The sequence below is a fragment of the Rhabdaerophilum calidifontis genome, assembly GCF_008641065.1.
Taxonomy (GTDB): domain Bacteria; phylum Pseudomonadota; class Alphaproteobacteria; order Rhizobiales; family Beijerinckiaceae; genus Rhabdaerophilum; species Rhabdaerophilum calidifontis.
This window is the reverse complement of record NZ_VTRS01000010.1, coordinates 1-84,990: the sequence shown is the minus strand read 5'-3', so window position 1 is coordinate 84,990 and position 84,990 is coordinate 1. Positions and strand designations below refer to the sequence as shown.

Here is an 84,990-nt window from a genome sequence, read left to right as displayed (position 1 = left end):
CGCGCCCGCGCCCGCGCTGCTGCCGCTTCGACCGCCGCCACGGCGCGCGCAGCGCCGTCGCGCCGGATCGCGGACCAATCGGGCACCGGCGCCGCCAGCGCCGCCCGCGCGGCCGCCGCGAGGCGCAGACCATCGAGCGTGCCGGCCTCGACCACCGTCGCGAGCCCGCGCGCCGCAAGCGCCTCGGCGCGCAGGCCCTGCTCGCGCTCCCTCCCCTCCGCGAAGGGAACGAGGATCGCACGCGGGCCGGCGGCGGCGAGGTCGAGCACGGTGTTGTAGCCGGCCTGCGAAATCGAGAGCGCGGCGCGCGCGAGAAGGGCCGGGAAATCCGGCCGCGCGCGCTCGACACGGACATTGCCGGCAGCACTGCCGGCGAGCGCGGCGAAATCCGCCTCCGCGACGCCGTGCCCGACAAGGAGATGCCAGGCATGATCCGGCAGCAGCGGCGCGGCGGCGAGCGCGTGGCGATAAAGCGCGAGCCCGGCACCGGAACCGCCGCCCGAGACGAGAATGCCGGCGCGCGGGCCTTCGGCTTCCGCCATGAGGCCGCCATGGAGATAGCCGACCATGCACAGACGGCGTTCCAACGCCGGCGTGACCGGCCAGGAGGCGCCGAGCGGCAGCACGGCCGGATCACCATGCACCAGAACGGCGTCGTAATCGCGGGCGAGCCGGGCCAGCACATCCTCCGCCCGGCCGGGCTTCGCGGGCGGGTTCAGCACGTCCCGGAGCGAAGCCAGCAGCGCGGGGCGCGGATCGAGCGCTGCAGCTGCGGCGATCAGCGCCTCGAATTCCGCCGCGAGCGCCCGCCGTCCGAACGGATAGAGTTCGGTGATCACCACATCGGGCCGGAACGCGGCAACCGCCCCGGCGAGGAGCGCCGCGCGATGTTCCAGCAAGGTCATATCGGCGATCCCGCCATCGGGACCGAACAGGGTCGAAAAATCGGCATCCCGGCACTGAACCGGCGGCAATTGCACAAGATCGAGGCCGGCGAGATCGAGAGACGGCGGCTTCACGCCGCCCGAAACGACCTGCACCGCGTGACCCGCCGCGGCGAGCGCGCGCGCGAGCAGGGCCATCCGCGCGAGATGCCCGATCCCCAGTAGATGCGTGACGGCGATGAGCACCCGCGCCCTTTCCATCACCGCGCCTCCTCGGCAGGTTCGGCGACCGGCGGTTCCAGCCCGATATCCCGGAACGCGGCGGCGACGCGGGCCGCGGCCGCCGGCAGGCTGCGCTCACCCCGCACGAAGCGCCAGGCCGCGCTCCCGAGCGCCGCGAGCCGCGCACGATCCGCCGCCAGCGCGCGGATGGCGGCCGCGAAAGCCGCCGCATCGCCCTGCGGCACCAGAAGGCCGGTCTCGCCGGCGCGGATCACGTCGGCGACGCCGCCGCCATCGCCGGCGAGGCAGGGCAGGCCATGCGCCTGCGCTTCGAGGAACACCATGCCGAAGGGCTCGTCGATCGCCGGCCAGAGGAAGAGATCGGCGCCGGCATAGAGATGGCCCAGGGCGACGGGATCCTCGATCCGCCCATGCAGGCGCACCCGCGGCCCGAGCGGCGCGAAGGCCGCCGCGACCGCCGCCCGCGCCGGCCCGTCGCCGACGATGTCGAGCGTGAAATCGAGATCCCCGAGCCGCGCGAGCGCCGCCGCGAGCAGGGCATAGGAGCGCTGCTTGTAGCCCTCGCGCATCATCGCCACGCTCAGGAGCCGCAGGGCCGCGCCGGCGGGCCGCGCCGGCAGCGCCGTGGCCAGCGGCCAGGGCGCGAGATCGAGGAAGGGCTTGAGATCGACGAGCGCCTGTCCGGGCCGCAGAGCGGCGGCGAGCATGGCGCGGTCCCGAGCCGTGGGGCAGAGATGAAGCCGCGCCGCGCCGATCGCCGCCTCGGCCAGCGCGTAGCGCCGCGCGAACGGCCCCTCGGCGCGTTTCGGCGCGCGCGACGCCTCGGCGACGATATAGGGAACCCCGAGTTCGGCCGCGAGCGCCGGGCCGATCACATCCGGCGCCTTGTGGTAGAGATGGTAGCAGAACACCAAGGCCGGCGGCGGACGGCCGCGCTCGGCGGCAAGGATGCGGGCGCATTCGCACTGCCCCGCCGCGAGCAGCGCCGCATCCGCCGCGGCATCCGGCGCGGGATCGAAGCTCCGCAGCGTCGAGGCGATCTCGACCGAATAGCCCAGCCGCCCGAGAAGCTTCACGAACAGCCGCGCGATCGTCCGGTCGCCCGAGGGAACCGGATGATCCGGCGGCTTCATCGGCGCGAGGAACAGCGCGCGCATCGCATCAATCCCGCGCCGCGTCCAGGCTCGCGGCAAGGCGCTCGGAGAGCTGCGCGATCCCCGCCTCGAAGGAGAATTCCGCCCGCACCCGCCGCGCGGCCGCCATGCCGAGCGCCGCCCGGAGAGCGGGATCGGCGATCAGGCGCGCCAGCGCCGCGGCCAGCGCCTCCGGATCGCCGGGCGGCATGAGCAGGCCGTTCTCCCCGTGCGCGACGAATTCCGGCACGCCGGCGAAGCGCGTCGAGAGCAATGGCAGCGCCTGGGTTGCGGCTTCCATCAGCACATTGGGCAGGCCGTCGCGATCGCCCCCCGCGGCGGGCTTGCTCGGCAGCACGAACAGATCCGCCGCACGCAGCGCCTCGATCACCTGATCCTGCGGCCTGCCGCCCCGCCATTCGATCCGCTCCGCAAGGCCGAGCCGCGCCGCCTCGGCCTTCAGCGCCGGCAGCAGCGGGCCGGAGCCGATATGGACGAGCCGCCAATGACAATCCGCCGGCAGCCGGCCGAGCGCTGCGAGGAGATCGTCGAAACCCTTCTTCCCGACCGCCCGGCCGACCGTGACCAGTTGCACCGGCGCCGTGGGGTCTCGCCCGTCGCGCGGCGGGCGCGCCTCCGGCGGCGCGGGAAACCGCGCGAGATCGAGCCCGTGATAGAGCAGATGCACCCGCTCCCCCGCCGCGCCCGCGACGCGGCGCAACTCGTTCCAGCCCTCGCGCGTGCAGGTGACGCCCCAGGCGGCGGCGGCGATCTTCTCGCCCCGCTCCCAATCCGGGATGGTCCAGATATCCTTGGCATGGGCGGAGAACGAGAAGCTGCGGCCCGTGAGCAGCGCCGCATAGCGCGCGACGCTCGCGGGCGTGTGCAGGAAATGCACGTGGATATGCCGGAGCGCGGGGTCGAGTTCGGCCGCCAGCACCAGGGCCTGGCCCAGGCGCCGGACGCGGTTGAGCGTGACATCCCGCCGGAAATCCGCCCAGAACACGCGCAGCAGCGCCCCGAAGCGCGGGTTCGGCAGCGCGCGCAGCAGCCCCCGCATCACCCGCAGCGGCGCATGGTGGAGATATTCGGGCAAGTAATGCCGCGGCGCGCGGATCGCAGCATGCATCGGGTGGAGATAACGGTCGGTCGGGTGGCGCAGCGACCAGATCTCGATCTCGAAGCCGCACCGCTCCAGCGCGAGGATCTCCTGGGCGATGAAGGTCTCCGACAGGCGCGGATAGCCTTTGACGACGATCGGCAATCGCGGGCGCGCTGTCATGGCGGCGCCGGTCAGGCCCCGACCTGGCCGAAGGCCGCGGCTTCGGCGCGCGGCGCCGGCCCGCCGCCGGCGAACAGCGCCTCGGTGACGCGCGGCAACCCGTCGAGCAGCGTGGGCAGGCCGGCCGCCGAGGGCGGGGCCTGTCGGCCGAGCCGGGCCAGCGCCTCGGCCATGGCGCGGCTGTCGGCCGCGGCGTCGCCGCTCTCGTCGAAGATGCGGACCAGCCCGAGTTCGGCCGCGCGACGGGCGCGGATCGTCTGCTCCATGCGCGGCTTCGAGCGCGGGACGATCAGCGCCGGCTTGTCGAAGGACAGGATCTCGCAGAAGGTGTTGTAGCCCCCCATGGCGACGATGCCCGCGGCCTTGACCATCAGCCGTTCGATGCGCGGATCGAATTCGATCGCCTCGACATTCGGCAGGCGGTCGATCCGGTCCTGGAAGGCGCGGCGCTGCGTGCGCGAAAGGAACGGGCCGAACACGATCAGTGCCGGCAGCAGGATCGGCAGGCCGGTTTCGTAGGCCGAGAGCGTCAGGTCGATCAGCCCGGCGCCATCGCCGCCGCCGCCGGTGGTGACGAGGATGAAGGGGCCGCGCGTCATGCGCGGATAGGTGATCGCCGGCGGGCCGCCAGGCTCGGTGCGGCGGAGATAGCCGGTATAGGTGATGCGCCGCGCCACATCCGCCGGCAGCGGCACGCCCTCGAGCGGGGCGTAGAATGCCTCCAGCCCGTAGACGAGGATATCGTCGTAGCGGTCGATCAGCGCACGGATGGCGCCCTTCTCGTGCCATTCGGAGCGCAGGGTGGCGGGATCGTCGAGCACGTCGCGGATGCCGAGCACACGGCGCGTGCCATGCGCGGCGAGCAGGTCGAGCGTCGGCAGCAACTCGCCGCGGAACCCCGTCGGCTCCTTGTCGGCGATCAGGATATCCGGCCGGAAGACGCTTGCCGTCTCGCGGATGAGCGCGGTACGCAGCGCCGTCACCTCGTCGAGGTCGAGGCGCAGGGTCGCGCTGGCATATTGGCCGTTCTCGGCCTTGGTAACGCTCGGGACATGCACGAAATCGATGCCCGGCGCGAAATTGAAACTGCCGGCCAGCGGCGAGCCGGAAATGATCAGCACCGAGACATTCTCGGAGGCGCCGACCAGCGCATTGGCGATCGCGCGCGTGCGGCGGATATGGCCGAGGCCGAAGGTATCGTGGCTATACATCAGTACGCGGCAGGGCGCCGCGGCACGCATCTCGACGGCAGAGCCATGGGACCGGACGAAATTCATTCAGTGATCCCAACGCTCTAGGCTTCCGCCGGAGCCTCGGGACGGCGCCGGCCGCGCCGCTGCTCGGCAGCGGTCCCCCCACAAGAACCTCGGATTTGGTATCATCGGGCCTCGCCGCAGTAAACCCCGAGCCAAGATTAGTGGAGTGCGCGAACATATTTGTGAACGCGCCGTGTCCGCACGAAGCGGAAATCCGCCTTGCATCGCGGCGCAATTTCCGCAGCATGCAGGCAGGTTTCGCGCAGGAGAAGCGGCGGATGTCGAACCGGATGGCGGCCCTGGCGGCGGCCCTGCTCGCACTTACGGCGCCGGCGGCGATGGCGCAGCAGCGCGTCAGCGTCACGGGCGAGATCGTCGATACCTGGTGCAATGTCTCGGGGCTGATGTTCGGGCTTGGAACGGCGCATCATCAATGCGCGGTCTGGTGCACGCTCGGCGGCATCCCGGTCTCGATCCGCGACGCGGAGGGGCGGTTCTACATCCTGCTCCGGATCGAGGAGGACGAGCAGAACGCGTCGAACCCCCGCATCGCGACGATCCAGACCCATCAGGTGACGGTGGACGGCGAGCTTATCGAACGCGACGGCGTGCGCTACCTGCTCGTCACCCGGGTCGCCGACGACAAGGGCGTGATCAACCTGACCCATGCCGAGCACGGCATCCAGCCCTTCGGACATTGACGATGCGCGCGCCCCTGCTTTTCGCCCTGCTCGCCCTCGCGGCGCCGGCCATGGCGGCCGAACCCTGGAACATCCCGCATGAGAAGGCCGTGGTGCTGAAGGGCCGGGTCGTCGACATGCTCTGCCAGCTCAAGGGCGATTGTCCGCCCGGCTGCGGCGCGGGGCGGCGGCAATTGGGCATCCTCGCGGCGGATGGAAAGCTCCGCCTCGTCGCCAAGGGCAATATCGATTTCGCCGGCGCGGTGCGGGATCTTGTCGGCTTCTGCGGCCGCGAGATCGAGGCGGACGGGCTCCTCGTCGAGAACCCGGCGATCACGCTGTTCTTCGTGCAGGGCATCCGCACGGCACCGGACCAGCCCTTCACGCCGGCCGATGCCTTCCTGCGGGAATGGACGGCGCGCAACGGCGCGGCGGCGGAATGGTTCCGCGCGGACCCGGAGGCGCGCCGCATCATCGCCGCCGACGGGCCTTACGGAATCCGGGGGCTCCAGCCCCCGCCGAAGCCGTGAGCGGCGCGCAGGCGCGCCGCCGGCCGAGCCGGCGCGGGGCCTTGGCGGGGCTGTTCGGCGCCGGCCTGACGCTGGCCGCAGCCCGCGCCCAGCATGCCGGGCATGCCGCTTCCCCCGCCGGAACCCCCGCGCCCGCGGCGCGCGACCCGCTGGCGGGCCGGTTCGGCGGGCCGTTCGCGCTCGTCGCCCATGACGGAAGGCGGGTGACGGAGCGCGATTTCCTCGGCCGCCACATGCTGGTCTATTTCGGGTTCACGCGCTGCACCGAGACCTGCCCGATCGATCTGCCAATGATCGCCGCCGCGCTCGACCGGCTCGGCCCACGCGCCGAGGCGGTAACGCCGGTTTTCATCTCGGTCGATCCCGAGGACGATCCGGCCCGGCTCGCACCCTATGTCGCGGCCTTCCATCCCCGCCTTGTCGGGCTCGGCGGGAGCGAAGCCGAGATCGCCGCGGTCGCGCGCGCCTATCGCGTCCATCGCCGCAAGCTCGCGACCAGCCGCCCCACCCACGGTTCCCATGCGGGGCATGATCCCCATGCGGGGCATAATTCCCATGCGGGGCATGGCGGCTATACGATCGACCACGGCTCCCTGCTCTACCTGATGGGGCCGGACGGGCGATTCCTGTCGCTGCTGCCGCACGCTTCCGGCAGCGAGCGGATCGCCGAGATGCTCGCGCGCCATCTGCCGCCCTGATCTCCCGCGTGGTTGCGTGCGCGGCCCCCGCCGCGCATGATCCGCGCATGATTCCTGAACCCGCCGCGCCGGCGGCCGAAACCGGACCGGTCGAGAACGGGCCGGCCCTCTGGCGGGCCGCCCTGCCGCTGCGCCGGGCGGAGGATCATAAATATACCCGCGGCGCCTGCCTCGTCCTTTCCGGTCCAGTGCTCGCCACGGGTGCCGCGCGACTTGCCGCGCAGGCGGCGCTCAGGATCGGCGCTGGGCTCGTGACACTGGCGGGCACGCGCGAGGCCCTGCTCGTCCACGCGGCGCAGGTCAGCGCCATCATGCTGCGGGAGGCGGCGGATGGTGCGGCCTGGCGTGCGCTGCTTGATGATCCTCGGCTGCGCGCCGTCATCATCGGCCCGGCGGCGGGGCTAGGCCGGGCGACGCGCGCGGCGGTCCGCGATGCGCTGGCCGCCGGCCCGGCCGTAATGCTCGATGCCGATGCGCTGACGAGCTTCGCCGGGGAACGGGCGGCGCTGATCCGCGCCATCCGCGCGCAGCCGAGGCCGGTGGTCCTCACCCCGCATGCGGGCGAATTCGCGCGGCTTTTCCCCGATCTTCAGGGCGGAGGCGCCCGGCAGGCGCGGGACGCGGCGGCGATGACCGGGGCGATCGTCGTGCTCAAGGGCCATCGGACGCTGATCGCGGCGCCGGACGGGCGGCTCGCGGAGAACACCAACGCGCCGCCGACTCTCGCCACCGCCGGGGCGGGCGATGTGCTCGCGGGGATGGTCGGCGGCCTCCTGGCGCAGGGCATGCCGGGCTTCGAGGCCGCCGCGGCCGCAACCTGGCTGCATGGCGCGGCCGCCCAGCGCGCCGGGCCGCGGCCGATCGCCGAGGATCTCGTCGCGGCGCTGGCACTGCTGCCGGATTTCGCGACGCTGTGAGCGGCCGGGCCGGCGCCCGACCTGACATCCGCGCGTGCCGCGGCCACACTGTCGGCGCGAATCAGGAGGGACCATGCCCGGAGACAGGCGGATGCGGCGCGCGATCGGCGCGATCAGCGGCACCTCGATGGACGCGATCGATGTCGCGCTCGTCGAGACCGACGGCCTGGCGGCATTGCGCCCGCTCGGCGGCGGCGCCTTCCCCTATCCCGCCGCGCTCAAGACGGCGCTGATCGCGCTCGTCGCGGATCCCGCCCGCGCCGAGCATGATCCGCTCGCGGAAATCGAGGCCGCGGTGACGGATGCCTTCGCCGATGCGATCCGGGCCTTCCTCGCCGGGGCGGGGATCGCGCCGGATGATGTCGATCTCGTCGGCCTGCACGGACAGACCATTCTCCACCGGCCGGAGCGGCGCTTCACCCGCCAGCTCGGCGACGGCGCCCGCCTCGCCGCCGCGCTCGGGATCGACACCGTCGACCGCTTCCGCCACGCGGATGTCGCGGCCGGCGGCCAGGGCGCGCCGCTGGTGCCGCTCTACCACGCCGCGCTTGCCGCGGGGCTCGACAAGCCGCTGATGGTGCTCAATCTCGGCGGGGTTGCGAATGTCACCTATCTCGGGGCGGAGGGGACGATCCTCGCCTTCGATACCGGGCCGGCCTCGGCGCTGATCGACGACGCAATGCGCCGGCATTTCGGCCGCGCCTACGATTCCGGCGGCGCGGTCGCGGCGTCCGGGCGGATTGACGGGCAGCGGCTCGCGATGCTGATGGCGGACCCGTTCTTTGCGGTGCCGCCGCCGAAATCGCTCGACCGGAACCATTTCCATGCCCGCGCGGCGGCGCTGGCACCGCTTTCGCCGGCGGATCAGGTCGCGACCCTGGCCGCGTTCACCATCGAATCGGTCCGGGCGGCGCTCGACCATGTCCCCGCCCCGCCGGCGCGCTGGCTCGTCGCCGGCGGCGGCCGGCACAACGCGACGCTGATGCACGGCCTCGCCACGGCGCTCGGCGTGCCGGTCGAGCCGGTGGAGCGCGTCGGCTGGAACGGCGATCTTCTCGAGGCGGAATGCTTCGGCTATCTCGCCATGCGGGCGGCGCGGGGGCTGCCGCTCAGCCTGCCCGGAACGACCGGGGTTCCGGCGCCGATGCCCGGCGGGCGGCTGCATCGCGCCCGGCGCTGATCAGCCGCGCAGACGGGGGACGATCTCCTCGCGGATGCGCCGGTCGATCGTGTCGCGGACCTGGCGATAGGCCTCGATCCGCTGCTCGCGGCTGCCGGTGGCGAGCGTCGCGTCCTCGATCGGCCAGAAGAGGAGTTCCGCCGCCGTGGCGCGCAGGCGCTCGGCGGCGTGGCGATGCGCCTCGGGCGACAGCGCCACCACAAGATCGAAGCCCTCGCAATCGATCTCGTCGAGATTGCGCGGCTCGTCGCCGCCGAAATCGATGCCGTTCTCCCGCAGCACCGCCAGCGCGAAGGCGTCGCGCTCGCCCTTCCGCAGCCCGGCGGAATCGACATAGACGCGGCGGCCGAGCCGCAGCCGCGCCAGCGCCTCGGCCATCGGCGAGCGGACCGCGTTCATGGAGCAGACGAACAGGATCGCCTGGAGTGGCCGTGCCGGCGCGTTCACCGTTCCTGCCCCTTCCACGACAGGGCCGCGATGAGCGTGAAGAGCCGCCGGGCGGTCTTGTGGTCGATAATGATCTTGCCGGAGAGGCGCTCGATCACGAGCCCCGCCCCCTCGTCATGCACGCCGCGCCGGCCCATGTCGATCGCCTCGATCCGCTCCGGCGAGGCGGAGCGGATCGCCTCGTAATAGCTCTCGCAGATCAGGAAATAATCCTTGATGACCTTCCGCAGCGGCGAGAGCGAGAGCAGGTGCTGGACGACCGGCATGCCGTCTTCCTCGCGGATATCGAAGGAGAGCCGGCCCGAGACGAGCGCGATCCTGAGCGCGTAGGGGCCGCCGTCATGCTCGGGAATCGCGAAGCGGTTCTCCTCGATGAGGTCGTAGATCGCGATCTGGCGCTCGTGTTCCTGGTCCGGCGTGCCGCGCTCGATCGAGGTCTCGTCGAGCACCACCGCGACGAGACGGTGCCTGGTGAGGTCGCCCGCGCCGCTCATCGCCTCACCCGTGATTGAGCCGGATCGCGACCGAGCGCGCATGGGCGGTGAGCCCTTCCGCCTCGCCGAGCGCGATCGCCGCCGGGCCAAGGGCGGCGAGCTGGTCCGGCCCGCAGGCAAGCAGCGAGGTGCGCTTCATGAAATCGAGCACCCCGAGGCCCGAGGCGAAACGCGCCGAGCGCGCTGTCGGCAGGACATGGTTCGACCCCCCGACATAATCGCCGATCGCCTCCGGCGTGTGCCCGCCGAGGAAGATCGCGCCCGCCTCGCGGATCGTCGCCGCCACCACATCCGGCGCGCGCGTCATGATCTCGAGATGCTCCGGGGCGAGCCTGTCGGCCAGCGCCGCCGCTTCCGCCATGTCGCGGACAAGGATGACGGCGCCGTTGTCGCGCCAGCTCGCGGCCGCGATCTCGCGACGCGGCAGCAGCGCGAGCTGCCCCGCCAGCGCCGTGACCACCGCCGCCCCCAGCGCGGCATCATCGGTGATCAGCACCGATTGCGCGGCGGGGTCGTGCTCGGCCTGGGCGAGCAGATCGGCGGCGATCCATTCGGCATTGGCCGAGGAATCGGCGATGATCACCACTTCGGAGGGGCCGGCGATCATGTCGATCCCCACCTGGCCGAAGACCTGCCGCTTGGCCGCCGCGACATAGGCATTGCCCGGCCCGACGATCTTCGAGACCGGGCGGATGCTCTCGGTGCCATAGGCAAGCGCCGCGATGGCCTGCGCGCCGCCGACGCGGTAGATCTCGTCCACGCCGCCGAGTTCGGCGGCCGCGAGAACGAGCGGGGCGATCGTGCCGTCCGGCGCGGGCACGACCATCGCGAGGCGCTCGACGCCCGCCACCTTGGCGGGGATGGCGTTCATCAGCACCGAGGACGGATAGGAGGCCGAGCCGCCGGGCACATAGAGCCCCACGGCGCGGATCGCGCTCCAGCGCCAGCCGAGGCGCACGCCGAGCGCATCCTCGAAGACGAGATCGGCCGGCTTCTGCCGCGCGTGATAGGCGCGGATGCGCGCGGCGGCGAAGTCCAGCGCCGCGAGCGCCTTCGGGTCGCAGGCGGCACGGGCCGCGGCGATGTCTCCGGCAGCGACCCGGAGCCCGAGCGCGGCGAGATCGACCCGGTCGAACCGGCGGGAATAATCGATGAGCGCGGCATCGCCCCGCGCGCGGATATCGGCGATGATTGCCGCGGCCGCGCGGTCCACATCCTCGGAAACCTCGCGCTTGGCCCCGAGCAGGGCCGCAAAGCGCGCCTCGAAATCCGGCATGCCGGTCGAAAGGCGCCAGGCGGGCGCCAGATCGGGCGGAGTGGGGGAAAGGGCGCGCGGCATCGTCATGGTCTGGTTCGGACAATTCCTCGTTGTTACCGACCTTGCCCGGCGCCCGCAACGGGCCGGGGTGCTCCGGCGGCGCTTTTCACCCGCAAGCCGCGCGGCCCGTTCATGTGCCGTTCGGCCGGAGGCATTAATCTGGCTTCACGCGAATCATCGCGAAGGATCAGTGACATGTCCCGCACCAGCCGGCGCCGCGCCGGTGCCCTCCTCGCCCTCGTCCTGATGCTGCTCGATGGCGGGCGCGTCGTCATGGCGCAATATTACCCGCCGCCCGGCTATTATCCGCCTCCGGGCGGCTATTACCGCCCGGCACCGCCGCCGGGCTATTATCCCCCGCCGGGACCCTATCGCCACGCTCCGCCGCCGGGCCATTATTACAGCCCGCGCCGCGACCCCTACGGGTTCGGTCCGGGCTACGAGCGGCGCGGCCATCTCAGCCGCATCTGCATGACCGGGCGCGGCCCCTGCGCCATGGAGCATTATCTCCCGATCGGCCAGGGCTGCCGCTGCAAGATCGACGGGCTGCGCAAGGGCGGCGTGGTGCAATGATGCCGCGCTAGGCGCGGATCCGCTCGATGGCTGCGCCGCAGGCCCCGAGCTTGGTCTCGAGCGCCTCGAAGCCGCGATCGAGATGGTAGACGCGGTTGATCATCGTCTCGCCCTCGGCCGCGAGCGCCGCGATGACCAGGCTGACGGAGGCGCGCAGATCCGTCGCCATCACCGGGGCGCCTTTCAGCGTCTCGGTGCCCTCGACGATCGCCGCATCGCCTTCGAGCCGGATCCGCGCGCCGAAGCGCGCCAGTTCCTGCACATGCATGAAGCGGTTCTCGAAGATCGTCTCGGTGATGCGCGATGTGCCGCCGGCCCGCGTCATCAACGCCATGAACTGGGCCTGGAGATCGGTCGGAAAGCCGGGAAAGGCTTCCGTCGTCATGTCGACCGGGGCGATTCCGGCGCCGTTGCGGCGGATGCGGATGCCTTCGTTGTTCGGCGTGACCTCCGCACCGGCCTCGGCGAGCTTGTCGAGCGCGGCCTGGAGAAGATGCGGCTGCACGCCCTGGAGCTGGACATCGCCGCCCGCCATGGCCGTGGCAAAGGCATAGGTTCCGGCCTCGATCCGGTCCGGCAGCACGCGATGACGCGCGCCACCAAGCCGGGCGACCCCCTCGATCTCGAGTTCCGAGGTGCCGATCCCCTTGATCCGGGCGCCCATCTTGACCAGGCACTCGGCGAGATCCGTCACCTCCGGCTCGCGCGCCGCGTTGCGGATCAGCGTCGTGCCCTGCGCGAGCACGGCCGCCATCAGCGCGGTATGCGTGCCGCCGACCGTGACCTTGGGAAAGACGATCTCGCCGCCGCGCAGGCCCTTCGGCGCACGCGCGATGACATAGCCGCCCTCGATATCGATCGCGACGCCGAGCCGTTCCAGCGCCATGATCAGGAGATCGACCGGCCGCGTGCCGATGGCGCAGCCGCCGGGCAGCGAGACCTTCGCCTCGCCCATCCGCGCGATCAGCGGCCCGATCACCCAGAAGCTCGCGCGCATCTGCGAGACGAGTTCGTAGGGCGCGGTGGTATCGACGATCTCGGCGGCGTTGAGCTTCACCACCTCGCCATCGGTCGCCGCATCGCCGGGGCGCTTGCCGTTGACGGTGACATCGACGCCGTGATTGCCCAGAATGCGCTTGAGCATCCGCACATCCGAGAGGCGCGGCACATTCTCGAGGATCAGCGTCTCGGGCGTGAGCAGGCTCGCGATCATCAGCGGCAGCGCGGCATTCTTGGCGCCGGAAATCGGGATGGTTCCGTTGAGCTTGCCGCCGCCGACGATCCTGATCCGATCCATGAAACCCCGCCCGATTTCTGTCGTTGCTCGCCGCTTTTGCCTGCGCGAAGCGAGCCCGCCCCTTGCCACGCGGCGGCCGGAATCGCAAATGCGAAAGCCGGCTCAGCGCCGCCTCACCTGCCTTTCGGCGGCGTTTGCGGCGGTTTGACGGCGGGATCGGCATCCGGCGGCGGCGCATCCCGGCGGGCGGCACGGCCCTGGGCCTGCGCGCGCCGCCGGCGCAGATTGGCCCGGAGCGCGGCCGCAAGCCTGGCGTGCCGATCCTCTCCGCCCTTCGATCCTCCGTCCATCGCGATCCGCCTTCCGCCGCTTCTCACAAATTGTCGCGCATCAATGCCCGGCATTGGCGTGGAAGCGCAAGAGTCCTATAGAATGTGTCAATGTCGGTTGCCGCGCATGGGCGCGGGCCGCGCCGACAGCGAAAGAGTCCTCGACGGATGTTCGATTACGCCCAAGTCTTCGCCGATGTGGCGGCTGCGCTCAAAGCCGAGAACCGCTACCGCGTCTTCACCGAAATCGCGCGTGACCGCGCCCGATTCCCGCGCGCCGACTGGCATTCCGCCGAGGGGACGCGCGATGTCACGGTGTGGTGCTCGAACGATTATCTCGGCATGGGCCGGCACCCGGCCGTGATCGAGGCGATGATCGAAACAGCGCGGAACGGCGCTGTCGGAGCCGGCGGCACCCGCAACATTTCCGGCAACAGCCACGCGATCGTGGCGCTGGAGGCGGAACTGGCCGATCTGCACGGCAAGGAAGCGGCGCTCGTATTCTCCTCCGGCTATGTCGCGAACCAGACCGGCATCGCCGCGATCGCGCAATGCCTGCCGGGCTGCCTGATCCTCTCGGATGCCGACAACCACAATTCGATGATCGAGGGCGTCCGGCGCTCCGGCGCCGAGAAGCAGATCTTCCGCCACAACGATGTCGACCATCTCGCGGCGCTCCTCGCCGCCGCCGATCCCGCGCGGCCGAAGCTGATCGTGTTCGAGAGCGTCTATTCGATGGATGGCGACATGAGCCCGATCCACGCGATCTGCGATCTCGCGGCCCGGCACAACGCCCTCACCTATCTCGACGAGGTGCATGCCGTGGGGCTCTACGGCCCGCGCGGCGGCGGCTATGCCGAGGAAATCGGCGCCATGGCGAGGCTCGACATCATCCAGGGCACGCTCGCCAAGGGCTTCGGCACGTTCGGCGGCTATATCGCGGCCGATGCGGCGATCATCGACGCCGTGCGCTGCAACGCGCCGGGCTTCATCTTCACCACCGCGCTGCCGCCGCCGGTCGCCGCCGCCGCCCGCGCCTCGATCCGCCATCTCAAGCATTCGGACGAGGAGCGCACCGCCCAGCGCCGGCAGGTGGCGCGGCTCAAGGCGCGGCTCGATGCGTTCGGCATTCCTCGGCTCGACAGCCAGAGCCATATCGTGCCGGTGATGATCGGCGATGCCGCCAAGGCCAAGGCCGCGAGCGATCTCCTGCTCGCGGAGCATGCGATCTATGTCCAGCCGATCAATTACCCGACCGTGCCGCGCGGCACCGAGCGGCTGCGGATCACCGCGACGCCGGCACATGACGACGCGCTGATCGAGACCTTGTGCGCGGCCCTCGCCGCCGTTTTCGACAGGCTCGGTATCCCGCGGCGCGCCGGCGCTGCGCTCGCGGCGGAATAGCGCCGCCGGGCGCCGGAGGCCGGCGTCAGCCACCCTGTCGGTGTCAGCCCGGCCTGGATCAGCCTTTGGGTGCGGCGGCCTTGCGGATCGTCTCGGCGCCCTGCTCCATGGCCTGCCGGGCCTTGTCGCGCAGCTTGCCGCCTTCCTGCGCCATCTCCTCCAGGGTCTCGGTCGCCTGGCGCTGGATCGTGGCGCCGCTTTCCTGGAGATGCGCGCGCAGCCCCTCGAACTGCGCCTTCGCGAATTCGGTCTGGAGCTGGACGATCTCCTCCGGCCGCGAGGTCTTGAGCAGACGCTCGGCGAGTTCGAAGGCCGCTACGAGGCTCTGCTCGGCATAGGCGAAGCCACGCCGGCCGAATTCCCAGGCCTGCTTCTGGGTGTCCTCGGTCTTGTGCTCCATGGTCTCGACGGCCTCGCTTGCAGTGGCGAGCACGCGGGATACGCTTTCGCGCGCATGGGCGAGGCTCTTTTCGGCGAGTTCGCGCATTTCCTGCGGGATCTCGAACGCGCCCGGCATGGCTTTGGCGAAGGCGAAGCCCTCACTGGTCGCGGATGGATCGTTCGACGGGGATTTGGCCATGGTCGTCTCCTCCTGCGTTGGCATTTGATCCTAGCGCATTTTCATGACAATCGCGGCATCGTGAACCGCAGCCCCGTTAAGCTTACCGAAGGGTAAATTTGCGCGACCCGCGCCATGCCATGGACGCCCGCACGGGCGCGCTTTATGGATAATGCGTTAAGACCGGTGCCGAAATGGGACAGATCCTCCCTCCCCGGCGGCGGACCGTTGCTTTGCGTTCATGACGAGGCCCTGCCATGGCGATGGAGACCGCTAACAGCCACGCGGCCGCGCTGCTGCCGGCCGATCTCATCGATGCCGGCCGGCGCGAGGCGCTGCTGCGCCAGGGCGCGCCAGCCATGATTGTCGCCGTTGATGGCCGGCGGGTGCTGTGGTCGAGCCATGCCATGGCGCGCCGCCTCGGTGCCACGGACGGTGCGGGGCTGATGGCGAAGGGGCTAGCCCCCCATGCCGCCGGCAGCCTGCGCCTCGCCGCGCTCGGACGCGACCCCGATGCCGCTGCGCCCGGCCGGCTTGAACGGCTGCGCTTCAACATCGGGTTCCGCTCGATTCTCGTCACCGCCTTTTGCGCGCCGTTGCCGCTGGCAGACGGCACCCCGGCACTGCTCGTGAGCCTCGCCGAGAACGCCGCCGAAACGGCCCTCGAATCTGCCCCCGACCGTGCCGCCGGCCCGCCGGCCGCGCCCATGGCCGATGCCGGGGCCACGCCGGCCCCGCCGCCACCGAGCGAATCCGCTGCGCCAGCGGCGGCAAACGGGGACGAAACCCTTCCCACCTGGCTCGCGAAGCCGGCTGCGGAGCGGCGGCCGATCCGCTTCGTGTTCGCGCTCGATGGCGCAGGGCGGGTCGAGAGCGTCTCGCCGGCGCTCGCGGAAGCGATCGGCCCTGCCGGCGCGGATCTTGACGGCACGATCCTCGCCGAACGCGTCGCGGTGTTCGATCCCGGCGCCGCGGAGAGGATCCGGGCGGCGATCGCGCGCGGGGAGACGTTTAGCGGCGTCGCGCTCGAATGGCCGCTTGGCGCAACCGGCCTCACCGTGCCGCTCGATCTCTCGGCCCTGCCCCGGCACGGTGCGGAGGGCGGTCTTGCGGGCTTCTCGGGCTTCGGGCGCTGCCATGTCGAACGGGTGACCGCACAGGCGCCGGTAGCGGCGGCGGATTCTCCGGGGGATGCCGTTTCCCGCCCGGAAGATGCGGCGGTCGTGAGTACCGCCGATGAACGCGACGACACGGCCCTCGGACGCGAGCCTGCACCCGCCGAGCAAGCGCCCGCCATGATCGTCGAGAGTGAAGCCTCGGCAATCGAACCGGCGCCGGTCGAGTCCACCCTCGACGCCCCCGCCGCGATTTCTCCGGCCGATATTCCTCAAGTCGATATCCCTCCCGCCGGGACCGGCCACGCCGAGACCGGCAACGCCGAAGCCGCGCCTGCCGCGCCGGCTTCCGCCGAGACGGCGCCCGGCGCCCCGCGCGATGAGGCCTTGCCGCTTCCCCCGCCGGAACCGCGCCCCGCCGCGCCCGGCAATGTCGTGCCCCTGCGGGTCACCCAGAGCCCGGCCGTGCCGGCCGCGCCGATGCGTTCGGGCCTGTCGATGTCCGAGCGCAATGCCTTCCGCGAGATCGCGCGCGCGCTCGGCGCGAAATTCGACCCCGACCTGCCGGGCCTGCCACCCGACCTGCCCGGCGCCCGCGCCGATGTTCCCTCAGCCGCGCCTTCGCCCAATCCGCCCGCCGCGTCCAATCCGCCCGCCCGCGCGGCGGAAGCGGGATCCGCGCCCGCAGCGGCGCGGCCGCCCGCTCCGCCGCAGGCGGGGGACGATGCCGAGACCGTGCTGCTCGACCGACTGCCGATCGGCCTTCTCGTGCTCAAGAACGAGAAGGCCATCTTCGCCAACCGGGCGCTGCTCGACCTCGCCGGCTATCCCGATCTCGCGACCTTCCATGCCGAGGACGGCACGCGCGCGATTTTCCGCAAGGGCGCGATGCCGCGTGGCACCGGCGAGGCCTTCGACACGATCGTGCTTGCGACGCGGAGCGGCGAGATGATCCCGGTCGAGGCGCATCTCCAGATTGTCGAATGGCACGAAACGCCGGCGACGCTGATCTCGATCCGCCGTGCGGTGGAACTCGAACAGGGCAAGGCGCTGCGCTCGGTGGCGCTGGATCTCAAGCGCGAGCGCTCGGAGGCGGCGGAACTGCGCGCCATCCTCGATACCGCGACGGACGGCGTCGTCACCCTCGACGAGGCCGGCCGCATCCTCAGCCTCAACGGCGCGGCCGAGGCCGTGTTCGGGCTCGATCAGAACGAGGTGGTGGGACAGAGCTTCACCACGCTGTTGCGCAACGAGAGCCACGCCGCCGCGCTCGATTACTTCGAGGGGCTCAAGGCGAACGGCGTCGGCAGCGTGCTCAATGACGGGCGGGAAGTGTTCGGCCGCGAGAAGAAGGGCGGACGCATTCCGCTGTTCATGACGCTCGGCCAGATCAGCGAGGGCGAGCCGAAGCGCTTCTGCGCCGTTCTGCACGACCTCACGGCCTGGAAGCGCGCCGAGACCGAACTCACCGAGGCACGGCGCGCGGCGGAGCTCGCCAGCGCCAAGAAGAGCGATTTCCTGACCAAGATCAGCCATGAGATCCGCACCCCGATGAACGCGATCATCGGCTTCGCGGAACTGATGCTGGAGGAGCGGCTCGGGCCGATCGGCACGCCGCGCTACAAGGAATATCTCGGCGACATCCGCACCTCCGGCAAGCATGTCGTCAGCCTCGTCAACGATCTGCTCGACCTCGCCAAGATCGAGGCCGGGCGGATGGAGCTGAATTTCGCCGCCACCGACCTCAACGCGATCGTCGCGAGCGCGGTGGGGATCATCCAGCCGCAGGCCAACGCGAACCGCGTGCTCGTGCGCAGCCAGCTCGCGACACGCCTGCCGCCGGTGGTGGCGGACGAGCGCTCCGTGCGCCAGATCGTGCTCAACATGCTCTCGAACGCCACCCGCTTCACCGAAGCCGGCGGGCAGGTGATCGTGGCCACCGCGCTGCTCGAATCCGGCGAGGCCGTGATCCGCATCCGCGACACCGGAATCGGCATGACCGCGAGCGAGATCGAGCAGGCGCTCGAACCCTTCCGCCAGGTCGGAACCCGCCGCGACAATTCCGGAACCGGGCTCGGCCTGCCGCTGACCAAGGCGCTCGTGGAGGCCAATCGCGCAAATTTCTCGATCCGTTCGACGCCCGGCGAAGGCACGCTGATCGAGATCGCCTTCCCCTCGACGCGTGTGCTCGCGGAATAGGGCTCAGGGGTCGATGCGCTGCACCGGAAGCCGGGCCGCGCCGACGAGCATCGCATCGAGCCCGGCCGAATCGAGCCCCGGCCCGAGCGGCAGCGGGCGCGCGGCTGGAACAGGCGCCCCGGCCGTCAGCGCCGGCGCGTCGTCGAGGTCGCGGCCATAGACATCCGGCCGGAAATGCACCTGCCCGTCCGGCGTCACATAGCCGGTGAGATAGGTCCAGATCACGGGAATGGCGGCGGCGGGGCGGATATCCCGGCGCGCACCGGAGGCGATGGCGGCGTCGATCGCGGCGCGGTCCCAGCCCTGCTGCCCTGCGAGGATCCAGGCGGCGAGATCGCGGACATTCTCGACCCGCACGCAACCCGAGGAATGGAAGCGGTCGTCGCGCGCGAAGAGCCGCTTGGAGGGTGTGTCGTGCATATAGACCGCCTCGCGGTTCGGCATGTCGATGCGCAGCTGGCCGAGCGCATTGCCGGCACCGGATTCCTGGCGCAGCGTGAAGGCCGTGGCCCGCTCGGTGCCCCAATCGATCCGCTTCGGGTCGATCTCCGCGCCGGAGGCTCCGAAGATCCGGATCCGCGCCTTGGCGAGATAGCCGGGATCCTTCTTCATGCGCGGGATGATGTCCTTGCGGATGATCGAGGCCGGCACGGTCCAGGTCGGGTTGAGGTTGACATTGGTGATGCGCGTTTCGACCTCGGGCGAGGGGCGGTCCTTCTTGCCGACAACAGCGACCAGACGCTTCGCGACCGCGCCATGCTCGACAGCCTCCACCGAGGCGGAGGGAATGTTGACCACGACATAGCGCTCGGCGCCCGGAACGGGGCCTCTTGCGGCGAGGCGGCGCGCGCTCCCGGCCAGCGCGCGGTGGCGCGCCTCGGCGGAGACGCGCAGCGCGGCGAGCGTCGGCCCGCTGACGAGCCCGTTGCGGCTCTGGCCATGCCGGGCCTGGAAGCGCTTCACCGCCTCCAGCAGCGCAGCGTCGAAGAGCGGGGCTTCCGTCTCCGCTTCCGGCAGGTCGCCCTCCGCCGCGAGACGGCGGCGGAGCATCCGAACCGCCTCGCCCTCGCTCCCGGGGCGGAGAATCGTATCCTCCGGCAGGATCGGCCAGCCGCCGGCCTCGGCGATCGCGCGGTAGCGTCCGGCGGCGGCGGTGATGGCGGCCAGTGAATCGGCGTGCAGCGTGGGGCGGCGGTCTCCCCGCGCGACGACGCGCTCATGCACGGCGGGTTGCGGACGTGCCTTCGGCCGGGGCGCGGCGGGCAGCGGCGCGAAACCATCGGCCGGCAGCGGCGCGGGGCCGAGCCCCTGCGCCCGACCCGGCCCGGCCGCAAGGGCGGCGAGCAGCAGCAGGAGGGGGAAGGCTGGGCGGCTACGCATGACAGGCCCCGGCACGAGCAATGCCGGAAGGCTAGCCGCAAAACCCCAACGAAAGGTTGTTAACCACGAATCCCGGTTCGGTCGGCTCAGCCGCCGACGACCAGCACATGCAGCCGGCGCGGCCCATGGGCGCCGAGCAGGATGGTCTGCTCGATATCGCCCGAGCGCGAGGGGCCGGTGATGCAGTTGAGCGTGCGCGGCATCTCGCCCTTGCCGTAGCGCTTGCGGACCCGCGCCCAGACCTGTTCGAGATCGCCGACGAGATCGGCGGCGTTGAGCACGACGATGTGGTTGTCGGGCAGGAAGTTCAGCGTCGTCGGGTTCTCGCTGCCCGAGAGCAGGACAAGCGTTCCGGTCTCGGCGATCCCGGCCTCGGCATGGCTGACGGCGTTGAGATCCTGGCCTTGCGAGCGGCCGATCGAGACCTCGAGCGCCGTCTCCTCCCAGGGCAGGCCGCCGAAGCGCGGATCCTCGCCGCGCCGGATCGTCGCCGGGAGATTGTTGGCGCGCAGATAATCCGCGATCGCGGCGGGAACCTCGTCATATCCGGCGAGGCGGGCGACGCTCGCCTGCACGCCCTCGAGCTTCTCGATCATCAGCGCCAGCCTGCCGGCCTGGTCGATCTGGCCGCGGGCGGGGATCACGCCCTTCGGCGCGCGCTCGAGCCGCTCCGCCACGATGCCCTGGCGGATCCGCTCGTCGCCGCGGACCCCGAGCGAGCGGCGGATCGACGAGAAGATGGAATCGCGCGAGGTTGTCCGTGAGGTTGTCATGGCGGCCGCCCTTTGATTGACAGGCCCGACATAGCCGCTATCGCTGGCGCGAGCAATCGATCCATCCAACGCTCCGGACCCGCGATGATTCTCCGCCAAATTGCCTGCCTTGCCTGTTTCCTGCTCGCCGGCGCCGAGGCACGGGCCGGGTGCTCGATCCTGCCGGGCACCTTCTCCTTCGGCCGCAACGCCGAGACCACCGCGACAGCGGATGCCGAAGGATGCTTCCATTCCTACACGGCGAACGACGTCACCGCCTTCACCGGCGCCACGATCGCGATCGCGCCGCGCAACGGCACGCTCGTCCCGCAGGGCGGGATGACGTTCCAATATACGCCGAAGCCCGGCTTCCGCGGGCAGGACCGCTACGGGATCCGCGTCTGCGGCGTGGCGAACAACCGCCCCGGCTGCTCCACCATCACCTATCAGGTCACGGTCGAGTAGGCTCAGCCCTTCCGGGCGCGCGCCCATTTCGCCTGGAAGGTCTCGCCCTCCGGCACCGCGAAATCGCGATATTTCGTCCAGGCCGAAAGTCCCGGCAGGGATTTGAAACTGCCCTTGCCGCGCCCGAGCAGCGCCATGCCCTTCATCGCGATCCGCGCCCCGAGCGCGTAGAGCCGCGGGCGCTTGGCGAAAAAGGCCCAGAACCCGAGGCCATGCCGCGCCACCGCCGGGTTGAGATGGCGCTCGAACTCGCGCTCGCGCCAATGGCGCATCATCTTCGGCAGCGGAATCTTCATCGGGCAGACGCTCTCGCAGCGGCCGCAGAAGGTCGAGGCATTGGGCAGATGCCCGGCCTCGTCGACGCCGATCAGCGAGGGGGTGAGAACCGCGCCCATGGGGCCGGGATAGATCCAGCCATAGGCGTGCCCGCCGATCTGATGATAGACGGGGCAATGGTTCATGCAGGCCGCGCAGCGGATGCAGCGCAGCATGTCCTGGAACTCGCCGCCGAGCATCGCGGAGCGGCCGTTGTCGAGGATGACGACGTGGTATTCCTCTGGCCCGTCGGGGTCGCCCGGCCGGCGCGGGCCGGTGGAGAAGGTGGTGTAGACGCTCATCTCCTGCCCGGTCGCCGAGCGCGCGAGCAGGCGCAGGATCTGACTCGCATCCTCCAGCGTCGGCACCACCTTCTCGATGGACGCGAAGACGATATGCACCCGCGGCAGGATCTGCGTGAGATCCCCGTTGCCCTCGTTGGTGACGATGACCGAGGTTCCGGTCTCGGCGATGAGGAAATTCGCGCCGGTAATGCCGACATCGGCGGCGAGGAAGCTCTCGCGCAGCACCCCGCGCGCCTCGGTGAGCAGCGAGGTCTTCTCGGTCAGGTCGCGGCCGGGATCGAGATGGGTATGAACCCGGCGGAAATCGCCCTCGATCTGGTTCTTGTTGAGATGCACCGCCGGGGCGATGATATGGCTCGGCGCCTCGCCGCGGAGCTGGATGATGTATTCGCCGAGATCGGTCTCGACCGGGATGACGCCGTTCGCCTCGAGATAGGCGTTCAGCCCCACCTCCTCGGTGATCATCGACTTGCCCTTGGTGACGGTCTTCGCCCCCACCTTGCGGCAGATATCGAGCGCGATGGCGCGGGCCTCGGCGGCATCGGCCGCGAAATGGACATGGCCGCCCGTCTCGACGACCTTCTTCTCGTAGGCTTCGAGATAGAGGTCGAGATGCGCGAGGGTGTGGTTCTTGATCTCCTTCCCGCTCTCGCGCAACGCCTCGAATTCCGGCAGGGCGTGGACCGCCTTGGCGCGCTTGTCGATGAAGTTCTGCCGCACCGCCTTCAGGTTGCCGGTGAGCTGGGTATTAGCGATGGCGCGGGAGGCGTTCGCCTTGAAATCGCGGGTGGTGGGGGTGCCGCTCATGCCGGATCCTCCTTCGAGCCGGCCGTTGCCCGGCTCCGCGCCTGCGGGGAGGCCTTGCCGATCGGCGGGGTATCCGTCATCCCGGCAAGAACCTCGGCGACGTGCCGGACCTCAACCGCCGCGCCGCGCCGCGAGAGCTTGCCGGCCATGTTGAGCAGGCAGCCGAGATCGCCGGCGAGCAGCGTCGCGGCGCCGGTTTGCTCGATATTGCCGGCCTTCTCGGTGACGATCTTGTCGGAGATCTCGCCGTATTTGACCGCGAAGGTGCCGCCGAAGCCGCAGCAGACATCGGCATCCTTCATCTCGACGAGGCGCAGCCCCTCGACCGTGCCGAGCAGTCGGCGCGGCTGGTTGCGGATGCCGAGTTCGCGCAGCCCGGAGCAGCTGTCGTGGTAGGTGACATCGCCCTCGAAGCGGGCGGAAACCGACGTCACGCCGAGCACATCGGTGAGGAAGGAGACCAGTTCGAAGGTCTTGGCCGCAAGCCGCCCGGCGCGCGCGGCAAGGTTTGGATCATCCGCGAAGAGTTCGGGATAATGCGCCTTGATCATGCCGCCGCAGGAACCGGAGGGCACGACGATGTAATCATAGCCCTCGAAATCCGCGATCATCTGAAGCGCCAGCGCCCTGGTGGTCGCCCGGTCGCCGGAATTGAAGGCGGGCTGGCCGCAGCAGGTCTGGCGCGGCACCTCGACGCGGCAGCCGGCATCCTCCAGCAGCTTGGCGGCGGCGAAGCCGATCGTCGGACGGATCGTATCGACCAGGCAGGTCGCGAACAGCGCGACGCGGGGATTGGACTTCACGGTCGGGCGCGTCTGGGCGCCCGGCGTTTCGATTGGTGCTGCCAACGCGTTCCGGGCCCCTGCCCGCCTCCCGTTTCCCGCCCGTGCCGGTTCGTGCGGGACCGAGCTTCGAGCCATTCTTAATAGGAGCCGCGGCGGCGCTTCGGCAAGCGGCGATGACGCGCTGCCACGCCGCAGGCGCCGCGGCCCGTGCATGGCGGCACTGCGCTTTCCGCAGGGGTCGTCCTCAGAGCCCGGCCCGGCGCAGCAGGAGCGGCAGACCCAACCGCAGACCCTCGGCGAAACCTGCCCCGGGTGAAGGGCGGCGCCGGCGCGTTTTCGGGCATGTTTCGATCCTGACGGCGCAGGCTCCCGGATGCGCCCCATGGTGCCGCCGGGAGAATTCCGCATGAATGGTTGGATTTACCGTTGACTCTGCCATGATCCGTGCCGCTGCCGCAAGGCGGAAGGAGCGGCGCGGATGCGGGAGAACCAGGACGAGGGCGCGGATTGGCTTCTGCCGCTCGCCGCCGGCGATACGCCCGAGATGCGGCGGCCGGCGGTCGCGGAACAAATCGCGGCGCAGGGATTCGCAGCGCTGCTGGCCGCCGCTGCCCCGGAATCCGGGCTGCCCCCCGCCACGGCGGAGGAGCGCGCGGAGGCCGGGGGCCATGCCGATCCCGACGGGTTCCTGCACCGCCGGCGGCTCGCCCGCGCGCTGCTCGCGCCACTCCTTGGCCGCCCGGCCGCCGCGATCCGGATCCTGCGCGATCAGGCCGGCGCACCCCGCATCGCGGCGCCTGCGGGCGGGCTGTTCATCTCCTTCTCGGCCCGCGCCGGGATCAACGCGCTCGCACTCGCCCGCCGGCCGGTGGGGATCGATATCGAATTGCTGCGCCCGGCCACCGCGATCCCCTGGAACATGCTCCGCGCGGACGAGCAAACCGCGCTGCGCGCCCTGCCCGAACCGGCCCGCAGCGCGGCATTCCTGCGGCTTTGGACCGCGAAGGAGGCGGTGGCAAAGGCACTCGGCACCGGCCTCGCGCTGGCGCCGGAAGCGATCCGCATCGCGGACGCCGGCGCCGCCCTGCGCCGCGACGCGGCCGGCAACTGGGAGCGCCTGCCGATCCGCCGCCACAACGCGCACAGCCTTTGTCGCGTGGCGCCTCTGACGATAGCCGTCGCACTCTTGTCATCTCCGGCAAGCTCGTTCATGAGGGGCGGAAAATCGCAGGAGCGCGCCTGACCGATGGAATCGCTGACCCCCTATATCGTGCCGCTGATCCAGATCGTCTGGATCGACCTGCTGCTCTCCGGCGACAACGCCGTCGTCATCGCGCTGGCCTGCCGCTCCCTTCCGGACAATCAGCGCAAGCTCGGCATGGCGCTCGGAGCCGGCGCGGCGATCGGCCTCCGGATCATCTTCGCGATCTTCATCACCTATCTGCTCGGCGTACCGTTCCTGAAGGTCGTGGGCGGGTTGCTGCTGCTGTGGATCGGCGTCAAGCTCGCGCTCGGCGAGGAGGAAGGCGGGCCGGACATCGAATCGAGCGACAATCTCTGGCGCGCGGTCCGCACCATCGCCATCGCCGATGCGGTGATGAGCCTCGACAATGTCGTGGCGATCGCGGCGGCGGCGGGCGGCAATATCTGGCTGTTCATCTTCGGCCTGCTGCTCTCGATCCCGCTCATCATCTTCGGCTCGCAATTGCTGTCGAACGTCATGGACCGCTTCCCCATCATCATCTGGGCGGGCGCGGCGCTGCTCGGCTGGATCGCGGCCGAGATGATCGTCAGCGACCCCTATGTGATGGGCCAGCTCGCCGCCTTCGATCCGGGCTGGATCAAGACCGCCACCGAATCGGACGGGCATGGCGGCACGGTGACCATCACCAAGCCGATCGCGGCGATCTTCTACGGCGCGGCGGCGATCGGCGCGGCCTTCGTCATCGCCCTGGGCTGGGTCCTGAAGCGGCGCAAGCACACGGTCGAGATCACCCGCGCCTGAACCGGCCCCCTGCGGGACCCCGAACCGCCGGGCATCGCCCTGACCGCGAAGACCTGCGAAACGCCATGCCGGCTCCGCGGCGGGGCGGGATCGGCAATCCTGCGTCGCCAGCGGCCTTGATTGCGGATCCGCAAGAGCAATCGATCCGGGGAATGGCCGGCCAGGGAAATGGTCGAATTGGGAAATGGTACAGTCGGGTGGATTCGAACCACCGGCCTTCGGTGCCACAAACCGACGCTCTAACCAACTGAGCTACGACTGCACGTCCGGTTTGCCTAGCTTCAATCGCCGCCGATTTCAAGGCGGCAAATCCGGAAAGATGGCGTGACCGGCGCCGGCGCGAATGCCCGCCGCCGGGTACAATCGAAAGGGCGCGGAAGAGGCTCCGCGCCCTTGATTATTCTCGGCCGGGACCCTGCCCGCGGCGGTCCGGCGCGTCAGCGGCCGAGCGGCTGGACGATCGATTGCCGGACCGGCTCGGCGACATCGGTTGCGACCTGCTTCGCCATCTCGGCGAGCTGACGCGTATGCGCCTGAACCAGCTCGACCTGCGCGCGGGCGAAATCCTGCTGGAGCTTCACCGCATCGCCGAGCGTCTTGACGCCGAACAGCGCCTGCAGATGCGCGAAGCTCGCATCGGCCTGCTGGCGGAACAGTTCGAGCACCTTCATGTTGAAGGCGCGCGAGCCGGCATGGGCGGCCGCGACGCTCTCCTCGAGCCGGTCGGTCGCCTGCTCGGCCGAGCCCTTCAGCGTGGCATATTGGGCGCGCAGCCGCTCGATGCCCTTCTCGGCATTGGCGCGAACCTGCTCCTGCACCGCGTTGAGCGGCTTCAGCAGATCGGCCATCGGCACCTGCGGGAAGGTGGCCACCTTCGGCGCGGCCGTCTCGGCCGGGGCAGGGGCCGCGGCCTGGACGGGCGTCGAAACCTCGGCAGGCTTGGCAGTCTCGGCCGGCTTGGCGGCACTCTTCTTGACGGGAACGGTGGTCATGTCCGGCATCTCCATCTTGGCTTGCAGCGCGCGACGCGCGAACCTGCGAGGATGGTCCCGCCCGCGCGCCGCGTGGCGGACCCTCGCATCTGTCAGAACGCGGTCTCCATACTCCCGTTTGTGCTGCACCGCAACAAATTTGTGCGATGCACAATAGCCTCCCGGCCGGAACGCTTGACCCGGCGCGATCGAATATGGCAGGAGCGGCAGATCAGCTGCCGTAGCTCAGTGGTAGAGCACTCCCTTGGTAAGGGAGAGGTCGAGAGTTCAATCCTCTCCGGCAGCACCAGATCCGGCCACGGCGGCCCACAAGCCCGGCCAGACAAGGCCAGACCGGCCAAGGCGCGTCTGGCATTCCAGGCGTGGATCTCCTTCGCCCCCCCTCCGAGATTTCCGCCCCGCTTGCATCCTCACATTATTTCGTTCACGCTCGCGAAGCGCCCGGAACGAAAGAGAAGTGAAACCCGGCTCCGCGGGGTCCCGGAATCCGGCGCGAGGAAGCTCCGAAGATGGCGCGCACTCCCCTCCGCCCCTCGCCCGTCCGCCCCTCCCCCGAAGGCCAGGCCGGTCCCATGGCCGGTGCCGCGCCCGGCCCTGCCGCGCCGCCCGGCGGCCGTCTTCAGGAGATTCTCGATCTCGCGCGCGGCGCGGGCCGCGTCATGGTGGAAGACCTTGCCGCGCGGTTCGAGGTTTCGCCGCAGACCATCCGCAAGGATCTCAACGAACTCTGCGCGCGGCGGCTGCTGACGCGCGTCCATGGCGGCGCCATCGCCGGCTCCGGCGTGTCGAACCTCGCCTATGCGGCGCGCCGGCTGGTGGCGCAGGCCGAGAAGGAGGCGATCGGCCGCGCCGCGGCGGCACGCATCCCCAACGGCGCCTCGCTGTTCATCACCATCGGGACCACGACGGAGGAAGTCGCCAAGGCCCTGATCCAGCACGAGGATCTGCTGGTGATCACCAACAATCTCAACGTCGCGACCCTTCTCTATCCGCATCCGCGCATCGAGGTGATCGTCGCGGGCGGGCCGGTGCGTCGCGCCGACGGCGCCGTGACCGGCGAAGCCGCCGTGAGCTTCATCCGGCAGTTCAAGGTCGATTACGCGGTGATCGGCGTTTCGGCGATCGATCCCGACGGCGCGCTGCTGGATTTCGATTACCGCGAGGTGCGGGTCGCGCGCGCCATCCTTGAAAACGCGCGGCAGGCGATTCTGGTCGCGGACCGGACGAAGTTCGCCCGCCAGGCGCCGGTGCGGATCGGCCATCTCGCCGAGATCGACCTGTTCGTCACCGATCTGCTGCCCGAAGCGGGCATCGCCGAGATCTGTCGCCAGAGCGGGGTCGATGTCATCGAGACCGCCCCGCGCGCATCCGAACCGGAGACGCGCGACAATGGGCGCGATTGATTTCGTTTCAAGTTTCGGATATCCGAAAACGAAAGCATTTGCCGCGTGATTATTTTGAATTCGCCGGAGGATCCGTGAAGCCATCTCCCCTGGAACCAAGCTATAACCTCGCCATCATCGGCGGCGGCATCAACGGATGCGGCATCGCCCGCGACGCCGCGGGCCGCGGGCTCAAGGTCTATCTCTGCGAGCAGAACGACCTTGCGAGCGGCACCTCGTCCTGGTCGACCAAGCTCATCCATGGCGGGCTGCGCTATCTCGAACATTACGAATTCCGGCTCGTCCGCGAGGCGCTGATCGAGCGCGAAATCCTGTGGAACCTCGCCCCGCACATCATCTGGCCGCTGCGCTTCGTGCTGCCGCATCACCGCGGGTTGCGGCCGGCCTGGCTGCTGCGGCTCGGGCTGTTCCTCTATGATCATCTCGGCGGCCGGCGCCTGCTGCCGCCGACACGGGTGCTCGATCTGCGCCGCGACGCGGCCGGCGCGCCGTTGAAGCCGGGCTTCGCCACCGCCTTCGAATATTCCGATTGCTGGGTGCAGGATGCGCGGCTCGTGGTGCTCAACGCCATGGATGCCCGCGCGCGGGGCGCGACGATCGAGACGCGGACGCGGCTGGCTTCGGCCGCGCGCGGCGCCGACGGCTGGGCGCTGGGCGTCGAGGACGCGGCCGGCGCCCGGACGATTCGCGCGCGCGCGCTGGTCAACGCCGCCGGGCCCTGGGTGGCCGATGTGCTGAAGAACCGCATCCGCGCCGCGCAGGAGCCCCGCGTGCGCTTGGTGCAGGGCTCGCATATCGTCGTGCGGCGGATTTTTCCGCATGACAGGAGCTACATCTTCCAGAACGCCGATGGCCGCATCGTCTTCGCCATCCCCTACGAGGACGATTTCACGCTGATCGGCACCACGGATCGCGATTATGCTGGCGACCCCGGCGCGGTGCGGGCCTCGGAGGAGGAGATCGCCTATCTCTGCGCGGCGGCGAGCGAATATTTCGCCGCACCGGTGCGGCGGGAGGATGTGGTCTGGACCTATTCCGGCGTCCGGCCGCTCTATGACGACGGCGCCGGCAAGGCGCAGGAGGCGACGCGCGATTATGTGCTGAAGCTCGACGCGGCCGGCGGCGCGCCGCTGCTCTCGGTGTTCGGCGGCAAGATCACCACCTATCGACGGCTCGCGGAAGCGGCTCTCGCCGCGCTCGCCCCGCATCTTCCGATGCCGGGGCTGGCGGCGGGCTGGACCGCCGGCGCCAAGCTGCCCGGCGGCGAATTTCCCGTCACCGGGCTCGCGGATTTCACGCTGGACCTCGCCGCCCGCCACCCCGCGCTGCCGGAGGGGCTGATCCGCCGGCTCGCGCGGAGCTACGGCACCCGCGCCGGGGCGATCCTCGAAGGCGCGCGCCATCTCGACGATCTCGGCCGCCGCTTCGGCCCCGACCTGACCGAGCGCGAGATCCGCTACCTGGTGGCCGAGGAATGGGCGGCAAGTGCCGAGGATGTGCTCTGGCGGCGCTCCAAGCTCGGCCTTCGGACCAGCGCGGCGGAGACCGAGGCGCTGGAAACCTTCATGCGCGGCCTCGCCGGCACCGCCCCGGCGGGCTGAAGCGGCAGGCCCCTTTCCCGCGCGCCCCGAGTTCCCACGCACCCCGAGGCGCCTCGGGACTGTCATCCAACTGTTGTATCAGGCCGATATGTCGATCCCCCGAATGATGTTCGGGGGTTTCTCGTGCTGACAATCAAGGATCTCTCGCGGCGCTTCGGCAACAAGATCGCCGTGGATTCCGTCTCGCTCGAGATCGGGCGCGGCAGCTTCGTGGGCGTGATCGGCCGCTCCGGCGCCGGCAAATCGACCCTGCTTCGGATGATCAACCGCCTCCAGGAGCCCTCTTCGGGGCGCATCCTGTGGGACGGGCGCGACGTCACCGCGCTGCGCGGCGCCGATCTGCGCGCTTGGCGCTCCTCCTGCGCGATGGTGTTCCAGCAGTTCAACATCGTCGGCCGCCTCGACGTGCTGACGAATGTGCTGATGGGCCGGCTGAACCATACCTCGCAGATCAAGTCCTTCCTCAAGATCTGGTCGCCCGACGACCGCGCCATCGCGATGTCGGCGCTCGAACAGTTCGACATCGCCAATCTCGCCGCCCAGCGCGCCGAGACGCTTTCGGGCGGCCAGCAGCAGCGCGTCGCCATTGCCCGCGCGCTGGTGCAGGAGCCGGATATCGTGCTCGCCGACGAGCCGATCGCCTCGCTCGACCCGCGCAACACCAAGCTCGTGATGGATGCGCTGCTGCGGCTCAACAAGCAGTTCGGCATCACCGTGATCTGCAATCTGCACGATCTCGACATCGCCAAGGAATATTGTGACCGCCTCATCGGCATGGCGCAGGGGCGCGTGGTGTTCGACGCCACGCCGGAAGCGCTCGACGAAGCCGCGGCCCGCGAGCTCTACGGCCTCGAGGCCCACGAGGCGATGACCATGATCCCGGCGCCCGGCACCGCGATCGCGGCGGCCCTGCCGGCCGTCGCCTGAACGGCGGGCCACCCCCGTTCGCAGAGTTCACACGCCAGCCTCAACAGGAAGGACCACCATGTCGATCACCCGCCGCTTCATGCTCGGCACCGCGCTTGCGGCGCTCGCCACCCCGGCCCTCGCCCAGGATTGGAAGGCGAAATATCCGGAACTCGTCTATGCCGTCGTCCCGGCGGAGAACGCCTCGGGCGTCGCCGGTCGCTACGACCTGTTCATCGAGCAGCTCTCGAAGGATCTCGGCGTGAAGGTCACGCTGCGCATCGCCAATGATTACGCGGCGGTGATCGAGGGCCATCGCGCCGGCGTGATCCATATCGGCGAGCACGGCCCCTCCTCCTATATCCGCGCCTACACGGTCACGAATGGCGGCGTCGAACCGTTCTTCACGCCGGCGGATGCGAACGGCAATGGCGGCTATTATTCGGTCGCCTATGTCCGCGCCGGCGATCCCTACAAGACGATCAAGGATCTCCAGGGCAAGAATCTCGGCCTCGTCGATCCGAATTCGACCTCGGGCTACAATGTTCCGCTCTTCGCGCTGAACAAGGAAGGCATCGATCCGGCCAAGTTCTTCGCCAAGACGCTGACCACCGGCAGCCACGAGAACGCGATCCTCGCGCTCAAGCAGGGCACCGTGGACGTCGCCTTCAACTGGTGGAACGCCGACAACGATTCGAACCTCAGCCGCATGGTCGGCAAGGGAATGGTCAAGGCGGATGAGTTCCGCATGATCATGAAATCGGACAAGATCGCCGGCTATCCCTTCGTGTATCTGAAGTCGCTTCCGGAAGATCTCAAGGCCGCGATCCGCAAGTCGATCAGCGAGATGCCGAAGACCAACAAGGCCGCCTATGACAAGCTGTTCGACGGCAAGTCGACCGGCATGCTGCCGGTCAAGCACGACGATTACCTGCCGGCGCTCGAACTCCAGAAATTCGTCGACAATCTCCGCAAGAAGGGCTCGTAAGCCGCTTCGCCCTAGGGCGGTGCCGGGAGCCTCGCGCTTCCGGCACCGCGCCGCCTGCGCGTGGCCCCTCCCGCGCCGCCCTTCGTGATGTCCGCGAGTTTCCATGGCCCACGCCGTCATCCGCCTGCCCGAGAACCAGATCGCGCCGCATCTCGCGCATTACGCGGCCGAGAGCGCGGCCAAGCGGCGCGCGAGCATGCTCGGCCTCGTGGTCCTTGTCGCCTGCGTGCTGCTCGCGGGTGTAGCCGCAGAGGTCGACCTGCGGAAATTCATCGAGAATGCCTATCGCTTTCCCGATTATCTCGGCCGCATCTTCGTGCTCGACAGCGGCCGCCTCGTCTTTGCCGATCCCGGCGAATGGTTCTGGGGTATCCGGAAATGGCTCGTCCATATCGCGGATACGGTGCTGATCGCCTATCTCGGCACGCTGCTCGGCGCGATCGGCGCCTTCTTCCTCTGCTTCGCGGCCTCGGCCAATCTCGGGCGTTCCAAGACGCAGCGGTTCGTCGCGCGGCGCATCCTCGAATTCTGCCGCACGGTACCGGAACTGGTCTTCGCGCTGATTTTCGTGGTCGCCTTCGGGCTCGGGCCGGTGCCGGGCGTGCTGGCGATCATGATCCACACCTTCGGCGCGCTCGGGAAGCTCTTCGCCGAGGTGGTGGAGAATATCGACATGAAACCGGTGGATGGCGCGGTGGCCGCCGGCGCCTCGCGCTGGCAGGCGATCCGCTACGCGGTGGTGCCGCAGGTTCTGTCGAACTTCGCGTCCTACGCGCTGCTGCGCTTCGAGATCAACGTGCGCGGCGCGGCGGTGATGGGCTTCGTCGGCGCGGGCGGCATCGGCCAGGAACTGATCGAGGCTGTGCGCAAATTCTACTATTCCGATGTCTCGGCGATCCTCCTGCTCGTGATCGCGACCGTCATCCTCATCGATATCGGCACCGAGCGCATCCGCCACCGTCTGATCGCGCGGGAGCATGCCCGATGAAAAAGCCGCATCTCTTCCCCGATCGTGCGGCGGTGGCGGAGCGCCATGCGGCGCTGGTCCGCCCCGGGATCGGCAGCCGCCTCGCGACGCTGGCCGTTGTCGGCGGTATGGCGGCGCTGGCTCTTTTCGCCTTCGGCCGGCTGGAATTCTCGCTGGCACGGCTCGGGACCGGGCTCGCCCAGCTCGGCACCTTCCTGGGGCTGATGGTGCCGCCCTCGCCCGGCGGACAGGCGCCACTCTTCCTCAAGGCGCTGGCCGAGACGGTGGCGATCGCCTTTCTCGGCACGCTGCTTGCGGCGATTCTTGCCTTTCCGCTCGGCTTTCTCGCCGCACGCGGCACGATCGGCACCTGGCTCACCCGGCAATTGACGCGGCGCTTCTCGGACACGGTGCGCGGGGTGGACACGCTGATCTGGGCGCTCATCTGGATCAATGTCGTCGGGCTCGGGCCTTTCGCCGGCGTGCTCGCGATCATGACCAGCGATATCGGCTCCTTCACCAAGCTCTTTTCCGAGGCGATCGAGGCGGCGGATCCGAAACCGCGCGAGGGCGTGCTCTCCTGCGGCGCCACCAATCTCGGCGGATTGCGCTTCGGGCTGCTGCCGGAAGTGCTGCCGGTCTTCCTGAGCCAGGTGCTCTATTACTTCGAATCGAACACCCGCTCGGCGACCATCATCGGCATTGTCGGCGCCGGCGGCATCGGGCTGCATCTCGCGGAGATGATCCGCACCTATGAATGGGACCGGGTCTCCTTCATCATCATCATGGTTCTGGTCACGGTGGCCGCGATCGATTTCCTGTCGACCAAGCTGCGCCTCGGCCTGACGGGCAGCCGCAGGGTCACGGCGTGACGGCGGCGCCCGCGCCGGCACCCCGCAAGGGGCTTTCCGAGACGCCGCTGGTCCACCCGACCGCGCGCGTCACGCAATCAATCCTCGGACGCTATACCGAGATCGACGAGGGCTGCGTCGTCAGCGAATGCGAGATCGGCGATTATTCCTATCTGATCCGCCAGACCGAGGCCTGGGCCGCGAAGATCGGCAAGTTCGTCAACATCGCCTCGCATGTCCGGATCAACGCCACCAACCACCCGACCTGGCGCGCGACCCTCCACCATTTCACCTATCGCGCCCAGGATTACTGGCCGGATGCCGAGATTGAGGGGGATTTCTTCGCTTGGCGGCGCGCCAACGGCATCACCATCGGCCATGATGTCTGGATCGGGCACGGCGCGACGATCCTGCCGGGGGTGACGATCGGCAACGGCGCGGTGATCGGGGCAGGCGCCGTGGTCTCGAAGGATGTGGCGCCCTACATGATTGTCGGCGGCGTGCCGGCGCGGCCGATCCGCGAACGCTTCCCGCCGGAGATCGGCCAGCGCATGGATGCGCTCGCCTGGTGGGACTGGAGCCATGCCGCGCTGCGGGCGGCGCTCGACGATTTCCGCGCGCTCCCGGTCGCGGATTTTCTCGCCAAATACGAGGCCCTGAAGGGCTAGGCGCGGGTTTCACGCCGGATGCGCCGGCAAGGCGCTCCGTCCGGTCAGGCGGCGGATGAACCCACTCTTGGCGATGCGGTCGCGCAGATGCCAGAGCGCGGCAGCTGGCAGGCCCTTCGCGGAAAGCGGCAGCACGAGATCATGCAGCGGCGCGATAACGGCGCCGAACCGGCGCTTGTACTCGTAATCGCCCATCGCGAAATCGAAGGTGGTGACGCCCAGTGCCAGCGCCTCGCGGATCGCCTGATCGGTGACGATGGTGCCGAGCGAATAGCGTGTCCACTCCCCGAAGGCGTTGGTGAGACGCAGATAGACGAGCTGGTCGCCGGCACGAACCGCGTAATTCAGCGCGAGGGTCTCGCCCGGAATACCGAGCCGGCACATCAGGGTCTCGCCGCTTTCGATGCCGGTTTCCACCAGCCGGCGGTAGAACGCCGCGATCCGCGGCTGGTCGAGATGGTAATCCCGTCCCATCTCCCGGACGCGCGCCGCCTGCATGCGGTCGAGATCGGCGAGCGCCGCGCAGGCGGCGGGAATGTCGCGCAGCACCGCGATCTCCGCGCCCTCGACGCGCTCGAAGCGGCGACGGAACTTGCCGAGATTCTCGCGATGCGACTTGCCCAGCGCCGCGAGATAGGCGGGATACTCCGCCGGCAGCGCAAGCCGCCAACCCGAGAGCCGGTGCCGCCGGGCGGCGGGATGCGCATGGAGCGGGTTCGCCATGCCGGCGACGACCGGGGGCATGCGGTTGAGGCGGAGCAGATCGGCCGGCGGCAGGGCGCGGCTGAGCAGCCGCCACAGGGCCGCCGGGCCGGGGAGATCGGCGAGCCGATCGCGCCGGAGCAGCGGCGCGGCGTAATCCGTCACGCCGAGATCCGGCACCTCGATCACGGCGAGGCCACGGTCCCGTCGACGGACCAGCGGCAAGGCGAGGAGGGTGGTCCCATCCGGGTCGGCGAGCGTCAGCAGGAAGGGCTCGATCTCCGGCGCGCCGAACACATCAAGCCAGGCGGCGAGCCAATGCCGGCTCTGGAAGGGCGAGCCTTCAAGCCCGGCGACGAGCGGCGCGAACGCGGCCGCATCGCGGAACCAGACGATACCCGGCACGAGGCCATGCGCATTCGCCGCCGCGGCCTGCCGTGGCGGCGAATGCGGCAGATCGAGGGTGATGCCGGCCTCGTGCGCCATGCTGCCTCCGGGGTTGCGGGTCTCGCCCCATCCCTGCGCCAGAGATTTCAATTTTCTCGCAACGAAACCGCCGAAACCCGCCGGGCGCCGGGTTATGGTGAACGCTTCGTAAAGGATCATCTGTCAGGGTCGTCGCGAGTGCCCCGGCCGCATCCGGCAGCGGGGCGCGTCTTTGTCGGCGGTCATGAAAGCGAGCACAGGGACAGGTCTGACATCGGCGGGACGCCCGGCGCTCCGGCGCGCGGGCGCGGCGCGCGCTGCCGCGTCCGGACCCGCCGCGCCGCAGGCGGACGCGCCGGGCGAGCCTATGATCGGCATCGCGGAATTCGGCGCGATCCTCGCGCGGCGCTGGCGGGTGATCGCCGGCTCGACCGCGCTGACCACCGGGCTCGCGCTGGCCTATGCCTTTCTTGCCACACCGCAATATGTCGCCTCGACCGCGATCTTCGTCGATCCGCGCAACCGCGCGAGCTTCCAGATCGAGGGGACCGGCACCGGCGCCGGATACGATCCCAATCTCGTGGACAGCCAGACGCTGGTGATCGAATCCGATGCGGTGCTGCGCCGGGTGATCGAGACCGAAAAACTCGCCGAAGACCCGGAATTCGGGCGCGGCCCCGCCGAGCCCATGGCCAATGCGCTGCGCAACCTCAAGCAAGCCCTGAAGGTCAAGCGGCCGGAGCGGACCTATGTCGTCGAGATCCAGATCCGCTCGCGCGAAGCGCAGAAAGCGGCCCGCATCGCCAATGCCGTCGCGCGCGCCTATCTGTCCGACGGGCGCGATTCGAAATCCGAGACCGCCACGCGCGAGGCGGGCTGGCTCGACACGCATCTCGCCAATCTCCAGGGGCGGCTGCGCGAGGCCGAGGGCCGGGTCGAGGCCTACAAGGCCGAGAACCGCATCATCGGCGCGGAAGGCCGGCTGGTCGGCGAGCAGCAGCTCAGCGAACTCAACCGGGGTCTCGTGGAGGCGCAGCGCCGGATGGCGGAAGCCAAGGCCGGGCTCGACCAGGTCGAGGCACTGAAGAAGAGCGGCCGGCCGCCCGATGCCATGCCCGAAGCGCTGCGCTCGGCGACGATCGACCGGCTGCGCGGCCAGATCGCGGAGATCCTGCGGCTCGAGGCCAATGCGCGCTCGACGCTCGGCCCGCGCCACCCGGCCGCGATCGAGATCCGCGAACAACTCGCCGAGACTCGGCGCCTGCTCAACGAGGAACTGAACCGCATTGCCGAAGGCGCGCGCACGGCCTATCAGGTCGCCCGCGCCCATGTCGCCGGCCTCGAACGCCAGCTCGACCAGCTCAAGGCCGAGACGACCACCACCAATGCCAAGCTGCTGCGGCTGCGCGAACTCGAACGCGCGGTCGATGCACAGAAGGCGGTCTACGAGAAATTCCTGCGCGACAAGGAGCAGATCGCGCGGCTCACGGTGGATACGCCGGCGGGGCGGGTGATCGAGCCGGCAGCGACGCCGCAGGCGCGGAGCTTCCCCAACCGCCCGCTGATCCTGGCGCTCGGCTTCGCGGCCGGGCTTTTCGCCGGCATCGGCCTGGCGCTGGCGCTGGAAACGCTGGCGCAGGGCGGCATCCGGCTTCCGGCGCGGCCCCTCGGCAGCGGTCTCGGCCGCGGACGCCACCGCACCGAAACCGCGAACCCGTCAACCGAGCCGCTCGCGATCCTGCCGGCGATTCTACCCGCCGGGCGGGGGCGCTGGCTCGGCCGCGAAGGGCACGGCCAGGGTGCCGGAATCGCGCTCGATCTGGTCGATCGCAACCCGGATTCCCCCTATTCCCGCGCGATGATCCGGCTGGCGGAGCGGATCGCGCCGGGGCTCGACCCCCGACGGTCAACGACCCTGATGGTCTCCGGTGCCGGCGGCGCGGGCAGCAACCCGGCGCTCGCCGCCAATCTCGCCCGCGCCCTCGCCCGGCGCGGCCTCGATGTCCTGCTCGTCGACGGAACGGGCGGGGCATCGGGTCTGGCGGCGATGCTGGCAGGGCGCGGCGAGGCGATTACGGTCGAGATCGGCGCTGCCCGCCGGCGCGCCTGGCGCCTCGCCCATGCGGGATCCGGCGCATTGCTGATCCTCGATCCCGCCGCTGCCCCGCCGCGCGGCGGCGGGCCCGGCCTCCGCGTCGGCGTGATCCTGATCGACGGACCGCCGCTCGGCTCGGCGGATCTCGGGCGGATCGACATCGCGCGGCGCATCGACGGCGTCATCGCGCTGCTGCCGGCGGGCGCCGATCCCCGCGCCCCGGCGCTCGCCGCAGCCCTCCGGGCAGGGTACCAGGACCGATTGCTCGGCACGGTCGGGCAGGCGGCATGAGCGCCCCCGCCGCCACACCCCGGCTCGACGCGGCCATCCACGCGCTGACGCTCACGATGGCGCTCGCGATGTTGACGATCTCGCCGATGGCGCTCGGCGCGCTCGGCTGGAACTACGACGCGCCGGGCGGATCTGGACCGACACGCTTCCACCCCGCCACCTATCTCGCGGCGACGATCCTGCTGCTTGGCGCCCTGCGCGACGGCAACCCGCTGACCAGCCTCGGCGCCGCCTTCTTCGGCGATGCGCGGCTCGCGCTGTTCCTGCTCGCCTGGGCGCTCCTGCTCCTGCACGGGACGATGAACCAGGGCCTGCCGGCGGCAGCGCCGATCGACACGTTCCTGCTGCCGCTGATCATCCTCGTCATCCATGGCCGCGCCGCGCCGGCAACCCGGCACCGCCTCGCCTGGCTCATCCATGGCGGCCTCGCGCTCAACGCGCTCGTCGGCCTCGGCGAATTCGCAACCGGGCTGCGGCTCACCCCCTATGTGGCCGGCGGCGTGGCGATCACCGGCGACTGGCGCTCGACCGCGCTTCTCGGCCATCCGCTCGGCAACGCGCTGATCACCGGCTGCTACACCGCGACGCTGCTGGTCGGCGGCGGCCGCGAACTCGCGGGCCCGGCACGCGGCGCGGCGATCGCGCTGCAAACGGCGGCGATGATCGCCTTCGGCGGCCGCGCCTCGCTCGTCCTGCTGGTGCTGTTCCTGCTGGCGGCACTTGGCCGGCAGATGTTCCGGGCGCTTGCCGGCGCGCGGACGCGGCTCTCGACGCTCACCGTGCTGGCTTTCGTGGTGCCGGCCGGGCTCGGTTTGGTCGGTCTGCTCGCGGAGGCCGGATTTTTCGAGAAGTTCCTGCTGCGCTTCACCGAGGACAAGGGCTCGGCCAATGCGCGCGTGCTGATGTTCGAATTGTTCGACGGCTTCACTTGGCCGGAATTGCTGTTCGGGCCGCCGCAGGCGCATCTCGGCTATCTCGTGAACCTCTACCGGCTGGAATACGGCATCGAGAGCTTCTGGGTCGCCTTCAGCCTCTATTACGGGCTGCTGCCGGCGCTGGTGTTCTTCGCCGGGCTGCTGTTCTTCCTCGCGGCGCTCGCGGCGCGGTGCCGGCCGGCGGCGCTCGTGATCCTCGGCTATTTCTTCGTGGTCAATTCCAGCTTCCTCGGCATTGCCGGCAAGACGATCGGCTTCGCGACCCTGATCCTGATGCTGCTGACCCTTCTCCCCGCCGTGCCGGATATCGCAAGGTCTGCGCCCATCCGCTCCTTCCCCGTCCGGCGGCCGCTGCCATGCTGATCCGCCAGACGCTCGCCTATCTGCCGGCGCAGCTCCTCGGCCCGCTCGCGCAATTCGCCGCGGCGATCGCGCTGACGCATGTCCTCGGTGCGGCGGATTACGGGCTGACCATGCTGGTCTTCGCGAGCCAGGAGCTGGTCTTCCTGCTCTGCCTGTCATGGTGGACCATCTACATGATGCGCTATGCCGGGGCGCACCGAGACGCGGCGGCGCAGGCCCGCTTCCGCATGACCGAAGCCGGGGTGCTGCTGGCGACGGGCGGGCTCCAGATCCTCGCGACCCTCCTCGTCGTTCTCGCCACCGAACCCGGCGTCTCACCGCTCTTCCATCTCGGCGCGGTGCTGTTCACGCTGACCCGGAGCCTCGTGAACCTGCTCTCCGAGCGCGCGCGCAAGGCCGAGGCGATCGGCGCCTATTCGGCGCTCCAGATCGTCGCGCCGCTCGGCGGGCTGGCGCTGAGCCTCCCCGCCCTCGTGCTTGTCGGCCCGCATCCGGAATGGGTGCTGATCCTGTTCGCGCTCACGCAGGGCGCAGTGGCGGCGCTGACAGCGCGGCGGCTCGGCCTCGCGCTCCGGCCGGCCGGCATCGACCGCGCGGTGCTCGCCGCGGCGCTCCGCTTCGGCCTGCCGGTGGTGGTGGCAAGCAGCTTCGGCTGGATCGCCGCCAACGGCATCCGCTTCGTCGTGGAGGCCGCTGAGGGGCCGGTCGCGCTCGGCCTGCTCTCGGTTGGCTGGGGGCTCGCGACGCGGCTCGCCGCGGTCGCGGCGATGGTGGTGACGGCGGCGGCCTATCCGCTCGCCGTGCGGGCGATGGAGGCCGGCGATATCGCCGGCGCGAAGCGGCAATTGTCGGACAATTCGCTGCTGCTTTTCATCCTGATCGCACCGGCGACGCTCGGGGTGATCGCGATCAACGAACCGCTCGTGCGGCTGCTGATCGCGGCCGAATACCACGCGGCGACGATCATGATCCTGCCCTGGGCGCTGGTCGGCGCGGCGATCCGCAACGTGCGGATGCATGGCTGGGACCAGCTCTATCTGCTGATGGAGGCGCCGCGGCCGATGCTGGCGCTCGAGATGATCGAGGCGGCGCTCACCATGGTCGCGGCCGTTCTCGGCGTGCTGCTGGGCGGCCTCGCGGGCGCGGTGATCGGGACGACGCTCGCCGCGGCGATCATCGCGCTTGGCGACGCCGTCTACCTGACGCGGTGTTACGGCTTCGCGATCCCGCTCGGGCGCTGCGCGCGCGTGCTGCTCGCGGCGGCGGCGATGGCCGGCGCGCTCGCGCTCCTTCCCCGGTTCGGGCTGCCGGTCGCGCCGCGCTGGGACAGCGTGATCGCGGCGATCCTCCTCGGCATGCTCGCCTATGCGCCGGTGCTTGCGGCGCTGTTCCCGCGCGAGACGCGGGACCTCGTGCGCGCGTTCCGGGCGCGGCAGCGTGGCGACGCCTAGCGGGCCGGCGCGGCCCGAAACGCCTCGGCCATCGCGGAGCGCAGCGGCTTGGCGGCCATCCGGTCGTCGAAGGGGAGCGGGCGGGCCGCAAAATCGCGCTGCCGGCGCCGGGCGACCTGCGGCTCGCGATACCAGGTGTATTTGTCCGACAGATGCCAGGTGATGATTGCCCGCACCGCCCGGTTGGCGAGAACCGGGCCGAGGAAACGCGCCCCCCATTCCGCCACCAGCGCATCGCGCTTCGCGCTCTCGCGCGGGAAGCTCTCGTCGTCGATGTCGAATTCGCTGAGATAGATCGGCAGCCCGCGCGCGGCGATCTCGTCAAGGAAGCGCAGGAAGGCATCGATCTCGAAGGGCAGGCCCGGCTTGAGATGCGCCTGGAGGCCGATCGCGTCGAGCTTCACGCCGCGGTCGAGCAGCCGGTCGATCAGCGGCAGCATCCGCGCGCGGACCGCAATCCCGAGCCGGTCGTTCTGCTCGCAGAAGGCTTCATTGAGCACGAGCGTCGCGCTCCGGTCGATCGTCGCCACGCGGCGGAACGCGCGCTCGATATAGCCCTCGCCCATCGCATCGAACCATGGCCCGCGGCGAAAGCCGCCCGGCGCGCCGTGATCGGGCCAGAACGGCTCGTTGACCACGTCCCAGCTCTCCATCGCTCCGGCATAGCGACCAGCGACGGTCTCGAGATGGTCGTCGAAGATCCGCTCGATCTCGGCGGAGGATTTGCCGGCGAGCCAGGGCGGCGGCGCGTAGTTCCAGATCAGCGTGTGGCCCCGGAAGGCCATGCCGTGCTCCCGCGCGAAGGCGAGCAGCGCGTCGGCCTCGGCGAAGTCATAGACATCCGCGCGCGGACGCAGGAAATCGAACTTCATCGCCTTGTCGGTGACCATCAGCCGCGATTCCCGCGCATGGAGCGCGGCGTAATCGGGATCGCGGATCACCTCCCAGGACGAGGAGGCGCCGAAGACCAGGCCCCGGCTCGCCGCAGCGGCCCAGAGCGGCAGGGGCTGCGCCCGCGCCGGCATCGCCGACAGCGCGCCGAGCCCGGCGAGAACCTGGCGGCGATCCGGCCCGGACCCTTTCCGCGGAACATGCATGGTGCCCTTCCCCGCCGCGATGCCGAGAATGCGACGGATCCGATCAGCAGAATAGAAAGGCAGAACGCTAAAAACCCCTGAACCCGGTGCCATCGGACGCGCTTCCGCAACCCCGGCACAAGGATTGCCCGGCTAGGGCCATGATGTTGCGTTCCGTTTCGAAGCGGAACACGAGGCAGACAGGAACCCGCGTGACCCAGCCGCTCCATCCCGAAATCGCACGCATCGACGGCCAGCCGATCCATCTCGCCACGCTCGACCAGGCGGTCGCGGCGGCGATCGCCGAGGCACGAGCCGGGCGCGGCTTCCGGCTGTTCACGCTCAATCTCGACCATATCGTCAAGCGCCGCGAGGATGCGCGCTTCCGCGCCGCCTATCGCCGTGCCGAATTCGTGAGCGCCGACGGTGCGCCGGTGGCGCTGCTCGCGCGGCGGCAGAACCCGGCGGTCCGCCGCACCACCGGCGCCGATCTCGTCCTGCCGCTCGCATGCGAGGCGGCACGCGCCGGCATTCCCGTCGCGCTGTTCGGCACGGACGAGGCCACGCTCGTCCGTGCGGCGGGCGTGCTCCGCCGCGCCGCGCCGGGCCTCACGATCGTGCATCACGAGGCGCCGCGCCTCGGGTTCGATCCCGTCGGGACGGAGGCCGAGGCAGCGCTCGAGCGGATCGCCCGGTCCGGCGCGCGGCTGGTTCTCGTCGCGCTCGGCGCGCCGAAGCAGGAGCTGTTCGCGGCGGAATTCGCCGAGCGTTTCCCCGGCCTCGGCTTCGTCTGCATCGGCGCCGCCCTCGATTTTCTCGCCGGCACCCAGATCCGGGCGCCGGAGCCTTTCCGGCGCCTCGGCCTCGAATGGCTCTGGCGGCTCGGAACCAACCCGGTCCGGCTTGCGCGGCGCTATGCCAAATGCGCCCTTGTGCTCGCAGCGCTGCTGCTGGCGCCGGTAGGGCGTGGCGCGCGCTCGGCGGAGGCGTGATCCGATGCTGCCGATGCTCGTCGTCTTCGCGACCATGGACCCGCGCGGCAGCAAGATCGGCGGGATCGAGACGCATATCCGCCAGATCCTGCGCAATCATCCGGCCGGGACCGATCTCCTGCTCGTCGGGATCGACGAAGCCGGCGATCTTGCGCCGGGCGTGCCGCTCGCCGTGCCGTTCGGCGGGCGAAGCATCACCTTCCTGCCGGTCGCGCATGTGCCGGCGGACGAGGCGCGGGTCGCGGCGCCGAGCCTGTTCCGGTCGACGACCTTGCGTTTCGTGGCCGGCGGGTTGCGTCATCTGCCGGCGCTGCGGCGGCTGGTCGCCGGCCGCTCCGCGAGCGCCGATCTGCCGCGCGTCGAATTCGCGATCCTGCCGCTGCTGCTGCGCCTGCCCTATGCGCTGACCATCCATTCCGACCTGACGGCGGCGGCCAGCACCGATTCGCTGCTCAAGCGCCATCGCGGCCTGAAGCATTGGAGCGAATGGCTCGCCTTCGCGGGCGCGGCCCATGTCTTCGCGGTCAGCGAGGAACTGCGCGGGGCGCTGGCGGCACGGCACCGCGGAATTGCGCGGAAATCCTCGGTGCTGCCGGTGCCGGTCGATACGCGGCTGTTCCGGCCGACGCCGTTCCCGGAAGGGGAGCGGTTCCACCTCGCCTATGCCGGGCGACTCGACGCGGTGAAGGATCCGGCCCTGATGGTCGCGACCATCGCGGCGCTGGCGCGCCGGCTCGACGGCCGGGTTGCGTTCCACCTGATCGGCGCCGCCGACCCGGAGACGATCCCCGGTTTCGCCGCGATCCGCCCGCTGACCGAGCGCCACGGCATGCAGGATGCCGAGGGCGTGGCCGCGCGCCTGCGCCAGGTGCATTGCGGGCTCATGACCTCGCATTCCGAGGGGCTGCCCTGCTTCCTGCTCGAAACCCTCGCCTCGGGGCGCGCCTTCGTGGCCGCATCGCTGCCGAGCTTCACGCCCTTCATCCGCGCCGGGGAGACCGGCGCGCTGGTGCCGCGCCACGGCGCGACGGAGGCGACCGCCGAGGCCCTCGCCGAGGCCCTCGCCGATCTCTGGCACGATATCCGCGCCGGCAGGCTCGATCCCGCGCGGATCGCCGCCTCGGTCGCCGCCTATTCGGTCGATGCGATCTTCGCCGGCCTGTTCGCGACGCATGCGCGGATCCGGATTCCGGGCGGAGGCACGGATTACGCCGAAACCGGCCCGGAGGCTGCGTCCCGCTCTCAGCCGGCGTCTTCGGCTCCGCAGGATGCACCGGGGCCTTCCGCCTCCGCGATCACCGTCTCGGCCAGCGCGAGATAGGCATCCGCCGCGCGCGTGACCGTGAAATCCGCCGCGCGGGCCATGCGCGGGGCGGGATCGCCGGGATCGGCGAGCGCCGCATCGAGCGCCCGCGCCAAAGCCGGTGCATCGCCGATCGGCACCAGCGTGCCGAACCGCCCCCCGGCAAGGATCTCGCTCGGGCCGGCACTCGCGGTCGACACCACCGCGAGGCCATGGGCGAGGGCTTCCGCCACCACATTGCCGAAACTCTCGCGCCGCGAGGCGAGCGCGAAGACCCGCGCGCCGCGATAGGCCGGGCCGGGATTGCGCTGATAGCCGAGGAAGCGGACGCGCCCGCCGAGCCCCAGCCGCGCCGCCTCGGCCTCGAAATGCGGCCGTTCCGGCCCGTCGCCGACGATCTCGAGCCGCGCCTCCGGATGCGTGAGGCGCGCGAAGGCGGCGAGCAGCGTGCCGAGATCCTTGTCCGGCGCCATGCGGCCGACGAACAGCACCACCGGCGGGCGCGCCGCCAGCGCCGCGCGGCTCAACCCTTCCGGCGGATCGAGCGCGTCGACGGGGTTGTAGATGCGCACGGTCCGCGCCGGGCTGGCGCCATGCGCGTCCACCAGCGCCGCGCGGAGCCCGTCCGAGACCGCGACCGCCCGGCCGCAGAGCCGGGTCAGGAGCGGCGTCAGCCGGTTGCCGAGACGCGAGAGGAATTGCGGCTCCGAGGGGAAGAAGCCGTGATAGGAGAGGATGGCGCGGCGCTGGCGGCCGGCCAGCAGCGCGGCCAGCACGTGCTTGAGATTCGAGACCCCGATGCCGGAAAAGCTGGCCTCGGGCCGTTCGGCCCGCATCAGGCGCGCCAGCGCGACGACAGCGCGGAGATGCCCGGCCGGCAGCGTGACGAGACGCACGCGCGGATCGAGGAAATCGCGGTTCTCCGGGGCGTCGAAATCAACGGCGAACAGCGTCTCGTGGCCGCGCCGGGCGAATTCGGAGGCGAGGATCGCGAAGACGCGCTCGGCGCCGCCGCCCGCGAGCGCATGCGTGTAGAAGAGAAATTTACGCGCCTGCATCCATGCTCCGGCCGGCTGGGATCGCGGCGTCGTTCCTGCCAGAAAGAAACGAAGATTCGGTTGCGGGGGGCGAGCCTGCATGCAGATCGAGATCAGCCTGGAGGCGGGGGATTGCCGGACCTGGCTCTCGGGCCTCGCGGCAGGGCTTGCGGCACGCGGCCACCGGCCGGGCTTCCGCATCCGGCCGGGCGGCGGGGATTCGCGCGCCCTGGCGCTTCTGCGGGGATTCGAGCGCCGGCTCTATGGCGATTCCGATCCATTCGCCCCGCTCGATCCCGGCCGCCTCCCGGCACCGGAAGGGCCTGCCGAGATTCGGCTCGAACTCTCCGGCCTGCCGGCGGCGGATCGATCGGCCCTCCATCTCGCGGTGGACGGCGAGGCCGGGATCCGGCATCTTGCGCCGGCGCTCCTCGCCGGCCGCAACCCGCATCTAGCGATCCGCGATGGCAGCGGAATCCGCGCTGCGGGCCTGCCGGCCATCGAGGCGCCGGACCGGCTGCTGCGTGCGCTGCCGCCGGTGCTCGCCCGCATCGTGACGCTCGCCGGCATGGCGTTCGCTGGCATGGCGCTCACGGATCGGTCATGTGATGGCGGGCCCGGGTCGCCCGCGGAAGGCATGCCGGCTGCCGGACCGGTCTCCGCCGCCGGGGCGTTCGGCTTCGCAGCGGCGGCGCTTGGGGCGCGCCTCGCGCGCCGGCTCGGCCTTGGCACACCGCTTGCCGAGCATTGGCGCGTCGGCATCCGCCCGCGCGCGCCGCGCCCTCCCTTCAGCGGCGAGAACGGCATCGAGGGCTTCCGCTTCCTCCCTGATGACGGCCAACGCTATTATGCCGACCCGATCCTCTGGGAACAGGCCGGGCGGACCTGTCTCTTCGTCGAGGACTATCCCTATGCCACCGGGCGCGGCGTCATCGCCTATACCGAACTCGACCCCGAAGGCGTGCCGCTCTTCGTGCCGCGCCCCATCCTGGCGCGCGAGGGGCATCTCTCCTACCCGTTCCTGTTCGCGCATGCCGGCGAGATCTACATGATCCCCGAAAACGCGGCGGAAGGGCATCTGCCGCTCTACCGCGCCCGGATCTTTCCGGAGCATTGGGAATATCTCGGCCCGCTGATCGCCGAGCCGCTGCATGACGCGACCCTGCTCCGCCACGGCGCGGCGTGGTGGATCCTCGCCAACACGACGCCGGATGGCGGATCGAGCTGGGATTGCCTCGCCCTCTACCGCGCCGAGAGCCCGCTCGGCCCCTTCACCCGGCAGCCGGCCGATCCGGTCCTGATCGACGCGCGGCTGGCGCGCTCCGCCGGGCCGGTTCTCGAGGAGGAGGATATGCTGGTCCGGCCGGTGCAGGATTGCCTCGGAGGCTATGGCCGCGGGCTGCGCTTCTGCGCGATCGAGCGCCTCGATGAAGCCGGGTTCCGGCAGCGGGAAATCGGACGCATCGCCGGGCCGGCGGGGCGCGGCATCGCCGGCATCCATACCTATGCGCGATCGGCACGGTTTGAGGCGATCGACGCGCTCACGCCCCGCGAACGGCCGCTCTAGGCGCCGCCGCGCCCGTCCGCGCCCGCGATCCAGCGCGTGAGGAACGGCACGCTCGCCGCGATGGCCACGAAGCGCGCGACATGGTGCGAGGCGACATAGAGCGGATCGAGCCCCAGCGCGATGCCGAGCATCACCATCGCCTCGAGGCCGCCCGGCGCGAAGGCGACCAGCGCCTCGGCCGGCGGAATCCCGACCAGCCAGGCGGTGGCGAGCGCGCCAAGGGCGGCGATCACGGTGGTGACGAGGAAGATCGCGAGCCCCGGCAGGATCAGCGAGCGGATCAACCCGGCCTCGACATAGGCGAAGCGCGAGCCCGCGAAGGCGCCGACAAGCAGCATCGCCAGATCGGCGAGCATCGCCGGCGGCGTGCCGTGGACGATATCCGTGACATGAAGCAGCCCCGCCCCGATCATGCCGCCGATCAGGAACGGCGCCATGATGCCGAGCCGGCCGAAGAGCAGCGCCACCGCCAGCGCCAGCGCCATGACCAGCGCGAAATCGCCGCCGCCGATCACCGCCTGCGGCGGCCGCCCCTTGACCGCGACCGCGAGGAAGATCGTGCTCGGCAGCACCGCGACGAGCACGAACATCCGGAACGCCTGCACCGCCACGACGCGGGCCATGTCGCCGCCCACCGACGCCACCGCCGCGATCACCGCCGAAAGCGCGCCGGGCAGCGTGGCGAAGAACGCGGTTCGCCGGTCCCAGCCGAAGACGCGCTCGAGCACGAGGCGCCCCGCCAGCACGATGACGATCGAGGTCAGCCCGAGCATCAGCAACGAGACGGGATAGCGCGCCGCCGCGCGCAGCATTTCCGGCGTGATCGCCGAACCGGTGACGGCACCGGCAAGCAGCATGCCGAGATCGCGCAGCAGGTCCGGCAGCCGCGTCCGCACGCCGGCGGCAAGCAGGACCACCACGCCGATCAGCGCTCCGGAAAGCCAGGGCGCCGGCAGGCGCAGCAGCATGAAGACGAACCCGCCGCCGCAGGCCGCAGCCAGCGTCACGAGGACGCGCAGCCAGGTGCGCCCTTCTGCCAGCCCGCTCACAGCCGTCTCACGACATCGACGAGGTGCCCGGCGGCCTCGGCGATATCGGCGGTGCCGCGCAGGTAGCAGAGGCGGAAGGCGCCCTGCCCGGCCGCACCGAAGGCGGTTCCCGGCGCGAGCCCGACATTGGCCTCGTCGATGATGCGGAAGGCGAGCGCGCGGGAATCCGCGATCCCCTCGACGCCGAAGAACAGATAGAACGCGCCGTCGGGCGGGGCGAAGCGCAGCCGGTTCTCGCGGCTGAAGGCGTCGAGCAGGATGGCGCGATTCTCGCGGGCGCGGGCGAGCTGTTCGGCGATGAAGCTCTCGCCGCCGCGGATCGCGGCCTCTGCCGCCCGCTGGAGGAAGACCGCCGTGCCCGAGCTCGAATACTGGATCAGGTTGACGATGGTCGGCCCGAGAACCGGGGGCGCCTCGATCCAGCCGACCCGCCACCCGGTCATCGCCCAGTTCTTCGACAGGGTCTGGACGAAGAGGATGCAGTCCTCCGCCGCCATGACATCGCGGAAGGAGGGCGCGCGCACGCCGTCATAGACGAAGCGGCCATAGATCTCGTCGGCGATGATCCACAGCCCGTGCCGGCGCGCGAGATCGAGGATCGCCGCGAGATCCGCGGGGGTCGCCACCCAGCCGGTCGGATTCGAGGGCGAGTTGACGACGACCGCCCGCGTGCGCGGTGTGACCGCCGCCGCCAGCGCTTCCAGATCGGGCGCGAAACCGCCGGGGCCGAAGCGCATCGCCACCTCGCGCGGCACCGCGCCGGAGACGGTGACGGCGCCGACGAAATTCGGCCAGGCCGGGGTGGGGATGATCACCTCGTCGCCGGCACCGGCCGTCAGCGTCACCGCGATCTGGAGCGCGTGCATGCCCCCGCCGGTGACATAGATTCGCTCGTCGGCGACCGGCACGGCATAGAGGCGCGAAAGATATTCGGCAATCGCCGCGCGCAGCGAGGGAAGGCCGGCCTGATAGGTGTAGAAGGTTTCGCCGTCCCGCAGCGAAGCCAAGGCGGCCTCGGCGATGAAGGGCGGCGTCGGGCGATCGCCCTCCCCGACCCAGAGCGGCAGCAGGCCGGGCCGGTTGCGGCCGTAATCGAACACCTCGACGATGCCGCTCGCCGGCGCAGCGGCGGCATTGGGGCGGATGGGGAAGGCGGCTCCCCCCGGAAGATTCGCAAGCATCGCCACGCTTATGCGGGAAACCGCATGGCGTCGCAACAGCCTCAGGCGTGCGGCGGGCGCGCGCCGCGACTCCGGCGCGCGCCGTGGCCCTTATTTGCGCAGCGTGTCGCGGATCTCCATCAGGAGCCTGTCGGTCGTGGAGGGTTCCGGCGGCGCGGCCGGCGCAGCGGCCTCCTGCTTCTTGAGGCGGTTCATCGCCTTCACGACCAGGAACAGCACCCAGGCGATGATGGCGAAATTGATCGTGACGGTGATGAACCGGCCATAGGCGAGCACCGCGCCCTGCTTGGCGGCATCGGCCACGTTGGTCGCGGTCACGGCCTTGGAAAGCCCGAGGAAGTAATTGTCGAAATTGAGCCCGCCCGTCAGCGCGCCGATCACCGGCAGGAAGATGTCTCCCACCATGGAATCGACGATCTTGCCGAAGGCGGCGCCGATGATCACGCCGATCGCAAGATCGACGACATTGCCCTTGAGGGCGAATTCCCGGAATTCCTTGAGCATGCTGGCCCCTCCCGAACCAAGCGCGACCATAGCGGCAGCGGCCCGGCGGGCCGCGCGCCGGAACCATCAACCGAGCCGGCAAAGCACCGCGCGGTTCGCGGAAGAAGATAGGCGCATTCCGCCGCCTGCGGCAATCGCGCGCCAGACCGGCCCTATCGCCTGTCGAAGGCCGAACTCATCCAGTCGCGCACCAGGGTGTCGATGGCACCGAGCGCGGAAAGATCGCCCTTCAGCGCCGATTTCTCGGCCGGATCGAGCAGATCTGGTGGAACACGCGTCGTCGGCGGCCGGCCGGCGCGGATATCGGCAAGCTGCGCGCGCAGGATCAGGTCCATTACCCGCGCATGGGTCTCGTCGAGCCGGGCGAGATCGGAATCGGCGCCATGGCCGGCGGCACGGACCTCGGCGAGGCGGTCGGCGGTTCCGCGCGCGGCAATGCCGAGCGCCAGCGCCATGACGCGCGCCGCCGCGACGATCTTGCCAAGCGCATGGCGCTTGAGATCGATGCGTCCGCCTTCGAGCCGGAAGCCGCCGAGCAGGGTCAGCGCGCCCTGATCGGCCTCGTGCATCTCGACGAGCATCTTGAGAAAGGCGGTCTGGCCGCGCGCGGATTCGAGCGCGAAGCGCCAGAGTTCGGCGCCCAGCGCGCCGTCGCCATGCACGGGCCGGAGATCGAAGACGATATCGACATTGAGCAGATCCTGCGGGTTCGCCCGCGTCACCCAATGCGCGATCCGCGCCTTCCACCCCTCCAGCGAGGCGCGGAAGGCCGCATTCGAGGCCATGACGCCGCCCTTGCAGAGCGGAACGCCGACCTCGTGCAGGATGGCGGTAAAACGCCGGCCGAGATCGGCGAACCAGGCATCGACCGCGTCATCCTCCGCGCCCGCATAGACGAGCGCATTGTCCTGATCCATCGACAGCAGGCTCTCGCCCCGCCCGGCCGAACCCAGGATCAGCACCGCATAGGCGCGCGGCGGCGCCCCCAGCCCTTCCGCTGCCATCGCCGCCTCGGCCAGCATCGCGGCCTTGCGCGTTAACGCCCCGATCTCGCGCGCGACGATGGCGGCGATCTCCCGCGCGCCGATCCCCTCTTCCAGAAGCGCGCGGGCCATGGCCGGGAGCTTGGCCCAGGCGCGGCCGAGCGCGCCGGCATCCCCGGCCTGATCGATATCGTCGCCGAGCGCGATGGCGAGCGTGGCGCGCAGGCGCAGAAGGTCGCGCTGCGAGAGCGCGCCGACCACGGAGCCATCCTCCGCCGTCACCGCGAGATGGCGGATGTTGAGCCGCGTCATGCGGCCAATCGCGCGGTAGACGAAGGCATCGGCGGGAATGGTCGCGAGCGGGCGCGAGGCCAGGGAACCGGCCGGCCGATCGAGCACGGCGGCATCCTCGCGGGCGATGGCGCGCAGCGCGTCGCGCTCGGTGAGGATGCCCCAGTCGCGGCTCTCGCCCTCCCGGCCGACGAAGACCGAGGAGACGCGCGCCTCGGCCATGCCGCGCATCACCATGCGCAGGCTCGTCTCCGGCGGCACGCATTGCGGCGGCGTGCGCATCACCTCGCGGATGCGGTGGCGGTAGGGGTAGGAATCGAGCCGCGCGAGCGTGCGCTCGGCATCGCTCTGCGCCGGGCTCGCGACCGGCTCGACCCAGCCGGCGCGATGATAGCGTTCGAGCTGATCGGTGAGCGTGCGGCAGGCCTGCTCGGCCTCGCCGAGCGTGCGGATGCCGGCCTCGCGCAGCTTCGGCAGCAATCCGCGGAAGACCTCGGCCGCCGAGATCGCGTCGGATGTCGCGCGATGCCGCGGCCCGAGCGTGAGGCCAAGCCAGCTTGCCAGCGTTTCCAGCGAATGATCGGGCAGGCGCGGCGCGACGATGCCGGCGAGAAGGCGCGTATCGAGCGCGCGCGGCCGCGACCAGCGGATTCCGGCAAGCTCGCATTCGCGCCGCAGGACGGCGAGATCGAAGCCGATCGCATGGCCGAGCATGACGCGTTCGCCGCAGAAATCGGTGAAGGCCGGGTAGATTGCGCGGAAATCGGGCTGCCCCTCCAGCGCGGCATTGGTGATGCCCGTGAGCCGTTCGACCGGCTCGGGAAGCGGCGTTCCGCTGGCGACGAGACTTGCGAAACTCTCTTGCTCCCGCCGGCCATGGGTGAGCCGCACCGCCGCGATCTCGACGATCCGCGCCTCGCGCGGATCGAGCCCGGTGGTTTCGAGATCGATGGCGACGGCATCGAGCGCGAAGAGCGGCACATTGCCCAGGACCTCGACCATCTGTCTTCCGCCCCCCTCCGCGTCTCGCCGCAGCCCGGATGCCCGAACCGCGCATATGATGATCGATGGCAGACGGAGCGGAGGCAAGCCCCGCTTTCGGTGGAGATCGCCCTGCTTGCGGGGGAGCCTCCGGCGTGGAAAGCTCGCTGGCAAGCGGGGAATGCCCGCGCAACGGGAACGGAACGCCATCATGCTCGCCGGCTGGGTCGCGCTCGCCGCCGCCTTGCTCTACCTGATCACGCTGTTCGCGATCGCCCATTTCGGCGATACGCGGGGCGGATTCCTGATGCGCGACCGCTTCCGGCCGCCGATCTACGCGCTGACGCTCGCGGTTTATTGCACGTCCTGGACCTTCCTCGGTTCGGTCGGCCTCTCCTCGCGCGCGGGGCTCGATTTCCTGCCGATCTATCTCGGCCCGCTGATCGGCATCCTGCTCGGCCTGCCCCTCATCGCGCGGATCATCCATATCGCGAAATCGCAGCGCATCACCTCGGTCGCCGATTTCATCGGCGCCCGCTACGGCAAGGACGGGCGCGTCGCGGCCATCGTGGCGGTGATCGCCGTCGTCGGCACGGTTCCCTACATCGCGCTCCAGCTCAAGGCGATTTCCTCGGCGCTGGAGATCATCGTCTTCCGCGAACTCGGCTATGTGCCCACCATCCGCGGCATCAGCGTGATCGGGGATGTCTCGCTGCTTGTCACCATCGTGCTCGCAGCCTTCGCGATCGCCTTCGGCACGCGCCATATCGACGCGACCGAGCACCAGAACGGGCTGATGCTGGCAATCGCGGCGGAATCGCTCGTCAAGCTGCTCGCCTTTCTAGCCGTGGGGGTCTTCGTCGTCTTCGTGATGTTCGACGGGTTCGACGATCTCTTCACGCGGGCGCGGCAGGTGCCGGCGGCGGCGGAAATGCTCTCCACCCCGCCGGACCCCTATGTCTGGGTCACGACGACGATGCTCGCGGCCTTCGCGATCTTCCTGCTGCCACGCCAGTTCCACGTAATGATCGTCGAGAACCGCGACGTGCGCGACCTGCGCCAGGCGGCCTGGCAATTCCCGGCCTATCTCGTCGCGATCAACGTGTTCGTGGTGCCGATCGCGCTTGCCGGCCTCGTGATCTTCCCCGAGCGCACGATCGACCGCGATTTCATGGTGCTGTCGCTGCCGCTCCAGGCAGAGGCGGGCCTCGTGGCGCTCGCCGCGTTCATCGGCGCGCTATCCGCCGCCACGGCCATGGTGATCGTCGAATCGGTCGCCTGCGGCATCATGGTCTCCAACGATCTCGCGATGCCGTTCCTGCTGCGACGGACCAACCTGCGCCCGAAGGAGATAATCAACGACCCCGCGGGCGCCGGACGCGGCAACCGGCTCGACATGGGGCAGACGGTGCTGATGATCCGGCGTGTCGCGGTCGTGATCATCCTCTTCCTCGGCTTCGCCTATTACCGGGCCTCGGAGCAGGCGGCGTTGGCCTCGATCGGCCTGCTGTCCTTCGCCGCGATCGCGCAGCTCGTCCCGGCCTTCTTCCTCGGGCTGTTCTGGCAGCGGGCGAACGCGCAGGGCGCGCTTGCGGCGCTGACGGCCGGCTTCGGATTGTGGCTCTACCTCCTGTTCCTGCCGACGCTCGGTGGCAGCGGCGGCTTCATCGCCCATATCGTCCGCGACGGACCGTTCGGCCTCTCCTTCCTCGCGCCGTCGAGCATTCTCGGCACCGATTTCCCGCCTCTCGTGACCGGGGTGGCGCTATCGCTCGGCATCAACACGGCGGTGCTGGTGCTGGTCTCGCTGCTGCGCGCCCAAAGTCCGATCGAGCGGCTTCAGGCCAGCCTCTTCACCCGCCCCGAAGCCAGCGCCGCAGGCCCCTCGTTCAAGCTCTGGCGCTCCTCGGTCAGCGTCGACGACCTGCGCACCACGGTCGCGCGCTATCTCGGCGAAGAGCGGACGGACCGTGCCTTCGGCGCCTTCGAACTGCAACGCGGAACCCCCTTCGTCACCGGGCAGGAGGCCGATGCGCATACGATCCGCTTTGCCGAGCATCTCCTCGCCTCGGCGATCGGCGCCGCCTCGTCGCGGCTCGTGCTGTCGCTGATGCTGCGGCGGCGCAATGTCTCGACCGAGGCGGCGCTGAAGCTGCTCGACGATGCCTCCGCCGCGATCCAGCATTCGCGCACGCTGCTCCAGCACGGGCTCGACCATACCCGGCAGGGCGTGACCGTGTTCGACCGCGAATTGCGGCTGATGTGCTGGAACCGCGCCTTCCAGGACCTGTTCGAACTGCCGCCGGACCTCGTGCGCTTCGGGGTCGGGCTCGACGAGATCGTCAACGACAATGCCCGGCGCGAGCTTTACGGAAAGGCGCTTGCCGCCGATGTCATCGCCCAGCGCATCGCCTCGCTGGTGCAGGAGACCGAGCCGCAGCGCCTGACCCTGCATCCGTCCGGGCGGACGATCGAGATCCGCTCCAACCACCTGCCCGATGGCGGTCTCGTGACGACCTACACCGACATCACCGAGGCGGTGGAGGCCGAGCGCGCGCTGGCCGAGGCCAATGTCACGCTCGAGAAGCGCGTCCGCACCCGCACCGACGAACTCACCCAGGCCAACCGCGAGCTTGCCCGCGCGAAGCTGGAGGCCGAGGAGGCCAATGCCTCGAAAACACGCTTCCTCGCCGCGGCAAGCCACGACATCATCCAGCCGCTCAACGCCGCACGGCTCTATTCGAGCGCACTCTCCGAAAGCCTGCGCGACACGCCGCAGGCCGCGCTCGCCGGCAATGTCGAGGCATCGCTCAACGCCGTCGAGGAGATCCTCTCCGCGCTGCTCGAGATTTCGCGGCTCGACGGCGGCAAGCTCCAGCCGGAACGCTCGAGCTTCCCGATCGGCGACGTGCTTAATCAGCTCCAGATCGAGTTCGGCCCGGTTGCGGCGGCCAAGGGGTTGCGGCTGATCTTCGTCCCCTCCTCGCTGGTCGTGACCAGCGACCGGCGGCTGCTGCGCCGCCTGCTCCAGAATCTCGTCTCGAACGCGATCAAATATACCATCACGGGCCGCGTGCTCGTCGGCGTCAAGCGGCGGGGGGGGCAGGCAGTCCTCGTCGTCGCCGATACCGGCATCGGCATCGCCGCGAACAAGCAGAAGGTGATCTTCAAGGAATTCCAGCGCCTCGACCAGGGCGCACGCATCGAGCGCGGCCTCGGGCTCGGGCTCTCGATCGTCGAACGAATCGTCAAGGTTCTGGGGCACCGGCTCGAACTCGATTCGGCGCCCGCCAGGGGCTCATCGTTCCGGGTCGCGGTGCCGATCGCGGCGCAGCGCCCGGCACACGCCGCGTCGACCCCGGTCGAGGGCGAGACGGCTGCTCCGCCGGCGCCGCTCGCCGGCATCCATGTCGCGGTGATCGACAACGAGCCGGCGATCCTCGACGGCATGCGCACCCTGCTCGAGGGCTGGGGCTGCACGGTGACCACCGGCGCCAATGCCGCGGCGATCCTCACGGCAGTGCGCAGCGGAACGCCGCCGACCCTCGCGCTGGTCGATTACCAGCTCGACGAAGGCAACGGGCTTGTCGCGATCCGCGCGCTCCGGCGGCGGTTGCGCCCGGGCCTTCCTGCGGCCCTGATCACGGCCGATCGCTCCACGGAGGTGCGGGACCAGGCCGCCGCCGCCGGGGTGCCGGTGCTCAACAAGCCGATCAAGCCCTCGGCGCTGCGGGCGCTGATCGCCCAGCTCAGCCTGGAGGCGCCGCGCGCCGCGGAGTGACGCTTCGCGCTCATGCTTTCAACCGCTCCGCTCTTGCCGGCGGCGGGTTCGGGGGCATATGGAAAGGCATGGTTCAGACCCTGATCCGGCATGGCCGCGGGCTGCTGCGCGAAGCGCTGCCGCTGCTCCTCTGCGCCTTCATTGCGCTGTCGGGGGTGATCGAAGCACGCGCGCTGGCGCAGCGGGCCGCTTCAGAACCGGGTATCGCCTTCGCGCTCTGTATGTCGGGCCAGAAACCGGACGACGTGCACGCGCCGGTAAGCCTCGACGAGCGGAGCGATCCGGACCAGGCCCCCGCCGCAGCGCATGATTGCGCGACATGCTGCCTGCCGGCGCAACCCGCGCTGGCGCCGCGCCTCGCGACGATCCTGCCGCCGCACGCACCGGCCGGCCTGCCGGCCGAGCGCGTTGACACGCCCGTGGCGCACGCCGAACCGCATATCCTGCCCTGGTCGAGAGGACCGCCGGGCCGGGCCTGATCGCCCGTTCTTCCCTCTCATTCAGGATCATTCCGATGTCGATGTTCACGATGCGCCTCGCGGCGCCCCTTTCCGCCTGCCTCCTCGCCCTCGCAGCACCGCAGCAGGCCGGCGCGCATGCCACCTTCGAGGTGCAGGCCGCCCCCCAGGACAGCACCCAGAAGATGGTGCTCCGCATTCCGCATGGCTGCGAAGGCCAGGCGACCAATATCGTCCGCGTCACGATCCCCGAGGGTCTGATCGCCGTGAAGCCGATGCCGAAATCCGGCTGGACGCTCACCACCAGCAAGGGCGATTATGCCCGCAGCTACACGCTCTACGGCCGCGAGGTGAAGGCGGGTGTCAAGGAGATCGTCTGGTCCGGCGGCAATCTCGCCGACGACAATTACGACGAGTTCGTCTTTCAGGCACGGGTGACGGACGCGTTGCCGGCCAACGAAACCCTGTTCGTGCCCGTGGTGCAGGAATGCGCCAGCGGCAAGGTGGCGTGGACCGAGATCCCCGCCAAGGGGCAGGACCCGCACGCGTTGAAGATGCCGGCGCCGGGCATCCGGATTCTGCCCAAGGCCGTGGCGCAGGCCGGCGGCCATGGCAGCCATGCCGCAGCACCGAGCTACAAGGTCGGCGGACTTGTCATCTCCGCGCCCTGGACGCGGGCAACCCCTGCCGGCGCCAAGGTCGCGGGCGGGTTCATGACCATCACCAATACCGGCTCGGCGCCGGATCGGCTCATCGGCGGTTCGGCCGAGATTGCCGGGATCTTCGAGGTGCACGAGATGGCGATGGACGGGGGCGTGATGAAGATGCGCGCATTGGCCAAGGGCCTTGAGATCAAGCCCGGTGAAACCGTCACGCTCAAGCCCGGCGGCTTCCATGTCATGTTCCTCGATCTCAAGCGGCGGCTCAACCAGGGCGACACGGTGAAGGGCGAACTGGTGTTCGAGAAGGCCGGCAAGGTCGCGGTCGAATACCGCATCGATGCGATGGGGGCCTCGGGCGCGGATCATGGAGGGCACAAGCATTGACCACGCTGCGACTCATTCGCGTGCTCGCCTGGGGCAGCGTCGCGCTGCTGACGGCGGTGCTCGGCTATCTGCTGCTCAACCCGCACGCGAACGAGACGGGCTCGGGGGTCGCCGCCATCGGCGGCCCCTTCCGCCTCGCCGCGACCAGCGGCGGCACGATCGACAGCGAAAGCCTGAAGGGCCGGCCCTTCGCGCTGTTCTTCGGCTTCACGCATTGCCCGGATGTGTGCCCGACCGCGATGCTCGAGATTCATAACGACCTCGAGGCCCTCGGCGCGGCGGCAAAGGATTTCCGGGTCTATTTCGTCACGGTGGACCCGGCGCGCGACACGGTCGAGCTGCTGCGCGACTATACCGCCTCGTTCGACCCGCGCATCATCGGCCTCGTGCCAAAGGACGAGGCCGAACTGGCCATGGTGGCGCGGGCCTATCGCGCCATCTACCGCAAGGTCGAGACACCCTCGGGCTACACGATGGACCATACCGCCGCGATCTACCTGATGGATGCGAAGGGCCTGTTCTTCGGCACCCTCGATTCGCAGGAGACCCCGGCCGTGCGGCAGGCCAAGCTTCGTCGGCTCATCGCCGGCTGAGCCCGATCAGAGATCGGTGTCCGGCCGATAGGCCGGGCGCCCCGAGCCCAAGGCGGATTCCAGCAATTCGAGCCGGTCCTGCCCCCAGAAGACCTCGCCGTCGAGCACATAGCTCGGCGCGCCGAAGACCCCGGCGGCGATCGCCCAATCGCGGTTGGCGGCGTAGAGATCGGTGATCTTCGGCGAACGCGCGCGGACCAGCAGTTCCGCGGGCAAGCCGGCCGCGGCGAGCAGGGCGGCAAGTTCGTTCTCGTCCGCGAGATTGCGCTCCTCGGCCCAGATCGCCCGGTGGGCGGCGCGGAGATAGGCTTCGGGCACATGCCCAGCCTCGATGATCGCGATGGCGATCTGATCGGCCAGCGCCCCCTCGAACGGCCAGTAACGCGGGTTGAGCACCAGCGGAAGCCCGCGCGCGGCGCGCCAGCGCTGAAGCTCGACGAGCCGATAGGCCTGGCGCGCGGGGTGGCGTCGCGCCAGCGGCAACCCGCCGGTCTCGGCGAAGATCTCACCGAGCAGCGCCGGCCGGTAGCGGATCCGGACATCGTGTTTCCGGGCGATCTCATGAAAGCGGTCGAAGCCGAGATAGGCCCACGGGCTCATGAGCGAGAACAGGTAATCGATGGTGCGCGTCATGCGTGTTCCAGGTGCGGGAGGGCGATGCGGGTGGCGGCGCCATCAAGCCCGCGAGCGCGCGGACCTGTCAATTCACGGCTCGGTCAGCGCGTCTTCAGCGCGCTTTCGAGCGCCAGAAACTCGGCGAGATCCGGCGTGATCTCCGGGGCGGGACCTGCATAGCCCGACAATTCCGCGATGTGTTCGGCGGGGAGGAATTTCCGCTGCCGCCTGGCATAGAGCCCGCCGCGCACCAGCGCGATCGCCGCCGTGATCTCGGCGCCGGCTCCGTCCTTCGCGAGGAAGCGGTGCTCCATGATGAAGGAGGTGCCCTGCCAGGCAACGATGCGCGTTTCCAGCGTGAAGGGCTGGAAGGGCCTCAATTCCCGCCGGAACCGGATCGCGGCGCCGGAGAGCATCGGCAGCAGCCCCTCCTTGAGCACGGCGCGCCAGAGCCCGGTGCGCAGCAGCAGATCGGCGCGGCCGAGATCCGCGATCGTGAGATAGCGGCCGTTGTTCATGTGGAGATTGGTGTCGAGATCGAGCGGCCAGACGCGGAAGCGCAGCCGCGAGACCCCGAAAGGCGGGGCGATGCGCGCCCCGAACGGCGCCGTCAGGAACAGCCAGAGCACGCGCAGCCAGAGATTCATGGCAGATCGGTCTCCGGCTTTTCTGCAGCGGAAAGGGCGGCCGACGCGGCCGCCCGGCTCGTCATCCCGGTGCGCTTACGCGGCATCCTTGTCCGATGCGCGCCCGTAGGGGTTGAAGCGGCCGTAGAAGGTCTCGCCCTTCCGCGCCATGGCGCGCAGCAGCTTGTTGGGGCGGAAGCGCTCGCCATGCGCCTTCGCGAGCCGCTCGCACAAGGCGACAAAGGCCTTGGTGCCCATGCGGTCGATATAGGAGAGCGGGCCGCCGGTATAGGGCGCGAAGCCGAAGCCGAGAATGGCGCCGACATCGGCCTCGCGGACATCGGTGATGACCTTCTCCTCGACCGTGCGCGCCGCCTCCAGCGCCTGGATCACCAGGAAGCGATCGATGAGTTCCTGGCGGTCGAGAGCGTCGGCGGCAAGGCGGGTCTTCTGGAGATCCTTCAGGCCGGGCCAGAGTTTCTTGCCGCTGGGGGCGTAATCGTAGAAGCCCTTGCCGTTCTTGCGGCCGAGGCGCTCCAGATCGACGACCATGGTCTTGAGCAGCGCCTCCTGCTTGGGGTCCACCGCCTCGGCGCCGAGATCCTTCTTCGTCGCCTGGAGGATCTTCCAGCCGAGATCGAGCGCGACCTCGTCGTTGAGCGAGAGCGGGCCGACCGGCATGCCGGCCTTCTTGGCCATATTCTCGATCATCGCCGGCGGCACACCCTCGGCCAGCATGAGATGGCCCTCGCGGATATAGTTCAGCACGCAGCGATTGGCGAAGAAGCCGCGGCAATCATTGACGACGATCGGCGTCTTGCGGATGGCGCGGACGAAATCGAGCGCCGTCGCGAGCGCCCGATCCCCCGTGCGCTTGCCGAGGATGATCTCGACCAGCAGCATCTTCTCGACCGGCGAGAAGAAATGGATGCCGATATACTGGCTCGGCCGCGCGAAATTCTCGGCGAGCGAGGAGATCGGCAGGGTCGAGGTATTGGAGGCGAGGATGGTGCGGCGGCCGATGGCGGCCTCGATCTTCTTCGTGACCTCCGCCTTCACGGCCCGGTCCTCGAACACCGCCTCGATCACCAGATCGCAGCCCTTGAGCGCCGAGAAATCGGCCGTGGCATGGATGCGGGCGAGCAGCGCGTCGCGGTCGGCGGTCTTGGCGCGCCCCTTCAGGATCTGGTCGGACATCAGCTTGTGCGAATAGGCCTTGCCCTTGTCCGCCGCCTCCTGGTCGCGGTCGACCAGCACGACATTGATTCCGGCCTGCGCCGAGACATAGGCGATGCCCGCGCCCATGAAGCCGGCGCCGACCACCCCGACCCGCTTGATCTTGAGCGGCTCGATGCCTTCCGGCCGGCGTGCGCCCTTCTCCAGTTCGCCCTTGGAGACGAAGAGCGAGCGGATCATCGCCGCTGCCTCCGGCGAGCGCAGGATATGCGCGAAATACCGGCTCTCGACGCGGAGCGCGAGGTCCATCGGCAGCATCAGCCCCTCATAGACCGATTGCAGGATCGCCTTGGCGGCCGGGTAATTGTCCTGCGTCTCGCGGCGGTAGATCGCGTTGGCCGGCGGCCAGATCATCATGCCGGCGGGCGAGTGCACCTTGTTCGAGGGCAGCTTGTAGCCCTCCTGGTCCCAGGGCGCCTTGGGCGAACCGCCGGCCTTGATCCAGTCCGCCGCCGCCCGCACGAGCCCCTCGCGCGGCACCACGGCATGGACGAGATTCATGCTCTTCGCCTGCGCCGGCTTGATCTGGTCGCCGCGGAACAGCATCTGGAGCGCGTCGCCGGTCTGCATCAGCCGCGCCACGCGCTGGGTGCCGCCGGCGCCGGGGAACAGCCCGACCTTGATCTCCGGCAGCCCGATCCGGGTCTTGTCCGAATCCGAAACCACGCGGTAATGGCAGGCGAGCGCGAGTTCGAAGGCGCCGCCGAGGCAGGTGCCGTGCACCGCGGCCGCGAAGGGCTTGCCGCAGGTTTCGAGCTTGCGATAGAGCCGCGACAGGGCCGAGGAGCGGTCGAAGAAGAACTGCATCGCAGCCTCCTCGCCCTTGGCCTTCGCCAGCTTGCCGAACTCGACGCCGAGCCCCTGGAGCATGGTGAGATCGGCGCCGCCGGAGAAGGTATCCTTGCCGGAGGTGATGACGCAGCCCTTGACCCCCTCGGCCGAGACAACGTGATCGATCACGCTCTCCAACTCGTCCATCACCTCGGGGGTGATCACATTCATCGAGCGGCCCGGCATGTCCCAGGTCAGGAGCGCCACGCCATCTGCATCGGTCTCGAAGCGGAAATTCTTGAGGTTCATCGGTTTTCTCCCGCCTGGATCAGACGCGCTCGACGATCATCGCCGTGCCCATGCCATGGGCGACACACAGGGTGACGAGGCCGGTATTGAGGTCGCGTCGCTCGAGTTCGTCGATCACCGTGCCGAGGATCATCGCGCCGGTGGCGCCCAGCGGATGGCCCATGGCGATCGCGCCGCCATTGACGTTGACCTTGGCGGGATCGAGATCGAAAGCCTGCTGGTAGCGCAACACGACCGCCGCGAAGGCCTCGTTGATCTCGATGAGATCGATGTCCTTCATGGTCATGCCGGTGCGGGCGAAGAGCTTCTCGGTCACATCGACCGGGCCGGTCAGGACCAGCGCGAGATCCGAGCCGAGGCTCGCAAAGCCGCGGATGCGTGCCCGCGCTCGGAGCCCCGCCTTGCGCCCGGCCGCCTTCGAGCCGACGAGCACCGCCGAGGCGCCGTCGACGATACCGGAGGAATTGCCGGCATGATGGACATGGTTGATCGTCTCGACCTCCGGATGGCCCTGGATCGCCACCGCGTCGAAGCCGCCCTGCTCGCCCATCATCGCGAAGGAGGGCTTTAGCGCGCCCAGCGTCTGCATATCGGTGGCGGGGCGGATCGTCTCGTCGCGCGCGAGGATCGTCAGGCCGTTGACATCCCGGACCGGCACGACCGATTTCGAGAAGCGCGCCTCGCTCCAGGCGCGCGCCGCGCGCTTGTGGCTCTCCACCGCGACGGCGTCGACATCGTCGCGCGTGAAGCCGTATTTGGTCGCGATCAGGTCCGCCGCCACGCCCTGCGGCGAGAAATAGGAGGGGATCGCAACGCTGGGATCGACCGCCGGCATCATGCCCGAGGCGCCCATGCCGACGCGGCTCATGCTCTCGACGCCACCGCCGATCACGAGATCCTTCTGCCCCGCCATCACCTGCGCGGCGCCGAAGGCCACCGCGTCGAGCCCCGAGGCGCAGAACCGGTTGATCTGGATGCCCGGCACGCTTTCGCCATAGCCGGCCGCGATCGCCGCCGAGCGCGCGATGTCGCCCGAAGCCTCGCCGACGGGATCGACGCAGCCGAGCACGACATCGTCGACAAGGCGGGGATCAAGCCCGTTGCGATCCTTCACCGCCCGGAGCGCGGTTTCCGCGAGGCGGACCGCGGTCACCTCATGGAGCGAGCCATCGGCCTTGCCCTTGCCGCGCGGGGTGCGCACGTGATCGTAGATGTATGCCTCGGCCATGGGGGCCTCCCTGTTTTGGCAGTCGGATTTCGGCATCCGGCACGGATCGGCCGGGCCCCGGCGCGGAGATCCAGGCAGCGGTTCGCGGCCCGCCGCCCCGCGCCGCTTCTCAGAACATCTCCGCCGGCAGCGCCATCACGGCATCGGCGCCGGCGGCGATCCTGGCGAGGCGCGTGCCCGTCTCCGGCATCAGCCGCTCCATGAAGACGCGCGCGAGCGTGAGCTTGGTCTCGAGCGCGGCCGCATCGCCATTGGCGCCGGCGGCGAGCTTCGCATGCGCAGCCTTCGCCTGCATCGCCCACATGTAGCCGAGCGCGACGAGGCCGAAGAGATGCATGTAATCGGTGGAGCCGGCGCCGGCATTGTCCGGCTTCGCCATCGCGTTCTGCATGAACCACATCGTGGCCTGCTGAAGATGGCCGAGCCCCTGCGCGAGCGGGCCGAACAGCGGCTTGAGCGCCGCTTCTCCCTCGCCGGCCTTGATGAAGCCCTGCACCTCGTTGAAGAAGCTCATCACCGCCCGGCCGCCGTCGCGCGGGAGCTTGCGCCCCACGAGATCCAGCGCCTGGATGCCGTTCGCGCCCTCGTAGATCATCGCGATGCGGGCATCGCGCACGAACTGACTCATCCCCCATTCCTCGATATAGCCGTGCCCGCCGAACATCTGCTGTGCGGCGACCGCGTTCTCGAAGCCCCTGTCGGTCAGAACCCCCTTGAGCACGGGGGTCATCAGCCCGAGATGATCGTCCGCCTCCTGGCGCGCCTTGGCATCCTCGGAGCGATGGGCGACATCGCTCTTTAGCGCCGTCCAGAGCACCAGCGCGCGCGCCGCCTCGTTGAAGGCGCGGATGGAGAGCAGCGTGCGGCGCACATCGGGATGGACGATGATCGGATCCGCCGCCTTCGTCGGCTCCTTGGCGCCGGTCAGCGCCCGGCCCTGGATGCGATCCCGCGCATAGGCGACCGCGTTCTGATAGGCGACTTCGGATTGCGCGAGCCCCTGGATGGCCACGCCGAGCCGCGCCTCGTTCATCATCACGAACATGGCGTTAAGCCCGCGATTCTCCTCGCCGACCAGCCAGCCGGTCGCGCCGTCATAGTTCATCACGCAGGTGGAATTGCCGTGGATCCCCATCTTGTGCTCGATCGCGCCGCAGGCGACCGGGTTGCGCGCGCCGAGCGAGCCATCGGGGTTGACGAGGAATTTCGGCACCACGAACAGCGAGATCCCCTTCACCCCTTCCGGCGCGCCCTCGATGCGGGCGAGAACGAGGTGGATGATGTTGTCGCTGAGATCGTGCTCGCCGGCCGAGATGAAGATCTTGGTGCCGGTGATGCGGAAGCTGCCGTCCGGCTGGCGGGTCGCGCGGGTCTTGATCAGGCCGAGATCGGTGCCGCAATGCGGCTCGGTAAGGTTCATCGTGCCTGTCCAGGGCCCCTCGATCATCTTCGGCAGATAGGTCCGCTTAATCTCGTCCGAGGCATGGGTGTTGAGCGCCGCGATCGCGCCCATCGTCAGGCCCGGATACATCGAGAACGCCATGTTAGCCGACGAAGCGAATTCGTTCATGATCGCGCCGAGCGTGTAGGGGAGGCCCTGCCCGCCATATTCGGGATCGGCGGAAAGCCCCACCCAGCCGCCGGCGGCGAAGGCGTCATAGGCGGCCTTGAACCCTTTGGGCGTCGTGACACGGCCATCCTCGTGGCGCTTGCAGCCCTCGATATCCCCGACCCGGTTCAGCGGCTGGAGAACCTCCTCGCAGAGCTTGGCCCCCTCGGCCAGGATCGCCTCCAGCGTCTCGGCGGAAAGATCGGAGAACCCCGGCAGATTGCCGTATTTCTCGATGCCGAACACATGGTTGAGCAGGAAGGTGACGTCCTGGACCGGGGCGCGATAGCTCGGCATGGCAATTTCCTCCAAGGATCGCGATGGAAGCCGCGGGCTGGCGCCCCGCAAAGCGATCTCTTTTGTTTACATATAAACTATCTTGCCGCTTGGCAAGCGGCATCTGCACCAGACTGGCAGCAAAGCGGTCAATTTCAACGGATTTGTGAAGCGATGTCGTGGAAATGCGGACGGCGCGCCGCGCCGTCCGCGATTTTGCCGCTGTTGTCGCAGATGGTTAGAAGAGACGCAGCACGCTTTGCTCCGATTGCGTCGCGAGGCTGAGCGCGGTCGAAGCAAGCTGCTGACGGGTGTTGAGCGTGACGAGCTTCGCCGCCTCCTCGTCCTGGTTGGCGAGGACCAGCAGATCCGACCCCGTTTCGAGCGTGTCGATCAGGTTGTTGGTGAAATCCTGCCGCGTCTGCACCACGGAAAGGTTCGAGCCGAAGGTCGAAGCCTGGTTGCGCAGCTTGGTGATCGCCGTGGTGAGATTGCCGAGGGCGTCGTTGATGTCCTTGTCCGATTGCCAATTGTTGGTGGATGCGGCGATGGAGAGGCCCGTCGCGTTGAACTTGACGCCCGAGATCGTCACCGAAGCCGTGTTGACCTCGTTGAACTGCACCTTGAGCGAGCCGCCATCGAGCAGATTGATGCCGTTATAGGAGGAATCGGCCGCGAGCTGGTCGATCTGGGTGCGCAGCGCGTCGAACTGCGCGGCCGCATCCTTGCGCGTCGTATTGGTGTTGGTCGCGGCGGTGAGCGTCGCGCCGCCGAACAGCGTCGAAACCTTCGCCGCCGCCGAGCCCGACACCGTCAGCGCCGCGCCGTCGAGCGCCTCGATCATGATCTGCCCCTGCGCGTTCAGCGATGCCTGAACCTTCAGCGGGCCGCCGCTCGGGTTGAGCGTTGTGTTGGTGTTGATGTTGTTGATGACATCATTGACATCGTCGCCGGCAGCGAAGGTCAGGATCGTGGTGCCGTTGACCGTGATCGTGTCGCCGACCGCGAAGGCGCCAGCCCCCGCCGAGGAGAGCACGGTGGCGCCGGTGAGCGGGGTGGTGTTGGCGCCGGTGACCTTCGGCGTCGTCGAGGTGGATTGCAGCGCCTGCCGGGCGGATGCCTGCGCCGATTCGACGAGCTTGGTCAGCGCCTTGATCGCCTTGTCGGCCGCCTCGATGACCTTGACGCCCTGCCCGATCGAATCGAGGAGGGACGAGAGATCGCGAGCACGGTTGGAAAGGCCCGAGGAGGTGAAATAGTTCACCGGGTTGTCGAGCGCGGAATTCACGCGCTTGCCTGTCGCCAGCTTGAGCTGCTGCTGCTGCTGCGCGGTAGTGGTGGACTTGATGGCGGCGAGCGACTGGCGAACGCCAACGGAGAGGGTGATATCGGCCATGTGGCACCTTTCTGGGTCAATCCGGAGCGCGGGATGCGTCCGATGCCGCAACCTATGCGTGCAAATTGCTAATTAAAGCTTTCGGTTGTTTTGGTTGATTTATACACGCTATGATTGTGCATTGAATCGGAATTCGGGGAAAGAGCCCGCTCGGCGGGCACCGATGTTCCTTCCGGCCCCCCGGGCCGACAACCTTATGGGGCGCTGCCATGCCTGAACGTGATATCATCAAGAATATCATTGACTTCGCCTTCATGATGAAGGCTCAGCTTCATTCCGACGAAACCGCGCTGCTGCGCTCGATCCTCGCGATCGCTATCATGGAGGCCGAGGATCTGATCGAAATGATCGATCAGAATGTCGCCGATATCCTCGATGCGCGCAGCAGGGCATCGCGATAACGCCACGCCCCCATGCGCCGCATGCATCGGTCGAAGCAGAGGCGGCGCCGGCCAGAAATGCCGGGGGATTAACCCACCGTTTACCTTAATGCGGAAAAGCTGCGAGGGCGCGGGAACGGGTGATTCCAACCGGCTGATTCGCCCCGCCCGCTGCCAAAAGCGCGCCGCAGCCGCATGCGGCGACGGGAAGCGGGACCGGTTATGGCGAATGCAATGCCGTGGAGCATCCGGGGGATCGACCCCGAGATTCGGGAGCAGGCGGTCGAGGCCGCGCAGCGCTCCGGCCTATCCGTCGGACAATGGCTGAACCAGGTCCTGTCCGGCAGCCTCGATGCCGACGAGGACGAGGCACCCGCCTATGCCGCCCCGCGCCGGGCCCGGCGCCCGGCACGGCTCGACGATCTCGCCGAACGGCTCGACCGGCTCGGCAAGGGCCGCCCGGGCCGCAGTGGCGACAACCAGCAGATGGTGGAACTTCTGGAAAACGCCGTCGAGGCCATGGAGCGGATCGAACGCCGCGGCCTCGCCGGTGTCGAGCCGCCCCGCCGCGCCGGACCGGAACGGATCGCCGACATCCTTCAGGGCCTCGAACGCCGGCTCGAGGCGCTGAACCGGCCGGAGCCGCCGGCCGCGACACCGCGCGCCAGTGCCGACAACGCCATTTTCGCCCGCACTCTGGCCGAGATCGAGGCGCGCCGCCGCCATCTCGATGCCGAGCCCGCACCCGGCCATCCCCGCCCGGAGAGCATGCACGAGACACTCGGCGCACTCGTCGCTCGGATCGACGAAATGCGCGCCCGCCCGGCCCCCGACACGGCTCGCCTCCAGGACCGGCTCGACGAAATCGCCGCGCGCATCGCGGAATGGCGCGGCGAAAGCCGCGGCGACGATCTCAAGGCGATCCGGCGCGATCTTGCCGGGCTCGCCGATTCGGTGGCGCAGCTCGCGCCGGCGCGCCTCGTCGGCCTCGTCGAGGAGGCGGTGGCCGGGGTCGCGGGACGGCTCGGCGCGGTGCAGGATGCGCTCCCGCCCCGGCTCTCCGCCGCGATCGAGCGCATGCACGAGGATATCCAGGCGGTCCTGCGCGAAATGGCCGGCGGGCGCGGCATCGAGCGCCTGTCGCAGGAGATCGGCAATCTCGCGCGTCGGCTTGACGGGCTCGCCGCCGGCACCGCCAGCGCCGGACGCCTCGACGAGATCGCCCGCGAGACGGAGAGCCTCCGCACGCTGGTGACGCAGGCGCTGCGCGCGCAGCCGCTCGAAGGGCTGGCGCGCCAGATCGACGCGCTCGGCCGGCAGATCGAGCATTTCCGCGCTTCCCCCGACGCCGACCGGGCGGTGATCGACGCGATCCGCGATGTCCGCGACCGGCTGGAGCGAATCGATCCGGCCGCCGCCTTCCGGGGCATCGAGCAGCGCCTGTCCGGCATCGGCCGGATCGAGGATAAGATCGACGCGCTGGCGAGCGGCATGAAATCGCTCGCCAGCGGCGTCCAGCCATTGCCGCAGCTCGATTCCATCGCCGAGCGGCTCGAACGGATCGACCGCGCGCTCGACTCGGGCCGCGATACCCCGCTCGGCGGGCTCGACCAGATCGCAACCCGGCTCGAGGCCATCGGCGCAACGCTCGGGCAGGCCGTGCAGGCGCCGGCGCAGGGCGAAGCCGTGCTCGCGATGCTGGAGCGGGTGGCCGCGCATCTCGACGCGGCCCGGCAGGCGCCGCCCGATGCCGCCGGCCTCGACCGCCTTCATGCCGAGATCGCCCATATCGCCCGCCGCATCGACGAGAATGCCGGCGAGGGCACGCGCGGGATCGAGCGGGCGATCTCCGATCTGTTCGCCGAATTCGATTCGACCCGCCGCGACCTGCATTCCGCAGCGGAAAAGGCCGCACTCCGCGCCGCGCAGGAGGCGCTGCGCAGCGCGCCGCGCGACGAGGCGAGCGACGCGCTGGCGGCCGAGGGGTTGTTGCTGATCAAGCGCGATCTCGGCGAATTCAAATCCGCGCAGAGCGAGGCCGACCGCCGCACCCGGCAATTGCTCGAAGGCTTGCAGAACACGCTCGAAACGCTCGTTCAGCGCATGGGAATGCTGGAAACGGGCGGAAGGTCTCATCACCCCGCCCCGCCGGAGCGCGCCGAGGCCCCACCCGCTGCGCCGGCGATGCCGGCCATGCCGACCGTCACCCCGCGCGATCCGGCGCCGCCCGGCGAACCGTCCCGCACCGGGATGAAGCGATCGGCCGAGACGCCGGAAGCCACGCAGACGACCCCCCAAACGATGGAGGATCTGCCGCTGGAACCGGGGCAGCGCCCCGGCGAGGCGCGGCCGGCGGACCCGAAGGCGAGCTTCATCGCCGCGCGCCGCGCGGCCCAGGCGGCGGCGCGCAGCCAGGCCGAGACGAGCGAAGCGCAGACCTGCCGGATCGCCGGCGGGCAGCGCGAAGCGGCGGCAGCGAGCGCGCCCTCGGCAAGCTTCCTGGTGCGGGCGCGCAAGCCGATCCTGCTCGGGCTTGCGGTGTTCGTCCTCTCGGTCGGGGCGCTCAAGGTCTGGACGAACCGCAATCTCGGTCCGGTCGTCGAAGCGCCGCCGAAGCCGGCTGTCAGCGCGCCGGCCGAGGGCGACGAGGCGCCGCGCACCACGCAGGGCATCGGCACGCCCTCGGCCCCCGCCGAGGGGCAACCGATTCCGACGATCGGCACGGCAAAGGATGGCAAGCGCGCCCAGCGGCTCCAGGATTCGAACGCCATCGCGCAGACCGACCCTCTCGCCGTAGGGTCGATCGGTGGGGACGGCACCGCGCGACCGATCGAGACCGGGCGGCATGCCGTCGCCGCACTGATCGAGGAAAGCGGCTTCAAGGGCGAGGACGCCCTGCGCGAGGCGGCGCTCGGCGGCAATGCCCCGGCGCTGTTCGAAATCGGCGCGCGCTTCGCCGATGGCCGCGGCACGGCGCGCAACCCGCAGGCGGCGGCGCGCTGGTTCGAGCAGGCCGCCGCGGCCGGGCATGCGCCCGCACAATACCGGCTCGCGAGCCTATACCGGGAGGGACGGGGCATCACGAAGGATCAGGCGCTCGCCTTCCAATGGTTTGACCGCGCCGCCGCACAGGGCCATGTGCTCGCCATGCACAATGCCGCCGTGCTGCTGGCCGAAGGCGTGCACGGCGCGCCGGATTATGCCGGCGCCGCGCTGTGGTTCCGTCGCGCGGCGGAACACGGGGTCAAGGACAGCCAGTTCAACATCGCGATCCTGTTCGCACGCGGGCTCGGCGTGAACCAGGATCTCGGCGAGGCCTATCGCTGGTTCGGCATCGCCGCCGCGCAGGGCGACCAGGACGCGGCCAGGAAACGCGACGACATCGCCGCGCGGCTGACCAAGGACCAGCTGGCAAAGGAAAACGAGCGAATCAAGGCGTTCAAGCCCGCCCGGCCGAACGCGGCCGCGAACGAGCCGGGCAATTGGGCCCGGATCGCGGCCCGCGCGCCCTGAGCCATCCGCTCGGCGGCGGTTGACGCCGTCGCGGCAGCGGCCCAATAGGAAGGGACGAGGCGGCCGGTCCGTTCGGCCGCGCGACGCGATATCGCCGATGCAGCTCTATCTCCCGATTGCGGAACTGCCGCTCAACCTGTTCCTGCTGCTCGGAATGGGCGGCGCGATCGGGTTCATCTCGGGGCTATTCGGCGTCGGCGGCGGCTTCCTGCTCACCCCGCTGCTGATCTTCGTCGGCGTTCCGGCGCCGGTCGCGGTGGCGAGTTCCTCGGTCCATATCGCCGCGTCCTCGGTGACGGGCACGCTGAATTACTGGCGGCGCGGCGCGCTCGACGTGAAACTCGGCATCGTGCTCGTCATCGGCGGCCTCGCGGGGACGCTGTTCGGCGTGCTGTTCTTCAACCAGATGCGCCGCCTCGGCCATCTCGATCTCGTCATCACGCTCTCTTACGTGACGCTGCTGATGTCGGTCGGCTGCCTGATGTTCGTCGAGAGCATCGGCTCGATGCTGAGCCGCCGACGCGCCGGCAAGCCCGTGCCGCTGCGCCAGGCGGGCGAGCATCGCTGGTATGAACGCCTGCCCTTCCCGATGCGCTTCCATCGCTCGAAAATGTCGACGAGCGTGCTGCCGCTGCTGGCGCTCGGCGCGGTGATCGGCTTCATCGGCACCGTGCTCGGCATCGGCGGCGGTTTCCTCGTCGTCCCGGCGCTGATCTATTTCTTCCGCATCCCGACCTCGGTGGTCGTCGGCACCTCGCTGTTCCAGATCGTCGCGACGATGCTCGTCGCGACCTGGCTGCATGCGACGATCTCGCAGGCGGTCGATCTTCTCCTGGCGCTGACGCTCGTCGTGGGCGGAGTAATCGGCGCGCAATTCGGCGCGCGCACGGGGCAGACGCTCAAGGGCGAGCAGTTCCGGCTGCTGCTCGCGCTGCTGATCCTGATCGTCGGCGTGCGCTTCGCCTTCGATATCGTCGGCCAGCCGAACGATCTCTATTCGATCAGCGCCTCCGAGGTCGAGCGATGAGCCGGCGGGCGAGCCGTCGCCTGCGGCACCAGGGCCTGCTCCTCGCGGCCCTGCTCGCGGCGCTGCTGCCCGGCGCGGGGCGCGCCGAGGAGCTGGTGCTCGCGCTCTCGACGCGCGAGGTCGCGATCACCTCCACCTATACCGGCGCCGAGATCACCGTATTCGGGCTCATCGAGCGCGATGCGCGCACCATCGCCCGCTCCGGCAATTACGATGTCGTCGCCAATGTCCAGGGGCCGCAGGGCGATGTCGTCGTGCATCGCAAGGGCAGGTTCGGGCCGATCTGGCTCACGGATCAGCGTCGCCGCTACATGCGCATTCCGCTGTTCTTCTCGCTGCTCACGGCGCGGCCGCTGCACGAGATCACCGACGAGGCGGTGCGCGAGCGGCTGAAGCTCGGGCTCGAATACTTCCTTCCCGACGCGGCGCGCGTGTCGGATGCGCAAGGCGGCAGCGAGTTCGGCTTCCGCAACGCGCTGCTGCGGCTGCGCCGCGAGGAGGGCGCGGTGACGCAGAACGAGCGCGCCGTGACCATGATCCGCCCCAATCTCTTCACCGCGACGATCCAGTTGCCCGCAAAGGCGCCGACCGGGCTCTATCTCGTCAACATCTCAGTGCTGTCCGAGGGGGTGCCGCTGAAGACCGCGCAGGCCGGCTTCGTGGTGCGCAAGGTCGGTTTCGACGCTTTCGTCGCCAATGCCGCGCGCAACGAGGCCTGGGCCTATGCGCTGTTCTCGGTGGCGATGGCGATCCTGCTCGGCTGGATCGCCAATATCGCCTTCCGGCGCGACTGACGCCTCAGCCCATCACCGCGGCGAGCGGAACGCGGCTCAACCCGGCGCGCCCAAGCAGGAAGGCATGCCCCGCCCGATCCGGAAACCAATCCGCGATCGCCGGGTCATCGGCATCGAGCGCCCCGGTCAGCGCGCCGAAGGCCGGCAGGACGAGCCGCGCCGGCGAGAGCAGGAAGCAGCGCCGGCGCAGCGCGCCCGCGCGCGTGCGCAGCCGCGCGGCCGGGTGGAGATGGCCGACGATCTCGGGCCTTCCGTCGCGGCAGGGCAGATGCCGCAGCACCACATCGCCGATCCGCAGTTCCGGCAGCGCCCGGCCGGGCAGCGGAAGCGGCGGCACGGGATCATGGTTTCCCGCGATCCAGACCAGTTCCGCCCGCGCCGCGAGCCCGGCGATCAGCGCCGGCCCCGGCGACGCGGCGCCGAAGGTGTGAAGCCGCGAATGGAAGCTGTCGCCGAGCAGCACGATCCGCCGCGGCGCCAGCGCCCCGGCAAGAGCGGAGAGCGCGCCGAGCGTCGCCACCGAATCATGCGGCGGCAGCAGCCGGCCGCGCGCGGCGAAGCTCGCCGCCTTCTCGAGATGGAGATCGGCGACGATCAGCGTCTCCTCCGCCGGCACCAGCGCCGCGCCCTCGGGATGCAGGATCAGATCGAGACCGCCGAGCCGGACGGGCACCGCACCGGCCAGGGACGAAGAGACGGGCACAACGGCGGTGATGGCGGGCATGCTCACGCCTCCGCCCCGCCATCTGCCGGCCCGGGCTCGTCCGCCGCTTCCTGCATCAGCCGCTCCGCTTCCTCCGCGATCGCCGCGTCGCCCGCTTCGCCATAGACCGGTTCGCGCCCGATCTCGAGCATCACCGGCACCGCGAGCGGCGATATCCGCGCCAGCGGATGATGCGCGATTCGCCCGCGGATCCGCATCAGGAAGTCCGAGAGGCGGCGCAGATCCATGAGGCCGGACGCCGCATCCGCCCGCGCGGCCGCCAGCAGGATGTGATCCGGCTCATGGCGGCGCAGCACGTCATGAATCAGATCGGTGGAGAGGGTCAGCGCCCGCGCCTTCTTCTCCATGCCGGGAAATCGGCGCTCGATCAGCCCGGAGACGATCGCGCAATGGCGGAAGGAGCGCTTCATCAGGGCGCTCTCGGCGAGCCAGGCCTCGAGATCGTCGCCAAGCATGTCGGGGTCGAGCAGCGCGCCGAGAAAGCCGGGCTCGCGCGCGACACAGCGCTGCGGGTCGCCGAGCATCCAGGTTGCAAGCGCGTAATCATTGGCGACGAAACCGAGCGGCTTCAGCCCGGCGCGTTCGAGCCGCCGCGTCAGCAGCATGCCGAGCGTCTGATGCGCGAGCCGGCCCTCGAACGGATAGAGCACCAGAAAATGCCGGCCGGCGCGCGGGAAGCTCTCGATCAGGAGATCGTCCCGCCCCGGAAGCCCGGATCTCGCCTGCTGGAGCCGCAACCAATCCGCGACCTGCGCCGGCAGGCACCGCCAATGCGCGGGATCGGCGATCAGCGCGCGCACGCGCGCCGCAAGATGCGTCGAAAGCGGGAACTTGCCGCCCGCATAGGAGGGGATCATCGGATCGCGCCCGGCGGCGCGGCTTGCGATGACGCGATCCTCGACGAGCCCCTCGAATTTCAGCACCTCGCCGGCGAAGACGAAGGTATCGCCCGGGCTGAGCCCCTCGGCGAAATATTCCTCGATCTCGCCGAGCAGCCTGCCGGGACGCAGGGCTCCGCCGCGTCCGGCGCCGAGATGGACCTTGAGCATCGTCTCCTCGACGATGGTGCCGACATTCATCCGGTAGCCCTGCGCGAGGCGCGGATTGGCGATCCGGTAACGCCCCCCGGCATCGCGCTTCAGCTTCGCGAACCGCTCGTAGACGCGCAGCGCATAGCCGCCATCGGTGGCGAAGGCGAGGATACGGTCGAAATCGGCGCGCGGGAGGCCGCAATACGGCGCCGCCGCCGTCACCTCGCGGAACAGCGCATCCGGCGCGAAAGGCTCCGCGCAGGCCATGCCCGTGACGTGCTGGGCGAGCACATCGAGCGCGCCGGTGCGCGCCGTCCGGGCATCCTGCTCGCCGGCCGCGGCGGCCTCGATCGCCGCGCGGCATTCGAGCATCTCGAACCGGTTCGAGGGCACAAGCAGGGCGCGCGAGGGGGTGTCGAGCCGGTGATTCGCACGCCCGATGCGCTGCAGCAGCCGGCTCGCCCCCTTCGGCGCCCCGATATGGACGACGAGATCGACATCGCCCCAATCGATGCCGAGATCGAGCGTCGAGGTGCAGACCACGGCATCGAGCCCGCCGGCCGCCATCGCCGCCTCGACCTTGCGGCGCTGCGCGACATCGAGAGAACCGTGATGCAGGGCGATGCGCAACCCGGCCTCGTTGATGTCCCACAGCATCCGGAACACGAGTTCGGCCTGCATGCGGGTATTGACGAAGATCAGGCTGAGCCGGTGCCGGCCGATCGCCTCGTAGACCTCGCCCATCGCGTGGCGCGCCGAATGGCCGGACCAGGGCAGTCGCGCCGCCGTTTCCAGAATCCGCAGGTCCGGGGCGGCGGCCAGCTCGCGCGGTACCGTCACGAGATCCGCCATGGCGCCGGGCGGCTCCTGCGGCACCAGCCAGCGGCGCAGCGCGTCCGGCTCCGCGACCGTCGCCGACAGCCCGAACCGGATCGCCGCTGGCGCGAGAACCGCGAGCCGGGCAAGGCCGAGTGCGAGGAGATCGCCGCGCTTGCCCGGCGCCAGCGCGTGCAGTTCATCGACGATGATCAGGCGCAGTTCCGAGAAGAAGCGCCGCGCCTCCCCGTGAGAGAGCAGCAGCGCGATCTGCTCCGGCGTGGTCAGCAGGATGTCCGGCGGCTGGCGGAGCTGCCGCTGGCGGCGGGCGGCGGGCGTATCGCCCGTGCGCGCCTCGACGCGGATATCGAGCCCCATCTCCGCAATCGGCGCCTCGAGATTGCGGGCGATATCGACCGCAAGCGCCTTGAGCGGCGAGATATAGAGGCTGTGCACGCCGCGCGGCGCGGCGCGCGGCGGGCGGGCGGCCAGTTCGACAAGGGCGGGCAGGAAGCCGGCCAGCGTCTTGCCGGCGCCGGTCGGGGCGATCAGGAGCGTGGATCGCCGCGCCGCGGCCTGCGCCAGCATCTCCGCCTGATGCGGGCGGAGGATCCAGCCGCGCTGCGCGAACCAGCGCGCGAAGGCCGGCGGCAGGGCGCAAGGATCGTCGGGCGCTTCGGGGCTGGAATCGGCGGGCGGCATCGCCGCCAAGGTGGCGCCCGGGCCGCCGGCCGGCAAGGCTCAGCCCCGGCCGAAGACGAACAGCATGCCGGGCACCGGCCGGCCGCGATCCATCCGCGCCGAGACCGGCTGCTGGCGCCGCAGCCGCAGCCCGGCGGCCGCGCCCGCCGCCCGCACCAGCGCCGGCGCGTGATGGACGCGCTGATCCGCCCCGAGGATCGCGCCCGCGCCGGCCTGGCTCTGGATGGTGAAAGCGAGCCGGCCAGCCGGCGCGAGCACCCTTGCCGCCGCACACAGCACCGGCGCGAGATCCGCGACATAGCAGAACACATCCGCCGCCAGCACGAGATCGACGCTCTCCGCCGCTTCCCCCCCGAGATGGGAGCAAAGCTCCGCCTGTTCGAGGCGGGCATAGAGCCCGGTCTCGCGCGCCTTCGCCAGCATGGCGGCGGAAAGGTCGACACCCGTCCATTCGGCGCCGGGGATCGGCAGGGCGCGCGCCATCAGTCCGGTGCCGCAGCCGAGATCGAGCACGCGCCCGATTCCGGAAAGCCCCCCCTCCTCCCGCAGCGCGACCGCGATCAGATCGGGCGCGATATAGCCGAGTATCCCGGTCAGATGACGGTCGAAGCGCGGGGCGTATTCGTCGAACAGCGCCGCGACATAGGCCTCCGGCATCACGACGCGCCCCTCGATCCGGGCGAGGATCAGCCCGGCGCCCAGCCGGTCGGATGGATCAAGGGCGAGGCAGGCCGCCGCCGCCGCCCGCGCCGCCTCGGGATCGTCGCCGAGCAAGGCCGCCTCCGCGAGCCCGTGCAGCGCCGGCGGCCAGACCGGCGCGCGTTCGAGGACCTGCGCGAAGAGGTCGCGCGCCGCCCCGGCATCGCCCTCCGCGAGGGCGGCGCGGGCATAGGCGAAACGCCGGTCGGCGATGAGATCGCCGGAGGTCGAGAGATCGTTCGGCACGACAATCCTGCGCGCTTGCTCGGAGCCGACCTTCCGTATGCCGCGCCGGCGCCTATGTGAAGGGCGGGAGACTAGCGAGAGCCAAGCAAGAGGCATGTCCGTCCGGCCAGAAGACCTGCTCCATCCGCGGCCCGAGGGGCTCTATTGCCCGCCGGGGAATTTCTTCATCGATCCGCTGCAACCTGTCGGGCGCGCGCTGGTGACGCATGCCCATTCCGACCATGCCCGCCCCGGCCATGGCGCGGTGCTGGCGACCCGCGAGACGCTCGACATCATGGCGATCCGCCTCGGTGCGGATTTCTGCGGCACGCGCCAGATCGCCCCTTACGGCGAAACGATCGTGGAGGGCGGGGTCGCGATCCGGTTCGAGCCGGCCGGTCATGTGCTCGGATCGGCGCAGATCCTGCTCGAATGGCGCGGCTGCCGCATCGTCGTCTCGGGCGATTACAAGCGCCAGGCAGACCCGACCACGCCCGCCTTCGCGCCGATTTCCTGCGATGTCTTCGTCACCGAGGCGACCTTCGGCCTGCCGGTCTTCCGCCATCCCGACCCGGCCGCGGAGATCGCCAAGCTCCTTGCCTCGCTGCGCCGCTTCCCGGAGCGAGCGCATCTCGTCGGCGCCTATTCGCTCGGCAAGGCGCAGCGCGTCATCCGGTTGATCCGCGATGCCGGCTACGACGCGCCGATCCATCTCCACGGCGCGCTGGAGAAGGTCACGCGCTATTACACCGAGCGCGGCATCCCGCTCGGCGATCTCCGTCCGGCGACCGGCGCGGCCAGGGCCGATCTCGCCGGCGCGCTGGTTCTCTGCCCGCCCGCGAGCCTCGCCGATCTCTGGTCGCGCCGTTTCCCCGACCCGGTCACGGCGGTCGCGAGCGGCTGGATGCGCATCAAGGCCCGGGCACGGCAGAACGGCGCCGAATTGCCGCTTGTCATCTCCGACCACGCCGATTGGCCCGATCTCACCGCGACGCTGCCGCAGACCGGCGCCGGCCAGATCTGGGTAACGCATGGCCAGGAGGACGCGCTCGTCCATTGGTGCCAGGCGGGCGGGTGGGCGGCGCGGCCGCTGCGGCTCGTCGGCTATGGCGACGAGGATGCGGGAGGCGCGGCATGAGGGCCTTCGCCGAATTGATCGACCGTCTCGCCTTCGAACCGCGCCGGAACGCCAAGCTCGCGCTCATGACCGATTATTTCCGTGCGACGCCCGACCCGGACCGCGGCTATGCGCTGGCGGCGCTGTGCGGCGCGCTCGATTTTCCCGCCGCCAAGCCGGCGCTGCTCAAGGCGCTGATCGCCGAGCGCGCCGATCCGGTGCTGTTCGCGCTCGCCTATGATTATGTCGGCGATCTCTCGGAAACGATCGCGCTGATGTGGCCGGCCCAGCCGGCCGAAGCGGAAACCGGGCGGCTCGGCGCGATCGTCGCGGCGCTGGGCGAAACGCATCGCGCCGCCTTGCCGGCCCGGATCGCAGCCTGGCTCGACGCGCTCGACGAGCAGGGGCGCTGGGCACTGCTCAAGCTGATGACGGGCGGCTTGCGGATCGGCGTCTCGGCGGCGCTCGCTCGGCAGGCAGTGGCGGCTCTGGGCGGCGTCGCCGCGGCGGAGGTCGAGGAGGTCTGGCACGCAATCGCGCCCCCCTATCCCGCGCTGTTCGCCTGGCTGGAGGGGCGCGGCCCGCGCCCGGATGCGGCGGACGCGCTCACCTTCCGCGCGCCCATGCTCGCCCATCCGCTCGACGAGGCCGAACTCGCCGCGCTCGACCCGGCGGATTTCATCGCCGAATGGAAATGGGACGGGATCCGCGTCCAGGCGGCGGCGCGGCCGGGGGAGACCCGGCTGTTCTCGCGCTCCGGTGACGAGATCACCGCCGCCTTCCCCGATCTCGCCGCCGGGCTCGGGTTCGACGGTGTGATCGACGGCGAGCTGGTCGTCATCCATGACGAAACGGTGGCGCCCTTCTCCGCGGTGCAGCAGCGCCTCAACCGCAAGCAGGTCGGGGCGCGGCTTCTCGCCGCGTTTCCCGCCCATCTCATCGCCTATGATCTCCTGTTTGCGGGCGGCGAGGATCTGCGCGCCCTGCCCCTCCTCGCGCGCCGCGCCCGGCTCGAAGCGCTCGTGACGGCGGCCGGCACGGCACGCCTCCGGCTCTCGCCGCTCATTCCCTTCGCGGATTGGCCCGAACTCGCCGCGCGGCGCGCGGACTCGGCCGCAGATCCCGCGATCGAGGGGGTGATGCTCAAGCGCCGCGACAGCCCCTATCTCGCCGGCCGGCCCTGGGGGCCGTGGTTCAAGTGGAAGCGCGCGCCGGATCTCGTCGATTGCGTGCTGATGTATGCCCAGCGCGGGCATGGCAAGCGCTCCTCATTCTACTCGGATTTCACCTTCGGCGTCTGGGATGGGGAGCGGCTGGTGCCGGTCGGCAAGGCCTATTTCGGCTTCACCGATGCCGAACTCGCCGAACTTGACCAGTTCGTGCGGCGCAACACGATCAACCGCTTCGGCCCGGTCCGGGAGGTGGCGCATGGCGCCGGGGGCGGGCTCGTGCTGGAAATCGCCTATGAGGGCTTGCAGGTCTCGACACGGCATCGCAGCGGCATCGCGATGCGCTTCCCGCGCATCCACCGCATCCGCTGGGACAAGCCCGCCGCCGAGGCCGACCGGATCGAGACGCTCAGGGAACGCCTGGGTGCGGCGCCGCCTCCGTCGCGGCGGACGGTTCCGGCGCGCGACGACGGCGGATGAGACGCGCCGCCGCGATCAGCCGATAACCAGCCATCGCCGCAAGAATGGTCAGCGCCAGCCCGAGCAGCGCCCAGCGCGCGAAGCCGGGTTCGACTGCAACGCCGCGCGCCTCAAGGGTGTAAAGCAGCGTCCCCAGCACGAGCAGGCTGAGCCGGGCCATGGCGAGCCGGAAGCCGCGCAGCGCGCGCGGATGCGCGAGGCGGAACAGCACACGCTCCGAGAAGCCGCTCGCCGCGGCAAGGACCAGCATGCCGAGCCCGCTCAGCGCGATCAGCGGCGGCAGGATGCCCCAGATGAAGCCCAGTGTCGCCGGATAGCCGCCCGACAGCGCCAGCGCTGGCGCGGCGAGACCGGGCGCGAGGCGGATCGCGCCCGGCGGCAGGATGTCGCGCAGCCCCGCGCGCCCGCAAGCGCGCGCCGCCGCAAGCGCATCCTCCGGCGCAAGGCCGCAGGTGGTGATCCAGCCGCGAACGGCGTCGTCGAAGACGAAGAGCGGCCATTGCCCGACCGGAACGCCCGCAAGGCGCGTCGAGATCAGGGTTTCGAGCGCATCGCGCGCCGCAGCCGCCGCGAATGCCAGGCCGAGCGCCAGCGCAAGCCCGAGCGCCAGGCCCCGAAGGCGCGCCGCCGCTCCGGCCAGCGGCGCCGCCGCCTGCTGGAGCGCGAGGCCGAGGACAAAGCCGATCGCGAGCGGAACCCCTTCGCGCGGTGCCGAGGGCAGGAAGGCGGCGATCCGGGTCCGGTCAGGGATCGCGCCCGTCATCCGGCCGAGCCAGGCCATGCCATCCGCATCCGGCGCGAGATCGCGCAGCGCCTGGATGCCGAGCGGCAGCAGCGCGGCGAGAAGCGCGATCACGATCAGGAACAGGGCCGCGCGGCGCAGCCCGCCGATCCCGCCCAGCAGGGGGATGGCGGCGGCAAACACCGCCGCGAACAGCCAGAGCCGCGTGCGCGGCCAATCCGTCGCCGCCTCGAGCCGGCCGAGGATCACCGGCAGGCCGGCGGCGAGGATCAGGATCAAGGCCAGGACGGCCGCGAGCGCGGCGATCGCAAGCGCGCCGCGCGTCCCCTCGCCCGGATCACGGTCGCGCAGGCGCAAGGCCCGCTCGTCGGTCGCGAAACGCCCGAGATCGCGCCAGGGATTGAAGGGGGCGACGAGCGGCGCTGCCACGAAGCCCAGGATCAGCGCGCCATAGGCTCCCGGTCGCGGATCAGGCCCGCCCTCCACCAGCACGAAGCCGGCGACGAGCGTCACCGCAACCAGCGCCGCGAAGCCGGGGATCGCCCCGCGCGGCGCCCCGACGAGGTAGCGATGCAGCCGGCTCGTCATGCTCGCCAGTGCCAGTGCCAGCCCCGCGACGAGGAATTGCGCGAGCATGGCGGCGGAGGCGAGCCCCGCGCCGAGCCCCATGCGCTCGCCGAGCACCAGCAGGCCGAACCCGGCCAGCGAGAGCGCCAGAACCAGCCCGCCGATCATGTCTTAACCCTTGCTCCCAGCCCGTTTCCCCCGCGCCGCCCGGCCGAGGGACCAGACGCGCCCGAGGCGAAGTCTTGCACGCCGTCTTGGCCGTCTTGCCAAGTGACATGAAGGGCGTTCATCATCAAACACAACCGACAAAGACGAGCATGGTGCCGCGCGAACGGCACCCAGAGGAAACGGCGGAACGGGCATGGGCGAGACCAAGACGGCGAACGGGCCGGGCATCATCATCGTCGCCGACGATCATCCGCTGTTCCGCGGCGCGCTCCGGCAGGCGATCGGCGGGATCTTCGATCCGCTGACCGTGATCGAGGCCGGCACGCTCGACGAGGTGACGACCGCGCTCGGCGGCGCACCGGAGGTCGATCTCGTGCTGCTCGATCTCAAGATGCCCGGCGTCAACGGATTCTCCGGCCTTACCTATCTGCGCGCGCAGCACCCTTCCGTGCCCGTGGTGATCGTCTCCGGGATCGACGATGCCGCGACCATCCGCACCTGCATGGAATTCGGCGCGGCCGGCTACATCCCCAAGACGACGCCGATCGAGACGATCAACCGCGCCATCCGGCACGTGCTCGCCGGCGACACCTGGACGCCGCCGGATATCCCCCTCGCCGAGGGCGACAAGGAAACGGCCGACCTCATCCGCCGTCTCGCAAGCCTCACCCCGCAGCAGATGCGGGTGCTGACCATGCTCTCCGAGGGGCTTCTCAACAAACAGATCGCCTATGAACTCTCGGTTTCCGAGGCGACGGTGAAGGCGCATGTCTCGGCGATCCTCGCCAAGCTCGGCGTCGAGAGCCGCACGCAGGCGGTGATCGCGGCCGCCCGCCTCGACCTGCCGGGCTGAGAGCCGCCGGCCGCGCTCAGGCACCGGCCTCGGCCCAGGTCGCGGCGTTGCGCCCCACCAGCGCCGCGACGGAGCCGACCCCCTCGCGCTCGATGGCCGCGAGAAGCCGCGCCTTGATCTCCTCGATCAGCGCCGGGCCGCGATAGACGAAGCCCGAATAGACCTGCACCAGCGAAGCGCCGGCCGCCAGCTTGGCGACCGCATCCTCGCCGCTGAGGATGCCGCCGACGCCGATCAGCGGAAAAGCGCCGGCAACGCGCTGGAAGGCCTGCGCTAGCAGGATCGTCGAGGGCCTGAAGAGCGGCCGGCCCGAAAGCCCGCCAGCCTCGCGCGCGACCCCCTTCTCGCGCAGATCCCGCGGCCGCGCCACGCTCGTATTCGAGACGATCATCCCGTCCACCGACCGCCCGCGCGCCACGGCGACGATGTCGTCGAGTTCGGCGAGGCCGAGATCCGGCGCAATCTTCACCAGGATTCGCGTCCGGAGATTGTCCTCGGCGCGCGCATCGACCACGCGGGCGATCAACTCGTCGAGGAAGGCGCGGCCCTGGAGATCGCGCAGGCCGGGGGTGTTCGGCGAGGAGATGTTCAGCGTCACGAAATCCGCCAGCGGCCCCAGCCGGCGGATCAGCGCGACATAATCGCCGAGCCGATCGGCGCTTTCCTTGTTGGCGCCGAGATTGATGCCGAGAATCCCCGTACGGCGCAGGCGGCCCAGGCGCGCGGCGACAATCTCGGCCCCCTCGCTGTTGAGGCCGTAGCGGTTGATGATCGCCTGATCGCGCAACAGCCGGAACACGCGCGGGCGCGGATTGCCGGGCTGCGGCCGCAGGGTGACGCCACCCACCTCGACGAAGCCGAAGCCCAGCCGCCGCAGCGGCTCGGCGACCCGCGCCCCCTTGTCGAACCCGGCGGCGATGCCGATCGGGTTGGGGAAGCGGAGGCCGAACGCAGTCAGCGCCAGGCGGGGATCATCCGGTGCGGGCGCGGGGAGCGGCAGGCGGGCCAGGGCCGCGATCGCGAGATCATGCGCGCGCTCGGGATCGACGAACCGGAGCGCCGGCTGGAGAAGCGGATAGAGCGAAGACAGCATCGCGACCATCGGGGCACCGTCCGGAGCGCGGGCCGATCAATCCGGCGCATCGAGCGACGGAAGCACCGGCCGACCCACCGGATCGAGGGGAATCGGCTTGTCCCACAGGACCGCCGCCAAGGGAAGTGGGGCGTAAAGATGCGGGAAAAGCGCCCCGCCGCGCGAGACCTCGTCGCGCAGCGCCGCACCGAGCGGTGCCGGATCCACCGCAAGCAGGACCAGATCGAGGCGCCCGGAGAAATGCTTCCGCGCGGTCTCGGCGAGTTGATCGGCATAGGAGAAATGGATGAAGCCGTCGCGCCGGTCGACCTCGGAGCCGTCGAACAGCCCCGCGACGCGGAAGCCCTGCCATTCCGCCGCGCCGAGGATTTTGTAGAGCAGACGCGGGCGATGCGGAGTCATCCTGCGGACCGGATATGACGCGGAAGACCATCCGGGCCTTGCTCCCGCCCGACCTGCTCCCGCACGTTTCAATTCGTATCAGTATTTTAGCGGAATTGTTTGGTACAATCAAAATTGGTAGTCGAGCCCGAGTTGTGAATATCGGAATGACAATGCTGACGCACGCGCAGATCTGGGCCGCGATCGACGCGTTGGCGCAGCGACAGGGCCTTTCGATTTCGAGCCTCGCCAAGCGCGCGGGCCTCGACCCGACGACGTTCAACCGCTCCAAGCGGATCAATGCGGAGGGGCAGGCGCGCTGGCCCTCGACCGAATCGATCGCGAAGGTGCTGGCCGCCACCGGCGTTGGCGTTGATGAATTCCTCGGCATCGTCACCGGCCAGCCGCGACCCGGCGCCCGGCTGCCCTTCCGCCCGCTGGAGGCCGGGCTCAGCGAGGCCTTCGACGAAGGCGGCCGGCCTCGATCGCGCGGCTGGGACGAGATCAATTTCCCGGGTCGCGACACGACAGGGTTGTTCGCGATCGAGGTGCGCGGCAAGGCGCTCGCGCCTGTCTATGCGGATGGCGACATCCTCATCGTCTCGCATGAGGCGCCGACCCGGCGCGGCGACCGCGTCTTCGTGCTGCCGCATGCCGGAATGCCGATGATCGCCGTGCTCGGACACCAGACGGCAACGCATGTGCAGTTCTTCTCCGTTACCGGGGAATCCTTGCCGGCGCGGCCCGCCGGGCAGATCCGCGCCATCTGCCGCATCCTCTGGGCGAGCCAATAGGCTCACCCCGCCGGGGGCACGCCCCGCGCCGCGAGGAAGGCGGCGTGCGCGGCGATGAGGCGCCCGGCCAGCGCCGCCTCGATCAACCGCACGGTGTTCGCCACGCCGTAGATCGCCGCGAAGGAACCGAAACGCGGGCCGCGCTCCTCGCCGAGCAGGATCTGGTAGAGGGCATTGAACCAGGCGTTCGAAACTCCCGGCCGCTCCGGTGTCGCGCCCTTGGCGGCGAAATCCTGGTAGCGCGGCACGATGCGGGCGACATTATAGACAGCTTCCTGTATCATCTCTGCCGTCGCCCCATCGGGGAGCGCCGCGAGTTCCCGCGCCAGGGCTTCGAGCGCCGGCCGCTCGACCTCGTCCGGCGCGCGGTAGACCTTCTTGGGCTTCACGAAATCGGCGAAATAGCGGATGGCATAGCCGACGAGGCCGTCAAGCCGGGGATGGGTTGCGGGCGAGACCCCCGGCGCATAGCGCTGGAGGAAGCCCCAGAGCACGGCCTTGTCCTCGGCATTGGCGACGGCGACAAGGTTGAGCAGCAGTGCGAAATCGACCCGCGCCGCCGTCTGGTTGCCGCCGCCGGCCGCGACGCGCTCCGGCGCCGGCGGCGCGCCGCCATGGATGTGCCAGACCGGGTTGGCGAGCCGCGCCTTCGCATCCTGCCGCTCGAATCCGTCGAGATGAGCGAGATAATCATCGACTGCGCGGGGGATGACGTCGAAATAGAGTCTCTTGGCCTCGCGCGGCTTCTGGAACATGAACAGGGCCAGGCTCTCGGGCGCGGCATAGGTGAGCCATTCGTCGATCGTCAGGCCGTTGCCCTTCGATTTGGAGATCTTCTGGCCGAGTTCGTCGAGGAACAGCTCATAGACGTAATGCTCCGGCGGCATGCCGCCGAGGATGGCGCAGATCCGGTCATAGATCGCGGCATTGGTCTGGTGATCCTTGCCGAACATCTCGAAATCGACATCGAGTGCCGCCCAGCGCATGCCGAAATCCGGCTTCCATTGCAGCTTGACGTTGCCGCCGGTCACCGGGAGCGTGACATCGGTGCCGTCCTCGTCGGCGAAGGTGATCGTGCCCGCCTTCGCATCGACCTTCTTCATCGGCACATAGAGCACGCGGCCGGTCGTCGGCGAGATCGGCAGGAAGGGCGAATAGGTCGCCTGCCGCTCCGCCCCCAGCGTCGGCAGCATCACATCCATGATCGCGTCATAGCGCTCGGCGGCGCGCAGCAGCACCGCGTCGAACCGGCCGGCGCGGTAATATTCGGTCGCGCTCGCGAATTCGTAATCGAACCCGAACGTATCGAGGAAGCGCCGCAGCATCGCGTTGTTGTGATGCCCGAAGCTCGGGTAATCCCCGCCGAACGGGTTCGGCACCGCGGTCAGCGGCTTCTGGAGATGCGCCTCGAGCGCAGCCTTGTCCGGGACGTTGTCCGGAACCTTGCGCATGCCGTCGAGATCGTCCGAGAAGACGAGCATCCGCGTCGGGATGGCGCCGCCGGTCAGCGTCTCGAAGGCGCGGCGGACCATGGTCGTCCGCACCACCTCGCCGAACGTGCCGATATGCGGCAGACCCGAAGGGCCATAGCCGGTCTCGAACAGGACGTGATCCTTGCCGCTTTTGGCGAAGCCGCCCTTGCGCTCCAGCCGCGCCACAAGTTTCCGCGCCTCCTCGAAGGGCCAGGCATTCGAGGTCTGGGCGGCGTCGCGATAGGCGGAAAGATCGGTCATGAGGTCCGGCGGGTTCGGGAAAACCCGCTTTCGTTACGGAGCCGGGCCCCGGCCGTCAATCAATAGTAGGGGATCGGGAAATGCTTGAGATAGAGCTTGGCGTAGCGTCCGTCGCGGCTGATGCGCCAGAGCGCGTGGTCGATCGCGGCGCGCAGGGCGATATTGCCGCCCTTCACCACGATGCCGGCCCCCTCACCGAAGAACCGGCTCTCGGTGAAGGGACCGCCGAGAAAGGCGCAGCAATCGAGCGATTCCGAGCCGTTCATCCAGAAGGCGATGGCGATGCCGTCGCCGAAGGCGAGATCGGCCTCGCCGCGCCGCATCGCCTCCAGCGCCTGATCGATGCGCTCGAAGCGTTTGAGCGTCACGGCCGGAAACAGCGCGTTGAGGAAAGCCTCGTGCGCGGAGCCGCCGACCACGGCAACCGTGCGGCCGCGGATCGCGGCGATATCCGTGATCGCGCCGTCGCGCCGCGTCGCGAAGCGGGCCGGCGAGCGATGCGTCGGCAGCGATACCTCGTAGCGGGCGCGGAGTTCGGCGGTGATCCGGTGGCCGGCGATCACCGCATCGGCCTCGTCGCGGTCGAGCGCCGGCAGAAGCAGATCCCAGCGCCGCGGCTGGACCGCGCAGGACACCGCGAGCTCCGCGCAGATCGCGCGTGCGAGATCGATGTTGAAGCCGGCGAGCTGGCCGTCGCGCCCGATATAGTTGAAGGGCGGAAAATCCTCTTCCGTAACGAAGCGCAGCGCGGTGTTGCGCGGCAATTCGCGGCGCTCGATCCGCCGGTCCGGATCGATGACGAGCGGGATCGTCACAGATGGCACCGGCCCGGCCGCTCCGCCCCCCTGCGCCCTCCCCGGCCCGGGGGCAAGCGCCAGCACGAGGATCGATGCCGCGAGGCCGCCGGGCCGGCGCAGCGCGCCGATCAGGCCGCGGATCGGAGAAAGGAGTTCCATCGCCATCGCCATCGCCATCGCCATCGCCATCGCCGAACCGTTTATCCAGCGCGGCGACGGGAGAGCTGGCTCGGTTTGTTTGAACAGTTTCGGGGCGTTTCCTAAGTGGATTCCTGCCTCGGTTAGGCCGCCATCGGGATTGCTGGCAGCGCATTGAAGTACGCCTCGTCCGGGGTCAACCGGCCGA

71 protein-coding genes and 2 tRNA genes are annotated in these 84,990 nt (G+C 69.9%); 37 read left to right on the top strand and 36 right to left on the bottom strand.

Annotated elements, in window-relative coordinates; translation table 11 throughout:
- The 4 genes from FWJ24_RS13815 to FWJ24_RS13800 form a co-directional block, all read right to left on the bottom strand.
- A partial coding sequence (locus FWJ24_RS13815) for a glycosyltransferase family protein (RefSeq protein WP_281291997.1) occupies window positions 1–1,145 on the bottom strand: 1,145 nt, incomplete at its 3' end.
- Window positions 1,145–2,284, bottom strand: coding sequence for a glycosyltransferase family 4 protein (locus FWJ24_RS13810; protein ID WP_150288410.1), 1,140 nt, complete (start codon window positions 2,282–2,284; stop codon window positions 1,145–1,147). The genes FWJ24_RS13815 and FWJ24_RS13810, both read right to left, overlap by 1 nt.
- A gap of 4 nt (window positions 2,285–2,288) precedes the next feature.
- The gene (locus tag FWJ24_RS13805) at window positions 2,289–3,542 is read right to left on the bottom strand and encodes a glycosyltransferase (RefSeq protein WP_150288409.1); all 1,254 of its coding nucleotides are present in this window, start codon (window positions 3,540–3,542) and stop codon (window positions 2,289–2,291) included.
- Between the two features lie 11 nt (window positions 3,543–3,553).
- Window positions 3,554–4,819, bottom strand: a complete 1,266-nt coding sequence (locus tag FWJ24_RS13800; RefSeq protein ID WP_246155694.1) for a glycosyltransferase family protein — start codon at window positions 4,817–4,819, stop codon at window positions 3,554–3,556.
- Between the two features lie 257 nt (window positions 4,820–5,076).
- Here FWJ24_RS13800 and FWJ24_RS13795 point away from each other — a divergent pair, with 257 nt between their 5' ends.
- The 5 genes from FWJ24_RS13795 to FWJ24_RS13780 all read left to right on the top strand — a co-directional run bounded on the left by FWJ24_RS13795 (window position 5,077) and on the right by FWJ24_RS13780 (window position 8,803).
- Window positions 5,077–5,499: a hypothetical protein gene (locus tag FWJ24_RS13795; protein WP_150288408.1), complete on the top strand. Its 423-nt coding sequence runs from the start codon at window positions 5,077–5,079 to the stop codon at window positions 5,497–5,499.
- A gap of 2 nt (window positions 5,500–5,501) precedes the next feature.
- The gene (locus tag FWJ24_RS14670; RefSeq protein ID WP_166443733.1) at window positions 5,502–6,008 is read left to right on the top strand and encodes a hypothetical protein; all 507 of its coding nucleotides are present in this window, start codon (window positions 5,502–5,504) and stop codon (window positions 6,006–6,008) included.
- Window positions 6,005–6,706 (top strand): SCO family protein, encoded by a 702-nt coding sequence (locus FWJ24_RS13790; RefSeq protein WP_166443732.1) that lies wholly within the window; start codon window positions 6,005–6,007, stop codon window positions 6,704–6,706. Before FWJ24_RS14670 ends, FWJ24_RS13790 begins: the two co-directional genes overlap by 4 nt.
- Window positions 6,707–6,753: 47 nt before the next feature.
- On the top strand, window positions 6,754–7,623 hold the full coding sequence (locus FWJ24_RS13785; RefSeq protein ID WP_150288406.1) for an NAD(P)H-hydrate dehydratase: 870 nt from the start codon (window positions 6,754–6,756) through the stop codon (window positions 7,621–7,623).
- Window positions 7,624–7,696: 73 nt separating this feature from the next.
- Window positions 7,697–8,803, top strand: coding sequence for an anhydro-N-acetylmuramic acid kinase (locus FWJ24_RS13780; protein ID WP_246155693.1), 1,107 nt, complete (start codon window positions 7,697–7,699; stop codon window positions 8,801–8,803).
- Here the strand turns inward: FWJ24_RS13780 and FWJ24_RS13775 are convergent, their stop codons facing one another.
- Genes FWJ24_RS13775 through hisD form a run of 3 tightly spaced genes read right to left on the bottom strand, consistent with a single transcriptional unit; the run spans window position 8,804 to window position 11,089 of the window.
- Window positions 8,804–9,250, bottom strand: a complete 447-nt coding sequence (locus tag FWJ24_RS13775) for an arsenate-mycothiol transferase ArsC (RefSeq protein ID WP_246155692.1) — start codon at window positions 9,248–9,250, stop codon at window positions 8,804–8,806.
- Entirely contained in the window at window positions 9,247–9,744 is a 498-nt protein-coding gene (locus FWJ24_RS13770) for a UPF0262 family protein (protein WP_150288405.1), read from the bottom strand. The genes FWJ24_RS13775 and FWJ24_RS13770 overlap by 4 nt, the downstream gene beginning before the upstream one ends.
- A 4-nt stretch (window positions 9,745–9,748) precedes the next feature.
- On the bottom strand, window positions 9,749–11,089 hold the full coding sequence (hisD, locus tag FWJ24_RS13765) for a histidinol dehydrogenase (RefSeq protein WP_425468942.1): 1,341 nt from the start codon (window positions 11,087–11,089) through the stop codon (window positions 9,749–9,751).
- A 168-nt stretch (window positions 11,090–11,257) separates the two neighbouring features.
- Between hisD and FWJ24_RS13760 the strand changes: the two genes are divergently transcribed.
- Window positions 11,258–11,635, top strand: a complete 378-nt coding sequence (locus FWJ24_RS13760) for a hypothetical protein (protein ID WP_150288404.1) — start codon at window positions 11,258–11,260, stop codon at window positions 11,633–11,635.
- Between the two features lie 7 nt (window positions 11,636–11,642).
- Here FWJ24_RS13760 and murA read toward each other — a convergent pair whose 3' ends face one another.
- Window positions 11,643–12,932: a UDP-N-acetylglucosamine 1-carboxyvinyltransferase gene (gene murA, locus FWJ24_RS13755; protein WP_150288403.1), complete on the bottom strand. Its 1,290-nt coding sequence runs from the start codon at window positions 12,930–12,932 to the stop codon at window positions 11,643–11,645.
- 437 nt (window positions 12,933–13,369) lie between these two features.
- On the opposite strand from murA, the gene hemA reads away from it, so the two are divergent.
- Window positions 13,370–14,605, top strand: a complete 1,236-nt coding sequence (hemA, locus tag FWJ24_RS13750; protein WP_150288402.1) for a 5-aminolevulinate synthase — start codon at window positions 13,370–13,372, stop codon at window positions 14,603–14,605.
- A gap of 58 nt (window positions 14,606–14,663) precedes the next feature.
- On the opposite strand, the gene FWJ24_RS13745 is transcribed toward hemA, so the two are convergent.
- Window positions 14,664–15,185 carry a phasin family protein gene (locus tag FWJ24_RS13745; RefSeq protein WP_166443731.1) on the bottom strand — a complete coding sequence of 174 codons (522 nt, stop codon included), beginning with the start codon at window positions 15,183–15,185 and terminating at the stop codon, window positions 14,664–14,666.
- A 236-nt stretch (window positions 15,186–15,421) separates the two neighbouring features.
- On the opposite strand from FWJ24_RS13745, the gene FWJ24_RS13740 reads away from it, so the two are divergent.
- A complete protein-coding gene (locus FWJ24_RS13740; RefSeq protein WP_150288400.1) occupies window positions 15,422–18,478 on the top strand; it encodes a PAS domain-containing sensor histidine kinase in 3,057 nt (1,018 codons plus the stop codon).
- Between the two features lie 3 nt (window positions 18,479–18,481).
- Here the strand turns inward: FWJ24_RS13740 and FWJ24_RS13735 are convergent, their stop codons facing one another.
- Entirely contained in the window at window positions 18,482–19,858 is a 1,377-nt protein-coding gene (locus FWJ24_RS13735) for a L,D-transpeptidase family protein (protein ID WP_150288399.1), read from the bottom strand.
- An 86-nt stretch (window positions 19,859–19,944) separates the two neighbouring features.
- The gene (locus FWJ24_RS13730; RefSeq protein WP_150288398.1) at window positions 19,945–20,631 is read right to left on the bottom strand and encodes a LutC/YkgG family protein; all 687 of its coding nucleotides are present in this window, start codon (window positions 20,629–20,631) and stop codon (window positions 19,945–19,947) included.
- A gap of 84 nt (window positions 20,632–20,715) precedes the next feature.
- Here FWJ24_RS13730 and FWJ24_RS13725 point away from each other — a divergent pair, with 84 nt between their 5' ends.
- Entirely contained in the window at window positions 20,716–21,075 is a 360-nt protein-coding gene (locus FWJ24_RS13725) for an Ig-like domain-containing protein (protein ID WP_150288397.1), read from the top strand.
- A 2-nt stretch (window positions 21,076–21,077) separates the two neighbouring features.
- On the opposite strand, the gene FWJ24_RS13720 is transcribed toward FWJ24_RS13725, so the two are convergent.
- Window positions 21,078–22,502, bottom strand: coding sequence for a LutB/LldF family L-lactate oxidation iron-sulfur protein (locus FWJ24_RS13720; RefSeq protein ID WP_150288396.1), 1,425 nt, complete (start codon window positions 22,500–22,502; stop codon window positions 21,078–21,080).
- Window positions 22,499–23,305 carry a (Fe-S)-binding protein gene (locus FWJ24_RS13715; protein WP_246155691.1) on the bottom strand — a complete coding sequence of 269 codons (807 nt, stop codon included), beginning with the start codon at window positions 23,303–23,305 and terminating at the stop codon, window positions 22,499–22,501. The genes FWJ24_RS13720 and FWJ24_RS13715 overlap by 4 nt, the downstream gene beginning before the upstream one ends.
- Before the next feature lie 460 nt (window positions 23,306–23,765).
- Here FWJ24_RS13715 and FWJ24_RS13710 point away from each other — a divergent pair, with 460 nt between their 5' ends.
- Window positions 23,766–24,530, top strand: a complete 765-nt coding sequence (locus tag FWJ24_RS13710) for a 4'-phosphopantetheinyl transferase family protein (protein ID WP_246155690.1) — start codon at window positions 23,766–23,768, stop codon at window positions 24,528–24,530.
- Between the two features lie 3 nt (window positions 24,531–24,533).
- Complete coding sequence (locus tag FWJ24_RS13705) at window positions 24,534–25,292, top strand: TerC family protein (RefSeq protein ID WP_150288394.1); 759 nt, start codon at window positions 24,534–24,536, stop codon at window positions 25,290–25,292.
- Window positions 25,293–25,477: 185 nt separating this feature from the next.
- Here FWJ24_RS13705 and FWJ24_RS13700 read toward each other — a convergent pair.
- A tRNA-His gene (locus FWJ24_RS13700) sits at window positions 25,478–25,554 on the bottom strand.
- 175 nt (window positions 25,555–25,729) lie between these two features.
- Window positions 25,730–26,284, bottom strand: a complete 555-nt coding sequence (locus tag FWJ24_RS13695) for a phasin family protein (RefSeq protein WP_166443730.1) — start codon at window positions 26,282–26,284, stop codon at window positions 25,730–25,732.
- Between the two features lie 214 nt (window positions 26,285–26,498).
- Between FWJ24_RS13695 and FWJ24_RS13690 the strand changes: the two genes are divergently transcribed.
- The 8 genes from FWJ24_RS13690 (at window position 26,499) to FWJ24_RS13655 (ending at window position 33,668) form a co-directional block, all read left to right on the top strand.
- Window positions 26,499–26,573: transfer RNA gene (locus FWJ24_RS13690), tRNA-Thr, on the top strand.
- A gap of 283 nt (window positions 26,574–26,856) precedes the next feature.
- Window positions 26,857–27,687, top strand: coding sequence for a DeoR/GlpR family DNA-binding transcription regulator (locus FWJ24_RS13685; protein ID WP_150288417.1), 831 nt, complete (start codon window positions 26,857–26,859; stop codon window positions 27,685–27,687).
- An 89-nt stretch (window positions 27,688–27,776) separates the two neighbouring features.
- The gene (gene glpD / locus FWJ24_RS13680) at window positions 27,777–29,288 is read left to right on the top strand and encodes a glycerol-3-phosphate dehydrogenase (protein WP_206110858.1); all 1,512 of its coding nucleotides are present in this window, start codon (window positions 27,777–27,779) and stop codon (window positions 29,286–29,288) included.
- 123 nt (window positions 29,289–29,411) lie between these two features.
- Window positions 29,412–30,215: a phosphonate ABC transporter ATP-binding protein gene (gene phnC, locus FWJ24_RS13675; protein WP_150288391.1), complete on the top strand. Its 804-nt coding sequence runs from the start codon at window positions 29,412–29,414 to the stop codon at window positions 30,213–30,215.
- A gap of 58 nt (window positions 30,216–30,273) precedes the next feature.
- Window positions 30,274–31,182 (top strand): phosphonate ABC transporter substrate-binding protein, encoded by a 909-nt coding sequence (gene phnD / locus FWJ24_RS13670; RefSeq protein ID WP_150288390.1) that lies wholly within the window; start codon window positions 30,274–30,276, stop codon window positions 31,180–31,182.
- A gap of 103 nt (window positions 31,183–31,285) precedes the next feature.
- A complete protein-coding gene (phnE, locus tag FWJ24_RS13665; protein WP_150288389.1) occupies window positions 31,286–32,170 on the top strand; it encodes a phosphonate ABC transporter, permease protein PhnE in 885 nt (294 codons plus the stop codon).
- Entirely contained in the window at window positions 32,167–33,021 is an 855-nt protein-coding gene (gene phnE, locus FWJ24_RS13660) for a phosphonate ABC transporter, permease protein PhnE (protein ID WP_150288388.1), read from the top strand. Before phnE (FWJ24_RS13665) ends, phnE (FWJ24_RS13660) begins: the two co-directional genes overlap by 4 nt.
- Window positions 33,018–33,668 carry a DapH/DapD/GlmU-related protein gene (locus tag FWJ24_RS13655; RefSeq protein WP_281291994.1) on the top strand — a complete coding sequence of 217 codons (651 nt, stop codon included), beginning with the start codon at window positions 33,018–33,020 and terminating at the stop codon, window positions 33,666–33,668. The genes phnE (FWJ24_RS13660) and FWJ24_RS13655 overlap by 4 nt, the downstream gene beginning before the upstream one ends.
- A gap of 9 nt (window positions 33,669–33,677) precedes the next feature.
- On the opposite strand, the gene FWJ24_RS13650 is transcribed toward FWJ24_RS13655, so the two are convergent.
- On the bottom strand, window positions 33,678–34,856 hold the full coding sequence (locus FWJ24_RS13650) for a GNAT family N-acetyltransferase (protein WP_166443729.1): 1,179 nt from the start codon (window positions 34,854–34,856) through the stop codon (window positions 33,678–33,680).
- Between the two features lie 307 nt (window positions 34,857–35,163).
- Here FWJ24_RS13650 and FWJ24_RS13645 point away from each other — a divergent pair, with 307 nt between their 5' ends.
- The 3 genes from FWJ24_RS13645 to FWJ24_RS13635 are packed head-to-tail and all read left to right on the top strand — an operon-like array spanning window position 35,164 to window position 39,931.
- Entirely contained in the window at window positions 35,164–37,182 is a 2,019-nt protein-coding gene (locus FWJ24_RS13645; RefSeq protein ID WP_166443728.1) for a GumC family protein, read from the top strand.
- Window positions 37,179–38,480 (top strand): VpsF family polysaccharide biosynthesis protein, encoded by a 1,302-nt coding sequence (locus tag FWJ24_RS13640; protein WP_150288384.1) that lies wholly within the window; start codon window positions 37,179–37,181, stop codon window positions 38,478–38,480. Before FWJ24_RS13645 ends, FWJ24_RS13640 begins: the two co-directional genes overlap by 4 nt.
- The gene (locus tag FWJ24_RS13635) at window positions 38,474–39,931 is read left to right on the top strand and encodes a lipopolysaccharide biosynthesis protein (protein ID WP_150288383.1); all 1,458 of its coding nucleotides are present in this window, start codon (window positions 38,474–38,476) and stop codon (window positions 39,929–39,931) included. Before FWJ24_RS13640 ends, FWJ24_RS13635 begins: the two co-directional genes overlap by 7 nt.
- On the opposite strand, the gene FWJ24_RS13630 is transcribed toward FWJ24_RS13635, so the two are convergent.
- Window positions 39,928–41,028 (bottom strand): endo-1,4-beta-xylanase, encoded by a 1,101-nt coding sequence (locus tag FWJ24_RS13630; protein WP_166443727.1) that lies wholly within the window; start codon window positions 41,026–41,028, stop codon window positions 39,928–39,930. The genes FWJ24_RS13635 and FWJ24_RS13630 overlap by 4 nt on opposite strands.
- Before the next feature lie 191 nt (window positions 41,029–41,219).
- Between FWJ24_RS13630 and FWJ24_RS13625 the strand changes: the two genes are divergently transcribed.
- Together FWJ24_RS13625 and FWJ24_RS13620 are read left to right on the top strand one after the other, a co-directional pair.
- Window positions 41,220–41,999, top strand: a complete 780-nt coding sequence (locus FWJ24_RS13625; RefSeq protein WP_246155689.1) for a WecB/TagA/CpsF family glycosyltransferase — start codon at window positions 41,220–41,222, stop codon at window positions 41,997–41,999.
- A gap of 4 nt (window positions 42,000–42,003) precedes the next feature.
- Entirely contained in the window at window positions 42,004–43,320 is a 1,317-nt protein-coding gene (locus FWJ24_RS13620) for a glycosyltransferase family 4 protein (RefSeq protein WP_150288381.1), read from the top strand.
- On the opposite strand, the gene FWJ24_RS13615 is transcribed toward FWJ24_RS13620, so the two are convergent.
- Entirely contained in the window at window positions 43,242–44,360 is a 1,119-nt protein-coding gene (locus tag FWJ24_RS13615; protein ID WP_166443726.1) for a glycosyltransferase, read from the bottom strand. The genes FWJ24_RS13620 and FWJ24_RS13615 overlap by 79 nt on opposite strands.
- Before the next feature lie 79 nt (window positions 44,361–44,439).
- Between FWJ24_RS13615 and FWJ24_RS13610 the strand changes: the two genes are divergently transcribed.
- Window positions 44,440–45,906, top strand: coding sequence for a glucosamine inositolphosphorylceramide transferase family protein (locus FWJ24_RS13610; protein WP_150288379.1), 1,467 nt, complete (start codon window positions 44,440–44,442; stop codon window positions 45,904–45,906).
- Here FWJ24_RS13610 and FWJ24_RS13605 read toward each other — a convergent pair.
- The 4 genes from FWJ24_RS13605 to FWJ24_RS13590 all read right to left on the bottom strand — a co-directional run bounded on the left by FWJ24_RS13605 (window position 45,903) and on the right by FWJ24_RS13590 (window position 50,916).
- A complete protein-coding gene (locus FWJ24_RS13605) occupies window positions 45,903–46,955 on the bottom strand; it encodes an AbrB family transcriptional regulator (protein WP_150288378.1) in 1,053 nt (350 codons plus the stop codon). The two genes, FWJ24_RS13610 and FWJ24_RS13605, sit on opposite strands and share 4 nt — an antisense overlap.
- Entirely contained in the window at window positions 46,952–48,136 is a 1,185-nt protein-coding gene (locus tag FWJ24_RS13600) for a pyridoxal phosphate-dependent aminotransferase (RefSeq protein WP_150288377.1), read from the bottom strand. Before FWJ24_RS13600 ends, FWJ24_RS13605 begins: the two co-directional genes overlap by 4 nt.
- Window positions 48,137–48,226: 90 nt before the next feature.
- Window positions 48,227–48,640 (bottom strand): large conductance mechanosensitive channel protein MscL, encoded by a 414-nt coding sequence (gene mscL / locus FWJ24_RS13595; RefSeq protein WP_150288376.1) that lies wholly within the window; start codon window positions 48,638–48,640, stop codon window positions 48,227–48,229.
- Between the two features lie 152 nt (window positions 48,641–48,792).
- Window positions 48,793–50,916: a DUF294 nucleotidyltransferase-like domain-containing protein gene (locus FWJ24_RS13590; RefSeq protein ID WP_166443725.1), complete on the bottom strand. Its 2,124-nt coding sequence runs from the start codon at window positions 50,914–50,916 to the stop codon at window positions 48,793–48,795.
- A gap of 190 nt (window positions 50,917–51,106) precedes the next feature.
- Between FWJ24_RS13590 and FWJ24_RS13585 the strand changes: the two genes are divergently transcribed.
- The 4 genes from FWJ24_RS13585 (at window position 51,107) to FWJ24_RS13570 (ending at window position 56,773) form a co-directional block, all read left to right on the top strand.
- Window positions 51,107–54,676, top strand: coding sequence for a hybrid sensor histidine kinase/response regulator (locus tag FWJ24_RS13585; protein WP_150288374.1), 3,570 nt, complete (start codon window positions 51,107–51,109; stop codon window positions 54,674–54,676).
- Between the two features lie 68 nt (window positions 54,677–54,744).
- Window positions 54,745–55,155 carry a hypothetical protein gene (locus tag FWJ24_RS13580; RefSeq protein ID WP_150288373.1) on the top strand — a complete coding sequence of 137 codons (411 nt, stop codon included), beginning with the start codon at window positions 54,745–54,747 and terminating at the stop codon, window positions 55,153–55,155.
- Window positions 55,156–55,190: 35 nt separating this feature from the next.
- Window positions 55,191–56,180: a DUF1775 domain-containing protein gene (locus FWJ24_RS13575; RefSeq protein WP_342788619.1), complete on the top strand. Its 990-nt coding sequence runs from the start codon at window positions 55,191–55,193 to the stop codon at window positions 56,178–56,180.
- Complete coding sequence (locus FWJ24_RS13570; RefSeq protein WP_150288372.1) at window positions 56,177–56,773, top strand: SCO family protein; 597 nt, start codon at window positions 56,177–56,179, stop codon at window positions 56,771–56,773. Before FWJ24_RS13575 ends, FWJ24_RS13570 begins: the two co-directional genes overlap by 4 nt.
- A 6-nt stretch (window positions 56,774–56,779) precedes the next feature.
- On the opposite strand, the gene FWJ24_RS13565 is transcribed toward FWJ24_RS13570, so the two are convergent.
- The 6 genes from FWJ24_RS13565 to FWJ24_RS13540 form a co-directional block, all read right to left on the bottom strand.
- Window positions 56,780–57,406, bottom strand: coding sequence for a 2-hydroxychromene-2-carboxylate isomerase (locus FWJ24_RS13565; RefSeq protein ID WP_150288371.1), 627 nt, complete (start codon window positions 57,404–57,406; stop codon window positions 56,780–56,782).
- A gap of 83 nt (window positions 57,407–57,489) precedes the next feature.
- Window positions 57,490–58,035, bottom strand: coding sequence for a thioesterase family protein (locus tag FWJ24_RS13560; RefSeq protein ID WP_150288370.1), 546 nt, complete (start codon window positions 58,033–58,035; stop codon window positions 57,490–57,492).
- Between the two features lie 75 nt (window positions 58,036–58,110).
- Window positions 58,111–60,330, bottom strand: a complete 2,220-nt coding sequence (locus FWJ24_RS13555) for an FAD-dependent oxidoreductase (protein ID WP_150288369.1) — start codon at window positions 60,328–60,330, stop codon at window positions 58,111–58,113.
- A 19-nt stretch (window positions 60,331–60,349) separates the two neighbouring features.
- Complete coding sequence (locus FWJ24_RS13550; RefSeq protein ID WP_150288368.1) at window positions 60,350–61,558, bottom strand: acetyl-CoA C-acetyltransferase; 1,209 nt, start codon at window positions 61,556–61,558, stop codon at window positions 60,350–60,352.
- A gap of 109 nt (window positions 61,559–61,667) precedes the next feature.
- Window positions 61,668–63,464: an acyl-CoA dehydrogenase C-terminal domain-containing protein gene (locus FWJ24_RS13545; RefSeq protein WP_150288367.1), complete on the bottom strand. Its 1,797-nt coding sequence runs from the start codon at window positions 63,462–63,464 to the stop codon at window positions 61,668–61,670.
- A 217-nt stretch (window positions 63,465–63,681) separates the two neighbouring features.
- Complete coding sequence (locus FWJ24_RS13540) at window positions 63,682–64,839, bottom strand: flagellin N-terminal helical domain-containing protein (RefSeq protein ID WP_150288366.1); 1,158 nt, start codon at window positions 64,837–64,839, stop codon at window positions 63,682–63,684.
- Between the two features lie 209 nt (window positions 64,840–65,048).
- On the opposite strand from FWJ24_RS13540, the gene FWJ24_RS13535 reads away from it, so the two are divergent.
- The 4 genes from FWJ24_RS13535 to FWJ24_RS13520 all read left to right on the top strand — a co-directional run bounded on the left by FWJ24_RS13535 (window position 65,049) and on the right by FWJ24_RS13520 (window position 70,553).
- The gene (locus tag FWJ24_RS13535) at window positions 65,049–65,240 is read left to right on the top strand and encodes a hypothetical protein (RefSeq protein WP_150288365.1); all 192 of its coding nucleotides are present in this window, start codon (window positions 65,049–65,051) and stop codon (window positions 65,238–65,240) included.
- 213 nt (window positions 65,241–65,453) lie between these two features.
- Window positions 65,454–68,732: an SEL1-like repeat protein gene (locus FWJ24_RS13530; RefSeq protein WP_166443724.1), complete on the top strand. Its 3,279-nt coding sequence runs from the start codon at window positions 65,454–65,456 to the stop codon at window positions 68,730–68,732.
- A gap of 97 nt (window positions 68,733–68,829) precedes the next feature.
- Window positions 68,830–69,759: a sulfite exporter TauE/SafE family protein gene (locus tag FWJ24_RS13525; RefSeq protein WP_150288363.1), complete on the top strand. Its 930-nt coding sequence runs from the start codon at window positions 68,830–68,832 to the stop codon at window positions 69,757–69,759.
- Window positions 69,756–70,553, top strand: a complete 798-nt coding sequence (locus FWJ24_RS13520) for a TIGR02186 family protein (protein WP_150288362.1) — start codon at window positions 69,756–69,758, stop codon at window positions 70,551–70,553. The genes FWJ24_RS13525 and FWJ24_RS13520 overlap by 4 nt, the downstream gene beginning before the upstream one ends.
- A gap of 4 nt (window positions 70,554–70,557) precedes the next feature.
- Here the strand turns inward: FWJ24_RS13520 and pdeM are convergent, their stop codons facing one another.
- The 3 genes from pdeM to FWJ24_RS14855 are packed head-to-tail and all read right to left on the bottom strand — an operon-like array spanning window position 70,558 to window position 74,771.
- Window positions 70,558–71,277, bottom strand: coding sequence for a ligase-associated DNA damage response endonuclease PdeM (gene pdeM / locus FWJ24_RS13515; protein WP_150288361.1), 720 nt, complete (start codon window positions 71,275–71,277; stop codon window positions 70,558–70,560).
- Window positions 71,278–71,279: 2 nt separating this feature from the next.
- A complete protein-coding gene (locus FWJ24_RS13510; protein ID WP_150288413.1) occupies window positions 71,280–73,826 on the bottom strand; it encodes a ligase-associated DNA damage response DEXH box helicase in 2,547 nt (848 codons plus the stop codon).
- A 39-nt stretch (window positions 73,827–73,865) separates the two neighbouring features.
- Window positions 73,866–74,771: a class I SAM-dependent DNA methyltransferase gene (locus FWJ24_RS14855; RefSeq protein WP_150288360.1), complete on the bottom strand. Its 906-nt coding sequence runs from the start codon at window positions 74,769–74,771 to the stop codon at window positions 73,866–73,868.
- 94 nt (window positions 74,772–74,865) lie between these two features.
- Between FWJ24_RS14855 and FWJ24_RS13500 the strand changes: the two genes are divergently transcribed.
- Together FWJ24_RS13500 and FWJ24_RS13495 are read left to right on the top strand one after the other, a co-directional pair.
- Window positions 74,866–75,888: a ligase-associated DNA damage response exonuclease gene (locus tag FWJ24_RS13500; protein ID WP_150288359.1), complete on the top strand. Its 1,023-nt coding sequence runs from the start codon at window positions 74,866–74,868 to the stop codon at window positions 75,886–75,888.
- Window positions 75,885–77,516 (top strand): cisplatin damage response ATP-dependent DNA ligase, encoded by a 1,632-nt coding sequence (locus FWJ24_RS13495; RefSeq protein ID WP_150288358.1) that lies wholly within the window; start codon window positions 75,885–75,887, stop codon window positions 77,514–77,516. Before FWJ24_RS13500 ends, FWJ24_RS13495 begins: the two co-directional genes overlap by 4 nt.
- On the opposite strand, the gene FWJ24_RS13490 is transcribed toward FWJ24_RS13495, so the two are convergent.
- The gene (locus FWJ24_RS13490; RefSeq protein WP_150288357.1) at window positions 77,446–78,993 is read right to left on the bottom strand and encodes a hypothetical protein; all 1,548 of its coding nucleotides are present in this window, start codon (window positions 78,991–78,993) and stop codon (window positions 77,446–77,448) included. The two genes, FWJ24_RS13495 and FWJ24_RS13490, sit on opposite strands and share 71 nt — an antisense overlap.
- A gap of 193 nt (window positions 78,994–79,186) precedes the next feature.
- On the opposite strand from FWJ24_RS13490, the gene FWJ24_RS13485 reads away from it, so the two are divergent.
- A complete protein-coding gene (locus FWJ24_RS13485; protein ID WP_150288356.1) occupies window positions 79,187–79,846 on the top strand; it encodes a response regulator in 660 nt (219 codons plus the stop codon).
- 16 nt (window positions 79,847–79,862) lie between these two features.
- Here the strand turns inward: FWJ24_RS13485 and FWJ24_RS13480 are convergent, their stop codons facing one another.
- Together FWJ24_RS13480 and FWJ24_RS13475 are read right to left on the bottom strand one after the other, a co-directional pair.
- Complete coding sequence (locus FWJ24_RS13480) at window positions 79,863–80,939, bottom strand: quinone-dependent dihydroorotate dehydrogenase (protein WP_150288412.1); 1,077 nt, start codon at window positions 80,937–80,939, stop codon at window positions 79,863–79,865.
- Between the two features lie 36 nt (window positions 80,940–80,975).
- Window positions 80,976–81,341 (bottom strand): DUF952 domain-containing protein, encoded by a 366-nt coding sequence (locus FWJ24_RS13475; protein WP_150288355.1) that lies wholly within the window; start codon window positions 81,339–81,341, stop codon window positions 80,976–80,978.
- Window positions 81,342–81,487: 146 nt separating this feature from the next.
- On the opposite strand from FWJ24_RS13475, the gene FWJ24_RS13470 reads away from it, so the two are divergent.
- Entirely contained in the window at window positions 81,488–82,114 is a 627-nt protein-coding gene (locus FWJ24_RS13470) for a S24 family peptidase (RefSeq protein ID WP_150288354.1), read from the top strand.
- A gap of 2 nt (window positions 82,115–82,116) precedes the next feature.
- Here the strand turns inward: FWJ24_RS13470 and FWJ24_RS13465 are convergent, their stop codons facing one another.
- Together FWJ24_RS13465 and FWJ24_RS13460 are read right to left on the bottom strand one after the other, a co-directional pair.
- Window positions 82,117–83,847, bottom strand: coding sequence for a lysine--tRNA ligase (locus tag FWJ24_RS13465; protein ID WP_150288353.1), 1,731 nt, complete (start codon window positions 83,845–83,847; stop codon window positions 82,117–82,119).
- A gap of 59 nt (window positions 83,848–83,906) precedes the next feature.
- Window positions 83,907–84,833: a transporter substrate-binding domain-containing protein gene (locus tag FWJ24_RS13460; RefSeq protein WP_246155688.1), complete on the bottom strand. Its 927-nt coding sequence runs from the start codon at window positions 84,831–84,833 to the stop codon at window positions 83,907–83,909.
- Between the last annotated feature and the right edge of the window lie 157 nt (window positions 84,834–84,990).

What these genes read in the sequence shown, in the direction of transcription:
- FWJ24_RS13685 (WP_150288417.1), top strand. Translation starts at nt 26,857, where the DNA reads ATGGCCGGTGCCGCGCCCGGCCCTGCCGCGCCGCCCGGCGGCCGTCTT.
- FWJ24_RS13720 (WP_150288396.1), bottom strand. Translation starts at nt 22,502, where the DNA reads ATGAGCGGCACCCCCACCACCCGCGATTTCAAGGCGAACGCCTCCCGC.
- FWJ24_RS13555 (WP_150288369.1), bottom strand. Translation starts at nt 60,330, where the DNA reads ATGAACCTCAAGAATTTCCGCTTCGAGACCGATGCAGATGGCGTGGCG.
- FWJ24_RS13785 (WP_150288406.1), top strand. Translation starts at nt 6,754, where the DNA reads ATGATTCCTGAACCCGCCGCGCCGGCGGCCGAAACCGGACCGGTCGAG.
- FWJ24_RS13710 (WP_246155690.1), top strand. Translation starts at nt 23,766, where the DNA reads ATGCGGGAGAACCAGGACGAGGGCGCGGATTGGCTTCTGCCGCTCGCC.
- FWJ24_RS13565 (WP_150288371.1), bottom strand. Translation starts at nt 57,406, where the DNA reads ATGACGCGCACCATCGATTACCTGTTCTCGCTCATGAGCCCGTGGGCC.
- FWJ24_RS13490 (WP_150288357.1), bottom strand. Translation starts at nt 78,993, where the DNA reads ATGATCGGCGGGCTGGTTCTGGCGCTCTCGCTGGCCGGGTTCGGCCTG.
- FWJ24_RS13585 (WP_150288374.1), top strand. Translation starts at nt 51,107, where the DNA reads ATGCTCGCCGGCTGGGTCGCGCTCGCCGCCGCCTTGCTCTACCTGATC.
- FWJ24_RS13780 (WP_246155693.1), top strand. Translation starts at nt 7,697, where the DNA reads ATGCCCGGAGACAGGCGGATGCGGCGCGCGATCGGCGCGATCAGCGGC.
- phnD (WP_150288390.1), top strand. Translation starts at nt 30,274, where the DNA reads ATGTCGATCACCCGCCGCTTCATGCTCGGCACCGCGCTTGCGGCGCTC.
- FWJ24_RS13580 (WP_150288373.1), top strand. Translation starts at nt 54,745, where the DNA reads ATGGTTCAGACCCTGATCCGGCATGGCCGCGGGCTGCTGCGCGAAGCG.
- FWJ24_RS13645 (WP_166443728.1), top strand. Translation starts at nt 35,164, where the DNA reads ATGATCGGCATCGCGGAATTCGGCGCGATCCTCGCGCGGCGCTGGCGG.
- FWJ24_RS13805 (WP_150288409.1), bottom strand. Translation starts at nt 3,542, where the DNA reads ATGACAGCGCGCCCGCGATTGCCGATCGTCGTCAAAGGCTATCCGCGC.
- FWJ24_RS13535 (WP_150288365.1), top strand. Translation starts at nt 65,049, where the DNA reads ATGCCTGAACGTGATATCATCAAGAATATCATTGACTTCGCCTTCATG.
- FWJ24_RS13745 (WP_166443731.1), bottom strand. Translation starts at nt 15,185, where the DNA reads ATGGCCAAATCCCCGTCGAACGATCCATCCGCGACCAGTGAGGGCTTC.
- pdeM (WP_150288361.1), bottom strand. Translation starts at nt 71,277, where the DNA reads ATGCCCGCCATCACCGCCGTTGTGCCCGTCTCTTCGTCCCTGGCCGGT.
- FWJ24_RS13650 (WP_166443729.1), bottom strand. Translation starts at nt 34,856, where the DNA reads ATGGCGCACGAGGCCGGCATCACCCTCGATCTGCCGCATTCGCCGCCA.
- FWJ24_RS13540 (WP_150288366.1), bottom strand. Translation starts at nt 64,839, where the DNA reads ATGGCCGATATCACCCTCTCCGTTGGCGTTCGCCAGTCGCTCGCCGCC.
- FWJ24_RS13460 (WP_246155688.1), bottom strand. Translation starts at nt 84,833, where the DNA reads ATGGCGATGGCGATGGCGATGGCGATGGCGATGGAACTCCTTTCTCCG.
- phnE (WP_150288388.1), top strand. Translation starts at nt 32,167, where the DNA reads ATGAAAAAGCCGCATCTCTTCCCCGATCGTGCGGCGGTGGCGGAGCGC.
- FWJ24_RS13510 (WP_150288413.1), bottom strand. Translation starts at nt 73,826, where the DNA reads ATGCCGCCCGCCGATTCCAGCCCCGAAGCGCCCGACGATCCTTGCGCC.
- FWJ24_RS13695 (WP_166443730.1), bottom strand. Translation starts at nt 26,284, where the DNA reads ATGACCACCGTTCCCGTCAAGAAGAGTGCCGCCAAGCCGGCCGAGACT.
- mscL (WP_150288376.1), bottom strand. Translation starts at nt 48,640, where the DNA reads ATGCTCAAGGAATTCCGGGAATTCGCCCTCAAGGGCAATGTCGTCGAT.
- FWJ24_RS13635 (WP_150288383.1), top strand. Translation starts at nt 38,474, where the DNA reads ATGCTGATCCGCCAGACGCTCGCCTATCTGCCGGCGCAGCTCCTCGGC.
- FWJ24_RS13470 (WP_150288354.1), top strand. Translation starts at nt 81,488, where the DNA reads ATGACAATGCTGACGCACGCGCAGATCTGGGCCGCGATCGACGCGTTG.
- FWJ24_RS13760 (WP_150288404.1), top strand. Translation starts at nt 11,258, where the DNA reads ATGTCCCGCACCAGCCGGCGCCGCGCCGGTGCCCTCCTCGCCCTCGTC.
- FWJ24_RS13530 (WP_166443724.1), top strand. Translation starts at nt 65,454, where the DNA reads ATGCCGTGGAGCATCCGGGGGATCGACCCCGAGATTCGGGAGCAGGCG.
- murA (WP_150288403.1), bottom strand. Translation starts at nt 12,932, where the DNA reads ATGGATCGGATCAGGATCGTCGGCGGCGGCAAGCTCAACGGAACCATC.
- FWJ24_RS13480 (WP_150288412.1), bottom strand. Translation starts at nt 80,939, where the DNA reads ATGCTGTCTTCGCTCTATCCGCTTCTCCAGCCGGCGCTCCGGTTCGTC.
- FWJ24_RS13705 (WP_150288394.1), top strand. Translation starts at nt 24,534, where the DNA reads ATGGAATCGCTGACCCCCTATATCGTGCCGCTGATCCAGATCGTCTGG.
- FWJ24_RS13795 (WP_150288408.1), top strand. Translation starts at nt 5,077, where the DNA reads ATGTCGAACCGGATGGCGGCCCTGGCGGCGGCCCTGCTCGCACTTACG.
- FWJ24_RS13615 (WP_166443726.1), bottom strand. Translation starts at nt 44,360, where the DNA reads ATGCAGGCGCGTAAATTTCTCTTCTACACGCATGCGCTCGCGGGCGGC.
- FWJ24_RS13475 (WP_150288355.1), bottom strand. Translation starts at nt 81,341, where the DNA reads ATGACTCCGCATCGCCCGCGTCTGCTCTACAAAATCCTCGGCGCGGCG.
- FWJ24_RS13725 (WP_150288397.1), top strand. Translation starts at nt 20,716, where the DNA reads ATGATTCTCCGCCAAATTGCCTGCCTTGCCTGTTTCCTGCTCGCCGGC.
- hemA (WP_150288402.1), top strand. Translation starts at nt 13,370, where the DNA reads ATGTTCGATTACGCCCAAGTCTTCGCCGATGTGGCGGCTGCGCTCAAA.
- FWJ24_RS13550 (WP_150288368.1), bottom strand. Translation starts at nt 61,558, where the DNA reads ATGGCCGAGGCATACATCTACGATCACGTGCGCACCCCGCGCGGCAAG.
- FWJ24_RS13640 (WP_150288384.1), top strand. Translation starts at nt 37,179, where the DNA reads ATGAGCGCCCCCGCCGCCACACCCCGGCTCGACGCGGCCATCCACGCG.
- hisD (WP_425468942.1), bottom strand. Translation starts at nt 11,089, where the DNA reads ATGACGATGCCGCGCGCCCTTTCCCCCACTCCGCCCGATCTGGCGCCC.
- FWJ24_RS13610 (WP_150288379.1), top strand. Translation starts at nt 44,440, where the DNA reads ATGCAGATCGAGATCAGCCTGGAGGCGGGGGATTGCCGGACCTGGCTC.
- FWJ24_RS13485 (WP_150288356.1), top strand. Translation starts at nt 79,187, where the DNA reads ATGGGCGAGACCAAGACGGCGAACGGGCCGGGCATCATCATCGTCGCC.
- FWJ24_RS13520 (WP_150288362.1), top strand. Translation starts at nt 69,756, where the DNA reads ATGAGCCGGCGGGCGAGCCGTCGCCTGCGGCACCAGGGCCTGCTCCTC.
- FWJ24_RS13465 (WP_150288353.1), bottom strand. Translation starts at nt 83,847, where the DNA reads ATGACCGATCTTTCCGCCTATCGCGACGCCGCCCAGACCTCGAATGCC.
- FWJ24_RS13590 (WP_166443725.1), bottom strand. Translation starts at nt 50,916, where the DNA reads ATGGTCGAGGTCCTGGGCAATGTGCCGCTCTTCGCGCTCGATGCCGTC.
- phnE (WP_150288389.1), top strand. Translation starts at nt 31,286, where the DNA reads ATGGCCCACGCCGTCATCCGCCTGCCCGAGAACCAGATCGCGCCGCAT.
- FWJ24_RS13800 (WP_246155694.1), bottom strand. Translation starts at nt 4,819, where the DNA reads ATGAATTTCGTCCGGTCCCATGGCTCTGCCGTCGAGATGCGTGCCGCG.
- FWJ24_RS13630 (WP_166443727.1), bottom strand. Translation starts at nt 41,028, where the DNA reads ATGCATGTTCCGCGGAAAGGGTCCGGGCCGGATCGCCGCCAGGTTCTC.
- FWJ24_RS13600 (WP_150288377.1), bottom strand. Translation starts at nt 48,136, where the DNA reads ATGCTTGCGAATCTTCCGGGGGGAGCCGCCTTCCCCATCCGCCCCAAT.
- FWJ24_RS14670 (WP_166443733.1), top strand. Translation starts at nt 5,502, where the DNA reads ATGCGCGCGCCCCTGCTTTTCGCCCTGCTCGCCCTCGCGGCGCCGGCC.
- FWJ24_RS13730 (WP_150288398.1), bottom strand. Translation starts at nt 20,631, where the DNA reads ATGACAACCTCACGGACAACCTCGCGCGATTCCATCTTCTCGTCGATC.
- FWJ24_RS13545 (WP_150288367.1), bottom strand. Translation starts at nt 63,464, where the DNA reads ATGCCGAGCTATCGCGCCCCGGTCCAGGACGTCACCTTCCTGCTCAAC.
- FWJ24_RS13620 (WP_150288381.1), top strand. Translation starts at nt 42,004, where the DNA reads ATGCTGCCGATGCTCGTCGTCTTCGCGACCATGGACCCGCGCGGCAGC.
- FWJ24_RS13810 (WP_150288410.1), bottom strand. Translation starts at nt 2,284, where the DNA reads ATGCGCGCGCTGTTCCTCGCGCCGATGAAGCCGCCGGATCATCCGGTT.
- FWJ24_RS13500 (WP_150288359.1), top strand. Translation starts at nt 74,866, where the DNA reads ATGTCCGTCCGGCCAGAAGACCTGCTCCATCCGCGGCCCGAGGGGCTC.
- FWJ24_RS13740 (WP_150288400.1), top strand. Translation starts at nt 15,422, where the DNA reads ATGGCGATGGAGACCGCTAACAGCCACGCGGCCGCGCTGCTGCCGGCC.
- FWJ24_RS13735 (WP_150288399.1), bottom strand. Translation starts at nt 19,858, where the DNA reads ATGCGTAGCCGCCCAGCCTTCCCCCTCCTGCTGCTGCTCGCCGCCCTT.
- FWJ24_RS13560 (WP_150288370.1), bottom strand. Translation starts at nt 58,035, where the DNA reads ATGAATCTCTGGCTGCGCGTGCTCTGGCTGTTCCTGACGGCGCCGTTC.
- FWJ24_RS13575 (WP_342788619.1), top strand. Translation starts at nt 55,191, where the DNA reads ATGTCGATGTTCACGATGCGCCTCGCGGCGCCCCTTTCCGCCTGCCTC.
- FWJ24_RS13495 (WP_150288358.1), top strand. Translation starts at nt 75,885, where the DNA reads ATGAGGGCCTTCGCCGAATTGATCGACCGTCTCGCCTTCGAACCGCGC.
- FWJ24_RS13770 (WP_150288405.1), bottom strand. Translation starts at nt 9,744, where the DNA reads ATGAGCGGCGCGGGCGACCTCACCAGGCACCGTCTCGTCGCGGTGGTG.
- FWJ24_RS13525 (WP_150288363.1), top strand. Translation starts at nt 68,830, where the DNA reads ATGCAGCTCTATCTCCCGATTGCGGAACTGCCGCTCAACCTGTTCCTG.